Source organism: Streptosporangium sp. NPDC000509, assembly GCF_042898365.1.
In the GTDB taxonomy this organism is placed as follows: domain Bacteria; phylum Actinomycetota; class Actinomycetes; order Streptosporangiales; family Streptosporangiaceae; genus Streptosporangium.
Genome location: NZ_JBIAYX010000001.1, coordinates 1 through 115,343 on the forward strand (window position 1 = coordinate 1; position 115,343 = coordinate 115,343).

Consider the following 115,343-nt stretch of genomic DNA (forward strand, 5'->3'; position numbering starts at 1 on the left):
TGCAACACCGCATCCAACAACGCCGGATGCACCCCGAACGACCCCGCACCCGACACCACCTGCTCAGGCAGCACAACCTCCGCGAACACCTCACCGTCGGCACCGCGCCAGGCCGCCCGCAGCCCCTGGAACACCGGGCCGTACTCCAACCCGCTCGCGGCGAGCCCTTCGTACACCCCGTCCAACTCGATCACCGACGCACCCCGCGGCGGCCACACCTCCGTCTCGAACGACACAGCGGCGCGGTCTCCGGCCGTCAGCACACCGGTCGCGTGCTCGACCCACGGCTCCTCATCGGCCGCCTCGGCCGACCGGGCATGAACGCTCACCTCACGCCGACCCGACTCGTCGGCCGACCCCACCCACACCTGCACCGCGACCGCGTCCCGCTCACCCAGCACCAGCGGCGTGGTCAGGGTCAGCTCCTCGATCACATCGCAGCCGGCCTGATCCCCCGCCCGCACGGCCAGTTCCACGAACACGCTGCCCGGCACCATCACCGAACCCATCACCACGTAGTCGGCCAGCCACGGATGCGACCCCAGCGACAGACGGCCGGTCAGCAGCACCCCGTCGGAGCCGGCCAGCCCGACCGCCGCACCCAGCAGCGGATGGCCGGTGGCCGCCAACCCGGCGGCCGCCAGGTTCCCCACCCGCGCACCCGCGCCGTCGGGCCAGAAACGCCGGCGCTGGAACGCGTACGTCGGCAGCGCCACCCGGCGCCCGCCCGCGAGCACCGCCTCCCAGTCCACCGTCACGCCACGCACGTGCAGTTCGGCGAGAGCCGTCATGATCGTCGACTGCTCGTCCCGGTCCCCGCGCAGCACCGGCACCGCCACCGCGTCCGCCCCGGCCACCACGTCCGCGACGGGCCGAGCCTCGGCGGCGAGGGTGTCGGACGCCATCGCGGCGAGCACCCCGTCGGGGCCCAGCTCCAGATACGCCCGAACCCCCTGAGCGTGCAGCGTACGGACACCGTCGGCGAACCGCACCGCGCCACGCACCTGCTCCACCCAGTACTCCGGCGAACACAACCACTCCGCACCGGCCACCTGCCCGGTCAACGTCGACACGACCGGAATCCGCGGCGCACCGTAGGACAGCGACCCCGCCACCGCCCGGAACTCCTCCAGCATCGGATCCATCAACGGCGAATGGAACGCATGCGACACCCGCAACCGCTTCGCCCTGATCCCCCGCTCCCCCAGAGCCGCGGCCACCTCAAGCACCGCCTCCTCAACCCCGGAGACCACCACCGACGCGGGACCGTTCACCGCCGCGACCGACACCTCCTTCTCCCGCCCGGCCAGCAGCTCGACGACCTGCTCCTCGGCGACCTGGACCGCCACCATCGCCCCACCCTCGGGCAACCCTTGCATCAACCGCGCCCGACCCGCCACCAACGCACACGCGTCCTGCAACGACAACACCCCGGCCACATGCGCCGCCGTGATCTCCCCGATCGAATGCCCGGCCAGCACATCGGGCCGCACCCCCCACGAGGACACCAGCCGGAACAACGCCGTCTCCACCGCGAACAACGCAGGCTGCGCCCACCCCGTCCGATCCAGCAACTCAGCCTCAACCGACCCCGGCTCGGCGAACACCACCTCACGCAACGACCCGTCCAGCAGCGGCTCGAACTCGGCGAACACCTCGTCCAAGGCTTCAGCGAACACCGGGAAACGGTCGTACAGCTCCCGGCCCATCCCGGCCCGCTGGCTGCCCTGACCGGTGAACAGGAACGCGACCTTGCCCTGCCGTCCGCTCTGTCCCAGCAGGACGCCCGCGCCCGGTCGGCCCTCGGCCACGGCTCGTAGCCCGGCCACGACATCCTCGCGCGCACCGGCCAGTACGGCGGCCCGGTGCTCGAAGACCGATCGCGTCGAGACGAGGGAGAAGGCGATGTCGGTCAGATCAAAATCAGGTTCGGCGTCCAGGTGTGACACCAGCCGTTCGGCCTGTGCCCGCAGCGCCTCCGCCGTACGACCGGAGATCAGCACCGGAGGCACATCCGGGGTCACCGCCGGGTACCAGTCCTCCGTGTTCACCTCGATTCGCTTGTCGTGCGGCGCCTGCTCAATGATCACGTGCGCGTTGGTGCCGGTGAGACCGAACGAGGACACCCCCGCCCGCCACGGCCGATCCACCTGCGGCCACTGCGTCGGCTCGGTCAGCAGCCTCACCGCACCCGAGGCCCAGTCCACGTGCGAGGACGGCGCGTCCACGTGCAACGTCCGAGGCAGCACCCCGTGCCGCATCGCGAGCACCATCTTCATCACACCCGCCACACCCGCAGCCGCCTGCGTGTGACCCAGGTTCGACTTCACCGAACCCAGCAGCAGCGGCCGATCCTCCGGCCGATCCTGACCATAGGTCGCCAGCAGCGCCTGCGCCTCGATCGGGTCACCCAGCGTCGTCCCCGTACCGTGCGCCTCCACCACGTCCACGTCGGCGGAGTTCAGCCCGGCACTGCCCAGCGCCTGGCGGATCACCCGCTGCTGAGACGGACCGTTCGGCGCGGTGAAGCCGTTCGACGCGCCGTCCTGGTTCACCGCCGACCCGCGCAGGACCGCGAGGACCTGATGGCCGTTGCGCTGGGCGTCCGACAGCCGCTCCAGGACCAGCACGCCCACACCCTCGGCCCACCCCGTGCCGTCCGCCGCGTCGGCGAACGCCTTGCACCGGCCGTCGGGCGCCAGCCCGCCCTGCCGGGTGAACTCCACGAACGCACCGGGGGTGGCCATCACGGTCACCCCGCCCGCCAGCGCCAGCGAGCACTCACCGCTGCGCAGCGCCTGCGTCGCCAGGTGCACCGCCACCAGCGACGACGAGCAGGCCGTGTCCACCGTCACCGCAGGCCCCTCCAGGCCAAGCGTGTACGAGAGCCGGCCGGAGGCCGCGGCCGCGCCCATGCCGGTCCCGATGTTGCCCTCGAGGTCGGCCAGTGAGCCGACCATCAGGTAGGAGTAGTCCTGGCCGCTCATGCCGACGAAGACCCCGGTACGGCTACCGCGCAGCTTGGCCGCGTTGATCCCGGCCCGCTCGACGGCCTCCCACGACACCTCAAGAAGGAGTCGCTGCTGCGGATCCATCGCCAGCGCCTCGCGCGGCGAGATCCCGAAGAACCCGGGGTCGAAGTCCGCGACGTCGCTGATGAAGGCGCCCTTGTCGGTGTCGCTCCGCGGCCGGCCGTCCGAATCGCGGGCCGCCAGCAGATCGAGATCCCAGTCGCGGTCGGACGGGAAGCCCGAGGTGGCGTCACCACCTTCGGCGATCAGCCGCCACAGGTCCTCGGGCGAGGACACCCCGCCGGGGAACCGGCAGCTCATCGCCACGATGGCGATCGGTTCCGTGGTGACCGCGACCAGCTTCTGGTACTGACGCCTTAGCCGTTCGGCCTCCTTCATGGAGGTCCGGAGCGCCTGTACGACCTGCTCACTGGGCGTATCCATCACAGCCTCCGTACGTCGGGCGGGGTCGGGAAACCTGCGTCCGGCGTCGCCGGTACCAGGACACCCACCACCGCCGCGTCGATCGCGTCAGTCACCACGGCCCTCTCCGCACGCACCGGCACGCGGTGTCCTCACCCGGCGAGGCGTCCCCACCGGAGAGGGGAGGCGGTAGCACGGGTCTCCACATGGTCGAAGAGGAGGACCGGCGGTATGCACGACGGGACTCCCACTGAGAGAGAAGTCGTCGAGCATGCCATCCATTCGGCGAAGTTAGGCCGATGGCGACTCGGCAAACGCCTAGTCTTTGGAAAGCCCGGCGAGCCGGCCGCGCCCACAGCACCGCCTCCGGGCGCCCTCGACCGCGCGGACCACCTCCGGGAGAGACCGGTCGCGCCCACGATCCAGCGCCCCGGGAAAACTAGTGATCCCCCTAATGTCGCCGCGATACCGTGCGGGCACGCCGGCGTCAGAGCAGGGAAGACGCGCACGGCGAGGACGGATCCGCACCGGAGCAGGCGCCCGCGCGTCACTGGCTGTTCGAACAGTCCGGCTCCCGCGATGGAGGTGTGTGTGATGGGCGAGGGCCGCAAACCAGTGCTGTTCGTCAGCAATCCCGGGGCCGGTGTCTTCAACCCCCTGCGCGTGATCGCCGCCGAGCTGGCCAGGCGTGGCACGGAGGATCTGTGGTTCGCGACGGATGAGTCCTGCAGGGCCGACATCGAGAGCATCGACGAGGGGAGCGGCGTCCGGTTCGTCTCACTCGGCGAGACGGATCCCCTGCAATCCCCGGCCGACTGGGACGACGAGATGTACCGGCTGGCCACCCAGCGGTCCCGCTGGAAGGCACACCACGCGGTGGTACGGCGCGGGTTCGACCCCGACAGCGGGGAGCAGAAGTATCTGGCACTCGACGCCCTGGTCGAGGAGCTGAACCCGGCTCTCATGATCTTCGACAGCGTGAACCCCGTCGCGCTCATGATCGCGCTCAGGAGAAACATCCCGTACGTCCTCAGCTCGCCCTTCCTGCCGAGCAATCTGCTCATCACCAGGACACCGCGCGGATTCCCCATGCTGCACACCGGGCTGCCCCTGAACATGTCGTTCCCGCAGCGGGTCTACAGCAACGTGTTCAAGATCCGGGCCGCGCTGATGTTCCTGCACCCGAGGATGCTGAGGCTCGCGCTCAAGGGCATCTCGTACGCGAAACAGATCCAGCTGCCGAAGGAGGCACTCCGTCCGTCGGCGAAGGTCGACCGCGCCGATCTCGTCCTGTGCTACACGGTCTTCGGGCTGGAGTACCCGTTCCCCCTTCCCGACAAGTTCCACCTGGTCGGCGCGATCATCCCGCCGTTGCCCGAAGCGCAGGACGACCGCGACCTGTCCGGCTGGCTCGACGCCAACCCCTCCGTGGTCTACGTCGGACTCGGCACCATCACCCGGCTGACCCGTCCCGAGGTGCACGCGCTGGTGGAGGTCGCCCGCCGGTTGGACGGCAGGCACGCCGTGCTGTGGAAGCTCCCTGCCGGGCAGCAACAGTTCCTCCCTCCCCGGGAGGAGCTGCCGCCGAACCTCAGGATCGAGAGCTGGATTCCCTCCCAGCTCGACGTGCTGGCCCATCCCAACGTCGCCCTCTTCTTCAACCACGGCGGCGCGAACGCCTTCCACGAGAGCCTGTATTTCGGCAAGCCACAGATCATCCGCCCGCTGTGGGTCGACTGCTACGACCAGGCGGTGCGCGGCGTGGACAGCGGGGTGAGCCTCACCCTCGACGACCCGCAGACCATCGACGTCGACGACGTGGTCGGCAAGATCACCCAGGTGCTGGACACCCCTTCCTTCCGTGAGCGCGCCGAGTTCTTCGCCAAGGCGCAGCAGGAGGCGGGAGGCACCCGGGTGGCCGCCGATCTGATCCTGGGCAACCCGGCGCTGAAACGATCCGACCAGGTACTGCCGAAGGACGTGGCGACACCATGAAAACGCACAGCGGCGACCCGACATCCATCGAGTTCCCGAGGCGGCGGCGCGGGCAGCTCTCCCCGCCGGACGAGTACGCCTCGCTCAGGGAACAGCCGGGACCGGTCAGGTCGGCGCTGCCGGGAGGCAGCACCGTGTGGCTGGTCGCCAGGCACGACGACGTGCGCGCCGTGCTCACCGACCCCCGGATCAGTGCCAGCCCCCTGCACGAGGGCTTTCCGACGATCGGGCGCAACGGGACGGTGCCTCCCCCCGACCAGATCCCCGGCTGGTTCGTCGCCTACGACCCGCCGGAGCACACCCGCTTCCGCAAGGCCCTCATCCCCGAGTTCACCGTACGGCGGGTCGCCGAGCTCCGCCCGGCCGTCCAGCGGGTCGTCGACACCTGTATCGACGACATGCTCAACGCCGGTACCACCGCCGACCTGGTGTCCGCGTTCGCGCTGCCGGTGCCTTCGCTGATCATCTGTGAGCTGCTCGGCGTGCCGCGTACCGACCGTGAGCTCTTCGAGTCGAGGACGCGCGTCCTGGTGACCCTCACGTCGACCGACGACGAACGCGAGTCCGCGACCAAGGACCTGCTGCTGTACATCTCCAAGCTGATCACCATGAAGCAGCGGTTCCCCGGCAGGGACCTGACCAGCCGGCTGCTGTCGGCCGGGGTGCTCACCCCCAAGGAGATCTCCGGTGTCGCCCTGCTGCTGCTGATCGCCGGGCATGAGACGACGGCGAACAACATCGCGCTCGGCGTGGTCATGCTGCTGCTGAACCGGCAGTGGATCGGCGCGCCCGGGGTGGTGGAGGAGGTGCTGCGTTACCTGTCCGTCGCCGACCGGGTCGCGCTCCGCGTGGCCCTGGAGGACGTCGAGATCGGCGGGCACGTCATCAAGGCCGGCGAGGGCATCGTGCCGCTCGGTGCCGCGGCGAACCACGACCATGACGCGTTCGAACGGGCCGACGAGTTCGATCCGAGCCGCTCGGCCCGCCACCACGTCGCGTTCGGGTACGGCGTGCACCAGTGTCTCGGGCAGAACCTCGTCAGGATCGAGATGGAGACCGTCTTCACGTCCCTGTTCCAGCGGATTCCGACCCTTCGGCTCGACGGCGCGGTCGAGGACCTGCCGTTCAAGTACGACGGTGTGCTGTTCGGGCTGCACGAGCTCCCGGTCCGCTGGTGACGGCGCCACAGGCTCCCGGCCGGTCATCGTCGGTCCCGGTCTTTCAAGGATGAGGAATGTCATGCGTGTCAATGTGAACGCCGAGCACTGCGTCGGCGCCGGCCAGTGCGTGCTCATCGCGCCGGAGGTCTTCGACCAGAACGACGAGGGAACCGTCATGGTCCTGGTCGAGACCCTGGACGACTCCGCTCAGATCGGCGCCCGGGAGGCGGTCCTCGCCTGCCCGTCGAGGTCCATCTCGCTGTCCGAGAGCTGAGGACCGTACCGGGCGGGTGATCGCACCCCGCCCGCACGAACCCGACCCGGCCGGGTCGACGCACCCCCGGCCGGGTCGATTCGCGTTCCCGGCCGTTCCCTCTCGTCCCGCCACACCGGGTGGCCCCCACGCGGGCGGGACCTTGCGAAGACCGACGTTCCCCTGTCCGTCTGGATACGGTGGTCCCCCGCGCGGGCGGGACCACGACGCCGAGACGGCAGGACCGCGGAAACCCGGGACGACGGGACGGCGGAGCTCGTCGAGCTCCGCCGTCGCGGGCCGCCCGCGCCCCCGAGGCGCCGGTCCTGATCGTCTTGCCGACTCCGCCCTACTGACCTCCACCCTCAAGGGCCGCCCGCACCAGCTCGTCGAGTCCCATCGCGTCGAGCGCGTCGCCCGCGTCCTCGTCGGCATCGTCGTCGACAGGACTCTGCTGGTCACCGGCCAGGTGCAGCAGCGCGTCCAGCACGCCGATCTCCCGCAGCCTCGCCATGGACAGTGACGCGAACAGCGCCCGGACCCGCGCCTCCTCCTCGCTGCCGCCGTTCACGCCGTGCACGCCGTTCATGCCGGAGGCCGCGCCCGTCTCCGGCAGGAGCTGGGCGATCACGTGTTCGGCGAGGGCCTGCGGGGTCGGATAGTCGAAGATCAGCGTGGAGGGCAGCTTCAGCCCCGTCGAGGCCGTGAGCCGGTTTCGCAGCTCGATCGCGCTGAGGGAGTCGAATCCGAGGTCCCTGAACGCCTGGTCGGCGCCGATCACCTCGCGACCCGAGTGCCCGAGGACCATCGCGATCTGATCGCGCAGCACGTCGAGCAGCACGCCGAGCCGTTCGGGTCCCGCGAGGACGGCCAGCCTGTCCCGCAGGGCGGACGCCGACCGTGATGTCTCCTGCGCCGAGCCCTCCGACTCGACCAGCTCACGGTATCCCGGCAGCTCGCACAGCAGCCGGCTGGGCCGTCCCGCCGTGTAGGAGCGGACGAACCGCTCGTGCTCGATGTCGGCGACCACCGCGATCGGCTCACCGCCGGCGACGAGGCCGCTCAACGCGGCGACCGCGAGTTCGGGGTCCATCGGGCGTACGCCCATGCGCCGGGACGCCTCCTGCGCCGCGGCCACCTCCGCCATGCCGCCGCCCGCCCAGGCCCCCCACGCCACCGCCGTGGCCGCGGCCCCGCGTTCGCGGCGCCGCTCCGCCAGGCCGTCCAGTACCGCGTTGGCGGCGGCGTAGTTGCCCTGGCCGGGGGTGCCGAGCGTCCCCGCCGCGGAGGAGAACAGCACGAACACCGGCAGATCCATGTCCCGCGTCAGCTCGTCCAGCACGACCGCCGGTGCCACCTTGGCCCGGAACACCGTCTCGAACCGTTCCCTGGTCAGGCCGTCCACCACGCCGTCGTCGACCACGCCGGCGGCGTGCACCACACCGGTGAGCGGGAACTCGGCCGGGATGTCGGCCAGCACGGCGGCGAGCGCGTCCGGGTCGGCCGCGTCGCAGGCCGCGACGGTCACCCGGGCGCCCAGCTCCGACACCTCGTCGCGCAGTTCGGCGGCCCCGGGGGCCTCCATCCCTCGTCGGCTGACCAGCACCAGGTGCTCCGCGCCGTGCCGGGCCAGCCAGCGGGCCAGGTGTCCGCCGAGCGCGCCGGTGCCACCGGTGATGAGTACGGTTCCCGACGGCGTCCACTCGCCGGGCTCGCCGCTCTGGCCCGCCGGGTCCTGCACCAGCCGCCGGGCGTACGTGCCGGAGGCCCGGACGGCGATCTGGTCCTCGCCGTCCAGACCGGCCAGCACGCTCGCGAGCCGCCGCGCCGCTTCCCGGTCGAACCCCTCCGGCAGGTCGATCAGGCCGCCCCATCGCTGCGGGTGCTCCAGCGCGGCGACCCGGCCCAGACCCCAGATCGCGGCCTGCGCCGGATCGCGCAGGGCCTCGCCGGGCTCGGCCGCGACAGCGCCCCGGGTGAGGCACCACAGCGGCGCTTCGACACCGGCGTCGCCCAGCGCCTGGATCAGCGACGTCGTGAGGGCCAGGCCGTCGGGAAGCACTGTGTGCCCAAGGCTCCCGGCATTCCCCAGGTTCCCGGCGCCCGCGGACTCCCGCAACGCCAGGAACGAGACCACTCCGGCGAGCGGCCGGTCGCCGGCGAGCGAGCCCAGCCGCTCCGCCAGCGCGGCCCGATCCGAAGGCACCGCGGCGAGGTCGGCCACCTCCACGCGGACCACGTCGGCACCGAGCGCGTCGATCACCGAGCCCGTCCAGGCGTCGGTGCGCAGTTCCTCGGGCAGCACCACCAGCCACGGGCCGGCCGGACCGGTCCGCGAGCTCCGGCCGGGTGCGGCCGCGCCGTCACCGGTGAGCGGCTTCCAGGCGATCCGGTACCGCCAGGCGTCCATCGTGTACTTCCGGCGCCGCTCCCGGCGCCACGACGACAGCGCCGGCAGCACCTTGGTCAGCGCGTCGCCGTCCACGTCGAGCCGCGACGCCAGCGCCTTGGAGTCCTCCTCCTCGACGGCCGCCCAGAACTCGGCGTCCACCGGGTCCGCCGTCGAATCCGCCGTGCCGTTCCGGTCCGCCGCGCGGGCCGGGCCCGGGTGACCGGCGTCGGGCCAGAACCGCTCGTGCTGGAACGCGTACGTCGGCAGGTCCACCTGCCGGGCACCGGTGCCCGCGAGGACCGAGGTCCAGTCGGGGCTCATCCCGTGCACGTGCAGCCGGGCGAGGGCGGTGAGGACGGTCCGGTGCTCGTCTCGGTCCCTGCGCAGCAGGGAGACCAGCTCGGCCTCGGCGGTGACGGTCTCCCGTGCCATCGCGGTGAGGGTTCCGTCCGGGCCGATCTCGATGTAGCGGGTCACCCCCGCCTCGTGCGCCGCCCGGATCCCGTCGGCGAACCGCACGGCGTTTCGCACGTGTGTCACCCAGTAGTCCGGGGAGCACAGCTCGGCCGTGACGGCGCCGCCGGTGACGTTCGAGATCACCGGGATGCGCGGCTCGGAGTAGGAGACGCCTTCGGCGACCGCGCGGAAGTCCGCCAGCATCGGCTCCATCAGCGGCGAGTGGAACGCGTGCGAGACCCGCAGCCGCCTCGTCCTGTGACCGCTGTCGGCCAGTGTGCCGGCCACGTCGAGCACCGCCCGCTCCGCCCCGGCTATCACCACGGATTCCGGGCCGTTGACCGCGGCGACGGAGACCTGTCCCTCGTACCCGGACAGCGCCCGCAGCACCTCCTCCTCGCCTGCCTGGACGGCGACCATCGCGCCGCCTGCCGGAAGCGCCGCCATGAGCGCGCCCCTCGCCGCCACCAGCGCGCAGGCGTCCCCGAGGGACAGCACGCCCGCGACGTGCGCCGCGGCCAGTTCGCCGACCGAGTGTCCGATCAGCACGTCAGGGGTGAGACCCCACGACTCCAGCAGGCGGAACAGGGCCACCTCGACCGCGAACAGCGCCGGCTGTGCCCACCCGGTCCCGTCGAGCAGCTCGGCCTCGGGGGTTCCCGCCGGGGCGAAGAGGATCTCCCTCAGCGGGCGGTCCAGCCTGGCGTCCAGCTGCGCCAGCACGGCGTCGAGCGCGTCGGCGAAGACCGGGAACCTGTCGTACAGCTCGCGGCCCATCTCCGGCCGCTGGCTGCCCTGGCCGGTGAACAGGAACGCCGTCCTGCCCGGTCGCCCGAGAGCGCCGTCGAGCACGTGCGGGGCCGGGGTCGCGTCCGCCGCCGCCCGCAGACCGTCCAGCAGCTCCGTACGGCTGCCGGCCAGGACGACGAGTCGCTGCCTGAAGCTCGACCGGGTGGTGGCGAGGGAGTACGCGAGGTCGGCCAGGCCGAGGTCCGGGTGTTCGGCGAGGTGGTCGAGCAGGCGCCGCGCCTGTGCCCGCACCGCGGCCGGGGTCTTCGCCGACAGCGGGACCGGCAGGAGGTGGGGAACCGTCTCGGCCTGGTCCGCGAGATGTCCGGCGGACGTCCCGTTGAGTGCCGGGGCCGCCCCCGGCGCTTCGCCGAGGTCGGCGGAGGGTGCCCGGTGGAACCCCGATGGCTCGACGGCCTCGGACACCCCGGCGAGGTCGGCCGGAGGCGCCTCCTCGATGATCACATGGGAGTTCGTGCCGGTGGCTCCGAAGGACGAGATGCCCGCCCGGCGCGGGCGCCCGGAGTCCGGCCACGGCCGCGCCTCGGTGAGCAGTTCCACCGCGCCCGCCGACCAGTCAACGTGCGACGACGGCGCCTGCACGTGCAGCGTCCTCGGCGCGACCCCGTGCCTGATGGCCATCACCATCTTGATCAGTCCGGCGACTCCGGCCGCGGCCTGTGTGTGGCCGATGTTGGATTTGATCGACCCGAGCAGCACCGGCCGCTCGCGGTTCTGCCCGTAGGTCTCCAGCAGGGCCTGCGCCTCAATCGGGTCGCCCAGCCTGGTGCCCGTGCCGTGCGCCTCCACCACGTCCACCTCGGACGGGGTCAGCCGGGCACCGGCGAGGGCACGGTGGATCACCCTGCGCTGCGAAGGACCGCTCGGCGCGGTGAACCCGTTGGAGGCGCCGTCCTGGTTGACGGCGGAACCGCGCAGGACCGCGAGCACGCGGTGGCCGTTGCGCCTGGCGTCCGACAGCCGTTCGACGACGAGCATGCCGACGCCCTCCGCCCAGCCCGTGCCGTCGGCGGCGTCGGAGAACGCCTTGCACCGGCCGTCCGGGGAGAGCGCCCCCATCTCACCGAACTCCACGAAACCTACCGGGGTGGACATCACGGTGACGCCGCCGGCGAGAGCGAGCGAGCACTCCCCCGACCGCAGCGCCTGCGCGGCGAGGTGCAACGCCACCAGCGACGAGGAGCACGCGGTGTCCGCGGTCACCGAGGGGCCCACCAGGCCGAAGGTGTAGGAGAGCCGGCCGGAGATCACGCTGGCCGCCTGTGCCGTCTGCGCGTGGCCGTGGTGGTCGCGGGGTGGCCGGTAGTCGCCGCCGGTGGCGCCGACGTAGACGCCCACGTCGCCGCCCCGCAGGCCCGCGGGGTCGATGCCCGCCCGTTCGAACGCCTCCCAGGCGGCTTCGAGCACCAGCCGCTGCTGCGGGTCCATCACCATCGCCTCACGGGGCGAGATGCCGAAGAAGCCCGGGTCGAAGTCGGCGACGTCGTACAGGAAGCCGCCTCCGGCCGCCGTGCTGCGGCCGCGTCCTTCGGCGTCCCCGCTGGACAGCGTGGCCAGGTCCCAGCCCCGGTCGGCGGGGAACGCGCCGACCGCGTCCGCCTCCTCGGTGACCAGTCGCCACAGGTCCTCCGGCGAGCGGACGCCGCCCGGGTAGCGGCAGCTCATGCCGACGATGACGATCGGGTCGTCCGTGAGCGCGGCCGGTACGGACGCCGGGCTCCCCTCGCCGAGGCCGCCCTCGTCGGGGCTCTCCTCGCCGAGTATCAGACCCGCCAGGTGTCCCGCGAGGTCCACCGGGGTCGGGTGGTCGAAGACGAGAGTGGCCGGCAGGGTCAGTCCGGTCACGGCGTTGAGCTGGTTGCGCAGGTCGACCGCGGTGAGGGAGTCGAACCCGAAGTCACGGAAGGCCCGGTCGGCCTCGATCTCGGCGCTGTCCGCGTGCCCGAGGACCGAGGCCGCCCTGGCCACGACCAGTTCGAGGACGAGGGGCGTACGCTCGGCCGCGGGCAGCCCAAGAAGACGCTCACGGAGTTCGGCCGCCACGGTGGGCTCGCCGTCGCGGGCGCCGCCCGCCGCCTCGATCGCCTTCCTCGCCTGGGGCAGCTCGTCCAGCAGCGAGGTCGGCCGCAGCGCGAGGAAGGCCGGGGCGAACCGGTCCCACTCCACGTCGGCGACCGTCACCGCACCCTCGCCGTTCGCGACGGCCCGGCCCAGTGCGCCGAGCGCGAGTTCGGGCGCGAGGGCGGGCAGCCCGTTCGCCCGCAGGTGCAGGTCCATTCCCCTGTCCGCGGTCACGCCGCCGTCGGCCCAGGCCGACCAGGACACGGCGGTCCCCACCGCGCCCCGGGCGCGGCGCGCCTCGATCAGCGCGTCCCGCACCGCCTCCGCGGCGGCGGCGGCCCCCCGGCCGGCGACCCCCCAGACTCCGGCGAGCGAGCAGAACAGCACGAACGCGTCCAACTCCCGGCCTTCCAGCAGGGAGTCCAGGTGGAGCGCCCCCGCGACGTGGGCCGTGGCGGTCTCGGCGAGGTGTGCGGGCTCGGCCCCTTCGAGGGTGGCGGCCCCGGCCGGTTCCTCGGCGTAGACGACCGCGTCCGGCGGGAACTCCGCCAGCAGGGCGGCCACGGCCTCCCGGTCCGCGAGGTCGCAGTGCCTGATCGTCACCCGGGGATCGGCGTCGGCGGGTTCCGCCCGACCGGTGCTCTCCCGTGGTTCCCCAAGCTCCACCGGGGCGGCGGTCTCTCCCGTCTCCACCCGGTCGGCGGCCTTCAGCGGTTCCAAGGATTCCCCCCGACCCGCGGCCTCGCCGACCTCTCCGGCCTGAGCCGGGACCGAACTCCCGGCCAGTACGACCCGGTCGGCGCCCGCGTCGGCCAGCCAGCGGGCGACGCGCTCGCCGGAGACTCCCGTGTCCCCGGCGACCAGCACCGTGCCGCGAGGTCGCCAGGAGCGGTCGGCGTCCCCGGCGGGAGCCGGCACGAGCCTGCGGCCGAACACTCCCGAGGCGCGCACGGCGACCTCGCTCTCGCCGTCGGGACCGCCGGCCAGCACGCCGGCGAACCTGGCGACGGCCCGCCGGTCGAGCTGTCCCGGCAGGTCGATCATGCCGCCCCAGCGCCGGGGATGCTCCAGCGCCGCCACCCGGCCGAGGCCCCAGACCGCGGCCTGCTCAGGGCTCGGCGGGGCGTCGGACCGGCCCACCGACACCGCGCCCCGGGTGACGCACCACAGCGGCGCGTCGAGACCGGCGATGCCCAGCGCCCGCACCAGCGCGGCCGTGAACGCCAGCCCGGGCAGGCCGCCCTCGGATAGACCGTCCCCGGTTAGACCGACACCACCTGTCCCGGCGAGTGCGAGCAGGGAGATCACCCCCACCGGCGCCTGGCCGTCGGGAGCATCGAGCAGTTCGGCGAGCCGCGCGGGGTCGGCACTCGTGACGTCCACACGTGTCAGCGCGCCGGGGTCACCCAGGGCGGCGCCCACCGCGTCGAGGACCTCCGCCCAGCTCCCCTCCTCGGGCAGGCCCGCCGGTACGGCCACCAGCCACCTCCCCGAAGGGACGGCGGACGGCACGGCGTCCAGGGGCTTCCACGCCACCCGGTAGCTCCAGGAGTCCACGAGGGTGCGCTCGCGGCGCGCGCGGCGCCAGGTCGACAGCGCGGGAAGCACCGTCGACAGCGACTCCGCCTCCAGATCCAGCGTGGCCGCCACGGACGTCAGGTCCGCACGCTCGATCGCGGCCCAGAACTCGGCGTCCACCGGGTCCCCCACCGGACCTCCGCCCCGCACGGCGGCCTCCGGCCAGTACCTGCGGCGCTGGAAGGGGTAGGTGGGCAGGTCGACGCGGCGCGCGCCGCATCCGGTGAAGAGGGACCGCCAGTCCACCACAATCCCGTGGACGTGCAGCCTGGCCAGCGCGTCCACGACCGACGACTCCTCGCCGCGGTCCTTGCGCAGCAGCGGCACGACCAGGGTGCCGGTCTCGGTGTCGTCGGCCGCGAGGCAGTGCTGGGTCATCGCGGACAGCACGCCGTCCGGGCCGAGTTCGACGAACGTGCTCACGCCGGAACCGCGCAGGGTGCGCACGCAGTCGGCGAAGCGGACCGCCTGCCGGGCGTGGTCGACCCAGTAGCCGGGTGAGCAGAGCCGTTCGACGGCGACCGGCTCGCCCGTCAGGCCGGAGACGAGCGGGATGGCCGGCGGTGAGAAGCCGATCCCTCGTACGGCCCGGCGGAACTCCTCCAGCATGGGGTCCATCAGCGGCGAGTGGAACGCGTGAGCGACGGCGAGCCGGGTGGTCTTGCGGCCCTCGGCCGCGAAGTGGGCGGCGATCTCGACGACCGGCCCCTCCGCCCCGGCGATCACCACCGCGGACGGCCCGTTGACCGCGGCGATCGACACCTCGTGCTCGCGTCCGGCGAGCATCGCCACGACCTCGTCCTCGCCCGCCTGCACGGAGACCATCGCGCCCCCGGCCGGCAGCGCCTGCATCAGACGCCCTCTCGCGGCGACCAGGGTGCACGCGTCCGCCAGCGTCAGCACACCGGCGACGTGCGCCGCGGCGATCTCGCCGATCGAGTGGCCCGCCACCAGGTCCGGGCGCAGCCCCCACGACTCCGCCAGGCGGAACAGGGCCACCTCGACCGCGAACAGCGCGGGCTGCGTCCACTGGGTCCGGTCGAGCAGCTCGGCTTCGGCGGAGCCCGCCTCGGCGAACAGGATCGTCCGCAGCGGCTGGTCGAGCTCGACGTCGAACTGCGCGAGCACCACGTCCAGTGCCTGCGCGAACACAGGGAACCTGGCGTACAGCTCCCGGCCCATGCCGGGGCGCTGGGAGCCCTGCCCCGCGAACAGCATCGCCGACCTGCCCGCGACCGCGGTGGCCTCGCCACGCGCGATCTCCGACGTACCGTCCGGGGTGGCCAGCAGCACCGCGCGGTGCCGGAACATCGACCGGCTCGCCAGCGAGTAGCCGACGTCCACCGGGTCGAGGCCGGAGTCGGCGGCCGGTAGCCGATCGAGCTGGGCTCGCAGCGCCTGCCTGGTCCGGCCGGAGACGACCCACGGCACGACCGCGGGGACCCTCGGCCCGCCGAGCGGCTCGGGCAGCCGCCCTTCGCCCCGCCCACCGAGGGACCGCTCGTCGAGAGGCCGCTCGTCGAGGAGCCCTTCGTCGGCAGACCGCTCATCGAGGGACCTCTCGCCGGAGGTCCGCCCGTCGAGAGACGGCTCGCCGAAAGAGCGCTCGTCGGAGAACCGCTCGTCCGGGGGCGCCTGCTCCAGGATGACGTGGGCGTTGGTGCCGCTGATCCCGAAGGCGGAGACACCGGCCCGCAGCGGCCGGTCCTGCCGCGTCCACGGTCTGGCCTCGGTGAGCAGCTCCACCGCCCCGGACGACCAGTCCACGTGCGACGCCGGCGTCTCGACGTGCAACGTCCTGGGCAGCAGGCCGTGCCGCATCGCGAGCACCATCTTGATCACGCCGGCGACGCCCGCCGCCGCCTGCGTGTGGCCGAGGTTGGACTTGATCGACCCCAGCAGCAGCGGGTGGTCCCGCTCCTGACCGTACGTCGCCAGCAGGGCCTGCGCCTCGATCGGGTCGCCCAGCGCCGTACCGGTACCGTGCGCCTCGGCCGCGTCGACCTCGGCCGGGGACAGCCCCGCCACGGCGAGGGCCTGCCGGATCACCCGCTGCTGCGAGGGGCCGTTCGGCGCGGTCAGCCCGTTGGAGGCGCCGTCCTGGTTCACCGCGGAACCGCGGACGACGGCGAGGACCGGATGCCCCTCGCGCCGCGCGTCCGACAGACGTTCCAGTACGAGCACGCCGACGCCTTCCGACCAGCCGGTGCCGTCGGCCGAGTCGGAGAACGCCTTGCACCGCCCGTCAGGGGCGAGGCCGCCCTGGACGCTGAACTCGACGAACGAGTCCGGGCTCGACATCACCGAGACGCCGCCCACCAGCGCCAGCGAGCACTCCCCGCCGCGCAGGGCCTGCGCGGCCCAGTGGAGGGCGACCAGGGAGGACGAGCACGCGGTGTCGACGGTGACGGCCGGTCCTTCCAGCCCCAGCGTGTAGGAGAGCCGTCCCGACATGACGCTCGCCGTGGTGCCGGTGGCCACATGCCCCTGCACGTCCGCGTCGGAGCCCTTGAGCAGGCCGACGTAGTCCTGGCCGTTGGTGCCCACGAAGACTCCGCCGTCGCGGCCCCGCAGGTCGAGGGGGTCGATGCCCGCCCGCTCCAGCGCCTCCCAGGACGCCTCCAGGACCAGGCGCTGCTGCGGGTCCATCGCGAGCGCCTCACGGGGCGAGATGCCGAAGAACTCGGCGTCGAACTCGGTCGCGTCCCGCAGGAAGCCGCCGACGTTCGTGGACGACAGCCCTGCCGCGAGCGCCTCCAGGTCCCATCCCCGGTCGTCGGGGAACGGGGAGAGGCCCTCTCTCCCGTCCACCAGCAGCCGCCACAGCTCCTCGGGGGAGCTCACCCCGCCGGGGAACCGGCAGCTCATACCGACGATCACGATGGGATCGCCCTCGTCGGCGCGGGCGACCACGGCCGGCGTGCGGGCGGCCGTACCCTCCTGCGACATCGAGCCGAGCAGCTCGGTCAGCAGGAAGTCCGCCAGCGCGCTCGGGGCGGGATAGTCGAACACCAGCGTCGCCGGCAGGGTGAGCCCCGTCGTCGCCGCCAGCACGTTGCGCAGCTCGACGGTGGTGAGCGAGTCGAAGCCCAGCTCTCTGAAGGGGCGGTCCGGTGCGATGCCGTCGGCGTCGGCGTGGCCGAGCACGGCGGCCACGCAGCCGCGCAGCAGGTCCAGGACGGCTCGGCCCCGCTCGGCGGCGGGCAGCCCGGCCAGCCGCCGCCGGAACGCCGGCTCGGTCGTGGCGGTCCCGTCCCCTCCGGCGCCGATCGCCCCCGCGTCCGCCACCGCGGCGGCCGCGGCGACCTCGGGCAGGTCGCTCACCAGCGGGTTGTGCCGGATCGCGGCGAAGGCGCCGACGAATCGGGACCAGTCGACGTCGGCGACGGTCAGCGTCGTGTCGTCCTGCTCGATCGCCTGCCGCAGTGCGTGGATCGCCAGGTCGGGGGACATCATCTCCAGGCCGGCCCTGCGCATCCGGTTCTCCACGCCGGCGGCGTCCGCCGCCATGCCGGCCCCGGCCCACGGTCCCCAGGCGATCGACGTCGCCGCGAGACCCCGTCCGCGCCGATGCTCGGCCAGTGCGTCGAGCACGGCGTTCGCGGCCGCGTAGTTGGCCTGCCCCGGCGAGCCGAAGGTGGCGGAGGTGGAGGAGAACAGCACGAACGCCGGCAGGTCCAGGTGCTCGGTCAGCTCGTGCAGGGTGAGCGCGGCGGCCGTCTTCGACCTCAGCACCGACGAGAGGCGTTCGGGCGTCAGTCCGTCGAGTACCCCGTCGTCGACCACGCCCGCCGCGTGGAAGACCGCGCTCAGCGGCCGGTCCTCCGGGATTCCGGCCAGTACGGCGGCCAGCGCGTCGCGGTCGGCGACGTCGCAGGCCACGAGGTCGACCTCGGCGCCGAGGCCGGTCAGCTCGTCCCGCAGTTCGGCCGCGCCCGGGGCGTCCGGCCCGCGTCGGCCGACCAGCAGGACGTGCGCGGCACCCGCGCGGACCGCCCAGCGGGCGACGCGTGCCCCGAGCGCGCCGGTGCCTCCGGTGACGAGTACGGTGCCCGGACCGATCGGGGCCGTGCCCGGCGGGGTGAGCTCCCGCGCGACGGGATTCTCGCCGATCGGGGCGTGCACCAGGCGGCGGCCGTAGACCCCCGGGGCGCGTACGGCGAGCTGGTCCTCGCCCTCGAGGCCGGAGCCCCGGATGCCGGACAGCACGCCGGCCAGGCGGGAGATCGTGCCCGGGTCGAGACTCTCCGGCAGGTCGACCAGGCCGCCCCACAGATGCGGCTGCTCCAGCGCCACGGACCTGCCGAGACCCCACACGGCGGCCTGCAGCGGCCGGGACACCCGTTCCGAGCGTCCCACCGACACCGCGCCCCGGGTCACACACCACAGGGGTGCCTCGGCCCTCGCGTCGCCGAGGGCCTGCGCCAGGGTGACCGTGAGCGCCAGACCCGCGGGAACCCCGGGATGGCCGGTGAGGTCGCGCTCGTCCAGGGCGAGCAGGGACACGATCCCGACCGGCCGGGGTCCTGCGGAGCACAGCTCCCGTACCCGTACGGCCAGCGCAGCCCGGTCGTCCTCCCCGACCTCGATCCGGTCGGCCTCCGCGCCCAGCGCGCCCGCCAGCGAGGTCACCCACTCCTCGTCCGCGTACCCCCGGGGGATCACCACGAGCAACCGGGCTCCCGCGTCCGGGGAGGGCGAGGCGGGCGGTGACCAGGGCAGCGGCTTCCAGACGGACCGGTACCGCCAGCCGTCCACGGCCGAGTGCTCCCACCGGTGGCGGCGCCACGAGGACAGCGCGGGCAGCAGCGTCTCCAGCGTGCCGCCGTCGACCCCCAGCCCTTCCGCCAGCGTCGCCACGTCACCGCGTTCCACCGCGTCCCAGAAGTAGGTGTCCTCCGCGCCCGAGGACGCCGGTACGGCCGCGGCCCGCGCCTCCGGCCAGAACCGGCGGCGCTGGAAGGTGTAGGTCGGCAGGTCGACCGTCTCGGCGCCGGTACCGGCGAAGAACTCCCGCCAGTCCACGGTGACGCCCAGGGTGTGCAGGCGGGCCATCGCGGCCGTGAGGGGCTGCTCCTCGCCCCGGTCCCCGCGCGCCGTGGGGATCGTCCGGACGTCCGCGCGGTCGGCGAGGCAGTCGGCGGCGATCGCGGTGAGCACCGCGTCGGGGCCGAGTTCGAGGAAGGTGACGACGCCCTGCTCCGCGAGCCGGCGCACGCCGTCGCCGAAGCGGACCGGCCTGCGGACGTGCTCCACCCAGTAGTCGGGCGAGCAGAGCTGCTCCGCGGTCGCCGGCTCGCCGGTCACGTTCGACATGACCGGGATCCGCGGAGGCGCGTACGACAGGCCGCGAGCGACCCGGCCGAAGTCGTCGAGCATCGCCTCCATCCGAGGGGAGTGGAAGGCGTGGGAGACCTGGAGCCGCCTGGTCCTGCGTCCTCCGGCGGCGAGCCGCGCCGCGATCTGCTGGACGGCGTCCTCCTCGCCGGCGACGACGAGCGAGGTCGGGCCGTTGACCGCCGCGATCGACACCTCGTGCTCGCGGCCGGCCAGCAGCGGGAGCACCTCCTCCTCGCGGGCCTCCAGGGCGACCATCGCCCCGCCCGTGGGCAGCGCCTGCATCAGGCGGGCGCGGGCCGCCACCAGGGTGCACGCGTCCGGCAGCGAGAGCACGCCGGCGACGTGCGCCGCGGCGATCTCCCCGACCGAGTGGCCGGTGAGGTGGTCGGGCCGCACCCCCCACGATTCGAGCAGCCGGAACAGGGCCACCTCGAAGGCGAACAGCGCCGGCTGGGTGTAGCCGGTCTCGTGCAGCAGGGCGGCCTGTGCCGTACCGGCCGGGGCGAACAGCACCTCGCGCAGCGGGCGGTCCAGGTCCGCGTCCAGGTGGGAGAGCACCTCGTCGAGCGCGTCCGCGAACACGGGGAAGCGACCGTACAGCTCGCGGCCCATCTCCGCGCGCTGGCCGCCCTGGCCGGTGAACATGAAGGCGAGGGAGCCGTGGACCGCGCCGCCGTGGATGACGGTCCCCGCGACGCCCCCCGCGACGACGGCGCCGTCCTGCGGCTCCTCCGCCAGCGCCCGCAACCCGTCGACGATCTCCTCGCGGTCCCGTCCGACGAGCGCCGCGCGCCGGTCGAGGTGGGAGCGCGAGGTCGCCAGGGAGAGGGCGACGTCGGCGGGGTGGAGGTCCGGCGACTCCTGGAGCAGCGACAGCAGCCGTCCCGCCTGGTGGCGCAGGGCCTGGTCGTTCTTGCCCGACACCAGCACGGGGACGACGACGGGCGCGGCCTGCCCGGCCCGCGCGGCGACCGGCGGCGCCTCCTCCAGCACCGCGTGGGCGTTGGTGCCGCTGAGTCCGAACGACGACACCGCGGCCCGGCGCGGACGCCCCGCCCGCACCCACTCCCTCGGCTCGGTGAGCAGCTCGATCGCGCCGCTCGACCAGTCCACGTGCGAGGACGGGGCATCCACGTGCAGCGTCCTGGGCAGCAGGCCGTGCCGCATCGCCATGACCATCTTGATCACGCCCGCGACACCGGAGGCCATCTGGGTGTGCCCGATGTTGGACTTGACCGATCCCAGCAGGAGCGGGCGGTCGCGGTCCTGGCCGTAGGTCGCGAGCAGCGCCTGCGCCTCGATCGGGTCGCCCAGCGCCGTACCGGTCCCGTGGCCCTCCACCGCGTCGACGTCCGCCGCCGAGATCCCCGCGTTGGCCAGCGCCTGCCTGATCACCCGCTGCTGCGAGGGGCCGTTCGGCGCGGTCAGCCCGTTGGACGCGCCGTCCTGGTTGATCGCCGACCCTCGGACGACCGCGAGGATCGGGTGCCCGTTGCGCTCGGCGTCGGACAGCCGCTCCACCAGCAGCAGGCCGACCCCCTCGGCCAGGCTCATCCCGTCCGCCGAGTCGGAGTACGCCTTGCACCGGCCGTCGGGGGCCATCGCCCGCTGCCTGCTGAACCCGATGAAGGCGTCGGGGGTGGACATCACGGTCACCCCACCGGCGAGCGCGAGCGAGCTCTCACCGTCGCGCAGCGACTGGCAGGCCATGTGCAGCGCCACCAGCGACGACGAGCACGCGGTGTCCAGCGTGACAGCCGGGCCCTCAAGACCGAACAGGTACGACACCCGGCCGGACAGCACGCTGGAGATGGTGCCGGTGATCAGATGGCCTTCCAGGCCCTCTCTGCCGCCGGCCATCGCCAGGGCGTAGTCCTGGTAGCTGGCCCCGACGAAGGTGCCGGTCAGGCTGCCGCGCAGCGACGAGGGGGCGATCCCGGCCCGTTCGACGGCCTCCCAGGCCGTCTCCAGCAGCAGCCGCTGCTGCGGGTCCATCGCGAGTGCCTCGCGCGGCGAGATCCCGAAGAAGTCGGCGTCGAACTCCGCCGCGTCGTGCAGGAAGCCGCCCCAGGTGGAGTACGTCTTTCCCGGCCGGCCCGGATCGGGGTCGTAGAGCCCGTCCGCGTCCCAGCCGCGGTCGCCGGGGAACCCGGAGATCGCGTCGACCCCGTCGAGGACGACCTGCCACAGCCGCTCGGGGGAGCGAACCCCGCCCGGGTAGCGGCAGGCCATCCCGATGATCGCGATCGGCTCGTCCGAGGCGGCCCGCGCGGGACCTGCCACGGCGACGGGAACGGCCCGCACCCCGGCGATCTCGGCGCGCAGGTATCCCGCGAGCGCCTCCAGGTTCGGGTGGTCGAACACCAGCGTGCTGGGCAGCGCGAGGCCCGTCGCAGCGGCGAGCCGGTTGCGCAGGTCGACCGCGGTGACCGAGTCGAAGCCCATGTCGCGGAACGCCTGCCGCTCGGCGACGGCGTCGGCCGAGGAGTGGCCCAGTACGGTCGCCGCCTGGCCGCGCACCAGCTCCAGCAGCAGCCGGTCCCGCTCGGACGCGGGCAGCCCGCGCAGCCGGGTGACGAACTCCCCGTCGCCCGCGGCGATCGCCGGACGCTCCGCGGCCTCGGTCAGCCGCCGTACGGCGGGCACCTCGCCGAACAGCCGGCTCGGCCGTGCGGAGGTGTAGACGGGGAAGTACCGCTCCCAGTCCACGTCGGCGATCGCGAGCACGGTCTCCTCGCCGTCCAGCGCCTGCCTGAACCCCTCGAGTGCCAGGTCCGGCTCCATGAACACGAGCCCGCTGCGCAGGATCTGCTCGGGATCGACCCGGCCGAGTTCGCGGTCGTCCGACCAGATGCCCCAGGAGATCGACGTGGCCGGCAGCCCTCTGGCGCGCCGGTTCTCCGCCAGCGCGCCGAGGTAGGCGTTGCCCGCCACGTACGCCGCGTGCCGCCCGCTGCCCCACATCCCCGCCGTCGAGGAGAACAGGACGAACGCCTCGACCTCGTCGGCGTCCAGCAACTCGTCCAGGTGCCGGGCGCCGAGGACCTTGGCCCGCACCACCTCGGCGAACGCCTCGACGGTGGTGTCGTTCAGTGTGTGCAGCTCGATGGAGGCGGCGGCGTGCACCACCGTACGGACGACGTGGCCCTCCGCGCGCAGCCGCGCGAGCAGGCCGGCGACGGAGTCACGGTCGGACACGTCGCACGCCGTCATCGTCGCGGTCGTGCCGAGTGCGGCCAGCTCCGCCAGCAGTTCGGCCGCGCCGGGAGCGTCCATGCCGCGACGGCTGGTCAGCACCAGGTGTTCGGCCCCCTCGGCCGCGAGCCTGCGGGCCAGGTGGGGGGCGAGCGTTCCCGTGCCGCCGGTCACCAGGGTGGTCCCGCGTGGCGTCCACCCGCGCGCCGGTTTCCGGTCGGCCGCCGGTGCCGGCACCACCCGTCTGGCGAACACGCCCGAGGTCCTGATCGCGAGCTGGTCCTCGCCGCCACCGCCCGCGAGGACGCTCGCCAGGCGCCGCGCCGCGCGCTGGTCGAGCGTCCCCGGCAGGTCGACCATCCCGCCCCAGCGTCGCGGGTGCTCCAGCGCGGCCGTCCAGCCCACGCCGTGGACCTGCGCCTGGAGGGGGTTGGTCACCTGGTCCGACCGGCCGGTGGAGACCGCGCCCGTGGTGAGGCACCACAGGGGCGCGTCGATCTCCGCGTCGCCCAGGGCCTGCACGAGCGCGACGGTGAGTGCCAGGCCGACGGCCAGCTCCGGGTAGCGGTCGGCGGGCCGCTCGGCGAGGGCGAGCAGGGACACGACGCCGGCGATGTGTTCTCCCTCGCCTGGCGAGGCGTCCGGCCCGGCGTCCGGTCCCCCGGCATCGCCGGGCGTCCCGGACGGCGGGCCGGTCAGCACGCGTGCCAGCAGGGCGCGGTCGGTGCACGACTCGTCGAGCGCGACCCTGCGGACCCGCGCGCCGTGCGCGGTGAGCGCGTCGGCGACGTCGTCACCCTCCAGGCCCTCCGGGGTGACGAGCAGCCACGTGCCCGACAGGGAGGCGGAGGCGGGGCCGGTGACCGGCCGCCAGGCGACGCGGTAGCGCCAGGAGTCCACGGTGGACCGGGCCCGCTGCCGGCGACGCCAGGACGACAGCGCGGGCACCACCTCGGCGAGTGCCCCGGCGCCCACGTCCAGTCCGGAAGCGAGCGAGTCGAGGTCCTCCCGCTCCACCGCCGCCCAGAACCGCTCGTCCGCCGGGTCCGCCGCACCGGCCGCCGGCGCCTCGGCGCGCTGTATCCAGAACCGTTCCCGCTGGAACGCGTACGTCGGTAGTTCCACCCGGCGGGCGCCCGTGCCGTCGAAGACCGTTCGCCAGTCGACCGGCACGCCGCGTACGAACACCTCCGCCAGGGAGGTGAGGAAGCGTTCCGTGCCGCCCTGGTCGCGGCGCAGGGTCCCGGTGACCGTGACCGCCCCCGGAGTCCCGCCCGCCTCCTCGGCCGTCTCCTGGATCGCGCCCGTCAGCACCGGGTGCGGGCTGACCTCGATGAACGCCCGGTGTCCCTCGGCCAGCAGGGACCGCACCGCGGGTTCGAACCGGACGGCTCGGCGCAGGTTGCGGTACCAGTAGCCGGCGTCCAGCTCCGTGCCGTCCAGCCACTCCCCGGTCACCGTGGACAGGAAGGGAACCTCGGCCCGCTCCGGCCGGATCTCCGACAGGGCTCGCGGCAGCTCCTCCTGGAGCCGCTCGACGTGGGCCGAGTGCGAGGCGTAGTCGACCGCGACTCGCCTGGCGCGCACCCCCTCCTCGGTCAACCGCTCCGACAGCTCGTCGAGCGCGCCGGGATCGCCGCACACCACGACCGAACGCGGCCCGTTGACCGCCGCGACCGAGATCCGCTCGGCCCAGGGACGCAGCCTCTCCTCGACGTCGGGCAGCGGAAGCGAGACCGACATCATCCCTCCGGCGCCGGCCAGTCGCCGCGCGATGGCCTGGCTGCGCACCGCCACCACCCTCGCGGCGTCGTCCAGGGAGAGCGCGCCCGCCACGCAGGCGGCGGCGATCTCCCCCTGGGAGTGCCCGATCACCGCGTCGGGCTCCACTCCGTGAGCGCGCCACATCGCCGCGAGCGAGACCATCACCGCGAACGACACCGGCTGCACGACGTCCACCCGGTCCAGCGACGGCGCCCCCTCCGTCTGGCGCAGCACGTCGATCAGCGACCAGTCGACGTACCGGCTCAGGGCGAGGGCGCACTCGGCGACGCGTTCGGCGAACACCGGGGACTGCTCAAGCAGCCGGGCGCCCATACCGGCCCACTGCGCGCCCTGGCCGGGGAAGACGAAGACCGTCTTGCCCTCGGCGTCCGCCACGCCCTGGATCACACCCGGCGCGGGCTCGCCCGCGGCCACCGCGCTCATCGCGGCGGAGAGCGACTCGCGGTCACCGCCCACCACGACCGCGCGGTGCTCGAACGCCGACCTCGACGTCACCAGCGAGAAGCCCACCGCGGCCGGATCGAGCTCACCGCGGCCGGCCCCCTGGTCGACACCGTGATCGGCGACATGATCGGCGACGTGGTCGGCGAGCCGTCGCGCCTGCGCGCGCAGCGCCTCCGCCGTCCTGCCCGACACCACCCACGGCACCGCGCCGAGAGCAGGAACGGATTCCGCGGCCGCGGAATCCGCACGGTCGTCGGGACCGGCGAGCGCGACCTCGCCGACCGGCTCCTCCGCGTCCGGCGCCTGTTCGAGGATCGTGTGGGCGTTCGTGCCGCTGATCCCGAAGGAGGACACGGCGGCCCGGCGCGGCCTTCCGGTCTCCGGCCACGGGGTGGCCTCGGTCAGCGGCTCGACCGCGCCCGCCGTCCAGTCCACGTGGGACGACGGCGTGCCCACGTGCAACGTCCTGGGCAGCGTCCCGTGCCGCATCGCCATGACCATCTTGATCACGCTGGCCACGCCCGCCGCGGACTGGGTGTGGCCGATGTTCGACTTGACCGACCCGAGCAGCAACGGCCGCTCCCTGTCCTGCCCGTACGTGGCGAGGAGTGCCTGGGCCTCGATGGGGTCGCCCAGGCCGGTCCCCGTGCCGTGCGCGTCGATCGCGTCGACCTCGGCCGCCGACAGCCGCGCGCCCGCGAGCGCCCTGCGGATCACCCGCTGCTGTGAGGGACCGTTCGGCGCGGTCAGCCCGTTGGACGCGCCGTCCTGGTTGATCGCGGAACCGCGCACCACCGCGAGGACCGGGTGGCCGTTGCGCCGCGCGTCCGACAGCCGCTCCACCAGCAGCAGGCCGACCCCCTCGGCCAGGCTCATCCCGTCGGCCGCGTCGGAGAACGCCTTGCACCGGCCGTCGGCGGCGAGCGCCCGCTGGCGGCTGAACGCCACGAAGGCCGCCGGGGTGGTCATCACCGTCACGCCGCCCGCCAGGGCGAGCGAGCTCTCGCCCTCGCGCAGCGACTGGCAGGCCAGATGCAGCGCCACCAGCGACGACGAGCACGCCGTGTCGACCGTGACCGCGGGACCTTCCAGGCCCAGTACGTACGACAGCCGGCCCGACAGCACGCTCGGGATGGTGCCGGTGACCTGGTGCCCCTCGGCGTCGGCGGAGTCCGAGCCGTACTCCTGGTAGCTGGAGCCGATGAACGTGCCGGTGGAGTGGCCGCGCAGCGTGACGGGATCGATGCCGGCCCGCTCGATGGCCTCCCACGCGGTCTCCAGCAGCAGCCGCTGCTGCGGGTCCATGGTCAGCGCCTCGCGCGGTGAGATACCGAAGAACCCGGGGTCGAAGTCGCCGGCGTCGTGCAGGAACCCCCCTTCGACCGAGTAGGTCGTACCGGAGTGATCGGGGTCGGGGTCGTAGAGCCCTTCCGCGTCCCAGCCCCGGCCCGCGGGGAACCCGGAGATCGCGTCGCCCCCCTCGGTCACCAGTTCCCACAGCTGTTCCGGAGAGGCGACGCCGCCGGGGAAGCGGCAGGCCATCCCGATGATCGCGATCGGCTCGTCGGCACGGACGGCGATGGAGCCTCCGGCTGCGTTCTCGCCGTTCTCGCCGTCCTCCGCGCCCGCGACCCGCGACCGCAGGAACTCCACCAGCGCGGCCGGATTCGGGTGATCGAACACCAGGGTGCTCGGCAACGCCAGACCGGTCACCGCGACGAGCCGCTTTCTCAGCTCCACCGCGGTGAGCGAGTCGAAGCCCAGCTCTCGGAAGGCGCGCCGCTCGGAGACCGTCTCGGCCGAGGCGTGTCCCAGCACGGCCGCCACCTCGGCGCGTACCAGGTTCAGCAGCTCACGCCGACGCTCCTTGTCGGTCAGGCCACGTAGCCGCGCGACGAATTCCGGGTCGCCGGAGGCCCCCGGCCCGTCCTCGCTCTCGCGCTGCGTCCTCACCTCCGCGAGCTCGCCGAACAGGTTGCTGGGCCGGGTCGAGGTGAAGATCGGATAGAACCGGTCCCAGTCGACGTCGGCGACCGTCACCACCGCGTCCCTGCCGCCGACCGCCCGGTTCAGCTCACCGATCGCGATGTCGGGGGGCAGCAGGGCCAGGCCGCGCCTGCGCAGGTAACCGGCCATGCCCCCCTCCGCGGCCATGCCCCCGGCGCCCCCGGCGCCCCCGGCGTTCCCCTGCCCTGCCGTGTCGCCCGCCGCAACCGTGTTTCCCGTCGCGGCAGCGTCCCCCGCGCTGTCCCCCGCGCTGTCTCCTGCGCTGTCCCTCGCGAGGTCCCCCGCGACGGCCATCCCCGCTTCCGCCCACGCGCCCCAGGCCACCGACGTCGCAGCGAGACCTCGCGCGTGCCGGTGCTCGGCCAGCGCGTCGAGGTAGGCGTTGGCCGCCGCGTAGGCGCCCTGCCCCGCGCTGCCCCACACCCCGGCGATCGAGGAGAACAGCACGAAGAAGTGGAGCTCGCGATCCCCGAGCAGGTCGTCCAGGTTGGCGGCACCGGCCACCTTCGCCGTCGTCACCTCGGCGAGGGACGCGACGTCCGCCCGCTCAAGGGGGGCGACGGCCTGCCCCACCCCGGCCGCGTGGACGACCCCGGTGAGCGGGTGCTCGGCCGGGATCGTGGCCAGCACGGCGGCGAGCGCGTCGCGGTCGGCCACGTCACAGGCGGCGACGCTCACCTCGGCACCCAGCGCGAGCAGCTCGTCGCGCAGCTCCGGCGCCCCGGGGGCGTCCATGCCGCGTCGGCCGGTCAGCACGAGACGCTTGACGCCGCCGCGTACCAGCCACCGCGCGGTGGCCGCGCCGAGGGCGCCGGTCCCACCGGTGATCAGCACCGTGCCACCGGAGCCCAACCCGGCGGGTCCGGAACCCGACACCCCACCGCCGGAACCCGACACGACAGCACCGGAACCCGACGCCGTATCACCGGAACCCGACACGAGGGCATCGGAACCCGACGCCGCACCGCCGGAACCCCGCACGGCGGCACCGGTCGAACCGGTCTGGCCGAACGCGGCGGGGTGACGCCGCAACCGCCGCCCGAACACGCCCGACGCCCGCACCGCCACCTGGTCCTCGCCGTCCAGGCCCGCCAGCACGCTCGCCAGCCCCTGGGCGCAACGCCCCTCGACGACCTCGGGCAGGTCGACCAGACCGCCCCAGCGCTCCGGATGCTCCAGGGCCGCGACCCGGCCCATGCCCCACACCTGCGCCTGCACAGGACGGGTCACCCGATCGCCGGGAGCCGCGGACACGGCGCCACGGGTGACACACCACAGCGGCGCATCGATCTCCGCGTCGCCGAGCGCCCTCAGGAGCACGACCGTGAGCGCGAGACCGCTCGGCACCGCCCCGCCGTCCGCGACGGGCGCCTCCGCGAGCGCGAGCATCGACGCCACACCGGAGATCTCGTCCGGCTCCCCGAGCCGGACCGCGAGCGACGCGGGGTCGGTGTCCGTCCCCTCCAGCACGAGCCGCTCCACCCGCGCCCCGTGACCCTCCAGCGCGGCCACCACGTCGCCGTCCTGAATCCCGTCGGTGGTCACGACCAGCCAGGTGCCCGCCAGCACGGCGAGAGGGGGCGTACGGCGGGGCTTCCACTCCACCCGGTAGCGCCAGGAGTCGAGCGTCGCCGCCTCGCTCCGGCTCCGCCGCCACGACGACAGGGCCGGGAGCAGGGCGTCCAGCGAGGAGGCGTGCTCGTCGCGCAGGCCGAGGATCGCGGCCACGTCCCCGGCGTCACCGCGCCCGACCGCGTCCCAGAGCCGCGCGTCGGCCGGATCGGCGACCGCCTCGTTCGGGACGGGCGGCGGCTCCGGCCAGAACGACTCGTGCTGGAACGCGTACGTCGGCAGGTCCACCCGGCGGGCGCCGCGCAGCAGGACCGGCCAGTCGACGCGCACGCCGTTCACGTGCAGCTCGGCCAGCGCGGTCATGACCGCGGCGCCCTCGCCGCGGTCGCCGCGCAGCACGGGCAGCAGCAGCGCCTCCGCCTCCTCGGGGAGGGCGTCCTGGGCCATCGCGGTCAGCACGCCGTCCGGCCCGATCTCCAGGAACGCGGTCACGCCCGTCCCGTGCAGTTCCCGCACGCCGTCGCGGAACCGGACGGTCTCCCGCACGTGCCGCACCCAGTAGTCGGGGGAGCACACCTCGTCCGTGACGAACCCGCCGGTCACGTTGGAGATCATCGGGATCCGAGGGGGTGCGTACGACACCGTCTCAGCGACCGCCCTGAACTCCGCGAGCATCGGCTCCATCAACGGGGAGTGGAACGCGTGCGACACCCGCAGCCGCTTGGTCCTGCGCTCCTGGGCGGCCAACCCGGCGGCCACCTCCAGCACCGCGGCCTCGACCCCGGAGATCACCACCGACGCGGGGCCGTTCACCGCCGCGACGGACACCTCGTCCTCGCGCCCGGCCAGCGCCTGACGGATCTCCTCCTCACTCGCCTGGATCGCCACCATCGCGCCACCGGCGGGGAGCGCCTGCATCAACCGGCCCCGCGCGGCGACCAGCGCGCAGGCGTCCTCCAGTGTCAGCACCCCGGCGACGTGCGCCGCGGCGAGTTCCCCGATCGAGTGCCCCGCCAGCGCGGCCGGGCGTACGCCCCACGACTCCACCAGCCGGTACAGCGCGACCTCAAGGGCGAAAAGCGCCGGTTGCGTGTACGCCGTGCGGTCGAGCAGTTCGGCGTCGAAGAAGAGCGCCTCCCGCAGCGGCCGGTCCAGGTGCGGACTCATCCGGGGGGCCAGCGCCGCGAGCACGCCTTCGAGCGCCTCGGCGAACACCGGGAACCGTTCGTAGGTCTCCAGGCCCATGCCCACTCGCTGGGCGCCCTGGCCGGTGAACAGGAACGCCGGCCTCAGATCGTCCTTGGCCTGGCCTCGTACGACTCCCGGCGCGGTCAGGCCGCCGGCCAGCGCACGCAACCCGGCCAGCGCTCCGGCGTGGTCCTCGGCCCGCACGACGGCCCGGTGCTCGAAGAGGGAACGGGTGGTCACCAGCGAGAACGCGATATCGGCGAGGGACGCCTCGGGACGGCCTTCCAGGTGGGACAGCAGCCGCGCGGCCTGCGCCCGCACCGCCCCCTCCGTCCTGCCGGAGACCGGCAGCGGCAGCGGCAGGCCCGTCGTCGGCGACCCGGCGGCCGAGGGCGTCTCCCCCTCGGCCGACGGGGTCACCTCGGCGCCGTCCTGTTCGACGCCCTGCTCGATGATGAGGTGGGCGTTGGTGCCGCTGAAGCCGAACGACGACACCGCGGCCCGGCGCGGGTGACCCGTCTCGGGCCACTCCCGCGCCTCGGCCAGCAGCTCCACCGCACCCGCGGCCCAGTCCACGTGCGAGGACGGCGCGTCGACGTGCAGGGTCCTGGGCGCGACGCCGTGCCGCATCCCCATGATCATCTTGATCACGCCCGCGACACCGGCGGCCGCCTGCGTGTGGCCGATGTTCGACTTGATCGACCCCAGCAGCAGCGGCCGGTCCTGCGGCCGGTCCTGGCCGTAGGTGGCGAGCAGCGCCTGCGCCTCGATCGGGTCACCCAAGGTGGTGCCGGTCCCGTGCCCCTCCACCACGTCCACCTCGGACGCCGACAGTCGAGCTCCGGCCAGGGCCTGACGGATCACCCGCCGCTGCGAGGGGCCGTTCGGCGCGGTCAGCCCGTTGGACGCGCCGTCCTGGTTCACCGCCGAGCCCCGTACCACCGCCAGCACGTCGTGGCCGTTGCGCCGGGCGTCCGACAGGCGCTCAAGCACCAGCACCCCGACGCCCTCGGCCCAGCTCACGCCGTCCGCACCGTCCGCGAACGACTTGCATCGCCCGTCGGCGGACAGCCCTCGCTGCCGGGAGAACTCCACGAAGGCCCCGGGCGTGGCCATCACGGTCACACCGCCGGCCAGGGCGAGCTCGCACTCCCCCGAAAGCAGTGCCTGTGCGGCCAGATGCACCGCGACCAGCGAGGACGAGCAGGCCGTGTCGACCGTCACCGCCGGACCCTCCAGGCCCAGCGTGTAGGACACCCGGCCGGAGACGACGCTCGCGGCGGTCCCGGTACCCCGATAGCCCTCGAACTCGCCCGCGCCCAGGATCCCGCTGTAGTCGGTGTACATCACCCCGGCGAACACGCCCGTCCGGCTGCCCCGGAGCGTGGCCGGGTCGATTCCCGCCCGTTCGACGGCCTCCCAGGAGGTCTCCAGCAACAGGCGCTGCTGCGCGTCCGTCGCGAGCGCCTCCCGCGGGCTCATCCCGAAGAAGTCCGCGTCGAACTCCGCCGCGTCGTGCAGGAAGCCGCCCTGTCTGGTGTACGAGCTGCCCGCGTGGTCGGCGTCCGGGTGGTAGAGCGCCTCCAGGTCCCAGCCGCGGTTGACCGGGAATCCCGTGATCGCGTCTTGGCCCTCCGCCACCAACCGCCACAGGTCCTCCGGCGAGGTGACGCCACCCGGATAGCGGCAGCCCATCCCGACGATCACGACCGGGTCGTCGGCGACCGGCGCGATCGTGGCCGGGACGGCGACGTCCCGCTCGCCCAGCGCCTCCTCCAGCAGGAACTCGGCCAGCACGGCGGGCGTGGGATGGTCGAAGACCAGCGTGGCCGGCAGGCGCAGCCCGGTCACCGTGTTCAGCCGATTGCGCAACTCCACCGCGGTCAGGCTGTCGAAGCCCAGCTCCCGAAACTCCCGCCGGACGTCCACCGCCTTCGGCGAGGTGTGCCCCAGCACCAGTGCCACCTCGGTACGCACCAGGTCCACCAGGAGCCGGACCCGCTCGGCGGGCTCCACCCCGATCAGCCGTCCCACCAGCGCGCCGTCACCGGCCACGGCCGACGCCATCCCGGACACCGCCGACCTGCGGACCCCCCGCACCAGCCCGCGCAGCAGGTGCGGCACCTCACCACCCGCCCGCACCACCGCCAGATCCAACCGCACCGGCACCACAGCCGGCCCACCGGAACCGATCGCCGCCTCGAACAACACCACACCCTGCTCCGGCGTGATCGCCGACATCCCCGCACGCGTCAACCGACGCGCCTGAACCTCGTCCAACCCCCCCGTCATCCCCGCGTCCTGCTCCCACGGACCCCACCCCAACGACAACCCGGCCAGCCCCAGCCCGCGCCGATACTCCGCCAACGCGTCCAAGAACGCGTTGCCCGCCGCGTAATTGCCCTGCCCCGCCCCACCGAACGTCCCCGCCACCGACGAGAACACGATGAAATCGGCCAGATCCTGGTCTTGGGTCAGCTCGTGCAGATGCCACGCCGCATCCACCTTCGGCCGCAACACCACATCCAACCGCTCCGCCGTCAACGACGGAATCGTCCCGTCATCCAGCACACCCGCGGTATGGATCACCGCCGTCAACGGGTGTTCCTCCGGCACCCCGGCCAGCAGCGCCGCCACCTGATCGCGATCGGCCACATCACACGCCGCGACCGTGACCTCGACCCCGTGCGCGATCAACTCCGCCTGCAACTCCACCGCACCCGGAGCGTCCAACCCCCGGCGGCCGGCCAGCAGCAGACGCCGCACCCCACGCTCGGCCACCACATGCCGCGCGAACAAACCCCCCAGACCACCCGTACCACCAGTGATCAACACCGTCCCCTCCGGATCCCAGACCCGGCCCTCACCCAGATCAGAACCACCGACCAGAACAGAACCACCCCCCTCGCCGAGGCCGGAGCCATCCGCGAGGCCACCCCCACCCCCGAAACCGGAGGCGGAGCCGGGCGTCACCCGCGCCAGGCGCGGTACCCGCACCTCACCCCCGCGCACCGCCACCTGCGGCTCACCCGAGGCCAACACCCCCGCCAACACCGACGACGACAACTCCTCGTCCACATCCACCAGCACGAACCGGCCAGGATTCTCCACCTGCGCAGAACGCACCAACCCCCACACCGCCGCAGCCCCCAGATCCGCGACCACCTCACCCTCCCCAACCGCCACCGCACCCCGCGACACCACCACCAACCGCGAACCCCCACACCGCTCATCGGCCAACCACCCCTGCACCAACCCCAGAACACGAACCGCCAAAGCACGCACCGCCCCCACCACCGCGCCCGCCTGATCCGAGACCGCCTCGGTCACCACCGCGTCCGGCACCGGCCCCGCCACCAGCGAGGACAGATCCTCATGAGCCGGAATCGCCTGCCCGGCCACCCGCCATGCCTCGGCGAAACCCAGCACGTCCGGGCCGAGCACCGCCACCGGTGACACCTCACCCGAAGAGGGCTCCGCCACCGGCGTCCACTCCACCCCGAACAGCGCCTCCCGCTCGACTCCCCCGCTCTGGAAGGCCGCGCCAAGCCGGTCGGACGGGATCGGGCGCAGCACCAGTGAGCGCACCGACAGCACCGGCTCCCCGACCACGTCCACCGCGCTCAACGACAGCTCACCATCACCCACCCACGCCAACCGCACCCGCAGCACCGACGCCCCACCCGCGTGCAGACACACCCCACCCCACGAGAACGGCAACCGCACACCCTCAAAACCATCCAGATCAGCGAAAGCCACCACATGCAACGCCGCGTCCAGCAACGCCGGATGCACCCCGAAACCACCCGCATCGGCGACCCGATCAGGCAACACCACCTCGGCGAACAGCGCACCGTCCACGTCCCGCCACGCCGCCCGCACCCCCTGGAACACCGGCCCGTAATTCAACCCACTGCCGGCCAGCCGCTCGTACAACCCGTCCACCTCGACCACCGACGCACCCCTCGGCGGCCACACCCCACCCTCGAAAGCCTCGAACTCCTCCCCGGCCCGGCCACCGGCCGCCGCACCGTTACTTCCCGCGCCGATCCCCCCACCGGCCAGCACACCACTCGCGTGCCGTACCCAGGCGTCGTGTTCACCGGCCCCCGCAGGCCGAGCATGAACACTCACCTCACGCCGACCCACCCCATCCGCAGCCCCCACCCGCACCTGCACCGCCACCGCATCGTCCTCACCCAGCACCAACGGCGCGGTCAAAGTCAACTCTTCGACCAGGTCACACCCAACCTCATCCCCCGCCCGCACCACCAACTCCAAAAACCCCGTACCCGGAAAAATCACCATCCCGCCCACCACATGATCCGCCAACCACGGATGCGACCCCAACGAGACACGACCCGTCAACAACGCCTCATCACTGTCGGCCAACCCCATGACCGCACCCAGCAGCGGATGCCGGGCAGCCGTCAGGCCGAGTCCTCGGGCATCCCCGGCCGAGGTCGGGTTCGGCCAGTACCGCTCGCGCTGGAAGGCGTACGTCGGCACCTCCACCCGGCGGGCGCCGGGGAAAACCGCCTGCCACTCCACCGGCACCCCACGCACGTGCAGGGCCGTCAGCGCCGACATGACCGCCGTTCGCTCGTCGCGTCCCCCACGCAGTACCGGCACCAGCACCGCGTCCGCCTCCCCTTCGGGGTCCGTGGCGCGCAGGGGCGAATCCGGCGTCGAGTCGGTGTCACGCGAGTCCGGACTCGCGGCGAGGGTGTCGGCGGCCATCGCGGTGAGCACCCCGTCGGGGCCCAGCTCCAGATACGCCCGAACCCCCTGGCCGTGCAGCGTACGGACGGCGTCGGAGAAACGGACCGCACCACGCACCTGCTCCACCCAGTACTCCGGCGAACACAGCCGCTCGGCCGTCGCCTGCTCCCCGGTGAGCGTGGACACGATCGGGATCTCCGGCGGGCTGAAGGAGAGCGACCCGGCCACCGCCCGGAACTCCTCCAGCATCGGATCCATCAACGGCGAATGGAACGCGTGCGACACCCGCAACCGCTTCGCCCTGATCCCCCGCTCCTCCAGAGCCGCGGCCACCTCAAGCACCGCCTCCTCAACCCCGGAGACCACCACAGACGCGGGACCGTTCACAGCGGCGACCGACACCTGCTCCTCACGTCCGGCCAGCAGTTCGGCGACCTGCTCCTCGGAGGCCCGCACCGACACCATCGCCCCACCGGAGGGAAGCGCCTGCATCAACCGCGCCCGCGCCGCCACCAACACGCACGCGTCCTTCAGCGACAACACCTCGGCCACATGAGCCGCTGTGATCTCCCCGACCGAGTGACCGGCCAGCACGTTCGGACGTACCCCCCACGAGGACACCAGCCGGAACAGCGCGGTCTCCACCGCGAACAGAGCCGGCTGCGCCCACCCCGTCCGATCCAGCACCTCAGCCTCAGCCGACCCCGGCTCGGCGAACACCACCTCACGCAACGAGCCCTCAAGCAGCGGATCCAGCTCCGCGACCACCTCGTCCAACGCCGCCGCGAACACCGGGAACCGGTCGTACAGCTCACGGCCCATCCCGGCCCGCTGGCTCCCCTGACCGGTGAACAACACCGCCAGCTTGGCCTGCCTGCCGTGGCCCTTGATCACACCGGCGGCGCCGCCGTCCGCGAGCGACGTCAGCCCCGCTCGCAGTTCGGCGTGATCGGCGGCGAGGACCCCCGCTCGATGCTCGAACGCCGACCGCGTCGTGGCCAGCGAGAACGCCAGGTCGTCCAGCGACGTCCCGGGCGCACCGTCCACATGGGCGAGCAGGCGCACGGCCTGGGCCCGCAGCGCCTCGTCGGTCCGGCCCGACAGCAGCACAGGCACCACGCCCGCGGGTGTCCTGTCGGCCGCGGGCGCGTCCGTTTCAGACTCCGGCGCCTCCTCCAGCACCACGTGGGCGTTGGTGCCGCTCACCCCGAAGGAGGACACCCCCGCCCGGTGCGGCTGCCCGGTCTCGGGCCAGGACCGCTGCTCGGTCAGCAGCTCCAGCGTGCCCGCGGACCAGTCCACCCGCGACGAGGGGGCGTCGACGTGCAGTGTCTTCGGCAGCACCCCGTGCCGCATCGCGAGCACCATCTTGATCACACCGGCCACACCGGCGGCGGCCTGCGTGTGACCGATGTTCGACTTCACCGACCCCAGCAGCAGGGGTCGTTCCCTGTCCTCGCCGAACGTGGAGATCAACGCCTCGGTCTCGATCGGGTCGCCCAGCGTCGTACCGGTCCCGTGTCCCTCCACCACGTCGATGTCCGCCGCCGACAGCCGCGCGTTCGCCAGGGCATCACGGATCACCCGCTGCTGTGAGGGGCCGTTCGGCGCGGTCAGGCCGTTGGAGGCGCCGTCCTGGTTCACCGCGGAACCACGGATGACCGCGAGCACCTCGTGCCCGTTGCGCCGGGCGTCCGACAGCAGTTCCAGCACCAGCACGCCCACGCCCTCGGACCAGCCCGTGCCGTCGGCGCTGTCGGCGTACGCCCTGCACCGCCCGCTGGGCGACAGACCGCCCTGGCGGTTGAACTCGATGAAGGTGCTGGGCGTCGACATGACCGTCACACCGCCCGCGAGCGCGAGGGTGCACTCGCCCGTCCGCAGCGAGTGCGCGGCCCAGTGCAGCGCGACCAGCGAGGACGAGCAGGCCGTGTCCACCGTCACCGCCGGGCCGACCAGACCGAGCGTGTACGACAACCTGCCGGACATCACGCTGTTCGCCGTACCGGTGAGCCCGAAGGCGTCGATGTCGTGCGGCAGGGTGTCGCGGTAGTCGGGGGACATCGCGCCGATGAAGGCGCCCGTCTGGCTGCCCCGCAGCGCGATCGGGTCGATGCCCGCTCTCTCGACGGCCTCCCAGGTGGCTTCGAGCAGCAGCCTCTGCTGCGGATCCATGCCCAGCGCCTCCCGGGGGGAGATGCCGAAGAAGCCGGCGTCGAACTCCGCCGCGTCGCGCAGGAAACCACCGGACAGCGACGGCGGTACGGCGCCGCCGTACTCGTCGCGGAGCCGGTCGAGGTCCCAGCCGCGGTCGGCGGGCGGCTCGGATATCGGGTCACCGCCCTCGGAGAGCAGCCGCCACAGGTCCTCGGGCGAGGCCACACCGCCCGGGTAGCGGCAGGTCATCCCGATGATCGCGATCGGCTGCTGGTTCTGTTCCTCAAGATCGTGGACGCGTTGACGGGTGCGCCGGAGATCGGTGGTCGCCCGCTTGAGGTATTCCCGGAGTTTCGCTTCGTTGTCCATATCAGCTCAACCCTTTTCAACGACCAGCACGAACTCATCAACTCGCCGGGACCCGGATGCCTCGCAACCGAGTTCGGCGATCACAGCACCGCCGGACGGACCACACCGGCCGCGGTCGAGTCCACAGGCTCCGCCAACATCGGATCAGTCTCGGCTCCGCGCTCCCCGAAAATCATTAGTAACTCCGGCGCCGAGAGTGGGAAAAAGACCAGCGAGCCGGGCCGTACACTCGCGCAATGGCCGGTCAGCTGCACGTCACAGCAGAGTTGTCGGAGTACGTTCGGCGGATGTCGCTGCGGGAGGACGAGATCCTGCGTTCCCTGCGCGAGGAGACCGCCGCCCTGCCCGCGGGCAGGGCGATGCAGGTGATGGCCGAGGAGGGGCAGCTGTTGACGCTGCTCGCCCGGCTCGTCGGCGCGCGGACCGTGCTGGAGGTCGGCACCTTCACCGGTTACAGCACGTTGTGCCTGGCCCGCGCGGTCGCTCCCGAGGGGCGCGTCATCACCTGCGACATCACCGAGCGGTGGCCCCGTGTCGGAATGCCCCACTGGCGCCGGGCCGGTGTGCTCGACCGGATCGACCTGCGGATCGGCGACGCCTCGGACACCCTCGCCGCGCTCCTGCTCGACGAGGGGCCGGGCTCGGTGGACCTCGTGTTCATCGACGCGGACAAGCCCGGCTACCCGAAGTACTACGAGGCCGCCCTGCCACTGCTCAGGGAGAACGGGCTGATCGTGGTGGACAACACCCTGTTCTTCGGCAAGGTCGTCGACCCCGGGGCGCGGGACGCGGACACCGAGGCCATCCGCGGGTTCAACGCCCTCCTCGCGGAGGACCGCCGGGTGGACATCTCACTGCTGCCGATGGCGGACGGCATCACCCTGGTGCGCAAGCGGGGAGCGGCCGAACCGCCCTGCTAGACGACGGGTGAGGGGCTGCGCAGATCGAAGGGCCGGGTGCCTGACGAGGTCCCGAGGGTCCCGAGGTCGCACGCGACGAGGGTCATGGTGGTGGGCGCGCCCTGCGGTGCCGGGACGAGGTGGAGTCGCTCCAGGCCGCTCACCCCGGAGGCGGGCAGCCTCCCGACGCACGGGCACTTCCCTTCGGTGAATCCGCTGAACCGGTAGGCGATCTCCATCATCCGGTTGCGGTCGGTGCGGCGGAAGTCGGCCACCAGGTGCGCGTCCGCGCGGGCGGCCTGGTCGATCAGCCAGCGCAGGATCACCGTGCCCGCGCCGAAGGACACGACCCGGCAGGAGGTGGCGAGCAGCTTCAGATGCCAGGTCCTGCGGCCCAGCTCCAGCAGGATGACCCCGACCGCCCCGTGCGGCCCGAAACGGTCGCTCAACGAGGTGACCAGGACGCGGTGCCCGGGATCGTCGAGCAGCCGCTCCAGCGTCTCCCGCGAGTAGTGCACGCCGGTGGCGTTCATCTGGCTGGTGCGCAGGGTCAGCTCCTCGACGCGGGCGAGGTGTTCGGCCGTGGCGTGCTCGATGTGCATCACCAGGCCGAGCGAGCGGATGAACTCCTCGTCGGGACCGGTGAAGCCGGACTTCGCGGCCTGCCGGCGGAACCCCGCCTGGTACATCAGCCGTCGGCTTCTGGCGTCCTCGGTCACCGTCTCCGGGCTGAACTCCGGCAGCCCGGCCAGCTCGGCGACGTGTTCGGCGGAGTAGCACCGTACGTCGGGAAGGTGGAACGTCACCTCGGCCCGTTCGGCGGCCTGGTCGTCGATGAACGCGATCGTGTCGAGGGCGAACCGCAGTTCCTCCGCGATCTGCCGGATCGAGTCGGACTTGGGCGACCAGCCGATGTGGGGCAGCACGAAGTACTCGGCGACGCCGAGCGCCTCGAGCTTCGCCCAGGCGTGGTCGTGGTCGTTCTTGCTCGCGACGGACTGCAGGATGCCCCGGGAGTCGAGCACCCGGATGAGTTCACGGATGGAGTCGGGCAGGCGGATCTCGTCGTTCTCCAGCAGGGTTCCCTGCCACAGCGTGTTGTCCAGGTCCCATACCAGGCATTTCACCACCGAGGTCTTGTCGGGCACCTGTCCTCCTCGTCTTGGTCAGTGTGACTGTGCGACGGCGTGCTGGGCGAGAATGAGCTGGCAGATCTCGCTGCTGCCCTCGATGAGCTCCATGAGCTTCGCGTCCCGGTAGGCCCGCGCCACCACATGGCCGTCCTGCGCCCCCGCCGACGCCAGCACCTGCACGGCCGCCGCCGCACCGCGTGCGGCCTCGGTCGAGCCGATGTACTTGGCCAGGACCGTCGCGATCACCATCTCCGGCGATCTCTCGTCCCAGCAGCGGCTCGCGTGCTCGCAGACCCGGGTCGCCGCCTGCTCCGCCGCCATGAGCTCGGCGAGGTGGCGGGCGACGAGCTGGTGTTCGGCGAGGGGCCGGCCGAACTGCCTGCGGGTTCCCGCGTGCGAGCCCGCCGCCAGGAGACAGGCCCGCAGGATCCCGACACAGCCCCAGGCCACCGATATCCGGCCGTAGGACAGGGCCGTGGTGACCAGCAGCTGGAGCTGCTGGCCGCCGCCCCCGAGCACCGCGCTCGCCGGAAGGCGTACGGCGTCGAGGTCGACGTCGGCGTGCCCGGCGGCCCGGCAGCCGCTGGGGTTGGGCACCGGGCGTACGGTGACCCCCGGGGTCTCGGCGGGGACGACGACGGCGGCGCCCTCGTCCCCGTACCGTCCGAAGACGACGATCAGGTCGGCGTAGCGTGCGACGGTGGTCCACGTCTTTCGCCCGTCGACCACCACCGTGTCACCGTCGGCACGTATCCGGGTGGTCAGCGCCGTCACATCGCTGCCGGCCTCGCGCTCGCTGAAGGCGACGGCGGCCAGCTCGCCGCCGGTCAGCCTCGGGAGGTACTCCTGGCGCTGGCGGGCGTCACCGAGCCGCTGGATCGTCCACGCCGCCATGCCCTGCGACGTCATCACGCTGCGCAGGGAACTGCACAGGCTGCCCACGTGCGCGGTGAGGGCCCCGTTCTCCGAGCTGTTCGCGCCGACGCCGCCGTACGCGGGCGGCACCTCGGCGCAGAGCAGGCCCAGCTTGCCGAGGGTCCGCAGCGTCTCGGTGGGAAGGAGACCTTCGAGGTCCCATTCCGCCGCCTGGTCGCCGACCAGGTCGGTGACTCCTTGGCGCGCCTGGGCGAGCCATTCAGGCATGGTCCGCCACCGGTGTGTCCAGCAGCCGAAGGACGAGGGAGGCCATCCGCTCGACGGTGCGGAAGTTGTCCAGCTTCAGGTCCTCGCCGAGGATGGCGATGCCGTACCTCTGCTCCAGGTGGACGACCAACTCCATGGCGAACATCGAGTTGACGAGCCCGGAGGCGAACAGGTCTCTATCGACGGCGACCTCCGTTTTGATCCGCTCCTGGAGGAAGTCGAGGATCTGCCTCCGGATGGTGTCGGGGGTCGGCTGAAGCGTCTCTTCTGGGTGCGTGTTCACGAAAGCACCTTCTCGTAGTCGTAGAAGCCCTTACCGGATTTACGCCCAAGGTGGCCCATCGCCACCTTCTCCAGCAGGAGTTCACAGGGCTGGAAGCTCGCGTCGCCGGTGCGCTCCCACAGGGCTCGCAGCGCGTCGACCAGGTTGTCCAGCCCGATCAGGTCGGCCGTGCGCAGGGGCCCCGTGGGGTGTCCGAGGCAGCCTCGCATCAGGTCGTCCACCGACTCGGCGCTGGTCACACCGGCCGCGACGATCCGTGCCGCCTCGTTGATCATCGGGTGGAGCAGCCTGCTCGTGACGAATCCCGGAGCGTCCCGCACGACGATCCCGCGGCGCCCCATCCGGGCCAGCAGTCCGGTGACCGCGGTCATCGTCTCGTCGCTCGTCAGGTCGCCTCTGATCACCTCCACCATCGTGATCAGGTAGGCGGGGTTCATGAAGTGGACGCCGACCAGTTCGTCCGGGCGGGCGGTGAACCTGCCCAGTTCCCCGATCGGGATGCCGGAGGTGTTGGAGATCAGCGGGGTGCCGGCCCTGAGCAGCTGTGACGTCTCGCCCAGCACCTTCGCCTTGATCTCGGCGTCCTCGACGACGGCCTCGACGACCGCGGTGGCGCCGGCGACGGCCGCGGGGTCCGTGGTCGTCGTCAGCTCGGCCGGTCGAGGTCCCGCTCCCTTCGCCGGCACCGAGCCCATCAGCCGCGCGTGCCGGAGCTGGAGGTCGACGCGGTGCCGGGCGTCGGCGAGCTTGTCCTCCGACACGTCGACGAGCACGACCGGAATACCGTGGCCGATCGCCACGACCGCGATCCCCGTGCCCATCACCCCGGCCCCCAGGACCCCCAGCCGGGCATCTTCCACTTCGTTCATCCCTGAGCCTCACATAGCGGTTCGAGTTTGCCTTTCCCGTGCCTCACGGACCGCCTCTCTCCGATGCGCCGGGCTTGAGAGGCGGCCGTGAACTCACCAGCTCGACGCGAGGATGAGGTCTCCGAAGTCCCGCTCGCGCGAGGCGTGCTGGAGATCGGACTCCACCATCATGTGCATCAGCTGCTCGAAGCTCACGGTGGGTTCCCAGCCGAGCTCGATCCGGGCGCGGCTCGGGTCGGCGCAGAGAGTCTCCACCTCCGCGGGACGCACCAGCGCCGGGTCGACGACGACGTGGTCGCGCCAGTCCAGTCCCACGTACTCGAAGGCCATCTGTACGGCGTCGCGCACCGAGTGCATGTGCCCGGTGCCCACCACGTAGTCGGTGGGCTCGTCCTGCTGCAACATGAGGTGCATCGCCCTGACGTAGTCGCCGGCGAAGCCCCAGTCGCGGACCGCGTCGAGGTTTCCGAGATACAGCTTCTCCTGCAGGCCGAGTTTGATCTGGGCGACCCCCAGCGAGATCTTCCTGGTCACGAACTCCGTGCCCCGGCGGGGCGACTCGTGGTTGAACAGGATCCCGGAAACGCCGTACATGTCGAACGACTCGCGATAGTTCCGGGTGATGAAATGGCCATATGTCTTCGCGACCCCGTAGGGGCTGCGCGGATGAAAGATCGTCGTCTCGTGCTGCGGGCTCTCCGCGACCTTGCCGAACATCTCCGAGGACGAGGCCTGGTAGAAGCGGATCTGGCCGCTGTTGCCGTCACGTGACTTGTCCAGCCCGCATACCAGGCGGATCGCCTCCAGCATCCGGAGCACGCCCATGCCGTTGACCTCGGTGGTCAGCTCGGCCTGGTCCCAGGACATCGGGACGAAGGAGATCGCCGCGAGATTGTACACCTCGTCGGGTTGCACCTTGTCCACCGCGCTCACCAGGCTCCCCTCGTCCAGCAGATCGCCGTTGACGAATGACAGATCGCTGACAAGGCGGCTGACACGGGATTTCCGGGGATTCGCCTGGCCTCTGATCAACCCCCAAACCTGGTAGCCCAGGGACAGTAGATGCTCAGCCAGATAAGAGCCGTCTTGACCGGTGATACCGGTGATCAGCGCGCGCCTGGACATGCACTTTCCTTTCAGCACCGCGAACAGATTCCGACCGGACACCGTCGCGACCGCGAAGACGCCGACGGCGTGCCCACAGCGGGAATCGAGTCCGTCGGGCCGGCGGACCGCCGGCCCGTGACCGAGGGAGTTCTTCCGGGTGTCAGGTGATCGGCGGTGACAGTGGCCTGCCACCAGAGTCGAGAAGGCCGGGAAACGCCGCGGAATTACCGGACTCCAGGGATTCCTGGGACTTCTGGGACTTTAGAGACTGGAGGGCTCACCGCGAACTCCCACGGAACCGTCGGCGAGAGCGTGATCGGGCACCAGGGCCATCCGGTCGGCGAGATCGGCGGCCCGGTGCCGGAGGCGCTACTCCTCGACCCAGCCGTGTGTCTGGGCGAGGCCGACGAGGCATCGGCGGACGCCCAGCAGCTGTTCCGCCGTCATCGTCGGCACGGCCACGAGCAGGGCTTCCGTGATCTCCTGCGTCATTTCCCCGACGGAGAGCACGTCACAGAAACCGGCGTCGTTGCCCTGGCGGTCGGCGGCGGAGACAGCCGGTGCCGGTGCCGCCGACCCGATCGACGCGGGCGTCGGCGCGGGTCTCGGCACGGCGGGCGGAGCCGACGGAGACGGTGAGGACGACAGGGACGGCGAGGGCGGCGAGGACAGGGCGGCCTTCGGTGCGGCAGGCCTGTCGAGTACGCGGACCTGGGACGCCTTCAGTCCCTTTCCGCCGTTCTCGACCCTGAATTCGACCCTCGTGTCGATCGAGAGGAGACGCTTGTCGCTGTTCAGGTCGTTGACGTGCATGAAAACGTCTTCGCCACCCGAGTCGGGGGCGATGAAACCGAATCCGCGAAATTCATCGAAGCTGACGAGCTTACCCGTTACCACCACACCGCACCTCACCAGAGCCACGTTTTCCCGAAATGGGTACATCTTGCTCGGAGAATCGTTTTCGGTAACCACGGAAACCCATTCCCGGTTCGGGTGGGAGCGCGACCACGGTTATCCCGCACACGATTTACCGCTCACTTCCAAAATTGTCGAGTATGTTTACTCGGCTATCTTGGTACGCTCGGACCACTGGAAGACCGGAAGGTTCTCCCCGTCGACCGTAAGAAATTCACCGTTGTGCACGAAGTGCTCGTATCCCGCACCGGAGAGAATCTTCACCTTCTCCTCCGGGGCGACCATGGTTCGAACGGGGCTTTGACCGGAAAGTCGCTCCGGCCCACCGGATAGCACAATTTTCGCACTGGTCACGATGAAACCTCCCTTGCCGTTCCGGCGGCGCGGCCGTCTCGACGACCACGCGACCGCAGGCCGATTACATGGACTTACTTCACGAATTCGGGCAGAATCCGGGGCGGCCAGGAGCCGAGCCGGAAAATGCCCATGGAGTACGCCTTGGAGACCAGAGCCGGGCGGTTGGTGGCCTTCAGCTTCCGCAGCAGCGTCGTCACGTGATACTCCACGCCACCGCGGCTGAGGTACAGCATCGACGCGAGCTGCACGGTCGACACCCCGGCGGCGACCCCTTCGAGTACCCGCGCCTCCATGCTGCTGAGCAGCCTCTTTTTCCCGGTCAGCAGGTCGTCACGCTGCTCTCGGTCGGGTCGCACCACCACCATGACGCTCTCGACGTGGCCGGCCTCGCCGTGCAGCGCGATCCCGGTGAGCTCACCGCCGAGCACGGTCTGGTCCGGCCGCACGGCGATCACCCGCTCCTCGAAGCGGGCGCGCCGGTGGTCCGTCAGATGGGTGAACTGCTGTCCCAGCTTGTCGCGGACGCTCAGATGGAGCAACTCGCAGAACGCCAGCCCTCGAATGTCCGCCAGGGAACGCCCGAATTGCCGGGTGAATTCGAGATTCGCCTCGATAACCCTGGTAGCGTGGTCGAGATTCGCCACGCAGATTCCCGACTGGTCGAAAAAGGAACGATACTGGTCTATCCCGTCGGCGGGTGGGCCGACTAACCGAAGCCGCCGTTCCTCATCAACCGGAGCGATGCCGATATCAATACTCATCTGATTACCATTCCTCTCCTCCAGCAGACGAGACGATGACCCGATAACTATGGGGTAACGACCAAATCCACTTATTAACATGATATTAATCAGTGCGAAAGCAGGTCAACGTAAGCCCACGACAAACAGTAAAAGACTGTGGTGTGTGAGGCGTCCGGTTCGGACCTTGCGGTGCGGTGGGGCGGTCTCGTTCGGTACCGAACTTCCCTGCGCCCACCCGGCGAAATAGTTCACGTTCCGCACTAAATATCGCGCGTGCGGCCGGGGCCCTCGAAGCGGCGACGGCGGCACACCGCCCGCCGGAAATTACCCGTCACGACGCGGATCATGCCGGGCACGCGAACCGTGATGCGGATCATGCCGGACCGGCGAACCGTGATGCCCGTCGCCGGCCGGGGTCCTCGGTGCGGATTTCCGCCGACCGGCCCGAAGCGGCGACTTCGCGGGCTCCCCGCTCTTCAGCCCTCGGCCAGGTGATCGCTCAGGCATCCGGCCGGCGGATCACCCGGCCGTCCGGCCGCGGAGACCGCGCCGGGCGGCGGCGGGAATCGGGGGCCACGCCCCGGAGACCTGCGAGAAGGTGACAGGCGGCGATTCGCCTGGCGGGATCCGGCGGAGCGGCCGTCACACCGTCTGTCACACCGCCTATTCGTCCGCGTTCCGCGCGCCCAGTTCCTCGACGAGCGCCGCCCTGCCGCTCACCCCGAGCTTGCGATAGGTGCTCGTCAGGCTTTTTTCGACGGCACGCCGGGTCACCCCGAGCGAGTCGGCGATCCGCTGGTTCGTCCATCCCCGCAGCACGAAGGCGACGACCGTCTCCTCGGTCTTGGTCAGCTCGCCGCGCTCGGGTGCGGACAGTCGCAGCGCCGGGCCGTTCAGCTCCGAGTCCCTGTCGCCCTCGGCCCAGGAGACGCCACGTTCTCTCGCGACCCGCGTGCCTTCGGAAACGAACTCCTCCGCGTCGTCGGCACCCAGCTCCGCGAGTCTTCTGCCGAGAAGCGTGAGCGTCCTGGACAGCTCGATCCGATCCTCGGAACGGCGAAGCGTCTCGACGGCCCGCTTGAGGAGATCGACGCCCTCCTCACCCGGAGTGATCATTCCACGCAGCCGCAGCGCGCGGCCGTACGTCGCGGGAGCGCCCCACGCCCACGCGAAGGCGTACTCCTCGTCGGCCAGCTCGGTCGCCGCCTGCACTCTTCCGAGCCGGTGGTTCACCGCCGCGGCCCATACCCGCCAGGGGTACAGTGCCGCGTTCGTCCACCCGCAGCGCGACAGCTGCCTGCCGCTGTCGAGGAACCTGTGCAGCGCGGCCGGCAGATCGCCCCGCACCGCGTCCAGCATCCCCCGCACCATGCGATGCGCGACGACCACCCGCAGGTCACCGCTCTCCGGACTGGTACGGATCACCCGCTCGCCCAGTTCGACGTCCTGCGTCTCAAGCGCGATCATGGCGAGCGTCCAGATGGACAGCGTCCTCGCCTCCGGCCAGGACGAACCGGCGTTGTCGGCCACGCTCAGCGCGGTACTCCTGGCCTGGACCACATGCCCCGACGCGCGAAGGATCATGCTCCGTTCCGCGTTGACCAGCGCGATGACCCCTTCGAGCTCCTGGCGCTGAGCCTGTTCTCGCATCGCCTCCAGCCACGGGGTCACCGAGGCCGCCGTGTCGGCGAGGACCAGCGCCTGGACCAGCAGCGGGAGAGCGGTGTAGGCGTGCCCCGCGCGCGGCGGCTCCCGCTCCAGGATCCGGCCGGCGAGGGCGGAGATCTCGGCGGCCGTGACCTCGCCGGTCATCGTCGCCGCGTAGGCGAGCACGGCCAGCAGTTCCCGCCCGGAACCCGTGGAGACCGGCACCTCCGCGCCGAACCCCCGCAGCCGGTCGGCCGCCGCGCCGAGATGCGCGGCGTCCTGCATCCCGAGACAGCGGGTGCGGGCCTCCAACCGCAGGCCGAGGTCTCCCTGCGCGTACGAAGGACCCCGCTCATGGAGCTGCCGCGCCACATCCTGGACGAGCGCGCCCGATGACGGGTTGACCGTGCCGATCGCGGGCGGGATCCACAGCACCGCCTCCGCCCGCTCCGTCACCGAGGTGAGCATCGGCACGGCCTGCGAGATGTGGGTGACCGAGGACGCGAGGTCGAATCCCCGCTCGGCGGCGGCCAGGTCGACCAGGAGCCGGCCCCGGGCCTCGCTGTCCGGCGGCCTGTCCAGCAGCGCGTGCCGGATGTAACGGGCCGCCTTCCTTCCGGCACCGCGTTCGAGCGCGGCGCCGGCGGCCGCGCGCAGGACGCCGATCTCCCATGCCTCGTACCCTGCGGTGACCTGCAGGAGCTGGTCGGCGACGTGCTCGGCCGGGTGGCCGACGGTGTGCAGCAGCGACGCCGCCCGGCGGTGCATCGAGGCGCGCGTGTCGGTGCTCATCCCCGATTCGATGCCGTACCGCACGCTCTGGTGGACGAATCGCGGCGACTCGCCGCCGGCGAGCAGACCCAGGCGGTCGAGGGTCTGCATCGCGGACTTGTAGTCGATGCTGTCCAGACCGGCGAGCTCGCTGATCAGCTCCGGCTCCGCCAGGTCTCCGAGCACGACCATCGCCTGCGCGAGATCCCGGACGACCACGGGCTGGATGCCGAGGCAGAACATCCGGCGGTCGCGGAGGAACGGCTGGCTCGCGGCGTGAACCTCACCGGCCCGTGCCGCGACCGGCTGGAAGCCGGCCGTGCGCAACCTGTGCAGCATCGCGGCCAGCGAAGCGGGGTTCCCACCGGACACCTCGTGACAGGCTCGGGCGAATTCGAGGTCGCAGGACTCCCCGAACTCCTCGCCGATCAACCGGCGCACCCCTCCGACGGAGAGCGGCCTCGGGTGCAGCGTACGGGCGCCCGAGGCGACGATCTCCCTGAGCAGCATCGGGTCGGAGGCCGCGCACTCCTCGGAGAAGGCCGCGGCGACCAGAACCCGCGTGCCGTCCAGCCGCCTGGCGAGGTACGCCAGCCAGCGAAGGGACGGCGCGTCCGCCCACTGCAGGTCGTCGACCACCACCACCAGGGCCCTGCCCTCGCCGCCCTCGCCGCCCTCGCCGTCCTCGCTGAGGTTGGCGATCAGCGAGTTCAGCCCCTGCAGGACCGACTCCTGCCTGAGCGACCGGTTCGGTCCGATCGCGTGCGACTCACCGAAGAACATCCCCTGCACCAGGCTCGCCGTGCCCTGGAACCAGGTATCCCAGCGGTCCTTCTCCGCCCCGGCCAGGATCGGCTCGAACAACTGCTGGACGACACCGAACGCGAAGTCCTGTTCGAGGAGCGTGCCGCCGGCGCGCAGGACCCGCGCGTGCGGGGCGGCCGCGTCGGCCAAAGTGCGCAACAGCGCCGACTTGCCGACGCCGGGCGGGCCGATGACCGCCATCATGGACCCGTTGCCCGCCACGGCCGCCTGAACCGCCTGCTCCGCCCGCGCCAGCTCCTTCTCCCGCTCCAGCAGCATGGATTCACTCACCCATGTTCCGCGGTGCCGGGATCGAGGCGAGAAGCGAGGCGAGCTCGTTGCGGTTGGTGACCGCGAGCTTGCGATAGATCGTGGTCAGCCGCAGCTCCACCGTCCGGAGGCTCACCGACAGGACGCTCGCGATGTAGGCGTTCGAGTGACCCGCGGCGACCAGCCCCGCGACCCGTTCCTCGTTGGCGGTCAGTGGGTACCTCGTTTCGTTCGGCGCCGACGGTCCTTCCGCGACAACCTCCACGGCGGGGCGCTCGGACCGTCCGGTGAGTCTAGCGTCAGGTGTGTCGATTCTCACCGTCGCCTTCTGCCGACTCTGAGTCGCGGCGTATCTCCTCGCCGCCGACGACGCCGCGGCGGGCTCGGCCGGCACCGTCGCGGGGCGGTCGTACGGCGCCGGCTTCCGCGGGATTCGCGCGTCGTGCCCGAGGCCGCTCGCCGCCTCGACACCGTCCAGCACCTGTGACGCGCACCGTCGCGCGACATCCAGCGCGCTGGGGGCACCCCACTCCCTCGCCCGCTCCAGCCCCTCCAACGCCAGCCGCCTGGCGGTCTCGACGTTGCCGCACGCGCTGTTCGCCACGGCGGCCACCGATCGCCATGACAGCACCGCGGGATTCGTCCAGCCCCTGGACAGAAGCACGCGCCCGCACTCGTTGATGTCGCGCAGCGCGGCCTCGGGATCCGCCAGCTCCATGTGCACCCTGGCACGGGCGTACAGCAGTGCCGCCCAGGCCACGCCCTGGTCCGCCCCCGGAGGGAACTCGAAGGCCAGCGACTGCTCGGCCTTCTCCACGGACCGGCCGGCGAGATGCAGGTAGGCCTCCGTCGCGACGAGGAAGGGGACCATCCGCGGATGCCACGAGGTGAGCGGCAACTCCGCCAGTGCCGCCTCGAAGTCGTACACCGCCTGCCCGAGGTTTCCCCGCCGCATCTCGCATCGGCCGCGGTGGATCAGCGCCAGCGCGGCCGGTGCCCGTGCGCCGCAGCGCCGGGCGTCGGCCAGGACCTCGTCCAGCCCGATCACCGCCTCGGCGACCTCGTCGGCCAGGAGCAGCGCCCTCGCCGCGTGGATCCTGGGGCTGAACGGCTGCTCCTCACCCCTCACCTGGAAGGCCGTCCTGGCCAGTTCCCGCGCCTGCGGCAGACGTTCCCCCCTGGCGGCGAGCATCCAGGCCGCGACACCCGCCCGCACGGGGTCTCCCGGCTCGTCGGACGGTTCGGGGAACGAGTGCACGGGCAGCGCGGAATCACCGATCGCGCAGTCGTTCTCCGCGAGCCAGCCGATGGCCGCCAGCGATTCGAGGCCGGCTCCACCCGCCTCTCTGCGCGTGTGGGCCGTCGCGACGGCACGGTACGTGGCGGACGCGTCGCCCCGCGAGCCGAGCAGATCGGCCGCCCGGACGAGTGTGCCGACCGACACCTCGGTACCGCTGTTCAGCAGCACCTGCTGCAGCCGCCTGTCGCTCGTCTCCGAGTTGCGGTCCGCCTCCATCATCGCGAGCTCGATGAGCAGCCGTTGCCGCTGTTCGTCCCCCACCGGTTCCCTGAGCGCCCGGCCGAGCAGTGCCGCGGCGCCCTCGTGGTCCCCGTCGAGACGACGCTGCGTGGCCACCCGGCTCAGCAGGCTCACCACCCATTCTGCGCCGACCGGCCGCGTGTTGAGCAGCAACCGGGCGAGCCGTTCCTCCGGGATCGCCGCCCGGTACCCGAGCTCGACGGCGCGCATCGCGAGTGCCTGCCGCTCCCCGATCTCCATCCGGGCCAGCGCCCTGTCGGCGATGAGGGGGCTCGCCGGCGACGGGGTCCTCCCCTCGGTCACCAGCCCCAGGCGCACCAGGACGGACAGTGCCTGCTCGGAGGACATCGTCCTCGGTGGCGCCAGCGAGGCGAGCAGGTCGGTGTCGAGCCCACCCTCGCAGACGGCTATCGCGAGCAGCAGCGCGAGCGCGTCCGCGGGCAGGCGGGAGATGCCCCTCGCCATCCGGTCGCCGCTCACCTCGGCGGCCCGCTCCAGCAGAGCTGGAACATGCCGCGCGACGGGCGGCAGGGAGGCGCGCACGAAATGGTCGAGCACGGCGAGCAGGGCCGCCGGGCTGCCGCCCGTGGCCTCGGTGGCCGCGGTCACGAACGCCCCGTCGACGGGCCCCGCGTACCGGGAGACGATCACCTCCCGGACCCCGTGCTCGCGCAGCGGCGGCACGTGGATCACGCTGCTGGAGACCGGTCCGGACTCGGTGACCGGTTCGACGGCACAGTCTTCACCGGGAGCTCCGGCCTGCACCAGGAGAATCGGCGCATACCGCAGCCGGTGGGTCATGGCCGCCAGCCATGCCTTCGATTCCTCGTCCGCCCACCGGGCGTCGTCCAGGGCGATCAGCAACGGACGGTTGCCCGCGAGGGCCACGAACTCCCCGCACAACGCGGGAATCAAGGTCGTGGCCGGCTGCTCCTCCGCCCACAGGCGCCGCGCGAAGGCCGGATATCCGGCGCCGGCCAGTCCGGCGGCGATCTGCGAGACCACGCTGTAGCGGAGATCGGCCTCGGTGGGCGAGCAGCCGGCGAGAACGGCGAGCAGTCCGGCCTTCCTGGCGCGGGCGACGACCGCCCTGAGCAGCGCGCTCCTTCCCGTGCCAGGCGCCCCGAGCACGGTCACCACTCCTGGACGGCCGCGCAGGAGCATCGCCACCTGCTCGCCCAGCAGGCGTGTCTGCCCTTCCCTCTCGGCCAGGAACTCCGGTGCGGTGTCCCTCCACCGAGCGCCTCGCTCGGTGACACTCACCGACCACGTGCGTGCCGGCCCGTGCGTCGCGGCTTTCCCCTCCGCTAGCGCCATGCGTACGACACCGGCTCGTCGCTGACGGTCGGCGAGACCCTCTCGGACTCCCCGCCGGGGCCTGCCGTGGCACGAGAGGGGGCCGAAACCCTCCGGAGCAGGCTCGGAGCCCCGACCACGGTCGCATCAGTACCACGGACGGGCGCGGGAACCTCGCCGTTCAGCCCGAGCGATCCGTCCGTGACCTTGGCTTCGACTCTGTGTCGAGTATCGCTGCACATTTCGCACCTCGAATCGACGACGCATGCGCCTGATCTCAAGCACTCCGATCGCCTACTGAGGAGACCTTAATCACAGCAATGTTGGTTTACAAGCATTTGCCTTGGATTTACCTGTGATTGCCTTTATTTATCTGTGTTCGACGGCCTGACCACCTCTCCTTCGAATGACCGGAGACACCGGGCCGGCGTCTCGGAGAAGCCGATCCCCTCCGCAGGAGGAGCGGGTGGGCCGGGGCACGACGGCGACGGACGACCGCACGCCTCACCGCGCACCTCACCGGCATCTCACCGGCATCTCACCGGCACCGCAGCGCGCCCGCCACCTGGCGTCTACAGGGGGATGTTGGTGTGGCGGCCCCGGCGCGCCGGGGCGGCGGCCAGGGCCTCGCCGAGCCGCAGCCGGGTGTACGCCGGGTCGATCACCTCGTCGACGACGCCGATGCTCACCGCCCTGGCCACGCCTCCCGCGATCCTCTCGTGCTCCGCGGCCAGGCCGGCCAGCAGCTCCTCACGCTCGTCCTGTGCCACCGCGGCGAGCTTCTTGCGGTGCAGGATCTCCACCGCCGCCTTCGCGCCCATGATCGCCACCTCGGCCTCCGGCCACGCGAACACGGCGGTGGCACCGAGCGACCGGGAGTTCATCGCGATGTAGGCGCCGCCGTAGGACTTGCGCGTGACCAACGTGACCCGCGGAACGCTCGCCTCGGCGAACGCGTGCAGCAGCTTCGCTCCCCGGCGGACCACCCCCTCCCACTCCTGCCCGACGCCGGGCAGGTAGCCGGGGACGTCGACCAGCACGAGCAGGGGCACGCCGAACGAGTCACACATCCGGACGAACCTTGATGTCTTGTCCGAGGACAGCGAGTCGAGGCAACCGCCCTTGCGCAGCGGATTGTTCGCGATCACCCCTACCGTCCGCCCGGCGAGCCGGCCGAACCCGATCACCATGTTCGGCGCCCATCTGGGCTGCAGCTCGACGAAACCCGGCTCCCCGTTCTCTGCGTCCCCGCCGTCCAGGACCGCCTTGACCAGCGGGCGCACGTCGTACGCGCGCCGGGGTGAGTCGGGGAGCAGGTCGCGCAGCGGCCTCGCCTCGCGCACCGAGTCCACGTCGACGAATCCCGGCTTCGCCAGCAGCGCGACGAGCCGGCGGGCCTGGGCGAAGGCCTCCTCCTCCGACCCCGTGGCGATGTGGGCCACCCCGGACTTCCTGCTGTGCGCGTCCGGCCCGCCGAGGCTCTCCATGTCGATCTGCTCGCCGGTGACCGACCTGACGACGTCCGGGCCTGTGACGAAGACGCGGGCGGCGTCAGACATGATCACGATGTCGGTCAGCGCAGGACCGTAGGCCGCGCCGCCCGCCGCGGGACCGAGCACGACGGACAGTTGCGGGACCTCGCCCGAGGCCCGGACCATCGCGGCGAACATCTCCCCGATCTCGTGCATCGCCGACACGCCTTCGTTGAGCTTCGCGCCGCCGGAGTGCCACACGCCGATCACCGGGCAGCGTTCGCGCACCGCGAGGTCGATGGCGTCGGCGATCAGCGGGCACTCGTCGATCCCGATCGCACCGCCCTTCACGGTGGCGTCGGTGCAGTAGATCACTACTCGCACGCCGTCGACCCGGCCGTAGGCGACCACCACTCCCACGCCTTCGCGCCGGTGGATGATCTCCAGCGAGCCCGGATCCGACAGCCGTGACATCCGAACCGCCGGGTCGCGGTGGTCAAGGGACGGCTCGTCTCGGTCCACCACAGCCACTGAGGGAAATGTCATCGCTCACCTCTGCGAATCGCCCGTCGTCCGAGCCGTAAGTGAACCAGCGGCGGCGCCGGGAAAACCCCTAGTCTTGCCCGCCCGGTCCACAGACGTCCCGCGTCAGGGCAGCCGGAGCAGCCCCTCGCGCACGCGCGTGATGATGTTGAGCGACGGCTGGTTGTCGACCTCGGCGAGCGGATGCACTCTGAGGAGGTTCCAACCGATCGCGTCACCGATCAGGACGATGGCCACCCCGATCGGCATCCTGAGGCGCCCCGCGATCTCGACCACCGCCATGGGCTCCCGGCACATGTCGCAGATCCAGCGATATTCCGGGGACAGCGCGGGATCGTCGGCGCTCATCGTGCCCTGCGGCGTCACCGAGATCAGCGAGTCCATCCGCAGCGGGGCGTCGCCGTGCGTACGCCCTCCGGAGATCACGTACGGTCGCGGTCCGACCGGCCGCGAGTTCTCGTGCTCGTACCTCGTCGAGGACGAAGGCGCCCAGTCCGGGTCCGTTGCCGGCGCGGGGGCGACCCGAGGCACCGCGTCCGGGAAGCTTTCGACGTAGTGGTGCTCGTCGGCGTCCGCCCACGACCTCTCCGGGACGTCATACCTCTCCGGAGCGTCGTACCCTTCCGGGACGTCGTACCTCTCCGGAGCGCCGTACCCCTCCGGAGCGTCGTGCGTCCCTTCCTCACCGGCGACGGCCACCTCGGCATCCCACACACCGTCGTCCGCTTCGACGTCCCGCGCGCCGTCGTGCGCCTCGATCTCCCGCGCGCCGTCGTCCACCTCGACGTCCCGCGCGTCCTCCGCCGCCTCTTCCGCGGGTTTGGGCAGGAACTGGTGCTCGGCCCAGGTCCTGTAGTCGCCCCAGCCGCCGAAAGCGGACGCATGGTAGCTGGGTTTGTCAGCGAATCGCCGTCGTCGCCTCCTGCCGTTGGACATCGCCGGGATCTCACCTGCTCTCGAAAGATCATTGGCCTTAAGATCACACGATGATGGGATATGATCATCCCATCGAGATCATCGCGATCCGTCACCCCGCGATTTCGCCGCGTGTTCGCTGCTCTCCGCGGAGGTCTGCTGATTGTCCTCGGCGATACCTAGGTGTTTGCATAGTATTCCGCGAATCCGCTGGCGAATTCGGCGAGGGGGTGGGAAGCGTTTCCAGCGCCCATCCCAGATCCGCACGGCCACTCACGTCCAGCTTGCGAAAGACGCTGGTGAGATGGCTTTCGACGGTGCGCAACGTGATGCGCAGGGCCTGGGCGATCTCCTGATTGGTCGCACCGGTCGCCGCGAGTTCCGCCACGCGCCCCTCTCCCGTGGTCAGCACGTTCTTGACCCCACCGGCTCCCTGGTACATCCGGCCGCCCGCGGCGACGAGCCGGCCACGGGCCTGCTCGGCCAGCCTGCGAAATCCGCACCGCACCGACAGGTGCACGGCGCGACGGAAATGTCCGCGGGCGCCCTCGCGGTCGTCCATCCGCAGCAGCGCCTCGCCCAGCAGACTCTCGGCCCTGACCAGATACCAGCGCGCCTGGGTCCCGGTCAGCGTCTCCACCGCCTCGGTGAGCGTCTCCACCCCGTCGACTCCCTCCGCGACCGCCCCCCTCGCCAGCAGGGCGAGTCCTCGGGCAGGCGCGTTCCCCCAGGCCTCGGCGAGTTCCTCGCCGTGCTCGACGAACTCTCCCGCCTCGTTCCCACGCCCCAGTTCGGCGAGGAGACAGGCCGCCTCCAGCCACCACGGCACGAACATCGGATGCCTGACGACGGCCTCGGCGAGCAGCGCACCGCACTCGGTCAGGGACGACAGCGCGCTCGCGTGGTCACCTCGCGACGCCGCCAGATACGACTTCGTCATCAGCACCCGTGGATAGTCGAGAAGGTAGTCCTCCACGTCCGGCGTGCCCAGCTGGCCGAGTACGGCAGCGGCCTGGCCGAGATCCCCCCGCCAGGCGAGCACCGCGCCCAGGGCCGTCCGCGGTGCCGTCACACTTCTCGACCACGGCTGCTCGTCCGCCAGTTTCATGGCCCTGATCGCGTCCACCAGCGCCCCGTCGAGGTTGCCCGCCTCCCCCAGGATCCACGACCGCCTGGACAGGGCCATCACCTGCCCCCAGGTGTCCCCCTGCTCCGCGCCGTGCGAGATCACCCGGCCCATGGCTCGCACCGCCTCCTCGACCTCGTCGGCGAGTGAGAGCACGTACGCGGCGGCACCGACCGCCTGGCTCCAGGAGACCTCGTCCGGGCCGCTGAGCGCCTTACGGGCCAGCGGCAGGCAGGTCCGGGACGAGAAACCCGACATGGCGAAGACCAGGGACCGCCCGGCGAGCAGTTCGCGTCCGCCTCCGGCGGACACCCCGGGGGTCCGCGACATCACCGCCCATTCCGAGACGGTCTTCGCGGTGGACCTGCGGTTCCACCCGATCAGCAACAGCGCGGACTCCACCAGCATCCGCGACTCGTGATCCCCGGTGGCCGCTCCGTCGAGTTCCGCCAGGACGGCGTTCAGCGTCGAGACCACCTCCGGTTCCCTGCCCAGCGGCGGTGCGACCCGCGACATCTGGATCGCCAGACGTGCTCTTCCCCGCACGTCGCCCGTCTCCCGCAGCCCGTCGCAGAGCATCGCGTACGCTCTCGCCGGATCGTCGTGTCCGATCAGCCGCGCGAGGTCGGCCCGCGCGCCGACGTCGGCGGGATCGGCCATCACCATCCGGCCCAGGTAGTGCGCCGCGACCTCCGCGTCCCCGTTCGACTCGGCACGGCGTGCTCCCTCCCCGAGCACGCCCCGCATCCAGGTCTCGGGAAGTGCGGGCAGCAGCGCCAGTTGCGCGCTGACCTCCTCGGCCGGACGGCCTCCGTCGTTGAGCAGCCTGGCGGCCAGTTCCCGCCGTCGGTCGAGCGCGGCGGTCGGCATGTCGTTCAGCACCGCGGTCCGCACATGATGCTCGTTCAACTCGGCCAGGCCGACGTCGATGATCTCCTCGTCGCGCAGGATCTCGATCGCGGCGGTCACCAGCGGCTCGGGGACCCCGGCCAGCATGCCCACCAGTTCCGCGTCGGAGTGTCCCAGCACCGCGAAGGCCTCCACGACCCCACGCACGTATGCCGGCCGGCGGTCGAGCGTCGCGAGCAGATGTCCGGCGTGGAGTTCGGCGCCGAGTTCGGCGGCCCTGGACTCGCCTCGGGCGTCAGGTGGCACGCCCTCCTCGCTCAGGCGCTTGAACAGCCGCGCGAGCAGTGCCAGGTTGCCCCGGCAAACACTGGTGCACAGGCGGACGAACAACTCTTTTGGCACGGTCTCCCAGCACCGCCGGGCCAGCTTCCCCGCGTCCTCCTCGGAGAGCGGCCCGAGGTCGACGACGCGGTGCCCGCGCGCGGCGACACCGGGAACCGCCCGCCCGTTCGACGGGCCGGAGCGGTGCTGAGCGAGCAGGACGAACAGCGGCAGATGATGCCCACGGTTCACCAGGAAGTCCAGCCATGCCAACGACTCCTCGTCGCACCACTGCGTGTCGTCGAGCATGAGGGCCACCGGTCCCGACGCGGCCGCCTCGCCGACACGCCGGAACAACAGGTGTGACAGCGGTACGGTGCCACCTCGCGTCGGAAGCGGCGCTCCGCCGAACAGGCTTTCCGTACCGCTCCATGGCAGGCGGGCCCCCGCGGGCGAGCAGGAGCCGCGCAGGATCGTCACTCCGACACTGCGGGCATATCGCTCAAGTGCCTCCAGCAGGGCGGTCTTCCCCGATCCCGTGGGTCCTCGCAACAGCGTCAGAGACGCCTCGCCCTCCGCGGCCCCCTCCAGCCAGGACACCAGTGTGCGGAACTCCGCTTCCCGGCCCACCGGCCTGGCCTCGCCGTGGAAGATCCGTCCCGACATGGTCACCATCTCGCTCCATCAGGTCACCGAATCTCGCCAAGAGGGGGTCGTGAGAGCCATGCGCTCTTCTTGTGCGTGGCGTGCGGGCACCGGGCCGACACCGACGTCAACGTGACCGGGAACATTCGAGACGCCGTCGCAGGGCGTGCGGGGATCGCGCGGGCATCGACATGCCACCTCCGGACGGGCGCCCGGTCATCCACTGATCCGGTACAGCCGTGTTTCCGATGTTTTTCCGACGTTAGCTTCTAGAATCTCGCTCGGCAAAGACCTCTTTGCCGCGAGTTCATCCGAACCCGCCTTCGCCGGGGGCGGCGCCCCTCCGGCGGACCGCCCGTCAGGGGCCGGGCGAGCGGGGCGTGCCTTCCGTACCCACCGTCGCCCGCGACGGCCGCACACCGTCTCACACCCGTCTTCTCGAGCCCGTCTCAGGCCTGGAGTCTGGCGTAGAACCGGCTGCACTCCTCGTAGGCGGGGAGCAGACCCTGCCGCCGAGCCTCGGAGAAAGTCGGGGCCGTCGCGTCCTTGTCCGACAGCAGCGGCGTCACTCCGGCGGGCCAGTCGATCCCCAGCTCGGGGTCGAGAGGATCGATCCCGTGCTCACGCCTCGGCGCGTACCCCTCCGAGCAGAGGTACACCACGGTCGCGTCGTCGGTCAGCGCCATGAAGGCGTGACCGAGCCCCTCGGAGACGTACACGGCCCGGTGGTCCTTGTCGTCCAGGATCACCGACTCCCACCGCCCGAAGGTGGGCGATCCAACGCGGATGTCGACGACTACATCGAAAACCGCACCTTTGACGCACTTGAGGTATTTGGCCTGACTCGGCGGGACGTCGGCGAAGTGCACGCCGCGCAGCGTCCCCCGGCGCGAGACCGAGTAGTTCGCCTGCGAGAGGGCGAGGGGCCGGCCGGTGGCCTCACGGAAGCTCTCCGCGCGGAACCACTCGTGGAAGCTGCCCCGATCGTCGGGGAACACCTCCGGTTCGAACACCCACGCACCCTCGATGCCGAGTGAACGCATGCCCACCTCTCCTTCCGTGACCCCGCCTCATCCGGGGAGGGGAACCCTCGGACGGCACGCGCGACGGGTGCTCCCAGCGGAGTCTCCTCCGACCATCGCCCCCTTGTGAACCCGTCGCGGTACCCCGCGAAGGCACGTACGGTCCTTCGCGGGACCGTTCCAGTGCCGGGCGGGCGGATCATCCCAGGTGGGCGCCCATCAGGCCGGTGACCGGCCGATCTGGCCACTTCCGGCCATCACGAGCCTCGTTCACCCGCTCGGGGGAGCGGCCGGGAAAACCGGGTTCACGATCGGCGCGACGACCCGTTCCCGGGGCGATCCTCTCCTCCCCACGGGCGCGGCACCGGGTCCCGCCGACGCCCCGACGGCCACCCGGCACGGAGACGCGTAGCATCGACGTTCTGCGACATTCATTAGATTTCCGCTCACGAACACACACGGACACAGAGGATCATGAACGACTCCTTCATCCCCGCCGCCCGCGCGGCAGGCGGGACCGGCCCTGGCGGCACGCCCGCACGGCGTTCCTCCCGGCCGGAGAACGACGGCGGGCGACCCGGCGGCACCGCGTCCGCTCCGGTGGAGGCGTCATGATCGACCTCCTCCGCAACCCCGTGAAGAACTACGACTGGGGTTCGCGCACGGCCATCGCCGCACTCACCGGGCGCCCCTCCCCCACCGAGCTGCCCGAGGCGGAGATGTGGTTCGGCACCCACCCGTCCGGCTCCTCGTCGGTGCTTCGCCAGGGGACGTGGCACTCCCTCGCCGAGGTGGTGTCCGCCGCCCCCGAGACAGAGCTGGGCGAAAAGACCGTCGAACGGTTCGGCTCGCGGTTGCCGTACCTGCTGAAGCTGATCGCCGTGGACCTGCCGCTCTCGCTCCAGGTTCACCCCTCCCAGGAGCAGGCCAGGGAAGGGCACGCCCGGGGCACCTACGTCGACCCCTTCCCCAAGCCCGAGCTGATCTGCGCGCTGACCCCGTTCACCGCGCTGGCCGGGTTCCGTCCTCCCGAGGAGGCCGCGGCCCTCATCGGCGCCCTGGGCGTACCGGAGCTGGAGCCCGTCGTCGCGCCGCTGGCGGCCGGAGACGCCTCCGCCGCGCTCCGCGTCCTGGTGGAGTGGCCGAAAGACGGCAGAGCCGATCTCGTGGCCGACATCGCGCGGGCCGCCTCCTTCGCCGGAGGTCCCGAGAACGAGCTGGTCGTACGCCTGACGGAGATCCACCCGGAAGACCCCGCCTGCCTGGCCCCGCTGTTCCTGCGGCGCCACGAGCTGCGGCCCGGTGAGGCGCTCTTCCTGGGTGCCGGGGTCCTGCACTGCTATCTGAGCGGGTTCGGCGTGGAGATCATGGGCGGCTCCGACAACGTGCTGCGCGCCGGGCTGACCGGCAAGCCGATGGACGTGGAGGAGCTGCTGCGGGTCACCGACCCCTCGCTTCCGGCCCTCCAGGTCGAGCCGGTCGGCGATCTCTACCGCACCCCCGCCCCCGAGTTCCGCCTCGGTACGGCCGTCCCCGGTTCCGGCCTCACCCTGCAGGGCGGCGTGCCGCGCATCCTGTTGTGCACCGAAGGCGAGGTCGAGAGCGGCGGGCACCCCCTGCGGGCCGGCGAGTCGGTCTTCGTCTCCGCCGCCCAGGGACCCGTCGAGTTGCGCGGCCCGGGAACGGTCTTCTGGGCGGAACCGGGGATCGACTAGGCGCCTGACCAGCGGCTCACGCCCGTCCGCCCCTCCCTCGTGAGGCCGCGGGCGGGCGCGATCCACGGCGGGCGGGCGCCCTCGCGTCCATACCGGCCTGCTATGGCGGATAACCCCCGGGGTGGTCGGGGCGTCCCCACCAGCGAGGCTGGAGGTATCCGATGACACCGTCCGACGACCTCACGGATCCAGACCTCCGTCTGGAGCTGATCCTGGTCGAGGTACTGCACCACGAAGCCGAGCACCTCGCGACCGGCTGAGCGTCCCGGTCCCGGCTCCAACGGGGGGAGCCGGGACCGGACGCGTCGAAGAACAGGGGCCAAGTCGTCCTCAGGTTTCCCTGTCGTGTGATGTCGTGGACTCCAGCACCCTTTTCGCCTTCGCCATCAGGGTGAGCGCCACCACCGCGAAGGCGAGCGCGAGCAGGGTGAAGAGGGTGAGCGACAGTTCGTCCGTCCGCTCCAGCAGCCGGGGCGACGCGGTCGAGACGGCGAACAGCGCGAAGAACAGCAGCGACCACGCGTACGGCCTCACCCGCAGGACCCCGCCCCGCCTGGAGACCATCAGCGGAACCCGGCCCTTCAGCAGCACGCGAACGCCGTGCGCGGCCATCACGCATCCGATCCCCAGCAGGGCCCAGCTGAACGCGACCGACAGCGTGTGCGCGCTCATCGGGATCGCACCTCCCTGACCGTCGGCGGTGATCGGAGACGGCGTCTCCGATCACCGGCCGCCTGCCCCGCGAGGGGTGCGGCAAACCAGCCGTCCGTACGGCGAAGCGCCCCGTCACCTCCCGCTCGGAGACGGGCTTCCCACCCGGCCGTTTCCGGCTCGCCCTCGTCCCCCGGCACGGCCTCGATCGGCGTACGACGATCGAGGAGGCCGGCTTCCACACCCCGTCGCCCTCCCCGCGGACGTGCGGTCCTCCCACTCCCCTCGGCCCGACGCGACCGTGGCGGCCCGGCCACCGCCGTCGTTACGCTGGGGACCCGCGCCGACGTGCATGGAGGAGCTCATGGCCGCTGGCCCGCTGGAACCGGATGACCCGCGCACGCTGGGAGCGTTCCAGGTCGTGGGGCGCCTCGGCGAGGGCGGTCAGGGCATCGTCTACGAGGGGTGGAGCGCCTCCGGCGACCGTGTCGCGATCAAGGTCCTCAAGGGCGGCACGAATCCCGACATCCGCCGCCGGCTCGCCAGGGAGCTGGAGTCGGCCCGCCGGGTGGCCCCCTTCTGCACGGCCCGGGTGCTCGCGGCGGAGCTCGACCGGCCGGACCCCTACGTGGTGAGCGAGTTCGTGGCGGGCCCCTCGCTGCAGGAACGGGTGCGCGACGACGGTCCGCTGCGCGACGGTGACCTCGAACGGCTCGCCGTCGGCACGGCCTCCGCGCTCGCGGCCATCCACGGCGCGGGGGTGGTTCACCGGGACTTCAAACCGGCCAACGTGCTTCTCGGCCCCGACGGGCCGCGCGTGGTCGACTTCGGTATCGCCCGGCCCCTCGACGCCGACACGGCGTCCATGACGATGTCGGGCACCCCGCCCTACATGGCTCCCGAGCAGCTCATGGGGGTGCACGGATCACCCGCGGCCGACGTCTTCGCCTGGGCCTCGACCATGCTCTACGCCGCGACCGGCAGTGCCCCGTTCGGCAGCGACACCGTCGCCGCGGTCTTCAACCGCATCATCAACCAGGAACCCGACCTGTCCGGCGTTCCCCAGGGCCTGCGCGAGACCCTGGCCGCCTGCCTGTCCAAGGACCCCGCGGCGCGTCCCTCGGCCCGGTCGCTTCTGGTGCGTCTGGTCGACCCCGGAGCCTCCACCGTCACGGTCCCCGACGTCGGCCCGGTGCCCAGCGCGTACGTCCCCTCCGGCTGGTCGGACCGCGCCCCGAGCGGCCTGACCCGTCCCGTCGAGGCCGAGCCGCCACCGGTCGTCCGGTCCGGAGTCCACCCCACGCCCACCGAACCGGCCGGCCCCGCACGGGACACGGCGCTCCTACCTCCGGGCGGCGCCGGTACGGCGGGTCGTGACACGAAGATCTACGCGCCCCCGTACGGCGAGCGGGGCACGCGGCGGGCGAGGAACGTGGCCATCCCGGTGGCCGCCGTCGTCCTCGCGGGTCTGGCGACGGCCGGCGTGCTGTACGCGACGGGGACGATCGGAGGTTCCCCCGCGAACGGGGCGGCGCCCCGGAGCGGATCCGAGGGGACCTCCCGCCCGGCGCCGACCTCCGGATCCGGTGACACCGCCGACCGGGCACCGGCCTCCGGACCTGAAGAAACCCCCGACCGGGCACCGGCCTCCGGATCGGCCTCGGCACCGCCCGCGGCTCCCGGAGGGGGCATCCCCTCGGCCTTCGCGGGAACCTGGACGGGACAGGTCGTCTCGCAGGACGACCACGGGCGCACCGCCGACGTCACGATCACCCTGAACCCGGGAGGATCCACCGGGACCTGGGTGTCCGGTGACTGCGAGCAGCAGGCCACGCTCACCCGCGTACGCGACACCGTGCTCGACCTGAACGTGGCGCAGCGCGGCCAGTGCGTGGGCGGGGACATGACCCTCACGGTGCAGGACCCCCAGACGCTGGACTGCGTGAAGCAGGAGGGCGGGGGCTCGTTGGAGTACCGGGGGACCCTGCGCCGCTCCTGACCTCCCCGCGCCCTCCGAAATCGCCCGGCCCGCACCGCTCCCGCCCTGCCCTCGACTGCCCTCGACTGCCCTCGCCGCCCTATGGAGCGCCCGCCCGCTTCACTTCTCGTCGTTCAGCCGGCGCGCACGATCTGGAAGGAGTACGACCCGGTCTTCGCCGCGGGTGACCTGACGACCAGCGCGTAGCGCCCGTCCCCGCCCGAGAGCGGCATGTCGAACTCGTTGCCGCACAGTGGGTAGGGCTGCCGGGGATCGGCGAGGCTCTTCTCCGCCGCGTCGTAGAGCTCGACGTCGATGGAGGTGCACGGCCCGCCTCCCGCGATGATCCTGATGGCCTTGGCACCGTCGGCGTCGAACTCGAAGCGGTCGATCCGTCCGGGGACGTCCAGCGACCCCGCCCCCTCGGGGCTGCCCTCACCGATCTTCAGGCCGATCGTCGCGGGGAACGTGCGGACCTTCACGGTCGCGATCCGGAAGCTGTACGCCCCGATCACGTTGGTGTTCCCCCAGACCTCCAGGCGGTGGCCGCCCACCTTGGTCAGCTTGTTGCTGAGCGACGTACCCGCGCTGAAATCGACACTGGCCGGGGTCAGGGGCTCGTCGTCGACGTCGGAGAACACCTGGAACTGGATGCCGTCGCCCTCCATGTCGGCGACGTAGAACTCCCTGGCGTCGCCCAGATCCAGCGTGAATTTGTGCCTCTCCCCCGCGCGGGTCAGCTCGGCCGAGACCGTGCTGCCGTCGACGAGGGTGCCGCCCGGTTCGACGGCCGCGGAAGGCGGGTCCTGCCCGCCGGTCTCCGCCTGCTCGGGCGTGCTTTCCGGCTGGGCCGGGGAGTCGCTCTCGACGGGCGCGGTGGTCGCCTCGCTCGTCACCTGCGCGGGGGCGGCCGCCCCTTCTCCGGTCCGGCCGCCGGTGAGGCCGCAACCGGTGAGGGCCGTCAGAGCGAGGACGAGAAGGACAAGGAAGGCACCCTGCCGGACGGGGGCGACAAGGCGTGAGGGGAGGTTCTTCATGAAAAGCCATTCTTCGCGGCCCGCTTACAACCTGGTTGCCCGTCACTTTCTCACTCCCCGAGCGGCCTTTCGCGGGTTTCGTGCTTCCGGCACCTCCGTCGGCCCCGGTCTTTCCCGGGCCGACACCGGTCAGGAGGCACTCGATCACGTGGCCGACACCCGGTGGTCATCCTCGCGCCGGGCGGGCGTCGTGGGCGATGAGCAGGTACGGCCGGATCGGACAACGTTGTCAACGTGGCGGACGGCCTGTCGGTATGGTTCGGGTATGACCAGCGATGGCGGCCGTGCGAGGCGGCCCACCATGGTGGACGTGGCGGCCCGGGCCGGGGTGAGCCTGAAGACCGTCTCGCGGGTCGTGAACAACGCTCCGCACGTACAGCCCGAGTTGGTCGAGCGGGTGCTCACCGCCGTGGCCGAACTCGGCTTCCGCCGCAACCACCTGGCCAGCTCGCTGCGTTCCGGGCAGGCGACCGCCACGATCGGGTTGCTGATCGAGGAGATCGCGAACCCTTTCTACGCGACGATCGCGGGAGCCGCCGCCGAGGTCGCCGGGCACCACGGCACGATGCTCATCATCGCCAATTCCGAGGAGGATCCGGCGCGCGAGCGGCAACTGCTGCGGGACATGTGCGCCCGCCGCGTCGACGGGCTGCTCGTGGTGCCGGCCGGTGAGGACCACTCGTTCCTGCGCGCCGAGGTCGAGCTCGGCACCCCCGTGGTCTTTCTCGACCGTCCGGCGGGCGGGCTGCTCGCCGACACGGTGCTGCTCGACAACCGCGGGGGCGCGCGGGCCGGGGTGTGCCGGCTCGTCGAGGCGGGCCATCGGCGGATCGGGGTCCTGCTCGACTCGATCGGCGTCCACACGATGCGCGAGCGGCTCGACGGCGCGCGGGACGCGCTGACCTCGGCCGGCACGCCGTACGACACCGGGCTGCTCCGCGACGGCGTCCGCGACCCGGCCGCGGCGGCCCGGGCCGTCTCCGAACTGCTCGACCTGCCGGATCCGCCGACCGCCTTCTTCAGCCTGAACAACCGGATCACCCTCGGCGCGGTCGAGGAACTGCACCGGCGCGGCAGCGACGCCGCGCTGCTCGGGTTCGACGACTTCGACATGGCCGCTCTGGTGCCGTACCCGCTGACGGTGATCGCCTATGACACCCGCGAGCTGGCCAGGACCGCCGCCGAGCTGCTGTTCCGGCGGATCGGCGGGGATCGGTCGTGGCCGCGCACCGTGGTGCTTCCCACCGAGCTGGTCGAGCGGGGCATCCCGCCGCGCTGATCCCGGCGGCCGGTTCCCTACCGGACTGCGGGCCCGCCTGACGGAGAGGGAGCCGATCCCGCGAGCCGCGGGTCATGGGCACGCGCCCCCGATTCGATCTCTCGGAGCCGGGGGGGCGTGCGTCTCACGAGGTCACGCGTAGAGGAAGTAGTAGCTGTACCGGCTCTCCCACTCGCATGAGTAGTCGTTCCACCAGTCCTCGGTGATGCCGTGGGTTCCGATCCGCTCGCACTCCGCGTGCTCCTTGAAGACACCCGCCAGCCTCTCGGCGTGCGCCGGGGCGGCGCCGGTCGTCAGCGAAACTCCGAGGACCATGACGGCCGAGACGAGAACAGCGCGTACCTTTCGCATTCGTCCTCCTGTGACTGGGGAGATCATGAAGGTGAACATTATCACTCGGCCCGCACCAGAGAAGATCATCGCACTCGAATCATTCGCGGGACGGGGATGAAACTTTCATCGGTCTTGTCACCGGCCGCACATGTTTCGCGGATGTTTACCGACGGTAAATCCCATGCCACCCGCCCTCGAAGGTCCAGCCGCTGTCCAATTCCCGACATGGCGGCCTTGAAAGGCCTCGCGGGCGCGTATCCGACCGCCTGTGCATGCCATAGATGATCTGACCTGTCTTCGCACCACCTGATCCTCAAAGTACGATTTATGCCCCTCATCCTGTTCTATTGGAACGATGCATCGAAAACTTTGACCACCATCACTTACGTGTCATATCGTCGCCCCGCCCATATCGATGTGAGCCGCGACACTCGAACAGGACGTTGTTCTCGCAGGCGCTACGGTCGGCCTGCTGATCGAGGTCGCCACGGCGCGAGAGGAAACACGGACGGTCACCGGGGACGAGCGGCGAGCATCCGACCAACCGGAGTCGCACCATGCAAGCTCGAATCCGCACGGCCGTGATCGTCGGCATGGCGATGACCATGCTGGCCGTCGTCGGCGTGTCAGCAGTCTTCGCGCCACCGGCTCACGCCACGCAGGTGATCACCGACATCGCCTACGCGCCCGCACAACCGGCCGGTAGCAAGGGGCATCTGCTGGACCTCTACCTGCCCTCCACCGGAATCACGCCCCGGCCGCTGCTGATCTGGCACACCGGCTCGGCGTGGACGAGTGACGACGGCAAGGCCGGCGCGGACGCGATCGCGGACATCTTCACCCCCCTGGGTTTCGCCGTGGCCGGGGTCAGCGTCCGCTCCAGCGCCCAAGCGATCTTCCCGGCCCAGGTGCACGACATCAAGGCGGCCATCCGCTGGCTGCGCGCGAACGCCGCCACGTACCAGCTCGACCCCAATCGATTCGCGATCATGGGCGACTCCTCGGGCGGCTGGCTGACCGAGATGGCCACCTTCTCCGGTGGCGTGGCCGCACTGGAGGGCACCGTCGGCACGACCGGCGTCTCCAGCGCGGTGCAGGCAGGACTCGCCTTCTTCAGTCCGACCGACTTCCTGCAGATGAACACGCAGAACCTGCCGACCGGCGGGCTCGACCACAACTCCCCCGCCTCCCCCGAGTCCCTCCTGGTCGGCTGCCCGATCCAGACCTGTCCGGCCACGGTGGCCCAGGCCAATCCGATGACCTACGTCGACAGCAACGACCCGCCGCTGATGTTCATGCACGGCCAGGCCGACTTCCTGGTGCCGCACGGGCAGAGCCTCCTGCTCTACAACAGGATCAAGGCCCAGTGCGGCAGGGCCACGTTCATCTCGGTGCCCGGCGCGGACCACATGATGCCCCAGATCATGGACCCCGCCCGGCACGGCCTGCAGACCGTCCGCACCACCGCCAACTGCTCCGAGACCGTCGGCACCGGTACGTTGAACCCCACCTGGGCCAACTTCACCACCTTCCTGCGCGGCGGGCTCAAAATGGGCACCTCCTGCGAGGTCACCTACTCCACCGGCGTCTGGAACGGCGCCTTCAACGGCAGCGCGACCATCAGGAACACCGGCACCACCCCCATCGAGGGCTGGACCCTGACGTGGACCTGGCCGGGCAACCAGCAGATCACCACCGCCTGGAACGCCACGGTGGCCCAGGCCGGCACCCAGGTGACCGCCCGTGACGCCGGCCATAACTCCTACATCGGCCCCGGCTCCAGTCAGAGCCTCGGCTTCTCGGCGACCGCCACCGGGACGAACGGCATTCCGGCCCAGTTCAAACTCAACAACCTCGTCTGCACGAGAGTGCCCGCCTGAGACGACGTGCCGGGCCCGAGCCGAACGGCGAGGGCCCGGCATCGTTCTGCTGTCGCCGGGATTCCAAAGAATTACATTCTGGGAAACCGTGACCTGGAGCGGAAAGGCGCATTTCCAGAGTTGAATACATTCCGTCGGAACCCGGTCACGGAATGTCACCGACCGGCCGCTCACGTCCATATTGCTTTCCGCAACGGTCCGCCCCTATTGTTGCCCCCGACGGCCGCCGGCCCATTTCCCGCTTTTCATTGCCCGGCCGCAGGTCACTTGATATCCCGTGACCCGAAATAAATCGGATAAGCCGTCTTCCGCTGCCAGAAGGCCGTTGTCCGGGATCGTCGATGAGTTAGGGGACGTGTGCGTACATCCAACATATTCGTCAGGAGTCTCGGCGTTTATGTGCCTGACAGTGTGAGCGTCGAGCAGGCGGTTCGTGAGGGCTGGTACCCGGCCGAGGAGGTCGAGAGGTTCCAGCAGATCGGCGCGGCGGTGGCCGGCGACATGCCCGCGCCCGAGATGGCACGGCTCGCGGTCCTGGACGCGTACGACCGCTGGGGCGAGTCCTCCCCGCGCGACCTCGACCTGCTGCTCTACCCGTCTGTCTGGCACCAGGGCCCGAACGGCTGGCAGCCCCAGCACTACCTGCAGATGCACCTCCTCGGTGGGAACGTTCCCGCGTTCGAGATCCGGAGCGGCTGCGTGGGGATGATCAGCTCGCTCGAACTGGCGGCGAGCTATCTGCAGGCCGACGCGGACCGGGAGACGGCGATGGTCGTCTCCTCGGACAACCACGGCACCCCACTGGTGGACCGCTGGCGGATGACCCCCGGGGCGCTGATCGGCGACGCCGCGGCCGCACTCCTCCTCGGCAAGGACTACGGCATGGCCGAGCTCCTCTCGGTGAACGCGACGGTGATCCCGGAGGCCGACGCGGTCAACGACGGCGCCTACCCCCTGTTCCCCCCGGACGCCACCGTCGGCAGAGGGCTGAGCTTCGGCGACCGGCACGAGGAGTTCCGCCAGAGGCTGCTCAAGAAGCAGGGAACCGGGATCCACCTCACGATCCAGAAGACGATGATGCAGCAGGTCGAGAAGACCCTGGACGAGGCGGGGATCGAACTCTCCGACATCACGCGGGTGGCGTTGCCGCACGGCCGCCGCGAGGACCTGGACGGGCAGATGTCCTGGCTGGGCATCGAGGAGGACCAGACGACATGGGACTACGGAAGGCGGGTGGGCCACTGCGGCGCGGTGGACCAGTTCATCGCCTTCGAGCATCTCGTCGCGACCGGCGGGCTCGTGGCCGGCGATCACCTGCTCACGGTCGGGTTCGGCTCGGGAACGTCCGTCGCCGCGGCGGTCTTCAGGGTCCTGGCCACCTCTCCCGTCACGACAGGGGCACGCGCATGACCGATCTCACGCGAAGGCTGGTCGACTTCATCCAGGAGAACCTCGTCCTGGACGGCGACGACATCAAGGTCGACGAGACGACCCCGCTCCTGCTGTCGGGGCTCCTGGACTCCCTGCGGACCGCGCGGCTGCTGAACTTCCTCCGCAAGGACATCGGCGTCCCGATTCCCGCCGCGAGGCTCGACCCGGAGAACTTCAAGGACGTCGTGACCATCGTGGCGATGGTCGAAGAACTCGAATCCGTCTAGCTGGCGAGGGCAGAGTCATGCAGTTGGCGGACACCTACATCAGCGGGGTGGGAGCCTTCCTCCCCCGCACCGTCGTCAGCGTCGAGAAAGCCGTCGCCAAAGGCTGGTACCCGGCGCAGGAGGCCGAGCTGCACAACCTGGCCGGGGCGGTGGTGGCCGGTGACGTACCGGCTCCGGAGATGGCCCTGCACGCGGCGCGGAGCGCGCTCAAGCGCAGCGGGCGCGCGCCGGGCGACCTGGATCTTCTCCTGTACGCCTCGACGTGGCACCAGGGTCCCGACGGCTGGCCCCCGCACTCCTACCTGCAGCGTCACCTCGTCGGCGGGGACGTCCTGGCCACCGAGATCCGGCAGGGCTGCAACGGGATGTTCATCGCCCTGGAGCTCGCGGCCGGCCACCTGGACGCCGTACCCGGCAGGCAGGCCGCCCTGCTGGTCGCCGCCGACAACTACGGCACCCCGCTGATGGACCGGTGGCGGATGGGCCCCGGCTACATCGGCGGGGACGCCGCCGCCGCGCTCGTGCTCACCAAGGGGACGGGTTTCGCGCGCCTGACGTCGGTCTGCACGACGACGGTGACCGAGGCCGAGGAGCTCCACCGGGGCAGCGAGCCTCTCTTCCCTCCGGGCGTCACGGTCGGGCGCCGGATGAGCTTCGCCGCCAGGAACGAGCAGTTCAGGCAGCAGGTCATGCCCAAAGGCGAGGCCACCACGGCGCTGTTCAAGATCCAGCGGGCGCTGATGGAGGTCGTCGAGCGCGCGTTGACCGAGAGCGGGATCGAGGCCGGCGACCTCACCCGGGTGGCGTTCATGAACTACTCGGAGGAGATCGTCGAACAGCGGTGCATGGCCATGCTCGACCTTCCCATGTCCCGCTCGACCTGGGACTACGGTCGCACCATCGGCCACTGCGGCGCCGCCGACCAGACCCTCTCCCTCGACCACCTGCTCCTGACCGGGCAGCTGGGCCCCGGCGACCACGTGCTGATGCTCGGCACCGGGCCGGGAGTGACCGTCTCCGGCGCCGTCATCAAGATCATCGACAATCCTCAGTGGGTCTGAAGTGGGTCTGACCGAAGGGAAACGAACGCAGATGGCCGACAGTACGCGCGGAGTCCAGGTGGAACCAGTGGCGGTGATCGGGATCGGATGCCGCCTTCCCGGCGACGCCCGCTCACCGGACGAGTTCTGGGACCTGCTGCGTGCCGGCCGGAACACGACCGGGCCGCTGCCCGCGGAACGCTGGCGCCCGTACGAGAACCGAAGCCCCGAGCACGCCGCCTCGCTGCGCGACGCCGTACGTCACGGCAGCTTCCTCGACGACATCGAGGGCTTCGACGCGGAGTTCTTCGGCCTGTCGCCCCGCGAGGCCGAGCTGATGGACCCGCAGCAGCGGATCCTGATGGAGACCGCGTGGGAGGCCCTGGAGAACGCCGGCCTGCCGCCGCACAAGCTGACCGGCACCGACGCCGGGGTGTTCGTCGGGGTCTGCACCGCCGACTACGGAGGCCGCCTCCTCGAGGACCTGCCCCAGATCGAGGCGTGGACCGGGATCGGTGCCGCGACCTGCGCCGTCGCCAATCGCATCTCCTACTCCCTGGATCTGCGCGGCCCCAGCATGGCGATCGACACCGCCTGCTCGGCGTCGCTGGTCTCTCTGCACCTGGCCGCCCAGAGCCTGCGGCTCGGCGAGAGCGACGTCGCTCTCGCCGGCGGCGTGAACCTGCTGGTCACCCCGGGTCAGACCCTCACGCTCGGCACGGCGGGAGCCCTCGCCCCCGACGGGCGGTCCAAGTCGTTCGACGCCTCGGCCGACGGCTACGGACGCGGCGAGGGCTGCGGCGTGGTCGTGCTCAAGCGGCTGTCGGACGCCCGGCGCGACGGTGACCGGATCCTCGCGCTCGTCATCGGCAGCGCCGTGAACCAGGACGGGCACACCAACGGCATCATGGCGCCGTGCGGACAGGCCCAGGAACACGTGATGATCCGGGCCTGCCGGCAGGCGGGCATCGCACCGTCCACCGTCGACTACATCGAGGCGCACGGCACGGGCACCCGGCTCGGCGACCCGCTTGAGGCGGGAGCGCTCTCCTCCGTGTACGGCACGCCGCGGCCCCCCGGCGACCCGTGCCTCGTGGGCTCCGTGAAGTCCAACATCGGTCACCTCGAGGGCGCCGCCGGCATCGCCGGCGTCATCAAGGCGGTGCTCGCCCTCCACCGCGGTGAGATCCCGCCGAGCGTGCTGGACACCCTGAACCCGGCCATCCCGTGGGAGACCTCGGGCCTTCGCGTGGTGACCGAGCAATCGGCCTGGCCCGAGCGTGACCACCCCCGCCGGGCGGGCGTCTCCAGCTTCGGGTACGGCGGCACGGTCGCGCACATCGTGCTCGAACAGGCCCCCGCGGCCCAGGAGGTCCCCCGGGGCGAGGAAGGCGGGGAGCGGCTGTTCCCGCTGTCGGCCGCCTCGGAGCAGGCGCTGCGGCAGTACGCGGGCAAGCTCGCCGACCGCCTCGACCAGGGACTCGGCCAAGGGCTCGACCTGGCGTCGGCGGGGCACACGCTCGCGCTCCGGCGCACCCATCTGGCCCGTCGCGCCGTCGTGATCGGGGCGGACGAGAACGAGCTCGCGGCCGGTCTGCGCAGGCTCGCCGATGACGTGCCCGCCGAGAGCGTCATCACCGGTGACGTGCTGCCCGAACTCGGCCCCGGGCCGGTCTGGGTCTTCTCCGGCCAGGGCTGCCAGTGGCGCGGAATGGGGCGGGAACTGCTCGCCGTGCCGGAGTTCGCGTCCCTCGTCGACGAGGTGGAGCCGATCTTCGTCGAGGAGATCGGCTTCTCGCCCCGGCAGGTCCTCGCCGACGGCGATCTCGACACCATCGACCGCGTGCAGACCATGATCTTCGTGATGCAGCTGGGCCTCGCCAGGCTCTGGAACGCGTACGGGGTCACTCCGAAGGCCGTCATCGGCCACTCCGTCGGCGAGATCGCGGCGGCGGTGACGGCCGGCGCGATGACCGTCGCCGACGGCGCCCGCCTGATCTGCCGCCGCTCCCGGCTGCTGCGCCAGGTCGAGGGCGAGGGGGCGATGGCGATGGTCGACCTGTCGTTCGAGGAGGCGGCGGAGCGGCTCGCCGGCCGTACCGACCTGGTGGCCGCGATCTCGTCGGCCCCCGGCTCCACCGTGCTGTCCGGCGACGTCGCCGCGGTCGAGGCGGTGGTGAACGAGTGGCCCGCCGAGGGCATCGTGGTGCGGCGGGTGGCCTCCGACGTCGCCTTCCACAGCCCGCACATGGACCCGCTCGCCGTCGAACTCGCCGCCGCCGTCGCCGATCTCTCGTTCGGCGCGCCTCGCGTCCCCATGTACACGACCGCGCTGGCCGACCCCCGGTCGACGCCCGTCCTGGACGGCGCGTACTGGGCGGCGAACCTGCGCGACCCCGTGCGGCTCACCGCGGCGACGACGGCCGCGGCGCAGGACGGCCACCGCGTGTTCCTGGAGATCTCCCCCCACCCCGTGGTCGCGCACTCGGTGACCGAGACGCTCTCGGAGAACGGGTTCGACGACGTGTTCGTCGGCACGTCACTGCGCAGGAACCAGCCCGAGTCCTCGACCTTCCTCGTCGCGCTGGGCACGGCGCACTGCCACGGCGTCGAGGTGGACTGGAGCCGGCTGCAGCCGTCCGGCGGCCTGGCCGACCTGCCGCCGTACGCCTGGCAGCACCGCCGCCACTGGCGCGAGGCGTACACCGGGGACGACAACCGGGGGCACGACGTGCACTCCCACACCCTGCTCGGGGCCGGGACCGGCCTCGCGGGCAGCCGGACCCGGGTGTGGCGGACCAGCCTGGAGGACGCCAACCGGCCCTACCCGGGCAGCCACGCCCTCAACGGGGTCGAGATCGTGCCCGCCGCCGTGCTCGTCAACACGTTCCTGCACGCGGTCGAGGACGAGGACGTCACACTCACCGACGTGGAGATGATGCATCCGCTGATGACCGCGGAACGCAGGCAGATCCAGGTCGTGCACGAGCCTCCGGCGGTGCGGCTCGCGGCCCGTACCCCGGCCGGTCCCGACGAGCCGGAACCCGCCTGGCTGGTGCACGTCACCGCGGACGTGGCCGCCCCTGGCCAGGTGAAACCCGACATGCTGCCGGACGCGGACGCTCTCACCCCGATCGATCCCGGGTTCGTGCACAAGCGGCTCGCCACCGTCGGCGTGCCCTCGACGGGCTTCGACTGGACGATCGAGACGCTGCTGAGCGGGGACGGCGTGCTGCGGGCCACGGTCCACACCGGGGAGGCGGAGGGCTGGACGCCGGCGCTGGACGCGGCGATGTCCGTGGCCCCCTGCGTGTTCCCCGGCGATCCGGTGCTGCGCATGGTCGTGCACATCGACGAGATGACGCTGACCGGCGCGCCCCCCTCGACGGTGATCATCGACGCGGCCGTCGACCTGGCCGCCGAGGACACCGTCCGGGTGCTCCTCGCCGACGTGGACGGCCGGGTGGTAGGACACCTCACCGGACTCCGCTATCCGGTGATCGACGCGCCCGCCCCGGCCGAGGAGGATCTCGGTGGGCCCGCGGAGTCGTTCTCCGGTCTGGCGCCCGAGGACCTGCGCGAGCGTGTCCTGCCCGAGATCCGCGCGGAGATCGCCGCCGTGATGAGGCTCGCCCCCGAGGACCTGGCGATCAGGCGTCCCCTGGTCGAGCAGGGGCTCGACTCGGTGATGACCATCATGGTCCGGCGACGTCTGGAGAAGCGCTTCGGCCGCCGTCTCCCCGCGACCCTGCTGTGGCAGCAGCCCACCATCACCGCGATCGCGAACCACCTGGTGGAGCTTCTCACGGCTCCGGGACCGGAGGTGGCGACGGAGACCGCCGCCGAGAGCGTGCTCGCGATCGGAGGCTGAGGCCGCCGGCCGGGTGGCCGAGAGGGATCCCTCTCGGCCACCCGGCTAGCGCGTGCGGTGCGGGGGGGACGGCTCAGTCGGACATGCGGGCCGCGCACGGACAGCGAGGCGTCGGGAGACGGCGAGAACCTCGACCTGCGGACGTGAGGGGGAAAGGCCCGGTCAGGACCGCTTTCCGCCTTCGGATCGCCCTCCGGAGCGGCCGCTCTCCGAACGTCCACTCTCCGGGCGCCCCTTGGAATGCCCGGCCTTGACCTGGATGCGTCGCCCCTGTCCCTGGGTGGCCTTGGGGATCCGCAGGGTCAGGATCCCCTCCTCCATCGACGCCTCCACGCCCTCCTGGTCCACGTCGGAGGGGAGCGAGGTGTGGAAGTGGAATCGTCCCGTCCGAACCCGCAGCGCGTTGGAACTTCCCTCTTCCTTGTGGACCTCGCCGTTGACGCACAGTTCGCGGCCGTTGATGGAGATCTCGACGTCCTCGGGTGAGATGCCGGGCATCTCCAGCCTGGCGAGGTAGGCGTCGTCGATCTCGTCGATCTCGGCGATCGGCATCCACGGGCGTTCCGCCTCGCCCTCGACCGTCGGCCGGGTCAGCAGTCCGAGCTGGCTGAACAGGTCCTGCATCTCCCCGAAGGGGTCCCTTCGCAGTATCGCGAACGGCTCGACCCCGTGCATGTGGCCGCCCCTGGTGCGCCTCATCGGCAATGTCATGACATCCCCCTGCTTACGCTTGAATCAGGCTCCTCGTCCCCCACGAGGGAACCTCGGCCGCAGCAGGGCAACGGCCCGCGCGGCCAGTAGCACAGCGCTACCGCGTAGTGACAGATACCCGACAAAGGTCGCGACTACACTCGCCGCCGACCCCACCCGCCCCGCCGGGCGGCGTCCCCGGTGACCTCCACCGGGTCACCTCTCGGGCTCCCCCTCCTCGGCCCGGTAGGACGTGGTCCAGGTGGCACCGCATCGGCAGTGGGACAGCACGAGCAGCTCGCCCCCCTCGGTCACGGTCATGTCGCGATTGAGGCGGACGTGAACATGCGTGCTCATGACGGGTGGACCTCCACTTGATCATTGGTTCCGGCCGGTCCTCGGCCGCGAATCCCCCGGCGCCGTCGAGGGCCGCGGTCACGCCGCCCGGCCCGGGGAGGTGATGTCTTTCCGCACCACATACACAAAGTATGCGATTTTAGGATAAAAGCGATGATTGTCCATCTTTGGACCATGGGCCCGTGTCCTCCAGGAAGGAGGTCGACCGCCGACGAACGCGGCGATTCCCCGCCCCGCGCTCGCGAAATTTTTTTCATATGGTAAAAGCATGTTCTTCGAGCCCCCATCGGCACAGGAAGAAGCACTCCGCCCGCCCAAACTCGGGCCGCCCGCCTGGTACGCCCCGCCCGCGGAGGAGATGGGCGCGGCAGTGACCAGCGATCTACTGCTCGCCCGCACCCCGAACGTCGCCGTCACCCTGCCGACGATCCGGGCGTTCACCACCGGATGCCTGTTGGACGTGGAGATCGTCATGAGGCGGCGTTCCCTGCCCCCCGACGACTTCCAGGCCCTCCAGATGTCCGTGTTCCCCCACATGATCTCCAGCGTGAGCGCCCGCGGGTTACCGGACAACCTGCTGCGGTTCGGCGTCCGCTTCGCCGACGGCACCAAGGCCACCACCGTCGGGCAGAGGTTCGACCTGGCAAGGCTCCCGCAGGATCCGCCCGCGAGCCCACAGCTCTCCTGGCTGCTCGGAGGCACGTCCCTGCGTAGCGGCGACAATGACGAAGGGAGTCTCTTCAACATAGGACTGTGGCTCTGGCCCTCACCGCCCCCGGAGACCTTCGAACTCGGCGTGGAGTGGCCCGATGGCGGGATCGAGCTGAGCATCACCACCCTGGACGGCGCGGCCATCGTGTCCGCCGCCGAGCGATCGGTCCCGTACTGGCCCGACCCCCCACCGGGCGGCTGACCCGCTCCCGGCGTGAAGGCCGAAGCACGGCGGACGATTTCAACGGCCCCTGACCTGCGCGGACCTCCACGAGTCCCGCTCGCCGCCCTCCCGGCCACGGCACGCACTTGACCGGGAGGACCCACCGCCCCCGAGAACCTCGGACCCGCCGCCCAGCCGGGGCGACGGAGCCTTGACGATCCGGCCGGCGAAAAATCGTTCGCATCCTCCTGACACCCTGCGTCACCATTGCCATAACCGAGGGTGTTCGGAGGGGCGGATGGCCGTGCTGGAATCACTCGATTCTCCAGAAGACAGACCGTCTCCCCGGAGGTCGGCCGTCCTGCTGGCGCTGCGGTACTACAACCGGGAGCTGCTGAGGCAGTGGCGGGTCGCCGTTCCCGCGCTCACCCTGCCCGCGTTGGGCAACACCTGCCTGTTCTATCTCGCCCCGCTCGCGGTGGGCGCGATCGTGGGGCGCCTGTCCGATGGCGGGGACGACGACGTCGCCGCCCTCATGCCGTACGTGCTCGGCTTCGGCGCGACGCTGCTCGCCGGGGAGGTGCTGTGGCGGGTGGGCATTCACTTCCTGAACCGTACGGACGCCCGGGGTGTCGAGTGGCTCGGGGTGATGGCCATGGACAGGCTGCTGGCCAAGGACGCCGCGTTCTTCCACGACAACTTCGCCGGCTCGCTGACCAAGCGGGTACTGAGCTTCTCCGGCGGGTTCGAGAACTTCGTGGACACGCTCACCTTCTCGATCATCGCCAAGGTGGTGCCGCTGGCCTTCGCCTCGGTGGTGCTGTGGCGGTATCACCCGCTGCTGGTCTTCGCCCTCCTCGGCCTCATCGTCGTCACGGGCCTCGTCATCGCCCCGCTCATTCGCCGTCGCCAGAGACTGGTGGACCAGCGTGAGGCCGCGAAGGTGCGGGTGTCCGGGCACATCGCCGACGTGCTGGCCAACATGGAGACGGTCCGCGCGTTCGCCGCCGAGGAGCGCGAGGCCGCGAAGCACCGGGCGCGGGTCGCCGAGCAGCGCGGGCTGACGCTCCGCTCCTGGGACTACGCCAACCTCCGGGTGGACACCGTCATCGCCCCGCTCTCGATCCTCACCAGCACCCTCGGCCTGCTCCTCGCCATCACCCTCCGCGGCGGCCTGGGCGTGGAGGCGATCGTGGTGACGTTCAGCTACTACACGACCTCGATCAACATCATGTTCGAGTTCAACCAGATCTACCGTCGCATGGAGAGCGTGCTCACCGAGTCCGCCCAGTTCACCGAGCTCCTCCTCACCCCGCCGGCAGTCGTCGACCCCAAGGACCCGCAGCCGCTGCGCCCCGCCGACGCCGGCGTCCGGTTCGAGCGCGTGACGTTCGCGCACTCCGGCAATCCACCGCTGTTCGACGGCCTGGACCTGCACATCCCCACCGGCACCAAGGTCGGCCTGGTGGGCCGGTCGGGCGGCGGCAAGACCACCCTCACCCGGCTGCTGCTACGCCTCATGGACATCGAGGGCGGCCGGATCCTCATCGGCGGCCAGGACGTCACCCGGCTCCGCCAGGCCGACCTGCGCAGCCTGATCTCCTACGTCCCGCAGGAGCCCGCCCTGTTCCACCGGTCGTTGCGCGACAACATCGCCTTCGCCCGGCCGGGCGCCACCGATGCCGAGATCCACCGGGTGGCGCGGGCGGCGCACGTCACGGAGTTCGCCGAGACCCTGCCGAACGGCTTCGACACGCTGGTCGGGGAACGCGGCGTCAAACTCTCCGGCGGCCAGCGGCAGCGCGTCGCCCTCGCCCGCGCCATCCTGCGCGACGCGCCGATCCTGCTGCTGGACGAGGCCACGAGCGCGCTGGACTCCGAGAGCGAGACTCTCATCCAGGAGGCCCTGTGGGGCCTGATGCGTGACCGCACCGCCCTCGTGGTCGCGCACCGGCTGAGCACCGTCGTGCGCATGGACCGCCTCGTCGTCCTCGACCAGGGCCGCATCGTGGAACAGGGCGACCACCACGAGCTCCTTCGTGCCCAGGGACCGTACTCCCGCCTGTGGCACCACCAGTCCGGCGGTTTCCTCCTCGAAGAGGACAGCTCGGACGCCGTCCACCGCTGAGAGTCTCACCGTTCGCGTGAAATTTTCACCGGTGTGACGCCGTACTCCCAGAGTGTCAGGGTGGATCGATCACGGTGTTTGAGGTTCCGCGGCCCGCGTGCCTACGGTGCTGACATACGTAAAGTGATTCGGTCAAGGAGGCCATCATGCGCGCCCGCGTCATACCGGCCCTGATTCTGGCTCTGCTCGCGCTGGTCGTCACCGCTCCCGAGGCCCGCGCCCAGGTGGTGGGCGGCTTCGACTTCTCCCGGGCGCAGGTCTCCGTCACGGGCCTCCAGGTTCCCTGGGGTCTGGCGTTCCTGCCGGACGGCAGCGCGCTGGTGTCAGAACGCAACACCGGACGCATCCTGCGGGTGCGGCCGGACCAGACACCCACGGCGGTCGCCACCATCAGCGGGGTGAGCGCCTCGGGTGAGAGCGGTCTGCTCGGCATCGCCGTGTCGCCCACCTACGCCCAGGACGGCTGGGTGTACGCGTACTTCACCAGCACCGCCGGGGACAACCGCCTGGTCAGGCTGCAACTGACCGCGCCACAGACACAGACGGTGATCCTCTCGGGGGTGCCGAGCGCCACCATCCACGACGGCGGCCGCATCGCCTTCGGGCCCGACGGCATGCTCTACGTGGCGACCGGCGACGCCGGCACCACCGCCAACGCGCAGAACCTCAACAGCCTCGCCGGGAAGATCCTGCGGATGACACCCACCGGAGGCGTGCCCTCGGGCAATCCGATCGCCGGCTCCCGCGTCTGGACCTACGGCCACCGCAACGTCCAGGGCCTGACCTGGGACTCCCAGGGCAGGATGTACGCCGCCGAACTCGGACAGAACACCCGGGACGAGATCAACCAGATCGTCGCGGGCTCCAACTACGGCTGGCCGACGTGCGAGGGCACCTGCAACAACCCCTCCTTCCGCGACCCGATCGTCACGTGGACGACCGCCGAGGCGTCGCCGAGCGGGCTGGCCTGGGCCAACAACACGCTCTTCGTCGCCGCGCTGCGCGGCCAGCGCCTCTGGACGGTGCCACTGAGCGGCGCCGGCACCCCCGGCACGCCGCTGGCCGAGTTCCAGTCCACCTACGGGCGGCTTCGCACGGTCGCGGTCGGTCCGGACGGCTGGCTCTGGGTGGCGACCAGCAACCGGGACGGCCGTGGCACCCCGGCGGCGCAGGACGACCGCATCGTCCGCGTCCCACCGGCCACCACCGGGGGCGACACCACCGCGCCGACCGCGCCGGCCGGCCTCGCCGCGTCGGGAACGACCTCCACCGGCACCACCCTGGCCTGGACCGCCTCCACCGACAACGTGGGCGTGACCGGATACGACGTCCTGCGCGCGCCGGGCGCGTCCGGCGGCACCTTCACCCAGGTGGGGACCTCGGCCACCACCTCGTACGCCGAGACCGGGCTCACCGCGAACACCACCTACCGCTACCAGGTCCGGGCCCGCGACGCGGCGGGCAACCTCTCGCCGGTGTCGAACACGGTGACGGTCACCACCGCCCCGGGTGGCGGCGGCCCCGGTGGGTGCTCGGCGACGGGGACCGTCCAGACGCAGTGGTCGAACGGATACGTGATCCAGCCGGTCACGGTCACCAACACCGGCACGTCCACGACCAGTGGCTGGACGGTGACCTTCACGCTGCCGAGCGGCCACGCCGTCACCGGTTCGTGGAACGCCACGCTGACCGTGAGCGGGCAGACCGTCACGGCGAGGAGCGCCGGGCACAACGGCGCGCTCGGCCCGGGCCAGAGCACCACCTTCGGTTTCCAGGCGAGCCGCCCCAACGGCAACACCCAGACGCCGTCCGGCTACCAGTGCACGAGCCCCTGAGTCCTGCCCACGCCTGAGAGAACCGGCACGCCACCGGGGAATCGGTCCCCTGGTGGCGCGCCGATCCCGGTGGGCACGCGCACCCGCCTCGCATCGCCGTGCGAGGCGGGTGCGGTTCGGTTCGTGTTCGACCGGGGCCTCGGCCACCGACGGCCGAGCCCCGTCATCCGCCGCGCTTCGCGCGGATCGTCGGGCGGGGATGCGCAGGTCGACGCCGATTCTCGGCGTGAAGCGAACCGATTCGATGAATAAAGCAGGGTGAACATGGCCCGTCCACCCCGGAACAGTCAAGGCATCTATGACGCTAAGGGCCGTGTTTTACGAAACACCGATGTCATCGAACCGTCACTTCATTGACATGCTTCGGTGACCGGTCCTACGATCCTTTCGAATCGGTTCGCAAGTGCAGCCCTCCGGAGAGCGTCCCCCCAGCGCCCCACAAGGAGCCGCCCGTGAAAGCCCCCTCCCGCGGCAGGCCGCGACGATCCCGTGCGCTCGTCGCCCGCCTCGTGGTCGGCCTGCTCGTCACCGGCGCCTCCGTGACCGTCACCGGCTCCCCGGCCCAGGCCGCCGACGAGTCGATCACCGTCGACTTCTCCACCACCGACGGTGCGCCGACCTACCGCGCCTCCGGCTGGATCTACGGCATGCCGGAGAACGCCGTCGGGCCGGCCGACCACTTCTTCCGCGACGTCAACTTCCGTTTCATGCGCGCCGGCGGCGCGCAGCTCCCCGGGAGCGGCTGGGTCGGCGGGACCTACGACCGCCGGTGGAACTCCACCCTCGCCCAGGCGCGCAGGACCGTCGCCCTCGGCGGCCGGTTCATCCTCCTGCCACACGACCTGTGGGGTGCGGACGGCGCCGGGATCTCCCGCTTCCCCGGCGACAACGGTAACTGGACCGACTACGACAACTTCCTGAACCGCCTCGTCAACGACGTCCGGGCCTCCGGGCTGAGCGTGCAGTGGGACATCTGGAACGAGCCCAACATCACCCTGTTCTGGAACCGCCCGATCTCCCAGTACCTCGAACTGTGGCGCCGCACCTACCGGCGCATCCGGGCGGAGTTCCCCGGCCGGCTCATCGTCGGCCCGAGCTGTGCCTGCGTCCCGTCCACCACGCACACCTTCTGGAACCAGTACCTGGACTTCGTCCGCTCGACCGACACGGTGCCGGACATCATCAGCTGGCACTCGCTGCCCGGCGACCCGGTCGCCGACGTCGCCGCCGCCAACGCCACCCTCGACCCGCGCGGCATCCCGCACCCCCGCCCCTACCAGATCAACGAGTACGGCGCGCCCGAGGAGCAGAACCCCGCCGACGGCGCCTGGTACATCGCGCGGCTGGAGCGGGCCCGCGCGGACGGCCTGCGGGCGAACTGGGCCGGTGGCGGCGACCTGCACAACGACCTCGCCAACCTGCTGGTCCGCAACTCGGCCGGCCGGCACCAGCCCAAGGGCGAGTGGTGGGTCTACCGCTACTACGCCTCGCAGACCGGACAGGTCGTCTCGGTGACCGCCGGGCCGTCGTACGACGCGCACGCCACCAAGACGAGCGGGGTCGCGAAGGTGCTGGTCGGCGGCGGTCGCACCACCGGAAACCTGACCGTGAACCTGCGGCGCCTGGACACCACCAGCGGCATCGTGCAGAACAACCAGGTGCGTGTCCTCACCCAGCGCATCCCGTACAACGGCGGCGGCGCGGTGCAGGGCCCGATCACGGTCTCGAACAACGTGGTGAACCTGTCGAACAACAACGTCACGGTGACCCTGCCGTACGGCAACCAGACCGACACCTACACCATCACCCTGCTGCCGCCCTCGAACGGCGGCTTCCCGTCGGTGGCGGTGGCCCAGCACTCCCGCCCGGACGCGACACCGCAGGCCCCACTCGCCCACCGTCGGTGACCCTGGCGGGCCAGAGTCGCCGTCAACACGGTGGAAGTGCTGTCGAATCGGTTCAACAGCACCGTCACCGTGGAACATCCGCAGCCCCTCGCTTTCCCACAACAGAACAGGAGTCACACCGTGCGAATCCCGTTACGCAGCAGGTCAGGGCAGGTCCGCGACCCCATGCCCCGACGCCGTCGCCTCCGGCTGCTGAGCGCCCTGGCCGGCGCGCTCGCCGGCGTCCTCATCGTCGGCGGCGCCACCCCCGGCATCCAGGCTCCGGCCGAGGCGGCCGCGTCGGCGGCGGCGGCCGCCATCGAGCCGGGGCAGAGCACCAGAATCGTGGGCACCGCGTCCGGCCGCTGTCTCGAAGTCCCCAACGCCGGCACCGCCAACGGCGCCCAGACACAACTGTGGGACTGCCACGGCGGCGCCGGCCAGATCTGGACCTGGACGTCGAGCAAGCAGCTCATGGTCTACGGCAACAAGTGCCTGGACGCCTACGGCCGGGGCACCTCGAACGGCACCGCGGCGGTGATCTGGGACTGCAACGGCCAGACCAACCAGCAGTGGAACGTCAACGCCAACGGCACCATCACCGGCGTGCAGTCCGGCCTGTGCCTCGACGCCAACGGCGCCGGCACCGCGAACGGCACCAAGATCCACCTGTGGGCGTGCCACGGCGGTACCAACCAGCAGTGGACCTCACCCACCACCCCGACCCCGACGCCGACTGTGACGCCGACGCCACCGCCGCCCGGCGCGCGTCCATGCGACATCTACGCCTCCGGCGGCACCCCGTGCGTGGCGGCCCACAGCACGACGCGGGCGCTCTACCAGGCGTACGCCGGCAACCTGTACCAGGTCCGCCGCTCGTCGGACAACACGACCCGCAACATCGGCCTGCTGGCCGCGGGCGGCACCGCCAACGCCGCGACGCAGGACTCGTTCTGCGCCGGCACGACCTGCGTGGTGACGGTCGTCTTCGACCAGTCAGGACGGGGCAACGACCTCTGGTACCAGGGATCGAGCGTGGTTCCCGGCTCGCCGCAGAGCAGGCCGGCGATCGCCACCTCGGAGTCCCTCACCGTGGGCGGCGCGAAGGCGTACTCGCTCTACATCAACCCCGGCAACAGCTACTGGCGGGACGGACACCTCACCGGGGTGCCGACCGGCGCCGCCCCCGAGGGCATGTACATGGTGACCAGCGGCACCCACGTCAACAACGGCTGCTGCTTCGACTACGGCAACAGCGAGACGACGAGGAAGGCCGACGCCGCCGGGGCGATGGACGCCATCAACTTCAGCACCCAGTGCTGGTTCGGCGGCTGCTCCGGCACGGGTCCCTGGGTGCAGGCCGACCTCGAATGGGGCCTCTTCCCCGGCGGCAGCCAGAGCTGGAACCCGAACCAGCGCGCCTTCAACAGCAAGTTCGTCACCGCGACCCTGAAGAACAACGGCACCACGCGCTTCGCGATCAAGGGCAGCAACGCCCAGTCCGGCAGCCTCTACACGCTGTGGGACGGCGCGCTCCCGCCCGGATACAGCCCGATGAAGAAGCAGGGGGCGATCATCCTGGGCAGCGGCGGAGACTGTTGCAAGCCCGACGGCGGTGCGAACCTGAGTGCGGGCACCTTCTACGAAGGGGCCATGGTCGCCGGCTACCCGTCCGACGCGACCGAGAACGCGGTACAGGCAAGCGTGGTGTCCGCCGGCTATCGCTGAGCGGGCACAGAGCGGTAAGGGTTCCCAGGTCTTTGTGGAGGTCTGATGAGCAACCGCACGGTCCATCCGGTACTCCGCAGGACGGCCGTCCTGATGGCCGCGACGCTCCTGCTCGTGGTGAATCTGGTCGGCAGCGGTTCGGCGGAAAGGATGCAGATGTGGGACAACGGCGTGGCCGACACCCCGCCGATGGGGTGGAACAGCTACGACTCGTTCAACTGGAGGGTCACCGAGGCCGATGTCCGGGCCAATGCCGACTACATGGGGGCGAACCTGCGGCAGCACGGCTGGCAGTACGTCGTCATCGACTGGGCGTGGTACTACCCCGGCCAGCACACCGGTAGCCCCAACCAGGACGCCAACCTGCAACCCCGGCTCCGGATGGACGCCAACGGGCGGTTGCTGCCCGACACCACCCGGTTCCCCTCGGCGGCCGGCACCAACGGATTCAAGCCGCTCGCCGACTACGTGCACGCCCAAGGGCTGAAGTTCGGCGTGCACCTGATGCGAGGCATTCCCCGGCAGGCGGTCGCCGACAACGTGCCGATCCTCGGCACCGACTGCCGCGCCAACCAGATCGCCAACGGCACCACCGCGGCCTGGCTCAACCTCATGTGGGGGCTGGACATGACCAACCCCTGCGCGCAGGCGTACCTCGACTCGGTGTTCCAACTGCTGGCCTCCTGGGGGGTCGACTTCGTGAAGGTGGACGACATCTCCGCGCCGACGTACCGGCAGGCGGAGGTCGAGGGGTACCGGGTGGCGATCCAGCGCAGCGGTCGCCCGATGGTGCTGAGCCTCTCCCCCGGCGCGACCCCGCTGTCCAGCGGATCGCACGTGCGGGCGAACGCGCACATGTGGCGGATCGTGAACGACCTGTGGGACAACTGGTCGGCTCTCGACGCGTTGTTCGACCAGTTGCACAACTGGACGCCGCACCGGACGAAGGGAGCGTGGCCCGATCCGGACATGATCCCGATCGGGCGGCTGTCGAAGTACGGCCCGGTCGGCTCGCCGCGATACTCCAACCTCACCGCCGACGAGCAACGCACGCTCATGACCCTGTGGGCGATCAACCGGGCGCCGCTGATGTGGGGCGGCAACCTCGTCGAGAACCGACCGGCGGAGCTGGCGTTGATGACCAACTCCGCGGTGCTCGCGGTCGACCAGCACAGCACCGACAACCGCCGGCTCTACGGAGGGACCCGGCAGGTGTGGACCGCCAACGTGCCGGACAGCGACCACCGCTACGTCGCCCTGTTCAACCGAGAGAGCGCGACGGCCAACGTGTCGGTGAACCTCGCCGACCTCGGCATCGGCTCGGCCGTCGTGACCGACCTGTGGTCCGGTGCGAACCTCGGCACCTCGACCGGGACGTTCAGCCGTTCGCTGCCCCCGCACGGCTCCGGGCTCTACCGGCTGGCTCCCCAGACCACCGTCCCGCCACCGGCCACCTACACGATGACCGCGCGGCACAGCGGGAAGTCGCTGGACGTCAACAACGCCGCGACGACCGACGGCGCGAACATCGTGCAGTGGACGGCGAACGGGCAGGCGAACCAGCGCTGGCGCTTCCAGGACGCCGGTGGCGGCTACTACACGGTGACGAGCGTCAGCAGCGGCAAGTGCCTCGACGTGTACGGCGGCGCCACCGCGACCGCGAACGGTGCCCGGGTGGTCCAGTGGGCCTGCAACGGAGGCACCAACCAGCAGTGGCGTCTCCAGGACGCCGGCAACGGCTACGTGCGGCTCGTCGCCCGCCACAGCGACAAGTGCCTCGACGTGCTGAACGCCGGCACTGCCGACGGAGTCCAGGTCGTGCAGTGGACCTGCGGCACCGGCACCAACCAGCAGTGGCTGCGCACCCAGGTGTGACCGTGGGCGAGTGAGCCATCATGCCTCGGGGGCGGGACGACGACCGTCGTCCCACCCCCGAGGCCGCAGTGACCTCCGAGGAAGGGCGGAGGACGAACGGGTGCGGAGTTCAGCGGATGTTTCCGGTGTGTCCGCGCGGTCGCACCAGTCCCGCGTCGAACGCGGCGATGACGAGCTGCGCTCTGTCACGCGCGCCGGCTTTGGCGAGCAGGTGAGAGATATGCGTCTTGACGGTTTTGACGGATATCGTGAGCCGGGCGGCGATCTCGTCGTTCGACAGGCCCCGCCCGACGAGGGTGAGCACCTCGACCTCCCTGCCGGTCAGCCGCCCCACCGGCGGACGCGGGTGCGAGCGCGGCGTCATCACGTAATGCTCGACGAGCCGGGTGAGGATCGACGGGGCGAAGAGGGACTCCCCGCGATGGGTGCGCCAGATCGCGTCGATGAGCTGCTCGGGCACGGTGTCCTTGAGGAGAAACCCCGAAGCACCGGCGTGCAGGGCTTCGTAGACGTACTCGTCCAGCTCGAACATGCTCAGCACGAGAATTCTGCTCGTCGCCAGTGCCGGATCGGCGCCGATCTCCCGGGTGGCCCTGAGCCCGTCGAGCCGGGGCATGCGCACATCCATCAGGATCACGTCGGGTCGGGTCGCTCGCGCCACGGCCAGCGCCTCCACGCCGTCGCCGGCCTCACCGACGACGGCCAGGCCGGCCGCGTTGTCGATGACCATCGCGAGACTCCTGCGGAGTAAGGGCTGGTCATCGGCGAGCACCACCCGGACGGGGCGGTCGCCGTCGTTCACGTGCCGACCTCGTCCGGGATCCGGGCGACGACCCGGAAGCCTCCTTCGACGGCCGCGGCGTGGAGGCTGCCGCCGAGACCCGAGACGCGTTCCCGAAGGCCCGCCAGCCCGTGGCCCGCGCCGGGCCTCGCCACCCAGGGGCCTTCGGGGCCACCGTCGGGACCGCTGTCGGGACCGCTGTCGGGACCGCTGTCGGCGACCGTGACCACCACCGTGCCCCCGTCCCGGTAGACGTGCACCGAGACGGTGGTGGGACCGGCGTGACGCGCCGAGTTGTTCAGGGCCTCCCGCACGATTTTGCAGATCGCGACCTGGACCCCCTGGGAGACCTCGCCCAGCGGTTCGAGGTCCAGCCGGGTACGAAGGCCGGTGATCTCGGTGCTGCGGACGATCGCGGGAAGCTGCTCGAGACTCTCCACGGGCAGCCGCGGAACCTCCTCGTCGCGGGAGTCTCCGGACGTGCGGAGCACGGTCAGCATGCGACGCAACTCGGCCGTCGCGTTCCTGCCCGCCGCCTCGATGTCCGCGAGGGCCTCCCGCAGCTCGGCGACGTCACGCCCGTCGGCGTTCGTGACCTGGCGGACCGCGGCGGCGCGAACGGTGATCAGTCCAAGGCCGTGGGAGACGATGTCGTGCAGGTCCCGCGCGATCCGCATCCGCTCCGCCAGCACCGCCTCCGTGGCGGCCCAGCTGGTGAGCCGCGCCTCGTAGTCGGCACGGGTGGCGCGCGTCCGCCGGACCGCCCAGACCGCGACGCCGATCGCGATCGCCGCGATCAGCGAGGGAACGACATCGGCGAGTGGTCCATCGGCTCCTGTCGCGAGAAGGACCGCGAGCAGCACGACGAACACCACGCCGCTGACCAGCCCGGCATGCGAGCGCCATACGGGCCGCTGAAGCGTGTTCATCACCGTCATCCTAGGCGCCGAGCCGAAGCCCTCGTCAGGTTCGGAACGAGGGCCAGGGCACATCACGCCGGTCTCCCCCGCTTGATCTCAGCCCTGGGTCCGACGGCCTCCGGTCCGAGAAGCGCCGCCGGGGTTCGATCCGACGTCCGATGTGGGGACGGCCGCCGCCCGGTTGACTGATCGCCTCACCACGACTCACACGAGGGTTGAATGATCACTGTCGAACACGTCAGCAAACGGCGGGGAAGCACCCAGATCCTGTCCGACGTCGGTTTCGAGGCCCGACCGGGCCGCGTGACGGGCTTCCTCGGCCCGAACGGGGCGGGAAAGTCCTCGACGCTCCGGATCATCCTGGGCCTGGACCGGGCGCAGGAGGGTGTCGCGCTCGTGTGCGGCCGGCCTTTCGCCCGGCTGAACCGCCCCTTGACCACCGTGGGCGCGCTGCTCGACGGGAGCGGAGCACACCGTTCCCGGACGGGGCGGGCCCACCTGCGCTGGGTCGCCGCGAGTAACGGCCTGCCCCGTGAGCGGGTCGACGAGGTCCTCGCCGTCGTCGGCCTGACGGAGGCCGCGGGAAAGCGCGTGAGCGGGTACTCGCTCGGCATGGGGCGACGTCTGGGCCTCGCGGCGGCTCTGCTGGGCGACCCGGAGGTGCTGGTGCTGGACGAGCCGATCAACGGGCTCGACCCCGGGGGCATCCGATGGATGCGGCGGTTCCTGCGCGATCGCGCCGCCGCGGGCCGGACCGTCCTGCTGTCGAGCCATCTCATGGGCGAACTCGCCGAGACCGTCGACGACGTCGTCGTCATCGACAGGGGGCGAATCGTGAGCCGGGGCACCCTGGCCGAGGTCACCGGCGACCACCGAACCCTTGAGGACGCCTTCTTCGCGCTGACCTCGGCGGGATCCGGCGACGCGACGCCGGGAGGCCGGTAGTGCGAATCGTCCGCGCGGAGTCGCTCAAGCTCCTCGGGTTACCGTCGGCCTGGATCGCCGTCGTGATCGGCCTCGTCGTGTCACCGGCGATCGCCTTCCTCAACGCGTCCACGACCGTGCGGGCGATCGAGAACGGCACCCGGACCGTTCCCGGCGGCGACGCCGGATACCAGGAGCTCGCGTTCGGCGTCCTCGGCGCGATCGTCCTCGGCGTGGTCGCCATCAGCAGCGAATACCTGACCGAGGGAGAGGAGTCGGCCGGCGCACGCCAGGTCACCACGAGTCTGACCGCCGTACCCTCCCGCCGCCGGTTCCTCGCCGCGAAGACCACGGCGCTGGTCCTGACGGTGGCCGCGCTGGCGACGGTCACGACCGCGGTGACCCTCACCGTCACCCGGGTCGTCCTCGGCGACCACGCCGCATCGCTCACCGCCGACACCGCTCCGCGCGTGCTCGGGGTCGTCCTGTACTGGGTGCTCACCTCGCTGCTGGCCTACGGCATCACGCTGCTCACCCGCAACGGCGTCATACCGCTGACGGTGCTGATCCTGAACACCTCTCTCGTGTCGGTCACCTACCTCCTGTCCCGCGTGATCGACGCCGCGAACTATCTGCCGGACCTGGTCGGGGCACGGATGTTCCTCCGCGACTTCAGATCCTCCGTGCAGATCGCTCCGGTGACCGGCGGCCTGGTGATGACGTCCTGGGTGATCGCGGTACTCGCCCTCGGTGTCGCCGTGTTCCGGCGGAGAGACGCATGACCGTCACCTCGGGGCAGGCGCGGTCCCGTCGTGAGATCGTCAGGGACGCGTTCCGCGCCGAGTTCGTCAAACTGCTCACCCTGCCCGCCCTGTGGCTGACGGCGCTCGGGACCTGGGGCGCGGCACTCGTCCTCGATGCCGCGTTCGTCGCCGCGGCGAAACAGGGGCGAGGCGACGCGACCTCCACACTCGACGTCGGCCTGGCCGCCGTCGGATACCTGCAGGCCGGCTTCATCGTCCTCGGCGTCCTGGCCGCCACCTCGGAGTACGGTGGCGGCCAGATCCGGACGAGCCTGACGAGCATGCCCCGAAGGATCGAGCTGCAGCTCGTCAAGGCACTCGCCCTCGCCCTCGCGGCCGTCCCGGTCGCCGCCGTGACCGTCGCCGCCGGTGTGGTGATCGCCCGGTTCGCTCCGGTGGACGTGGCGGCCCCCGTGGACGGTCACCGAACGGCGCAGGCCGCGGCCGGGGCGATCGCCTACCTCGTCCTCACCACGTTGATCGCCTCCTCCCTCGCGACCGTCGTGAGGCGGAGTCTCCCGGCCGTCGCGGTCCTGCTCGGCCACTACTTCGTCGTCGGCCCGTACGTCCGGGAGCACACGGGTCACGCCGCCTACCTGCCCGACACGGCGGGTCACGGCATGTGGCTCTCGGCCGGCACGGAGACCGGCACGTCGCTCGGTCAGTGGGAGGGCTCGCTCCTCGTCCTTGCCTGGACGCTCGTCGCGCTCGCCGCCGCGGCCGTCGTCTTCGAACGCCGAGACGCCTGACCCGGCCTGACGACACCCCCGTCCACGCCCAGGGCGACCGACACGCCAGACCACCGGCGCGCTCACCGCTCCGGTCCTGCCCGATCGCTCCGACGTGGCACTCACGTGTTCAGGTCAGGCGAAATCGCCTCGGCAAACGCACCATCAACCCGAAATATGGATAACTGGTATCTCCTCAGGCCCGACAGCCGATGCTCATCTGAAGGTGTTCTCCTTCCCGAACGTGAGGAGTCGCCCACGATGAAGATCCGCCGACTGCGTTCCGCCGTCCTCGCCGTGGCGCTGGGCGCCGGCGTCCTGGCCGGTACCGTCATCCAGACCAGCGCGGCCGCGGCCAGCGGAGGCTGGCCGACACCGGACTGGTACAAGGTGGGCCCTTTCCCCACCCTGGCCGAATGCGAGAGCTACTACGACGTCGACGCGCAGAGCGGTCTGTACAGCGGGCTCGTCGGCTGTCACTGGTTCGGGCGTGGCATTTATACGCCGGGCTACTACTACGAGGTCTATATCCCCTGAGCTTCACCAGGTGTGACCGTCGAGCCCGAGCCCTTGAAATACCCGAGGCGCGGGTCTCGAAGGAGTGACTCCGCAGCAGGCCGAGGCGTTCGAGGCGGCTCTCCGGAGGATTGTGCGGTGACAGCATCTCGGGAGATGCCCCGTCGAGACACTCGACGGGGCATCGTCGTGCTCCAGCCGGGACACGTTCACCTGGGCGACTTGAGTCTGCCCCCAGGGCATGGTGTTCGCTCGTGAGCGCAACGACCGGTTCGAGCCCGAGAGGAACCCCCGATGGATGGACCAGGGTCCGGCGATCCCCGAGACGCGACGAATCACCCGAACCCCGCGGCCCCGAGTCCTTTGACGCAAGGGCGCTTCGGGCCGGCCGTCGACGACTCCCGGCCGTTCGGCGCGCATCTCCGCATGAGCCGGTGGAAGTCGCTCGTGGTCATCATCGTGCCGTCGCTGGTGCTGGTGGCCCTGCAGATTCTGCTCTACCAGATCGTCGGCGTCATCGAGGGCAGCGACGACCCCATGTCAGCCACCTTCACACCGTTGAAGTTCCTGGCCGTCAACCTGAGCGTGGGCGCGGCGGGCGCGCTGGCGATCCTGCTCCTGGTGTGGACGGCGAAGATACCGTGGCGCAGCCTGATCAGCTCACCACGAGCGTTCGACGCGCGCCGCCTGACGCAGTACCTTCTCGGCGCGGCGCTGCTGGTGGGCGCCGGGATCGGCGTCGTGGCGCTGGTCGCTCCCGACGCTCCTGGCTGGACGGCCTTCGGCGTGAGCACCACGACGATCATCATGCTGGTGATCATCCTCCTGACCACTCCGATACAGGCCGCCGGAGAGGAGTTGATGTTCCGAAGCGTCGTGCTGCCCGCCGCCGCATCCTGGGTGCGTGCGGTTCGCCCGGCCCTGGTCCTCGGAATCGTGGTCTCCAGCCTGGCCTTCGCGGTGCTCCACGGGTCGACCGACCCCTGGTTGTTCGGCTACTACGTCGTGATCGGCATCTGCACCGGGCTGATGGCGATCATCAGCAGGGGGATCGAGGCACCGGTCGCGTTCCACATCGCCAACAACGTCCTGGCGACGACCGTCAATACACTGATGGCGGACGGCGAGGCGTTCCCCCTCGACCGCTCCACCGATACCGGCGACGCATCCCTGCTGATCCTTGTCGCCGTCAACATCGGCATGGTCGTCCTCGTCCGGCTGCGCGAGCGGCGAGCAGCGGACGAGCCCGATTGATCCTGCGTCGTTGTCACATCCACGAAGAGAGATCGCCGGACGCGCGATATCGCATGAGGAGGCGAGCGATCCATGCCCTGGAGCACTCACGAGATAGCCGAACTCGCGGGAACCACGGTGAAGACGGTGCGCTACTACCACGAGATCGGCCTGCTCGACGAGCCTGACCGCGAGCCCAACGGCTACAAGCGATACGAGATCCACCACCTCACCCGGCTTCTGCAGATCAGGCGACTGACCGGGCTGGGCGTGTCGCTCACGCAGGTGGCCGCGATGGGAACGGACACCGACGGTCATGCCTCGGTCTTCCGGACCATCGACGCCGAACTCAAGGCGACGGTGGAACGGCTCCAGAACATCCGGCAGGAACTGGCCACGCTGTCGGAGCCGGGTGCCTCAGCGGACGTGCCGACCGGGTTCAGCGGCGTCGCGGAGCACCTGCGCGACAACGATCGAGCACTCCTCATGATCTACGCCCAACTCTTCTCCGACGAGTCGATGGAGTCCGTACGGCGAACCCTTGAGGCGCGCCCCAACGTCGCACTCGACGAGGAGTTCCGTGACCTTCCCGAGAACGCCGACGAAGCCGCTCGACAGGTCCTGGCCGAGAAGATCGCACCGTTCGTCAACGGCGCGACCACCGATCACTCGGTCACGTTGGAGCCCAGGTCCTCCACCCCGCGGCAGGTGCGAGCGGCCCAAAGCGCCGTCGGTCATGCCCTCGAAGCCCTCTACAACCACGCTCAGCTCGACGTGCTGCGTCGGGCACACATGATCAGCACTGCCAACGGCGACGCACGCTCGGTGTCGCGCGACGAGTCGAAGGAATCTCCCGGAGACGGCAGCACGGCGTGAGCATCCGGCCCGAGCCTTGAGGTGCTCCGGGCCTGATGGGGACTCGCGCCACCTGACTCCTTCGCGTCGGGCAGCACGACCGTCAAAGGAAGTACGGTCGGAAACCGACCGGCGGCAACGGCCCTCACAAGGAGACGCATGACGACCTCATCCCGCGATTTGATCTCGGTGCCGCTCACAGCGGCGCTGTTCCGCGGCGCGGCCGAGATCGAGACGACCGGACACGGGGTAACCGTTCACCGGCTTCCGAGCCGGGCACGCGCGCAGAACACCGATCCGCAGCTCGCGATGGTCGAGGCCCAGCCATCCGGCGTGCACCTCGCGCTCCGGACGACGGCGTCCACGATCGAGCTTGAGGTGCTCCGGTCTCGGACGACGTACACCGGGATCCCACCCCGGCCGGACGGCATGATCGAAATCGTGGTCGACGACGCTCCCGTTGCGAGCGCGACGACATCGGGAGGGATCACCGTCACGATCGACATGTCGACGGGGGCCCGATTCGTCGAGGAAGGCCCCTCAAGCACCGCTCGCTTCACCGGGCTGCCCGATGCCCCCAAGGACGTCGAGATCTGGCTCCCTCACAACGAGGCGATCGAGTTGATCGACGTGCGTGCGGACGCTCCCGTCGAGCCGACGCCCGATCGGGGCCGGAAGAGGTGGATCCATCACGGCAGTTCGATCAGCCAGGGCTCCAACGCCGTGCGGCCGACCGGGACATGGCCCGCGGTCGCAGCGCGCCGCGCCTCCGTCGAGTTGATCAATCTCGGACTGGGCGGCAGCGCGCTGCTCGATCCCTTCGTCGCCCGGACGATCCGCGACGCCGCCGCGGACGTGATCAGCCTGAAGCTCGGGATCAACCTCGTGAACACCGATCTGATGCGGATGCGTGCCTTCGGACCGGCTGTGCACGGCTTCCTCGACACGATCCGCGACGGACACCCCACGACCCCACTGCTGGTCGTCTCCCCTGTTTACTGCGGGATCCATGAAGACACTCCCGGGCCGGGCGCCTTCGACCCGGACGCCCTCGCTCACGGCGCGGTGCGCTTCCAAGCCACCGGAGACCCCGCCGAGCGGTCGGTCGGCAAGCTCACCCTGACGACGATCCGCGGGGAACTCGCACGTATCGTCCGCGATCGGCGGCGCACGGACTCGCACCTGCATTACCTGGACGGGCTCAGCCTCTACGACCAGGCCGACGCGGCGACCCACCCTCTCCCCGACGCGCTTCACCCCGATGCCGCGACACATCAGATGATCGGCGAGCGGTTCGCGCGGGTACTCTCGGACCTCCCCGCATGACCGCGGCACTCAAAGCCACGGTCACCGGGACCGTGACTTGGCTGCGCAGGGGGCAGGGCCGCCCGTCCGCTCGTTGCGCCGGCACGGCGGGCCGGACGGTTGGCGCGCGGCCCGCGTCAGCGGAGAGGGTCGAGGTCGGCCAGGGCGGCGGGCTGCTTGCCGGTGGTGATCTGCTCGGCCAGCAGCCTGCCCGTGATCGGACCGTGGGCCAGGCCCCACATACCGTGACCGCCCGCCACGTAGACGGTGGGGGCCACCGTCGCGCCGACGAGCGGCCGTCCGTCCGGGGTGACGGGGCGGGGCCCCACCCACACGTCGGTGCGCTCCTCCCAGCGCACACCCCGCAGAAGCGGCCGGACGGAGGCGACGAGGGCCTCCAGCCGGGCGGGCACCTGCGGGGCGTCCGGGTCGCGAAACTCCATGGTCCCCGCCACCCGTAGCCCGTCGCGGTACGGCGTGCACGCCACCCGCTCCTCGGGCAGGTAGATGGGGCCGGGGACAGGATGGTCGACCGGCACGGTGAAGGAGTAGCCGCGACCGGCCCGCACCGGGACACGCACGCCCCACTGCCGGGCCAGGCCGGGCAGCCAGGCGCCGGTGGCCAGCACCACCGCGTCGGCGGACAGCACGGTGCCCTTGGCCGAGCGGACGATCACCTTCCTGTCGTCGGTGCGCACCTCGTCGACCTCGACGGCGTACACGGTCGCGCCGCGCCGCATAACGGCCTTTCCCAGGGCGTGCACGAAGGCGCCCGGGTCGACGTAGCGCTGGCCGTCGATCCGCACTCCCGCCCTCAACGCCTCACCGGCGAGCGGGGCATGCTCGGCCAGCCGGGCGCCGTCGAGCACGGTGTGCTCGACCGTCTGCCCGGCCGCCTGCAGTCTGCGCAGCTCGCGCAGCAGGCTCTCGGCCTGACGTGGCGTACGGAACGCCGCGGTGATCGGCGCCGCGACGACGGGTGCGGACACACCGTTGGCGGCGAGCACCTCGTAGGCCTCGACGCATTCGTCGTTGAGCGGCAGGTTGGCGCGCGCGGCGCGGGTCCACGACCGCCAGTGGCTGTTGGCGGCGAAGCGGGCCAGGAAACTCCACAGGCCCGGATCGAGGGTCGCGGGCACGTGCAGCGGCGCGGCCGGGTTGAACAGCGAGCGCAGGCCGTAGCGCAGGACGGCGGGTTCGTTGAGCGGGATGGCCAGGCCAGGCGCGACCCAGCCGGCGTTGCCCCAGGACGCGCCGGCCGCCACGCCGCCGCGGTCGACCACGTCGACCTGGACGCCACGCTCCTGCAGGAACCACGCGGTCGACAGACCCACGATGCCCGCGCCAACCACGATCACCGATCGTGGCCAGTTGCCGACCATGCCAACCTCCAACAGGTACGAACGTCGATGTCCTGACCAGGATGGCGCGGGCGGTGACCCGCGGCGTTGTGAGCGGGCGACAATCGCGGCGCCGCCGTTGTGGATCCCGCACAACGCCGGCACCGGGAACGGTGACGGGTCCTGATCAGGTCATCGGCGAGGTTCGTCCTCCAACGCGGCCAGCATGATGGTCATGGCCAGGCGCCGGCGGGCGTCGTACAGGTCCAGCGGACTCAGCTCGTCCATTTTGCGGAGCCGGTTGCGGACGGTGTTGGGGTGCACCCCGAGTCGCTCGGCGGCCAGGGTGAGATCTCCCTGGCTCTCCAGCCAGGCCCGCAGCGTGGCGACGAAGCACGTGCCGTGCCGGGTGTCGTGCCGCAGCAGCGCGCTCACCGGCCCGCGGGCCGGTGCCCGACCGGTTCGCGCGGCCGCGCGCAGCCGCCGCAACAGGATGTCGTCCCAGGACTCGTCGTAGGCGGGCGGCACGGCCCCGGACTCGGCGCTCTCGTGCAGCGCCAGGCACTCGTCGGCCTCCTGGCGGCCCGCGGCCAGGTCCGCCGCCTCGGCGGGTGCGCCGATCCCGGCCATGACGCGCACCTGGGCGGGCAGTTCGGAGCGCAGGCCCGCGATCCACTGCCTGGCCACCTCGGCCCGCTCGGCCGGCAGGATGGTGTAGAGGGTGTCGCCGAGCAGCGCGCTGCGCCCGGGCCTGGACCAGCCGAAGCCGGTGGTGGCCTGCTCAAGGGCGAGCAGCAGCGCGGCGTGACGATCTTCAGGGGTGTACGCGCGGACCGCGATGACGCGGATCGCCCGCGGGGCCAGGCCCAACCGGCTGATCACCGTCGCGGCGTCGGCACTGCCCTCCAGCAGTCGGATGACCAGGTCGGACTCCACCTGCCGCTCCAGGTCGGCGCTGGCCCGGGAGCGCAGCAGATGCAGGGCGACGGTGCGCGCGCCGTCGACCAGAGCCCGGCGGCGGGCGCCCGTCAGCGGGTCGGCGCAGCTGACCCACACCGAACCGAGCAACTCGCGGCCGGCCCGCACCGCCACCGCCATCCGCCCGGTCAGGCCGTGCCCTGCGTCGGCGGGGACGAACACCGGCTCGTTCGTCGCCGCCAGGCGGGTGAACACCTCCTGTCGCCGGAACAGCTCGCGCAGCCGTTCCGGGACCCGCCGCCCGAGGATGGTCTCCAGCCGGGCCGGATCTCCCGCCTGCTGAGAGCGGGAGTAGGCCAGCACCTGCGAGTGCCGGTCCTCGATGGTCACCGCGCCGCCGATGACGTCGGCCAGGTTGTCGGCCAGGGCGAACAGGTCGGTGGGGCCGCGTCCCGAGGCGGTCTCGCGGCTCTCCAGCACCAACCCGTACACCACGCCGGCCAGCTGACTCCAGGAGACGGCGGGGTCGGCCAGCAACACGGCCACTCCGTATTGGTCGGCGATCGCGGCGGCCTCCCGCTCGACGTCCGCGTCGCTCCCGCTCTCGTCGCCGGTTCGAGGGGGGCGTACCAGGACCGCCGTGGCCTTGTCCGCGGCCGCCCACCGCACCGCCTCGGCGAGTGAGGAGGCTCCGACGGCGAGGAGCAGGTCGCCCGCGACGTGGTGGTCGGTGGAGTCCGGTATCGCCACGCTGCGCAGCCACGCCGAGCGCGCCTCGGGACGGCCGTACAGCCGCACGCCGTACCCGCCGAGCACGTTCACCAGACGGTCCAATGTGATCATGTTCAGCTCCGGGTGATCGGAAAGAGGGCGGATCGCTCCACCCTCTTTCGTGATGTCAGGCGGCCTCGTGCCGCCGTTGGCAGTCGATGCAGGTGCGTGCCAGCGGCCGGACCTTGAGCCGTTCGAACGGGATGGGGGCCTGGCAGTGGGTGCAGTGCCCATAGGCGTCGGTCGCCAACCGCTCGCAGGCATGGGACAGCTCCGCGACGGCGCGCTCGGCAGCGGTGATCGAGACGACCAGTTCCTGCCAGGTGCCGTCGGCGCCGCTGCTTTCCCGCTCCTGGACCCGCAGGCCGTCCAGGTGCCTGCTGCGCTGCTCCAGCTGCTCCAGCAGGTCCTGGCGCAGCGCGTGGAGCTGAACGCTGCTGAGATGTGATGTCGTGTGGCCGTCGGTCATGATCATGTGATCCTTTCCATGATGGGTCGGGAAGGTGTTGGAGGAGGTCCCGCGCGGGGCCTCTCTCGCGTCGCGGCACGTCAGCGGGCGGACAGGCCGAGGCCGGCCGCCAGGGGTCGGTCGCGGGCACAGCGGCACCAGGCCGCGGACGGCCGCGTGCTGAGCCCGCGCCGCCCGGAAGCCTCAGGGGCGCGCGACCGGCGCGGAGGCTCCGTGAACCGGCGCGACAACCGCCATGGCGATGATCGGCTCCTGGCGGACGCCGACAGGAAAGGCGGCACGGCGAAGGCACCCCGAACGCGAAGGGGTGACTTCGAACGAAGACGGCCTGCCGCTTCTCCTACCAAGGGGACGATCGCGAGACGTCTTCAGGACGCGACGGCACGCCCGCGCCGACGCCAGGCAAAGGCATGGTGCGGGCGTGGGGCACACCGAATGCGCCGTCGTCGGACTCCGCGGCGCGTGGCCGCGGAGCCCGACGGGAAGACATCGGCTAGATCAGCGGCGGGCTGCGCGATCCCGTGATGCGGTGAGCCAGCTGCTGAGGCTCGCGCAGCGCATCCGCGTCCGAGCCCGGCGACGGCAACAGCACCAGATGCGCTAGCTCGCCGCGCGTGAGCGGCCGCAGGGACAGCACCTGGTGCGCGCGGGCGTCGCCCGCCTGCGGCGGCAGGCCGGTCAGGTCGGCGTCCCATCCTCCGGGCTCCCAGACCGGGCCGGAGGCCGAACTCTGGGTAACCGTCGAGGTGCCGCAGCTCACCTTGCACGAAGCGCCGGCCAGCACCAGGGACAACAGAACCAGGCCCATCACGCCGACGAGCGCGATGGACCCCTGTGGAGTTCTCCACGGTCCCGTCATACGGCCGACCATAGCCCACCCCACCGGAAAAGACATTTCACGGCATCAGCCACATGATCCATGAGTAGGCCGACAATGCCTGGTGAGCCGGGGCGGGGGTCATCCGCCGGGGACCCGCGTCTCCCCGCCGTCAAAGCGTGGCATGACACCCGGCGACTCCCCGCGCGCCTTTGGGCGGCTGACCGCGATCGAACACGGCGGCACCCCCTGAAGGACAGGGGGTGCCCCGCACTGCTCGTCTTACTTGCCGATCTTCTTCGCATACAAGGTGATCAACGTGTCGACCGTCACCTTCCGGCCGGCGGCGGGCGTCTGCCTGGTCACCACCCAGTTTCGGTCATACACCTGGAAGCGGTTTTGCCCGGTGGCGTCCTTGTCGTTCAGGATGTAGAAGCCTGCGGCCTGCATGGTGTCCTGCCCCTCCTGCAGGTTCATCCCGACAACATCCGGCAGGACCTTCTTCTCAGCCGCCTCTTCCTTGGAACGGGGCCGGCGATCAGCTCTGGAGTGCTTTCCAGTTCCATGTGAGCCCATAGGATGCGCTCAGAGCCAGCAAACCTGGGCCGATGGCGCCGAGATTGAGGAAGCGGGCCTGCGCGTCGTACTGGCCCACCGCCGTCGGCTGCGATGCGTGCCTGTCGGCGAGAGGGGTGCAGAACACGTAGCCGCCGTCATTGGCGCGGAATTCGTTCAGCGTGAGCCGGTTACCATCGCCAACCGCGGGATCGGTGGCCGTTGAATTGACGTACAGTCCCTTGTGGACGAGGTAATAGCAGTAGAAATCCTCGGTCTTGTCAGCGTATATGGGCAGGAATTCTTCTTCGGGATCGCCGCTGTCGGGTTCGAGCACCACCGGGGTGCCCGGCTCCGGATCGGAGTCCTGCACGGTCATGGCCGAGCCTGCGCCGGTGACGATCTCGTCGACGTCCAACGCCTCGTTCTCGGCGTCCTGAAGGAACCAGCGTTGGCCGGGGTCGAATTCGTCGACGAGATCACGACCCACCAGTTCTTCGCCGTCCGCGCGATCCAGGGCGGTCAACGCCTGACCGGTGGCCTTGTTCAGCAAGATCCATGTGCCGTCACCCATGTCCAGCAATTGCCAGAGCTGGGAGTCGCCCTCGTCGGAGCCTTGGAGAACCGCCGGCGCGTCGGCACGGCCGAATTCCTGGCCCAGATAGGTACGCGTGACGCTGTGCAGCACGCGGTAGTGACCTGGGTGGTCAGCGGCGGCCAGGAAGCGGAAATTGTGCGCGCTCTGTTCGGAGCGGGCGAACATCCTGGTCTTGAGGCGACTACTGCCGGGCTGTGTTCCCGCACCCGAAGGGTAGGGAGAGCGGGTGCTGGATGCGCTTCTGAGATTCTGCGTTGTTCGCGGAACGGCCTTCGCCCGCTGTGCCGACGTGGACGTCGTGCATCTCTGATCGTCGGTGGGATAGGAGAAGTCGTATTCGACGGGACGGTGGTCCGACATTTCGAAGTCGGTTATCGGCGTTCCGAACCCGTAACCCCTGTAGAGCACCGGGGTGACGCTGTTCTGCGTGACGGCGTAGTCAATGGTGCGTCCCGTGACGGGGCGGGTCGGCCCGCTCGAGGACAGTATGTCGAACTGATGGGAGTCGCCGCCGAGGGCGTTTATCAATCCTGCCTGTCCATAAACCTCCATGTTGAAGTCGCCGAGGACCACCCAGCGCAGCGGCTGCCCGTTCGGGCCGGCGTTCTCCATACGACTCTTGATGTTCCTCAGCATCGTGGCGTTGTCCGTTCCGCCTTGTGCCGCCCCGTGCCAGGTGAAGTAGACGACACCGCAATAGTTGACGCCGAGCGCGGGACGGGACTTGCCCTCGTGCACGCCGTTCCGGGTCGCTCCGGGGACGACGAATATCTCGTTCCGCTGGACACTTCTCCGAGTCCAGACCGCCAGATTGATCTTTTCCGGGTTGCCGGAGCCGGTGTCGACGTTCGTGTTCAGCCAGTAGAGGTAACCTCCTCTGCGGCCTCCACTGGTTCGGCTGAGCCAGATCTCCTGGACGGGAGGCGCGTTGGTGCTGCCGTCCCGCATCCTCTTGACGTAGTCGGTCTGCGCGATGGTGTCTTCGGCCCAATAGTGCCGGTCGGCGGGATAGCCGGTTTCCTGTAGGGCCAGGATGTCGTTCTCCCTGGGAGGATTCTCCTGCGTATGCAGCGAGGGCAGTGCGGTCGCGTACCTGTCGCCATGTTGTTGCGAGGACGCGCCGGCCATGTTCCAGGTGGCCGCCTTGATCTCGACGAGCTCTGGGTCACGTGGGGGAATTTCGCCGCCGGTGTCGCGGAGGAACAGTGAGTGCCGATTCCCCACGTCGAGGGTGGCCACTCCATTGCCCTGGTAGTTCAGGGTCTCCCGTTCGGTCCAGTCCGTGATCGCCTGCCCGTTCTGGCGCAGGGGCAGAAACGTGCGCGGGTCGGAGTCGTTCGATCCGAACTGGAAGGCGGTACCGGCCTGGGCGCCGTACGGCCTGTACGGTTCGAACGGCCCGCCCGCGGTGGTCTGCTTGCTCAGCGTGTCGTTGTAGAAGACGTTCTGCGGCCCGGAGGAGCCGGCCCACTTGCCCGCCTTGGGGCCGGCCGCCCACCAGATCGGATACCAGGTGCCCTCGTCGATCTCGCCGCCCTCACCACCACAGTTGGCCGAGCAGTTGGCCGAGCGGTGCTCATAGGGGACTCGCACCGTGTTCTGCTCGAACAGGTTGTCGTGCTCCCAGCCGCCGTGCAGGTTCAGGTCGGAGTCGAGGTCGTTGCGGAAGGCGACGTTGCCGCCGGCCGACCACTGGAAGGTGAAATGGCGCAGGTTGCGGCTGAGGTTGTGCGCCCACAGCGAGTCCCACACGCGACTGCCGCGCAGGTAGCCGTTGCCGCCCTTGCCCTTGTTCCAGGCGCCGTCGAAGCTGTTGCGCTCGATCTGCAGGTTGCGCGCCACCTCGGTGACGATCGGGTGTGAGCCGGTCATCGTGGCTTTCAGCCCGCGCGCCCAACTGTTGGCCGCCCACTTGAACACGATGCCGTGCATGGCGTACTCGGGCGCCATATTGCCGTAGTTGTGCACGGCCTGCTCGGGAGTCAGCGAGTACGTCTCCTGGCCACCGATCTTCGGCAGGCCGTTCATGTCCTGGGTGAAGGCGAAATCCTCGAACCCGACGCCCTCGACCGCCTTCAGCGGCGTGACCTTGCTGGCGTACGGGGTGCCGTTGCCGTTCAGCGGTTCGGAGCCGTCCGATTCGGAGTTGACCGGCAGATCCCACTCCAGCGGCCGATCCAGCGTGATCGTCTTGGCCGTGGTGTCCATGCGGCTGAGCCGGAACATCTCCTGCCGCATGTGGAGCGCCTCGATCATGCTCTGGTCGGTGATGCCCTGCTGCGCGTAGAACTTCCGGCTGTTGGCCGCGCCCACCCAGACATAGCCGCCCGGCTTGAACTTCGTCATGTCGGCTTTCGCGTCCAGCCGCACGACCGCGTTTCCCGCCCGTGCCGAGAAGCCCGGGTCCCCGTCCGCCGCGGCCACCTTGAAGCCGGAGGCCCAGTGCTGGTTGATGCTGCCCTCATAGAGGTCCTTGCGCATGGGCAGGCTCGACGCCAGCTCCCAGTCATCCTTGTACCGGGCCGCCACCTCTCGGGTCTGGACCCGGAACATGCCTCGCCCAGGCCAGATCCAGCCACCGTTGCCGATGTCGGGGGCGGTGCCGGCAATCATGCTCTCCTGGTCCCACCGACCGTTGATCACCTGGTCGTAGCGGGTCCGGAGGCCGGGTCTGAACACTAGCCGGGTGCCGCCGTCGCCAGACCCCTTGCCTCGTACGATCAGGAATCCGGCGTCAACGTAGATCTGCTGGGTGATGTCGAGCCGGCCGGAAGGCAGCTCGATGAGCGAGAGCCGGTCGAAGTTGGCGTTCGGCGAGCAGACGCTCTTGATGTGGTCGATCGCCTTCTGCAGTCCGGCGGTGTCGTCGGCCCCGTCGTCCGCCGTCACCCCGTAGGAGGAAGCAAGCTCTTCCGGCGAGATACGGCAGGAGGCGTCGTCGGTCAGATCCGTATCGCCCTCGGGCAGCTTCTGGCCGCCTCGGTATCCTGCGCGTGACCAGTCCGGTAGACCAGCCGTCGGGGCTGTGCGGTTGGTGACACTCAGGTCCGGACCGGACGCTCCCGGTCCGGCCGACGGCGAGTCTTCCGCCGTGGCAGCTGCGGTCAAGGGCGTCGGGGAAGCGGAGGCCGCCGGGGCGATGCCCGGCGACGATAACGAGAGCAGCAGGCCGGATACCATGGCCGCCGCTGGTCGAACCAGTCTCACGTGATCTCTTTCTGAGTAGGACGCCGGGCGTCGGGCGTCGGAGACGATGGCGCCGTCCGGCTAAGCGTTTACCGGCTTCACCACTGCGGGGCCGACGGCGTGGGCATCGCCGCGAAGTCGTAGACCTTCTTCCACAGCACGCCGCTCTTGCCGCCGGCTGAACCGTTGATGACGTAATAGACATCGGTACCGGCTGTCACGGCCAGCGGAGTTCTGCCCGGGGAGAGTGCGAAGCTGTTCTCCTCGTAATAACCGCTCCATCCACCGTCGCGCGAGATCATGTAACTGCCGATGGTGTTGTCGCGGTCCTCGGTGATGGTGATGACGCCGTAACCGCTTCGGGAGAGCGCGACGGACGGGCCATTCCTCGTGTAGCCGGGGGTGCCTGTCGCATAAACCCGGAACGGATTCGTCCAATTGCCGGTCCCGTACCGCTGCCGCGACATGTACACGTAGTTATTGGTGCCCGTGAAGGCGAGAACGACCTGGTTCCAGGGAGCGGGATCGTTGTTGGTGTCCACCTGGGCGGCCAGTCCCGGCGCGTCCTTGCTCTGCGCACCCGGCACGATGCTGGGCGCGCTGTAGGTCGCGGTTTCGCCGTTGTAGTACATCGTCCAGATGTCATCGGTGGACTGGCTGTTCCAGGCGAGCATGAAGGAGTTGTCGGGGAGCGCGGCAACCGCCACGGGCTCGGTGTTGGTGGTGCGCGTGTCGTTGGGGATCCTGGTCCAGCTGGGCAGAGTGCCGGGCAGTTGGTAGCTCGCGCTGAGCTGGACGCGGTGCTGGTAGACGTGGCCCTCGGTACCGGTGTGGAAGATCCGGAAGTTTCCGCGCCCCCCGTCGTCGGTCCAGATCACCCTCGGAGGAGTCCACGTCTGCGCGTTGGGCAGTGAGTACGCCGGCCCGTTGTTCAACGAGATCCAGATGGAGTCGTTGTCCGCGCCGCGCCAGGCGTGCAGGATGTTGCCACGATTGTCGCGTGCCTCTCCCGGAGTGGACCTGCTGGTGATCTGCCCACCGGCATAGGTCACCGGCTGCCAGTCGGATCCCTCACCGGGAAAACCCCAGGAACTGATCGAGGCGTCACCATCGTCGGCCGAAGCCAGTACAGGCGCCGTCATTCCACCAGAAGCAGCGGCACAGGCGACCAGCGTCACCACCGCGATGAACGACCTTTTCTTGATGAGCATTTCTTCTCCCGCATCGTCTCTCGAATCGATGTCCGTCGCGCCCTTGGCGCGGAGGTAACTCATGGACCGTCACTACAGAGACAAAGTGCGGCAGGCGGCTTGTGACATGACGCTCGTCACATCACGTCAAGCCCGCGGCACAATCAGTCTGAATTGTTTTCCGAGGTCACCTCACTGCGTGCCTGCCTCGGTTTCACCATGGACGTCTCGATGCCAGACGCGCTGTCCCGTGGCACCGCTCTCGTAGTTGTCGTCCTCCGGTGGCGCGCCGGGCGGTGCGGGCTGTTCCAGACGCAGGAACATCTCCACCGCCTCCGCACCGACCGGCACCTCCAGATCACTGTGCGGCAGCTTGCGCGGGTGCGGCGGCAGCATCCCCGGCATGTCCAGGCGCGGCGCGCCGACGACGTTGAGCAGGTTCGCCGCCAGCGCCAGATGCGGCATCTCCTCGACGAAGACGCCACTCACCACCTCCACAGCGGATCGGACCGCCGGCCGGTGGGCCGGCGGCCTGGTCCGCTCCTGGGGTCAGGCAGCGATGACGGCAGCCGGTGCCGTCACGCCGCGGATACTTCGCCGGGGTTCAGGACGGGCGCGGGCCGCGGCGGTCCCTGCGCTGGGCCAGCTCGGCCTCTTCCACCAGCGTGAACATCGGCTTGCCCGGCTCGCACAGCATGGTGACCGTGAACCGTACCGGGACATCGTCGCGATTGTTGCCGTCCTGGTAGTGGATGACGTCGCCCCCCGGCTCCCAGAACGCCTCGCCGGCGCGGATCACCCGCTCCGGCTCTCCTTCCAGCTCCATCAGCATCTCGCCCTCGAGGACGACGCCGAAGGCGGGGCCCGGGTGGCGATGCGGCGGCGCGCCAGGGTCTCCGGGCGGGTACTCGATGACCACGGTCATCGCGTGCGCGCCCTCGGGGATGAACGGAGGCTGCGCCTCCTGCAGCACCGTCAGCGCCGTCTGCCACGCGGTCGATCGCGGCTTGTCCATCGCCCCGCCTACTTCGCGTTGGACCGGTCGAGCCAGTCCTTGTAGGTGATGGTGCCGAGCTGCGCGCCGTCAGCGGGCACCAGCGACCGCTCGCCGAGCAGGCTGCCGAAGTAGCGTGCCTGCGGGTCGACGACGACCTCGCGGGTGTCGCCCCAGGCGGCCAACGCCTTGCGGAAGAACTCGTCCATCTTGTACCGGGTCGGTCCGGCGATCTCGATCCGGCCGTTCAGCGGCGTCCCCACCGCGGTCCTGCCGACCGCCTGGGCCACGTCGTCGCCCGCGATCGGCTGGAACAGCACCGGCGCGATGTGCACCTTGCCGTCGACCGTGCCCTCGTCGGCGATGCCGCGGGCGAACTCGAAGAACTGGGTGGAGTGCACCAGCGAGAACGGGATTCCCGACTTCTCGATCAGCTCCTCCTGAGCGATCTTCGCCGCGAAGTAGCCGTTCTCCGGCATCCGGTCGGTCCCCACGATCGACACCGCCACGTGATGGCCCACCCCCGCGGCCGCCTCGGCCGCCAGCAGGTTGCCGGTGGAGGTCTGGAAGAACTTCATGACGGCCTCGCGCTCGAACGAGGGCGAGTTCGACACGTCGATCACGACCTCGGCGCCCTTCAGCACCTCGGCCAGGCCCTCCCCGGTCAGCGTGTCGACGCCGGTGTTCGGCGACGCGGCCACGGCCTCGTGGCCGTGCTCGCCCAGCTTCTTCACCAGCTTCGACCCGATGAGCCCGGTCCCGCCGATCACCACGATCTTCATTGTTGGCACCCTTCTGCCTTTCCGGGCGCTGTAGTGCGCCCGCATCGTCAGCTAAGACAAGGCAGCCCCCTCACTTGTGACAGGCGACCTCGTGTTCGAGGAGGAGCTCGGTGAGCTCGACGCGCGAGCCGATCCCGAGCTTGGTGAAGGCATGCCGGAGGTGCGTGCTGACCGTGTACGGCGACAGGTAGAGCCGATCGGCGACCTGCTTGTCGGTGGCGCCGCCGGCGACGAGCCTGATGACCTGCATCTCGGAGGCGGTCAGGCTGTCCCAGCCCGCGGTCGGCCTACCGGACACCGCGCGAGCGGCGCCCGCCCAGGCCTTTGAGGTCGTGCGCCGGTATGCCCTTCAGTGCCAACGCTGGAGTTTGTCGGGGTTCAGGATGATCCACACCGCCGTGACCTCGGCTCCGGCCACGCTCACGCTGACCACCGCCACGGCCTTGCCCGCCCGCCGCAGCACGAGCCCCGTCCCGCCGTTCACCGATCCGATGGCCGGCTCGGTTCCTGGCTGGTCGATCAGCAACGCCGTGACGACCCGCGCGACCGCGTCCGCACCGTAGGTCGGCCGTACGGCGACGCGCACCTTGCCGCCGCCATCGCTGACGACGATCGCGTCGGCGGCCAGGACTTCCCGCAGCGTCTCGGTGTCGCCCGCCTGGCAGGCCGCGGCGAACCGGCGGGCCACCCGCTCGTGCCTGGCGAGCATCTCCGGGCCGTACCCGGCCCGGTGCGAGGCCGGGTACGGCGCGGGCTGGGCCCGGGGCACCCGGCCGCCGGGCACGTGGTCGGGGTCGGGGTTGGGGTTGGGGTCGGCGAGGAGCTCCAGGCAGATGCTTCCCGCTGTCCGCGTCAGCCAGGCGCGCGGCACCGCGATGTCGGCGCGCTCCTCCTCGTCGAGGGCGTACCAGCGGCGATAGGTCTCCTGGACGACGTGGTCGGCCGTGGTGTCCGAGCCGAACATGCACAGAGCGATCTCGAGCAGGTGCTGCCGTTCGTCGAGCATCTCCGCCAGCGACTCGGCGCCCGCCTCGGTCATGATCTGCCGCCCCCTTCATTGTTGGCAGATAAGACCGGACAGCCCGTTACGTTGTGACAAAGCGGCTGCGAGACCGCTCGAAGGCCTCGATCTTGGCCGGGTTGAGGATCCATAACAGGTGGTGGATCCCCTCCCTGGAGGCCTCGATGGCGAGCAGGGCGACGCCGCTGCCGTCCCGGGTGACGAGCACGCCCGGCAGCCCGTTCATCTCGACCCACGTGACGGCGGCGCCCGGCCAGAACCGTGGTGAGAACGCGGCCACGAACCTGGCCACCCGCTCATTGCCCAGCACGGGGAACTTGGCCGATCCCCTGATGCCGTCGCCGTCGGAGGAGCTGACGACGTCGGAGGCGAAGAGCTTCTCCAAGGCGCCGACGTTTCCCGTCTGGGCGGCGTCGAGGAACGTCTCCAGAAGGCGCCGGTGCTGGAGCCTGTCGATGGGCTCGTGGCGTACGGCGGTCAGGCGCCTGCGGGCGCGGCTCACGATCTGCCTGACATTGACCGGGGTGAGCCGCAGGATCTCCGCTATCTGCGGATAGGGGTAGTCGAAGGCTTCGCGCAGGACGTAAGCGGCGCGCTCGGTGGGATTGAGCTTCTCCAGCAGGAGCAGAAAGGCCAGCTCCAGCGCTTCGCCGCGTTCGGCGCCGACAGTGGGGTCCAGACTGGTGTCCACGGGCTCCGGCAGCCAGGGGCCGATGTAGGACTCCCGCCGCATGCGCGCCGACTGCGCCAGGTTGATGGCCAGCCGGGTGGTGACCAGCGCCAGGAAGGCCGCCGGGTTCTCGATGGTCTCGCGGTCGGTGTCCTGCCAGCGCAGCCACACCTCCTGGACGATGTCCTCGGCCTCGGCCGCGCTGCCCAGCATCCGGTAGGCGATGCCGAACAGCCGCGGGCGTAGCTCGATGAAAGCGGACGCCGCCCGATCGAGAGCGCCCGCCTGTTTCAGGGATTCCGTGTTCATGTGCCCCACATCGATTCACCCGTTGGCTTGGACAGGGGTTCGTCAGCCTCGCGCGTGGTCCACAGCGTCGAGGATAGTCGCTGTCACGGCGTCGGGCTGGGAGGCCGCGAGCCGTCCTCCAGCACCTTGACCGCGTCGCGCAGCCCCCGCAGAGCGATCTTCTCGCGCTCGACGTCCGTCGGGTCGTACAGCCACTCGGTGACCGGCTGCCACACCTCCTCGTCCGGATGGCCGGCCTCGGCGATGATCAGCTCCTCCTCGATCTCGACGTGGAGCTCGTACAGGAACTCGTTCTCACCGTTCGGGGTGATCATGTCTCCTCCAAGGGATGTACAGCCGGCCTGCTGACCGCGTGGATCAGCCGGTCGGCGGCCGGCATCGGCTCGATCAGGATTGGCCGGACCCCGAACCGTTCGGCGGCCCAGGCCGCCGGCCCGCCGACTCCCGCGCCCACATCGAGCAGCCGCATCCCGGGCGTCGGCGGTCCAGCCCGCGACATCGCCGAACTCGGCGACCATCGGCAACGCGGTCACAACAACCTCCCCCGTTCAGCGGTGTGGCCCGATCGCCAGCTAAGACAGGACAGCCCCGGCATTTGTGACAAGATCCGGCTATTCAACGAGCTTTCCCACGGTTGAGACCTCGCGCATGAACGCCGCGATCTCAGCGGGAATCGGCGGAATGCTCTCCCGCTCCACCGATCCGGGGCCGGACCACCCGAGGTTGACCTGCAGTGCGGGGTCGAGTTCCGGGTCGTCGGAGCGGTTGCGACAGCCACGGGTCTCGCGGCGCTCGATCGCGGTGTCGACGGTCGCCCGCAGATCGGCCCCTCCGGTCCCGATGACCAGGACGGACGTGGCGATTCTGTTCTCTGATGCGTACATGACGCTCCTTCAGCTACGGGCCGCCCAGATGGCGACGGCGACCAGCGCGACGCAGGCGGCCGCGATCAGCCCGACCACGGCGGCCACCCCGATCCAGGGCGCCGCGAGCGGCGACAACACGACGGCGCCGACGCACCCTGCCACGGCAGGGCGGGGGATGACGGAGTCCGCGTCGACCAGCGCATGCACCACCCGGAGCAGGATGAGATACACCCCGACCGGGATGGCGACCGCGTAGCCGATCGCCATCGGCGATGCCGCCACCTGGCGCCCGCTCTGCTCCACCGCCACCTCGAGTCCGGCGCCAAGAGCCGCCAGCGCGGCGAAGATGCCGAAGTGGCCGTACCCCCACCAGTACGACCGATGACGCCGGTCGCTGAGCCCCTCCCCTGCCTTGACCAGGAAGTACAGCCACCACATGGCGAACAGCAGGACGAGACCGGATCCGGCGATGGCGACGAGGGGAGCCGCTTCGAGCGCCGCTTCAACTCCTCTGCTCGCGGCCAGGACACTCTCGCCCAGCAGGATGATCGTGAACAGGCCGTAGCGCTCGGCGATATGGTGCGGGTGCCAGGTGGTTGCCCTGACCCGCTCCGCCCACCACGGCACCGCCAGCTCCAGGACGACCAGGCAGGCGAAGAACGGCAGCTGGAGTGACGCCGGCAGGAATCCCGTCCCCAGGAGAGCGAGTCGGAACAACCAGCCCAACTCGACCAGACCTATGCCCGCGGCGTAGCGGAGCCCCGTACGACGGCTCGCCGGGTCTTCGAACGCGGCCCTCAGCCATTGGGCGACAAGCCCGATCCTCATGATGAGGTAACCCAGGGTGATGATCCCGTAGTCGGAGCGGCCGACCGCGGCGGGCACGCCGACGGCGAGGACCAGCACCCCCGCCATCTGCACCATGGTCAGCAGCCGGTAGGGAACGTCGTCGGTGTCGTAGGACGAGGCGAACCAGGTGAAGTTCATCCACGCCCACCAGATGGCGAAGAACACCTGGAGGAACGGGACCAGCCCGGTCAGGCCGTGATCTTCAGCGATGGCGTGCGCGAACTGCGCCGTGATGGCCGCGACCGCGATCACGAAGGTGAGATCGAAGAGGAGCTCGAGCTGGCTCGACGCGCGATGCGGCTCGTCGACGGGCCGGGAGCTCATCTGGACCCGGATCCTGACGGTGGTCCTGGTCGAGGGCACGCTCACGCTCCTGTCGCTCTTACGGCATCCGGTTCGCCAGGAAAGACCGGACGGCGTCGCGATCTGTGACAGCTCGTCGGGTGGTTGTCACACGTCGAGAGGCCACTCCTCGGCCGGGGACATGGCCGCCTCCAGGAGCCCCCTTCTCATCCGCCCGACCGACCAGGCCCGATAGAGCGGCGACACCGGCCTCCACGTACGGTGCGCTCGCGAGGGTGTTCCGCCCCTGATCGGATCTGGCGGGCGACGCCGGCGGCGAGCAGTTCTTCCAGTCCGGCAAGATCGCCGGACTGCGCGGCGGCGACGAACGTCTGTGCGAGGCGCCGATGGGCGGTGCTGCTCACCTGGTGGCGCCGCTCGGTGGCAAGGTGGTCACGGGCGCGTCGCAGGAGTCGCCGCGCGTGCTCTTCGCCCAGGTGGAGGATCTCGGAGATCTGGCGGTAGGGGTAGTCGAAGGCAATGCGTGGGAGATAGACCGCTCGTTCGGCGGGGGTCAGTCTCTCCATCAGCAGCCGGATCGCCGTGCCGACCGCCTCTCGTCGTTCGGCTGCCGTCTCGGGGCCTGCAGAGAGCTCCATCGTCTCTGGAAGCCAGGGACCGGCGGAGGTCTCGCGACGCCTGCGGGCGGACTGAGCGACATTGATGGCGAGCCTCGTGGTGGTCAGCGCGAGGAACGCGGGCGGGCTGATGACGACCGACCGGTCTGCGCGGGCCCAACGCAGCCACGTCTCCTGCACCACGTCCTCGGCCTCGCCCACGTCCTGCAGGACGCGCAGACCGATCGCGAAAAGCCGGGGTGCGGCGCTGACGAACGCCGAGGCGTCTCCGTCCCCTCCTGTGATCGACCGCTCGTCGGTCTGCTCTGCGTGGTCTGTGTGCGACTCCAGCAGGTTCATGGTCACGATCTCCGCTCCGTTCGCCCCGGCATCCGGCGATGCCACTGCGATCACGGTCGCTTCCCGGGTCCCACCATCGCGCCCCGGGGACACCGTGGTCGGTACCGTGGCCCGCTCCACCGGCTGGACTTCCTGCACCGCTTCGCCACGGCCTCCGGCATCCACCAGCACGCCGAAGGCACGAATCTCGGACTGGACCACTTCCTGGCAGACCTGGCAGCCGACACGCAGCACTTCAGCCCGCTGCCCGCGGACATACCCCTCCCGCCGCACCCGACGATCCGCTCGGTCCCGCTGATCGACCCCACACCGCTGTACGCCTGGTCACATTGCGCTGGTAGGCGAGTGGGGAACGACCGTGGGCAGCGCAGTCGGGGCTGGACTGCTTGGCGGGAGCGCCGAGCTGCCGGGGTACGGGATCAGGCCTTCTGGCGCTCGCCGCACGAGGTGCGGGCGACCAACGTAGGCGCGAAGACCAACTCGACCGGCCCGCTGGGGCGGTCGACCACGAGTTCGCCCGCCTTCAGGCCCATCTGGTAGGAGGGCTGGGCGATCACGGTGATCCCGAGCGCGGTGGCCCACGGAAAATCGTCCATCGTCACGAACGCGATGTCGCCGGGGATGGCGATGCCGCGAGCGGTGAGGGCCGCGTGGACCGCGACGGTGAGTCGGCCGGTGGTGCAGACGATCGCGTCCAATGGCTCGCCGCGATCACGGCCACGGACGAGCAGCGTGTCGACGGCACCGCTCACCTCGTCTTCGGTTTCCGCGACCATCACCGCGTCCTCGGGCAAGGGCAGCCCCAGGTCCGCGAGGGCCCGCCTCAGCCCCGCCGTGCGCTCGATCTGAGACGTGCGGCGTCCCGAGGACACGACGCCTATGGACGACCGCCCGCACCCGGCCAGATGGACGGCCATCAGCCGCCCGGCCTCGACGTTGTCCAAGCTGATCGAGTGCATGCCGGGCGGCGCGTCCAGCACGGAGCGCGCGATGATCACGCAGGGGGTGCCGTTCTCGGCCATCCGGCGTGTCCGGCCATCGGTCGCTTCGCCGGTCGTCACGATCAGGCCACGCACCCTCTGTTCGTCCATGGTCCGTACCTGGGCGACCTCGCGGTCGACGCGATGGAAGGTGTTGGCGAGCATGACGAGGCTGTCGTTTGCGGCCGCCACCTCGTCGATGCCGCGGATCAGGTCCAGGTAGAACGGGCTGCTCAGGTCGCGGATGACGACTCCGATCGTGCTGGAGCGTCCGGCGAAGACGCCCCTGGTGAGCGCGTTGGGGGTGTACTCGAGACGAGCGACCGCTTCCCACACCCGGGTGGTGGTCGCCTCGGTGACGGCGCCGCCGTTGAGGACGCGGGAGACCGTGGCCGTGGACACGTCGGCGTCCGCGGCGACGTCGCCGATGGTCGCTCGTTTCACCATGATTCTCCCGGTCCCCCCAGCAGTTCCGGCGCCGGTCAGGCGGCGACGCGCCGACCGGCTCTCGCGACGATCTCGCCACCGACCATGACGATCCCCACGTGGTGGAGCTCCGCAGGGTCCGTCAGCACGAGGTCGGCGATCGTTCCCGGCAGGATACGGCCACGCCGCGGCGCCACGCCGGGGATGGCGTCCGCGACGTTGGCGGTCGCCATCGCGACCGCCGCCGGCAGACTCACCACACCCGCCTTGATGGATCGGTCGATCGCCAGCAGGATCGGGTCGTGGTGGCCGCCCGCGTAGTCGGTCGAGATCGTGTCGACCACCCCCGCGGAAAACATCGCATAAAGCAATTCCGGCCCCGTTGTGAGCCGCTGTGCCCCGAAGGTGTCCAGGGTGGAGACATCCACGATCGCACCCATCTCCTTGAGCCGTCCGGCGTGCTCGACCGCCTCGCGGAGCTCGAAGCTCGAGTGGTTGGAGTGCCCGGCGATCAGCGTCACGTCCGTCTCCGCGATGGAGGCGACCTGGGTCATCGATGCCGCCGCGTTGTGCACCAGCACCGGGACACCCGCCTCGCGAGCTTGCCCGGCCGCCTCGGCGAGCCCGTGCAAGGCGATGTCGAAGGCCGGCAGCACGATGCCGGAGACGATCTCACGGGTGTCCTCGACCGAGAGCGTGCCAGTCAGGCCCGCGCTCGCCAGGGCCTCTTCGACACGGTCCCGATCGAACGCCTTCTCCGAGATGTGCCGGCCCAGCACCGCGGTCTTCAGCCCGTTCGCCTGCCGGGGTGTGATCTTCACGCCGGTACGTCTCTCGATCTCGGCCGGGATGTACATGTAACTCGCCCCGCCCCCACCGAGGGTGTGTCCCGCCCCGATCTCGCCGAGCGCGACCGCGCCGGCGCGTACCGCGTGCCGCGCGGTGAACATGCGGTTCGCCTCGGTGAGGCCGCCGCCGTCGGCGATGGTCGCCGCCGCCAGGCACGCCGGGGTGTTGCACGAGGCGAGTTTGACGTTGATCGGGTGCACTTCACCGGTGCGCGCGAGCGCCTCGGCGGTGACGAACCCGTCCACGCAGAGCACCGTGGTCGTCCCTTCCAGCAGGTGCCGGTCGAGGTTGGCGAGGACCTGCTCGTGTGGCAGGCCCACGTGTCCGCTGGGAAACAGCGGTCCGTACGCGGTGCCATGTGTGTGGTTGTTGATCAGTCCGGGGATCATCAGCATTCCGGCCGCGTCAACGATCTCGTCCACCGTGCCGTAGGCGTCAGCCGGTCGCGCGGGAACGATCTCGCGAATGGTGCCCCCCGCGACGACGATGTCCACCCCGTGCCGTGGATCCGTGCCCGTGCCGTCGACCAGGTCGCAGCCATGCAGGACGATCGTGCGCATGATCCCTCCGTTACCGGGCCGCCAGTGCCGGCCGCTCGAACCGGAACGCGGCCAGCGCGTCGTCGTGGTCCTCACCGAGCACCTCGCCGGCGACCAGGTCGCCGGCGTGCACGCTGAGCGTCGCGCCGCTGTGCGAGACCGCGAAGTGGAAGTTGGGCAGCGCGACGACCCGGCCGAGTACCGGCAGGCCGTCGCCGGGGATGGGCCGTTGACCGACCCGGACGGCTTCCACGGTCGAGGCTCGCATTCCCGGGTACAGCGCACGACCGGCCTCGACCACCTTGTCGATGGCCGACGGGTCGACGCTGATCTCCCCGGTGCCGGACACGTGTGCCGTGCCGTCGATCTCATGGGTGTGCAGCAGCAGCCGCCCGCCGCCATCCGGGCGTAGGTGGACGTGCGGGGCATGGATGACGCGCGAGACCGATACCGCGACCGGTGAGGAGCAGACGAGCACACCGCGGGTGTTGCGCATGGGCAGAACCAGTCCGGCCAGCGCGGCGATCCCGGCGGCCTGGGGTCCTGCACAGTTCACGACCGCATCCGCGAGGAGCCGCCGGCCGGAGGCGAGCCGCACGGCGCGCACCGTGCCCGCAGTCACCTCCAGTGCGGTGACGGCGTCGTTCGCCGCCAGTTCGGAACCGCCGGCCACCGCCCTCGACAGCAGGTGGGCGATCAGGCGCACCGGCTCGATCCAGCCTTCGCGCGGGAAGTAGGCGATCTCGCCTGCCGGCAACTCGGCGGGGTCCATGTCCGGTTCCAGGCCCAGCGCCTCCGCTCGGCTGAGCCACCGTGCCTCGTATCCGTAGTCGAGGACGCCCGCAACCTTCTTGCGCAGTGCCTCGCGCCCGGCGTCGTCGGCGGCCCATTCGAGGTTGCCGCCCTCGTGGTACCAGTCGCCATGAGGCACGTCGGTGGCCAGCTTGCGATGGGCCGCCATACTCGCGACGCTGAAATCGTGGTACGACCGCGGCTGCTTGCCGCAGGAGTTGGTCCACGAGAACGTCGCACCAGAGCTGCCAGCCGCCGGTGCACCGGCGTCAACGACCGTGACACGAGCGCCCCGCCGCGTCAGCGCGGCGGTCACCGCCGCACCGTAGACGCCGGCACCGATGACGACCACATGCTCGACCATGCTGATCCGGTCTCCCTCGTCTTTCGTGGGGCTTATCGGGTCGTTTCGGGTGTCGCCGATCTCGGCGCTCATCGTCTAAGCCGGGGCGAATGAAAGAGAACTGATGACCTCGGCTCGACGGCTTACGCCCTCTCGAAAGTAACTAGTTGCTGTAACTAGTTACAAACAAAGCATGCGCCGTTCCGCGTGTCAATCGAATCTGCCCCTGCACGGTGTCGGGTCTCATGATCTGCGTGACAGATCATGCTCAGGACCTGTGTGACGCTCAAGAAGGTCATCGCGTCCTTGCCGGACTTCCCCTGCCACACGAAGAGCACTGTTCAGGTCAAACCAGAAGTGCATCGAGGAGGCGCGTTCAGAGTCGGCAGCTTCAACCTCTACAGAACGCAAGACGGTAAGCGTCGTGTAGAGACCATCTTGCTGAGCCCACTCCTGTGGAAGTTGGAACTTTGCCGCTTGCTCGATGATGTGGGCGTCTCGTGCCGCAAGCCGATCAGCGCCCTTCGGCACGAGGTACTCGTCCAGCAGAGATCCAATAGCAGCATCACCAACAGCAGTCGCACGGACCACCTCATCAGAGATGTCTCCAATAGTGATCCGAGCATCCCAGCCGTCAACGGTGAAGCGCTTAGTCATGACCACAGAAGCATTTCGCTTGCAGGTGTCTCGCGCCCGGAAGATACGAACTGCCCATAGCTTGGTCACTACGGTCCGCCTCGGGGACGACTGCCAGAACTGGCGACTCTCTGCTCCATAGCTCGCACAGCAGAGACAAGCCGCCTCCAAGCTCTGGCTAGGAGTACCTTGGTCACTCAGTTAGTCATCCAGCAACGGAAAAGGGTGTCACGTGATCACGTGACACCCTTGCCGACCAGCTGAAACCTGGTCGGGACGACAGGATTTGAACCTGCGACCCCTTGACCCCCAGTCAAGTGCGCTACCAAGCTGCGCTACGTCCCGGTTGTCCTGCGCCCTCTCGGGCGGGACGTCATAACCTTAGCGCAGATCGAGGGGGCTTCGCACACGGCGACGCCCACGAGGGCAGGCGATCGCGCGAAGGGCGAGGGGCACCGTGGGGCGTAAGGCGTTGATCGACCAGGAGGAGTTGCGGCGGCTGGCCGGGCAGGGGTTGTCGAACGCGGAGCTGGCCGCGCGGTTCGGGGTGAGCGAGTCGGGGATCTTGCAGGCGAAGCGGGCGGCAGGTCTCTCGAAGCCGATGCTCGACCACTCGCGGGCCATCCCGTGGAAGCTGGACCGCGCGCACAACCAGTCCGGACCCGCGACGAACCTGCGCAATCTCTCGTCCGTGGCGCAGGGGCGGGTGATCCCGGCCGAGAAGCTGAACACGGCGCTGCGCTGGGCCGGGCGGCTGGTCGCCTCCGGGATGGACATCTCGTACGAGCCGAGTCGCGGGTTCCTGGAGGTTCCCGCCTCTTCTGAGGACTGGCTCGTCGAGAGGATGCTGAACGAGGCCAGGAAGGCTCTTGAGGTCACCGTGCCCTCTGAGGGCATCGAGGATCACTAGATCATGACGTCCTGCCCGAGAGGGCGATGGGCGACCGGGACGTAGCGCAGCTTGGTGGCGCACTTGACGGGGGGTCAAGGGGTCGCAGGTTCAAAGCCCGTCGTCCCGACCGGGTTTCGGCTGGACGGAGGGGTGAGCACCGGAAACCAGCCGAAGCCAGAGAAGGAGGCCACGATCAGAAACTCCGCAAAGAAACGGTCAATACCCGAAAAATCGCGGTAAAACGTCAAATCAAGTCTAAATAGTGGCACGCCAGAGATGTTGGCAACCGGTTTCGAGCCTTGACCCCAGGGCAGCGCACGGGTACAAGCGCCTACACGACCGGAGGCAGACATGTCCACCGTGATCTGGGTGGCCGTCATCGTGGTCGCGGTGGTGGCGATCGCTGCAGTCGGCTATTTCGTGATGCAGCAGCAACGCCGACACCGGCTTCGCGACCGTTTCGGCCCCGAATACGAACGTACCGTGCAGGAGCGTGAGAACCGGCGCGATGCCGAGCAGGAGCTCATCGCCCGCGAGCAGCGCTTCAGCTCCCTCGACATCCGCGCCCTGGACGCCGGGACGCGCGAGGTCTACGCGAAGAAGTGGATGGAGGTCCAGGAGCGTTTCGTGGACGCTCCCGGCTTCGCGGTGACGGAGGCCGACCACCTGGTCACGTCCGTGATGGCGGAGCGGGGCTACCCGACCGAGGACTTCGAGCAGCGGCTCTCCGACCTTTCGGTCGCGCACGGCCGCACCCTCGACCACTACCGGCAGGCTCACGAGATCAGCACCCGGGCCGCCCGTAAGGAGGCCTCCACCGAGGA

72 protein-coding genes and 2 tRNA genes (1 of these 74 running past the window's edge) are annotated in these 115,343 nt (G+C 70.7%); 29 read left to right on the forward strand and 45 right to left on the reverse strand.

Annotated features, from left to right (window positions below; all coding sequences use genetic code 11):
• On the reverse strand, positions 1-3,455 hold a 3,455-nt coding region (locus tag ACFY3D_RS00005; RefSeq protein ID WP_389972831.1), incomplete at its 3' end, for a type I polyketide synthase.
• Between the two features lie 573 nt (positions 3,456-4,028).
• On the opposite strand from ACFY3D_RS00005, the gene ACFY3D_RS00010 reads away from it, so the two are divergent.
• The 3 genes from ACFY3D_RS00010 (at position 4,029) to ACFY3D_RS00020 (ending at position 6,863) form a co-directional block, all read left to right on the forward strand.
• Positions 4,029-5,429 carry a glycosyltransferase gene (locus ACFY3D_RS00010; RefSeq protein ID WP_389972834.1) on the forward strand — a complete coding sequence of 467 codons (1,401 nt, stop codon included), beginning with the start codon at positions 4,029-4,031 and terminating at the stop codon, positions 5,427-5,429.
• Positions 5,426-6,607 carry a cytochrome P450 gene (locus ACFY3D_RS00015; RefSeq protein ID WP_362907237.1) on the forward strand — a complete coding sequence of 394 codons (1,182 nt, stop codon included), beginning with the start codon at positions 5,426-5,428 and terminating at the stop codon, positions 6,605-6,607. Before ACFY3D_RS00010 ends, ACFY3D_RS00015 begins: the two co-directional genes overlap by 4 nt.
• A 61-nt stretch (positions 6,608-6,668) precedes the next feature.
• Positions 6,669-6,863, forward strand: coding sequence for a ferredoxin (locus tag ACFY3D_RS00020; protein WP_362907235.1), 195 nt, complete (start codon positions 6,669-6,671; stop codon positions 6,861-6,863).
• Between the two features lie 328 nt (positions 6,864-7,191).
• Here the strand turns inward: ACFY3D_RS00020 and ACFY3D_RS00025 are convergent, their stop codons facing one another.
• On the reverse strand, positions 7,192-36,918 hold the full coding sequence (locus ACFY3D_RS00025; RefSeq protein WP_389972837.1) for a type I polyketide synthase: 29,727 nt from the start codon (positions 36,916-36,918) through the stop codon (positions 7,192-7,194).
• Positions 36,919-37,154: 236 nt separating this feature from the next.
• On the opposite strand from ACFY3D_RS00025, the gene ACFY3D_RS00030 reads away from it, so the two are divergent.
• A complete protein-coding gene (locus tag ACFY3D_RS00030; protein ID WP_389972840.1) occupies positions 37,155-37,838 on the forward strand; it encodes an O-methyltransferase in 684 nt (227 codons plus the stop codon).
• Here ACFY3D_RS00030 and ACFY3D_RS00035 read toward each other — a convergent pair.
• The 14 genes from ACFY3D_RS00035 to rfbC all read right to left on the reverse strand — a co-directional run bounded on the left by ACFY3D_RS00035 (position 37,835) and on the right by rfbC (position 57,609).
• Complete coding sequence (locus ACFY3D_RS00035) at positions 37,835-38,965, reverse strand: HAD-IIIC family phosphatase (protein WP_389768450.1); 1,131 nt, start codon at positions 38,963-38,965, stop codon at positions 37,835-37,837. The genes ACFY3D_RS00030 and ACFY3D_RS00035 overlap by 4 nt on opposite strands.
• An 18-nt stretch (positions 38,966-38,983) precedes the next feature.
• Complete coding sequence (locus ACFY3D_RS00040; RefSeq protein WP_389972843.1) at positions 38,984-40,093, reverse strand: acyl-CoA dehydrogenase family protein; 1,110 nt, start codon at positions 40,091-40,093, stop codon at positions 38,984-38,986.
• The gene (locus ACFY3D_RS00045; protein WP_350947117.1) at positions 40,086-40,376 is read right to left on the reverse strand and encodes an acyl carrier protein; all 291 of its coding nucleotides are present in this window, start codon (positions 40,374-40,376) and stop codon (positions 40,086-40,088) included. The genes ACFY3D_RS00040 and ACFY3D_RS00045 overlap by 8 nt, the downstream gene beginning before the upstream one ends.
• Positions 40,373-41,245 (reverse strand): 3-hydroxyacyl-CoA dehydrogenase family protein, encoded by an 873-nt coding sequence (locus tag ACFY3D_RS00050; protein ID WP_389972846.1) that lies wholly within the window; start codon positions 41,243-41,245, stop codon positions 40,373-40,375. Before ACFY3D_RS00050 ends, ACFY3D_RS00045 begins: the two co-directional genes overlap by 4 nt.
• Positions 41,246-41,338: 93 nt before the next feature.
• The gene (locus tag ACFY3D_RS00055) at positions 41,339-42,370 is read right to left on the reverse strand and encodes a GDP-mannose 4,6-dehydratase (RefSeq protein ID WP_389972849.1); all 1,032 of its coding nucleotides are present in this window, start codon (positions 42,368-42,370) and stop codon (positions 41,339-41,341) included.
• Positions 42,371-42,721: 351 nt separating this feature from the next.
• On the reverse strand, positions 42,722-43,252 hold the full coding sequence (locus ACFY3D_RS00060) for a cold shock domain-containing protein (RefSeq protein WP_389972852.1): 531 nt from the start codon (positions 43,250-43,252) through the stop codon (positions 42,722-42,724).
• Positions 43,253-43,411: 159 nt separating this feature from the next.
• The gene (locus ACFY3D_RS00065) at positions 43,412-43,621 is read right to left on the reverse strand and encodes a DUF5988 family protein (protein WP_362521194.1); all 210 of its coding nucleotides are present in this window, start codon (positions 43,619-43,621) and stop codon (positions 43,412-43,414) included.
• 74 nt (positions 43,622-43,695) lie between these two features.
• Complete coding sequence (locus ACFY3D_RS00070; RefSeq protein ID WP_389972855.1) at positions 43,696-44,466, reverse strand: LuxR C-terminal-related transcriptional regulator; 771 nt, start codon at positions 44,464-44,466, stop codon at positions 43,696-43,698.
• 564 nt (positions 44,467-45,030) lie between these two features.
• The gene (locus tag ACFY3D_RS00075) at positions 45,031-47,880 is read right to left on the reverse strand and encodes an ATP-binding protein (protein WP_389972858.1); all 2,850 of its coding nucleotides are present in this window, start codon (positions 47,878-47,880) and stop codon (positions 45,031-45,033) included.
• On the reverse strand, positions 47,873-50,662 hold the full coding sequence (locus ACFY3D_RS00080; protein WP_389972861.1) for an AAA family ATPase: 2,790 nt from the start codon (positions 50,660-50,662) through the stop codon (positions 47,873-47,875). The genes ACFY3D_RS00075 and ACFY3D_RS00080 overlap by 8 nt, the downstream gene beginning before the upstream one ends.
• Before the next feature lie 605 nt (positions 50,663-51,267).
• A complete protein-coding gene (locus ACFY3D_RS00085; protein WP_389972864.1) occupies positions 51,268-52,713 on the reverse strand; it encodes an acyl-CoA carboxylase subunit beta in 1,446 nt (481 codons plus the stop codon).
• A 102-nt stretch (positions 52,714-52,815) separates the two neighbouring features.
• Positions 52,816-53,646 carry a DUF742 domain-containing protein gene (locus ACFY3D_RS00090; RefSeq protein ID WP_389972867.1) on the reverse strand — a complete coding sequence of 277 codons (831 nt, stop codon included), beginning with the start codon at positions 53,644-53,646 and terminating at the stop codon, positions 52,816-52,818.
• Between the two features lie 91 nt (positions 53,647-53,737).
• A complete protein-coding gene (locus tag ACFY3D_RS00095) occupies positions 53,738-56,596 on the reverse strand; it encodes a BREX system ATP-binding domain-containing protein (RefSeq protein ID WP_389972870.1) in 2,859 nt (952 codons plus the stop codon).
• Between the two features lie 419 nt (positions 56,597-57,015).
• Complete coding sequence (gene rfbC, locus ACFY3D_RS00100) at positions 57,016-57,609, reverse strand: dTDP-4-dehydrorhamnose 3,5-epimerase (RefSeq protein WP_389972873.1); 594 nt, start codon at positions 57,607-57,609, stop codon at positions 57,016-57,018.
• 453 nt (positions 57,610-58,062) lie between these two features.
• Between rfbC and ACFY3D_RS00105 the strand changes: the two genes are divergently transcribed.
• Together ACFY3D_RS00105 and manA are read left to right on the forward strand one after the other, a co-directional pair.
• The gene (locus ACFY3D_RS00105; RefSeq protein WP_362907097.1) at positions 58,063-58,203 is read left to right on the forward strand and encodes a hypothetical protein; all 141 of its coding nucleotides are present in this window, start codon (positions 58,063-58,065) and stop codon (positions 58,201-58,203) included.
• Positions 58,200-59,303 carry a mannose-6-phosphate isomerase, class I gene (manA, locus tag ACFY3D_RS00110; protein WP_389972876.1) on the forward strand — a complete coding sequence of 368 codons (1,104 nt, stop codon included), beginning with the start codon at positions 58,200-58,202 and terminating at the stop codon, positions 59,301-59,303. The genes ACFY3D_RS00105 and manA overlap by 4 nt, the downstream gene beginning before the upstream one ends.
• A gap of 330 nt (positions 59,304-59,633) precedes the next feature.
• Here manA and ACFY3D_RS00115 read toward each other — a convergent pair whose 3' ends face one another.
• Positions 59,634-59,975: a hypothetical protein gene (locus ACFY3D_RS00115; protein ID WP_389972879.1), complete on the reverse strand. Its 342-nt coding sequence runs from the start codon at positions 59,973-59,975 to the stop codon at positions 59,634-59,636.
• A gap of 343 nt (positions 59,976-60,318) precedes the next feature.
• Here ACFY3D_RS00115 and ACFY3D_RS00120 point away from each other — a divergent pair, with 343 nt between their 5' ends.
• Positions 60,319-61,953, forward strand: coding sequence for a serine/threonine protein kinase (locus ACFY3D_RS00120; RefSeq protein WP_389972882.1), 1,635 nt, complete (start codon positions 60,319-60,321; stop codon positions 61,951-61,953).
• A 113-nt stretch (positions 61,954-62,066) separates the two neighbouring features.
• Here ACFY3D_RS00120 and ACFY3D_RS00125 read toward each other — a convergent pair whose 3' ends face one another.
• Entirely contained in the window at positions 62,067-62,969 is a 903-nt protein-coding gene (locus ACFY3D_RS00125; RefSeq protein ID WP_389972885.1) for a hypothetical protein, read from the reverse strand.
• 265 nt (positions 62,970-63,234) lie between these two features.
• Between ACFY3D_RS00125 and ACFY3D_RS00130 the strand changes: the two genes are divergently transcribed.
• Positions 63,235-64,248, forward strand: coding sequence for a LacI family DNA-binding transcriptional regulator (locus tag ACFY3D_RS00130; protein ID WP_389972888.1), 1,014 nt, complete (start codon positions 63,235-63,237; stop codon positions 64,246-64,248).
• Between the two features lie 132 nt (positions 64,249-64,380).
• Here the strand turns inward: ACFY3D_RS00130 and ACFY3D_RS00135 are convergent, their stop codons facing one another.
• Positions 64,381-64,599: a hypothetical protein gene (locus tag ACFY3D_RS00135; RefSeq protein WP_350947101.1), complete on the reverse strand. Its 219-nt coding sequence runs from the start codon at positions 64,597-64,599 to the stop codon at positions 64,381-64,383.
• Between the two features lie 539 nt (positions 64,600-65,138).
• Between ACFY3D_RS00135 and ACFY3D_RS00140 the strand changes: the two genes are divergently transcribed.
• The 5 genes from ACFY3D_RS00140 to ACFY3D_RS00160 all read left to right on the forward strand — a co-directional run bounded on the left by ACFY3D_RS00140 (position 65,139) and on the right by ACFY3D_RS00160 (position 73,030).
• Positions 65,139-66,461 carry a cellulose binding domain-containing protein gene (locus tag ACFY3D_RS00140; RefSeq protein ID WP_389972891.1) on the forward strand — a complete coding sequence of 441 codons (1,323 nt, stop codon included), beginning with the start codon at positions 65,139-65,141 and terminating at the stop codon, positions 66,459-66,461.
• 399 nt (positions 66,462-66,860) lie between these two features.
• On the forward strand, positions 66,861-67,871 hold the full coding sequence (locus ACFY3D_RS00145) for a ketoacyl-ACP synthase III family protein (RefSeq protein WP_350947099.1): 1,011 nt from the start codon (positions 66,861-66,863) through the stop codon (positions 67,869-67,871).
• The gene (locus ACFY3D_RS00150) at positions 67,868-68,119 is read left to right on the forward strand and encodes a phosphopantetheine-binding protein (RefSeq protein ID WP_389972895.1); all 252 of its coding nucleotides are present in this window, start codon (positions 67,868-67,870) and stop codon (positions 68,117-68,119) included. Before ACFY3D_RS00145 ends, ACFY3D_RS00150 begins: the two co-directional genes overlap by 4 nt.
• Positions 68,120-68,136: 17 nt before the next feature.
• On the forward strand, positions 68,137-69,180 hold the full coding sequence (locus ACFY3D_RS00155) for a ketoacyl-ACP synthase III family protein (protein ID WP_362907116.1): 1,044 nt from the start codon (positions 68,137-68,139) through the stop codon (positions 69,178-69,180).
• A 31-nt stretch (positions 69,181-69,211) separates the two neighbouring features.
• Entirely contained in the window at positions 69,212-73,030 is a 3,819-nt protein-coding gene (locus tag ACFY3D_RS00160) for a type I polyketide synthase (protein WP_389972900.1), read from the forward strand.
• Positions 73,031-73,192: 162 nt separating this feature from the next.
• Here ACFY3D_RS00160 and ACFY3D_RS00165 read toward each other — a convergent pair whose 3' ends face one another.
• On the reverse strand, positions 73,193-73,741 hold the full coding sequence (locus ACFY3D_RS00165) for an Hsp20/alpha crystallin family protein (protein ID WP_350947094.1): 549 nt from the start codon (positions 73,739-73,741) through the stop codon (positions 73,193-73,195).
• Positions 73,742-73,936: 195 nt separating this feature from the next.
• Complete coding sequence (locus tag ACFY3D_RS00170) at positions 73,937-74,077, reverse strand: hypothetical protein (protein ID WP_350947093.1); 141 nt, start codon at positions 74,075-74,077, stop codon at positions 73,937-73,939.
• Between the two features lie 268 nt (positions 74,078-74,345).
• Here ACFY3D_RS00170 and ACFY3D_RS00175 point away from each other — a divergent pair, with 268 nt between their 5' ends.
• The 6 genes from ACFY3D_RS00175 to ACFY3D_RS00200 all read left to right on the forward strand — a co-directional run bounded on the left by ACFY3D_RS00175 (position 74,346) and on the right by ACFY3D_RS00200 (position 84,403).
• Entirely contained in the window at positions 74,346-74,990 is a 645-nt protein-coding gene (locus ACFY3D_RS00175) for a hypothetical protein (RefSeq protein ID WP_389972903.1), read from the forward strand.
• 259 nt (positions 74,991-75,249) lie between these two features.
• Positions 75,250-77,079, forward strand: a complete 1,830-nt coding sequence (locus ACFY3D_RS00180) for an ABC transporter ATP-binding protein (RefSeq protein ID WP_389972906.1) — start codon at positions 75,250-75,252, stop codon at positions 77,077-77,079.
• Positions 77,080-77,225: 146 nt separating this feature from the next.
• Positions 77,226-78,914 (forward strand): PQQ-dependent sugar dehydrogenase, encoded by a 1,689-nt coding sequence (locus ACFY3D_RS00185; protein WP_389972909.1) that lies wholly within the window; start codon positions 77,226-77,228, stop codon positions 78,912-78,914.
• Between the two features lie 452 nt (positions 78,915-79,366).
• A complete protein-coding gene (locus tag ACFY3D_RS00190; RefSeq protein ID WP_389972911.1) occupies positions 79,367-80,821 on the forward strand; it encodes a hypothetical protein in 1,455 nt (484 codons plus the stop codon).
• A gap of 120 nt (positions 80,822-80,941) precedes the next feature.
• Positions 80,942-82,528, forward strand: coding sequence for an arabinofuranosidase catalytic domain-containing protein (locus ACFY3D_RS00195; protein ID WP_389972914.1), 1,587 nt, complete (start codon positions 80,942-80,944; stop codon positions 82,526-82,528).
• 45 nt (positions 82,529-82,573) lie between these two features.
• Positions 82,574-84,403, forward strand: coding sequence for an RICIN domain-containing protein (locus ACFY3D_RS00200; protein ID WP_389972917.1), 1,830 nt, complete (start codon positions 82,574-82,576; stop codon positions 84,401-84,403).
• Positions 84,404-84,512: 109 nt separating this feature from the next.
• On the opposite strand, the gene ACFY3D_RS00205 is transcribed toward ACFY3D_RS00200, so the two are convergent.
• Together ACFY3D_RS00205 and ACFY3D_RS00210 are read right to left on the reverse strand one after the other, a co-directional pair.
• Positions 84,513-85,205 (reverse strand): response regulator transcription factor, encoded by a 693-nt coding sequence (locus ACFY3D_RS00205; RefSeq protein ID WP_350947086.1) that lies wholly within the window; start codon positions 85,203-85,205, stop codon positions 84,513-84,515.
• Positions 85,202-86,113, reverse strand: a complete 912-nt coding sequence (locus ACFY3D_RS00210) for a sensor histidine kinase (RefSeq protein WP_389972920.1) — start codon at positions 86,111-86,113, stop codon at positions 85,202-85,204. Before ACFY3D_RS00210 ends, ACFY3D_RS00205 begins: the two co-directional genes overlap by 4 nt.
• A 210-nt stretch (positions 86,114-86,323) precedes the next feature.
• Between ACFY3D_RS00210 and ACFY3D_RS00215 the strand changes: the two genes are divergently transcribed.
• The 7 genes from ACFY3D_RS00215 to ACFY3D_RS00245 all read left to right on the forward strand — a co-directional run bounded on the left by ACFY3D_RS00215 (position 86,324) and on the right by ACFY3D_RS00245 (position 92,489).
• Positions 86,324-87,049 (forward strand): ATP-binding cassette domain-containing protein, encoded by a 726-nt coding sequence (locus ACFY3D_RS00215; protein ID WP_350947084.1) that lies wholly within the window; start codon positions 86,324-86,326, stop codon positions 87,047-87,049.
• A complete protein-coding gene (locus ACFY3D_RS00220; protein ID WP_389972923.1) occupies positions 87,049-87,810 on the forward strand; it encodes an ABC transporter permease in 762 nt (253 codons plus the stop codon). Before ACFY3D_RS00215 ends, ACFY3D_RS00220 begins: the two co-directional genes overlap by 1 nt.
• Positions 87,807-88,580: an ABC transporter permease gene (locus ACFY3D_RS00225; protein WP_389972926.1), complete on the forward strand. Its 774-nt coding sequence runs from the start codon at positions 87,807-87,809 to the stop codon at positions 88,578-88,580. The genes ACFY3D_RS00220 and ACFY3D_RS00225 overlap by 4 nt, the downstream gene beginning before the upstream one ends.
• Before the next feature lie 240 nt (positions 88,581-88,820).
• Complete coding sequence (locus ACFY3D_RS00230) at positions 88,821-89,096, forward strand: hypothetical protein (protein WP_389972929.1); 276 nt, start codon at positions 88,821-88,823, stop codon at positions 89,094-89,096.
• Positions 89,097-89,501: 405 nt separating this feature from the next.
• On the forward strand, positions 89,502-90,329 hold the full coding sequence (locus ACFY3D_RS00235; RefSeq protein WP_389972932.1) for a CPBP family intramembrane glutamic endopeptidase: 828 nt from the start codon (positions 89,502-89,504) through the stop codon (positions 90,327-90,329).
• A gap of 72 nt (positions 90,330-90,401) precedes the next feature.
• Positions 90,402-91,184, forward strand: coding sequence for a MerR family transcriptional regulator (locus ACFY3D_RS00240; protein WP_389972935.1), 783 nt, complete (start codon positions 90,402-90,404; stop codon positions 91,182-91,184).
• 138 nt (positions 91,185-91,322) lie between these two features.
• A complete protein-coding gene (locus ACFY3D_RS00245; RefSeq protein ID WP_389972938.1) occupies positions 91,323-92,489 on the forward strand; it encodes an SGNH/GDSL hydrolase family protein in 1,167 nt (388 codons plus the stop codon).
• 116 nt (positions 92,490-92,605) lie between these two features.
• Here the strand turns inward: ACFY3D_RS00245 and ACFY3D_RS00250 are convergent, their stop codons facing one another.
• The 22 genes from ACFY3D_RS00250 to ACFY3D_RS00355 form a co-directional block, all read right to left on the reverse strand.
• Entirely contained in the window at positions 92,606-93,850 is a 1,245-nt protein-coding gene (locus ACFY3D_RS00250) for an NAD(P)/FAD-dependent oxidoreductase (protein WP_389972941.1), read from the reverse strand.
• Positions 93,851-94,000: 150 nt separating this feature from the next.
• Positions 94,001-95,569: a PucR family transcriptional regulator gene (locus tag ACFY3D_RS00255; RefSeq protein ID WP_389972944.1), complete on the reverse strand. Its 1,569-nt coding sequence runs from the start codon at positions 95,567-95,569 to the stop codon at positions 94,001-94,003.
• A gap of 55 nt (positions 95,570-95,624) precedes the next feature.
• Positions 95,625-95,966, reverse strand: coding sequence for a TraR/DksA family transcriptional regulator (locus ACFY3D_RS00260; protein WP_389972947.1), 342 nt, complete (start codon positions 95,964-95,966; stop codon positions 95,625-95,627).
• 493 nt (positions 95,967-96,459) lie between these two features.
• Positions 96,460-96,825 (reverse strand): hypothetical protein, encoded by a 366-nt coding sequence (locus tag ACFY3D_RS00265; protein WP_389972950.1) that lies wholly within the window; start codon positions 96,823-96,825, stop codon positions 96,460-96,462.
• A gap of 240 nt (positions 96,826-97,065) precedes the next feature.
• Positions 97,066-97,359, reverse strand: a complete 294-nt coding sequence (locus tag ACFY3D_RS00270) for a PASTA domain-containing protein (RefSeq protein ID WP_389972953.1) — start codon at positions 97,357-97,359, stop codon at positions 97,066-97,068.
• A complete protein-coding gene (locus ACFY3D_RS00275; RefSeq protein ID WP_389972956.1) occupies positions 97,322-101,143 on the reverse strand; it encodes a hypothetical protein in 3,822 nt (1,273 codons plus the stop codon). The genes ACFY3D_RS00270 and ACFY3D_RS00275 overlap by 38 nt, the downstream gene beginning before the upstream one ends.
• A gap of 77 nt (positions 101,144-101,220) precedes the next feature.
• Positions 101,221-102,333: a hypothetical protein gene (locus tag ACFY3D_RS00280; protein ID WP_389972959.1), complete on the reverse strand. Its 1,113-nt coding sequence runs from the start codon at positions 102,331-102,333 to the stop codon at positions 101,221-101,223.
• 171 nt (positions 102,334-102,504) lie between these two features.
• Positions 102,505-102,801: a ferritin-like domain-containing protein gene (locus tag ACFY3D_RS00285; RefSeq protein ID WP_389972962.1), complete on the reverse strand. Its 297-nt coding sequence runs from the start codon at positions 102,799-102,801 to the stop codon at positions 102,505-102,507.
• 115 nt (positions 102,802-102,916) lie between these two features.
• Entirely contained in the window at positions 102,917-103,327 is a 411-nt protein-coding gene (locus ACFY3D_RS00290; RefSeq protein WP_389972965.1) for a cupin domain-containing protein, read from the reverse strand.
• Between the two features lie 8 nt (positions 103,328-103,335).
• Positions 103,336-104,088, reverse strand: a complete 753-nt coding sequence (locus tag ACFY3D_RS00295) for an SDR family oxidoreductase (protein ID WP_389972968.1) — start codon at positions 104,086-104,088, stop codon at positions 103,336-103,338.
• Positions 104,089-104,158: 70 nt separating this feature from the next.
• Positions 104,159-104,386: a helix-turn-helix transcriptional regulator gene (locus tag ACFY3D_RS00300; protein ID WP_389972971.1), complete on the reverse strand. Its 228-nt coding sequence runs from the start codon at positions 104,384-104,386 to the stop codon at positions 104,159-104,161.
• 51 nt (positions 104,387-104,437) lie between these two features.
• Positions 104,438-105,127: a hypothetical protein gene (locus ACFY3D_RS00305; RefSeq protein ID WP_389972973.1), complete on the reverse strand. Its 690-nt coding sequence runs from the start codon at positions 105,125-105,127 to the stop codon at positions 104,438-104,440.
• Positions 105,128-105,173: 46 nt separating this feature from the next.
• Positions 105,174-106,088: an RNA polymerase sigma-70 factor gene (locus ACFY3D_RS00310; protein WP_350947060.1), complete on the reverse strand. Its 915-nt coding sequence runs from the start codon at positions 106,086-106,088 to the stop codon at positions 105,174-105,176.
• A gap of 83 nt (positions 106,089-106,171) precedes the next feature.
• Positions 106,172-106,402, reverse strand: a complete 231-nt coding sequence (locus ACFY3D_RS00315; protein ID WP_389972975.1) for a hypothetical protein — start codon at positions 106,400-106,402, stop codon at positions 106,172-106,174.
• A gap of 297 nt (positions 106,403-106,699) precedes the next feature.
• Positions 106,700-106,972 carry a hypothetical protein gene (locus ACFY3D_RS00320; RefSeq protein ID WP_389972978.1) on the reverse strand — a complete coding sequence of 91 codons (273 nt, stop codon included), beginning with the start codon at positions 106,970-106,972 and terminating at the stop codon, positions 106,700-106,702.
• A 9-nt stretch (positions 106,973-106,981) separates the two neighbouring features.
• Positions 106,982-108,166, reverse strand: a complete 1,185-nt coding sequence (locus ACFY3D_RS00325; protein ID WP_389972981.1) for a low temperature requirement protein A — start codon at positions 108,164-108,166, stop codon at positions 106,982-106,984.
• Between the two features lie 146 nt (positions 108,167-108,312).
• Positions 108,313-109,296 carry a sigma factor-like helix-turn-helix DNA-binding protein gene (locus ACFY3D_RS00330; RefSeq protein WP_389972984.1) on the reverse strand — a complete coding sequence of 328 codons (984 nt, stop codon included), beginning with the start codon at positions 109,294-109,296 and terminating at the stop codon, positions 108,313-108,315.
• A 185-nt stretch (positions 109,297-109,481) separates the two neighbouring features.
• Positions 109,482-110,489 (reverse strand): LacI family DNA-binding transcriptional regulator, encoded by a 1,008-nt coding sequence (locus tag ACFY3D_RS00335; protein WP_389972987.1) that lies wholly within the window; start codon positions 110,487-110,489, stop codon positions 109,482-109,484.
• A 35-nt stretch (positions 110,490-110,524) separates the two neighbouring features.
• Positions 110,525-111,877: an amidohydrolase family protein gene (locus ACFY3D_RS00340; protein ID WP_169988444.1), complete on the reverse strand. Its 1,353-nt coding sequence runs from the start codon at positions 111,875-111,877 to the stop codon at positions 110,525-110,527.
• Between the two features lie 10 nt (positions 111,878-111,887).
• Complete coding sequence (locus ACFY3D_RS00345; protein ID WP_169988446.1) at positions 111,888-113,012, reverse strand: FAD-binding oxidoreductase; 1,125 nt, start codon at positions 113,010-113,012, stop codon at positions 111,888-111,890.
• Between the two features lie 222 nt (positions 113,013-113,234).
• Positions 113,235-113,717: a hypothetical protein gene (locus tag ACFY3D_RS00350; protein ID WP_389972991.1), complete on the reverse strand. Its 483-nt coding sequence runs from the start codon at positions 113,715-113,717 to the stop codon at positions 113,235-113,237.
• Between the two features lie 178 nt (positions 113,718-113,895).
• Positions 113,896-113,972 (reverse strand) — tRNA-Pro (locus ACFY3D_RS00355).
• Between the two features lie 112 nt (positions 113,973-114,084).
• Between ACFY3D_RS00355 and ACFY3D_RS00360 the strand changes: the two genes are divergently transcribed.
• From ACFY3D_RS00360 to ACFY3D_RS00370, 3 genes are all read left to right on the forward strand, one after another.
• Positions 114,085-114,537, forward strand: coding sequence for a hypothetical protein (locus tag ACFY3D_RS00360; protein ID WP_389972994.1), 453 nt, complete (start codon positions 114,085-114,087; stop codon positions 114,535-114,537).
• 35 nt (positions 114,538-114,572) lie between these two features.
• Positions 114,573-114,646, forward strand: a tRNA-Pro gene (locus tag ACFY3D_RS00365).
• Positions 114,647-114,870: 224 nt separating this feature from the next.
• A protein-coding gene (locus tag ACFY3D_RS00370; protein ID WP_389972997.1) for a hypothetical protein crosses the window boundary here: on the forward strand, positions 114,871-115,343 show its 5' portion. The gene runs 235 nt beyond the window's last position; the window shows 473 of its 708 coding nt (coding positions 1-473); the start codon lies at positions 114,871-114,873; the stop codon falls past the right edge of the window.

What these genes read in the sequence shown, in the direction of transcription:
- ACFY3D_RS00010 (WP_389972834.1), top strand. Translation starts at nt 4,029, where the DNA reads ATGGGCGAGGGCCGCAAACCAGTGCTGTTCGTCAGCAATCCCGGGGCC.
- ACFY3D_RS00015 (WP_362907237.1), top strand. Translation starts at nt 5,426, where the DNA reads ATGAAAACGCACAGCGGCGACCCGACATCCATCGAGTTCCCGAGGCGG.
- ACFY3D_RS00020 (WP_362907235.1), top strand. Translation starts at nt 6,669, where the DNA reads ATGCGTGTCAATGTGAACGCCGAGCACTGCGTCGGCGCCGGCCAGTGC.
- ACFY3D_RS00025 (WP_389972837.1), bottom strand. Translation starts at nt 36,918, where the DNA reads ATGGACAACGAAGCGAAACTCCGGGAATACCTCAAGCGGGCGACCACC.
- ACFY3D_RS00030 (WP_389972840.1), top strand. Translation starts at nt 37,155, where the DNA reads ATGGCCGGTCAGCTGCACGTCACAGCAGAGTTGTCGGAGTACGTTCGG.
- ACFY3D_RS00040 (WP_389972843.1), bottom strand. Translation starts at nt 40,093, where the DNA reads ATGCCTGAATGGCTCGCCCAGGCGCGCCAAGGAGTCACCGACCTGGTC.
- ACFY3D_RS00050 (WP_389972846.1), bottom strand. Translation starts at nt 41,245, where the DNA reads ATGAACGAAGTGGAAGATGCCCGGCTGGGGGTCCTGGGGGCCGGGGTG.
- ACFY3D_RS00055 (WP_389972849.1), bottom strand. Translation starts at nt 42,370, where the DNA reads ATGTCCAGGCGCGCGCTGATCACCGGTATCACCGGTCAAGACGGCTCT.
- ACFY3D_RS00070 (WP_389972855.1), bottom strand. Translation starts at nt 44,466, where the DNA reads ATGTTAATAAGTGGATTTGGTCGTTACCCCATAGTTATCGGGTCATCG.
- ACFY3D_RS00085 (WP_389972864.1), bottom strand. Translation starts at nt 52,713, where the DNA reads ATGACATTTCCCTCAGTGGCTGTGGTGGACCGAGACGAGCCGTCCCTT.
- ACFY3D_RS00090 (WP_389972867.1), bottom strand. Translation starts at nt 53,646, where the DNA reads ATGTCCAACGGCAGGAGGCGACGACGGCGATTCGCTGACAAACCCAGC.
- ACFY3D_RS00095 (WP_389972870.1), bottom strand. Translation starts at nt 56,596, where the DNA reads ATGGTGACCATGTCGGGACGGATCTTCCACGGCGAGGCCAGGCCGGTG.
- rfbC (WP_389972873.1), bottom strand. Translation starts at nt 57,609, where the DNA reads ATGCGTTCACTCGGCATCGAGGGTGCGTGGGTGTTCGAACCGGAGGTG.
- ACFY3D_RS00105 (WP_362907097.1), top strand. Translation starts at nt 58,063, where the DNA reads ATGAACGACTCCTTCATCCCCGCCGCCCGCGCGGCAGGCGGGACCGGC.
- manA (WP_389972876.1), top strand. Translation starts at nt 58,200, where the DNA reads ATGATCGACCTCCTCCGCAACCCCGTGAAGAACTACGACTGGGGTTCG.
- ACFY3D_RS00115 (WP_389972879.1), bottom strand. Translation starts at nt 59,975, where the DNA reads ATGAGCGCGCACACGCTGTCGGTCGCGTTCAGCTGGGCCCTGCTGGGG.
- ACFY3D_RS00120 (WP_389972882.1), top strand. Translation starts at nt 60,319, where the DNA reads ATGGCCGCTGGCCCGCTGGAACCGGATGACCCGCGCACGCTGGGAGCG.
- ACFY3D_RS00125 (WP_389972885.1), bottom strand. Translation starts at nt 62,969, where the DNA reads ATGAAGAACCTCCCCTCACGCCTTGTCGCCCCCGTCCGGCAGGGTGCC.
- ACFY3D_RS00130 (WP_389972888.1), top strand. Translation starts at nt 63,235, where the DNA reads ATGACCAGCGATGGCGGCCGTGCGAGGCGGCCCACCATGGTGGACGTG.
- ACFY3D_RS00135 (WP_350947101.1), bottom strand. Translation starts at nt 64,599, where the DNA reads ATGCGAAAGGTACGCGCTGTTCTCGTCTCGGCCGTCATGGTCCTCGGA.
- ACFY3D_RS00140 (WP_389972891.1), top strand. Translation starts at nt 65,139, where the DNA reads ATGCAAGCTCGAATCCGCACGGCCGTGATCGTCGGCATGGCGATGACC.
- ACFY3D_RS00150 (WP_389972895.1), top strand. Translation starts at nt 67,868, where the DNA reads ATGACCGATCTCACGCGAAGGCTGGTCGACTTCATCCAGGAGAACCTC.
- ACFY3D_RS00155 (WP_362907116.1), top strand. Translation starts at nt 68,137, where the DNA reads ATGCAGTTGGCGGACACCTACATCAGCGGGGTGGGAGCCTTCCTCCCC.
- ACFY3D_RS00160 (WP_389972900.1), top strand. Translation starts at nt 69,212, where the DNA reads ATGGCCGACAGTACGCGCGGAGTCCAGGTGGAACCAGTGGCGGTGATC.
- ACFY3D_RS00165 (WP_350947094.1), bottom strand. Translation starts at nt 73,741, where the DNA reads ATGACATTGCCGATGAGGCGCACCAGGGGCGGCCACATGCACGGGGTC.
- ACFY3D_RS00170 (WP_350947093.1), bottom strand. Translation starts at nt 74,077, where the DNA reads ATGAGCACGCATGTTCACGTCCGCCTCAATCGCGACATGACCGTGACC.
- ACFY3D_RS00175 (WP_389972903.1), top strand. Translation starts at nt 74,346, where the DNA reads ATGTTCTTCGAGCCCCCATCGGCACAGGAAGAAGCACTCCGCCCGCCC.
- ACFY3D_RS00180 (WP_389972906.1), top strand. Translation starts at nt 75,250, where the DNA reads ATGGCCGTGCTGGAATCACTCGATTCTCCAGAAGACAGACCGTCTCCC.
- ACFY3D_RS00185 (WP_389972909.1), top strand. Translation starts at nt 77,226, where the DNA reads ATGCGCGCCCGCGTCATACCGGCCCTGATTCTGGCTCTGCTCGCGCTG.
- ACFY3D_RS00200 (WP_389972917.1), top strand. Translation starts at nt 82,574, where the DNA reads ATGAGCAACCGCACGGTCCATCCGGTACTCCGCAGGACGGCCGTCCTG.
- ACFY3D_RS00210 (WP_389972920.1), bottom strand. Translation starts at nt 86,113, where the DNA reads ATGAACACGCTTCAGCGGCCCGTATGGCGCTCGCATGCCGGGCTGGTC.
- ACFY3D_RS00215 (WP_350947084.1), top strand. Translation starts at nt 86,324, where the DNA reads ATGATCACTGTCGAACACGTCAGCAAACGGCGGGGAAGCACCCAGATC.
- ACFY3D_RS00225 (WP_389972926.1), top strand. Translation starts at nt 87,807, where the DNA reads ATGACCGTCACCTCGGGGCAGGCGCGGTCCCGTCGTGAGATCGTCAGG.
- ACFY3D_RS00230 (WP_389972929.1), top strand. Translation starts at nt 88,821, where the DNA reads ATGAAGATCCGCCGACTGCGTTCCGCCGTCCTCGCCGTGGCGCTGGGC.
- ACFY3D_RS00235 (WP_389972932.1), top strand. Translation starts at nt 89,502, where the DNA reads ATGAGCCGGTGGAAGTCGCTCGTGGTCATCATCGTGCCGTCGCTGGTG.
- ACFY3D_RS00240 (WP_389972935.1), top strand. Translation starts at nt 90,402, where the DNA reads ATGCCCTGGAGCACTCACGAGATAGCCGAACTCGCGGGAACCACGGTG.
- ACFY3D_RS00245 (WP_389972938.1), top strand. Translation starts at nt 91,323, where the DNA reads ATGACGACCTCATCCCGCGATTTGATCTCGGTGCCGCTCACAGCGGCG.
- ACFY3D_RS00250 (WP_389972941.1), bottom strand. Translation starts at nt 93,850, where the DNA reads ATGGTCGGCAACTGGCCACGATCGGTGATCGTGGTTGGCGCGGGCATC.
- ACFY3D_RS00255 (WP_389972944.1), bottom strand. Translation starts at nt 95,569, where the DNA reads ATGATCACATTGGACCGTCTGGTGAACGTGCTCGGCGGGTACGGCGTG.
- ACFY3D_RS00260 (WP_389972947.1), bottom strand. Translation starts at nt 95,966, where the DNA reads ATGACCGACGGCCACACGACATCACATCTCAGCAGCGTTCAGCTCCAC.
- ACFY3D_RS00265 (WP_389972950.1), bottom strand. Translation starts at nt 96,825, where the DNA reads ATGACGGGACCGTGGAGAACTCCACAGGGGTCCATCGCGCTCGTCGGC.
- ACFY3D_RS00270 (WP_389972953.1), bottom strand. Translation starts at nt 97,359, where the DNA reads ATGGGCTCACATGGAACTGGAAAGCACTCCAGAGCTGATCGCCGGCCC.
- ACFY3D_RS00280 (WP_389972959.1), bottom strand. Translation starts at nt 102,333, where the DNA reads ATGCTCATCAAGAAAAGGTCGTTCATCGCGGTGGTGACGCTGGTCGCC.
- ACFY3D_RS00290 (WP_389972965.1), bottom strand. Translation starts at nt 103,327, where the DNA reads ATGGACAAGCCGCGATCGACCGCGTGGCAGACGGCGCTGACGGTGCTG.
- ACFY3D_RS00295 (WP_389972968.1), bottom strand. Translation starts at nt 104,088, where the DNA reads ATGAAGATCGTGGTGATCGGCGGGACCGGGCTCATCGGGTCGAAGCTG.
- ACFY3D_RS00305 (WP_389972973.1), bottom strand. Translation starts at nt 105,127, where the DNA reads ATGACCGAGGCGGGCGCCGAGTCGCTGGCGGAGATGCTCGACGAACGG.
- ACFY3D_RS00310 (WP_350947060.1), bottom strand. Translation starts at nt 106,088, where the DNA reads ATGAACACGGAATCCCTGAAACAGGCGGGCGCTCTCGATCGGGCGGCG.
- ACFY3D_RS00315 (WP_389972975.1), bottom strand. Translation starts at nt 106,402, where the DNA reads ATGATCACCCCGAACGGTGAGAACGAGTTCCTGTACGAGCTCCACGTC.
- ACFY3D_RS00320 (WP_389972978.1), bottom strand. Translation starts at nt 106,972, where the DNA reads ATGTACGCATCAGAGAACAGAATCGCCACGTCCGTCCTGGTCATCGGG.
- ACFY3D_RS00335 (WP_389972987.1), bottom strand. Translation starts at nt 110,489, where the DNA reads ATGGTGAAACGAGCGACCATCGGCGACGTCGCCGCGGACGCCGACGTG.
- ACFY3D_RS00340 (WP_169988444.1), bottom strand. Translation starts at nt 111,877, where the DNA reads ATGCGCACGATCGTCCTGCATGGCTGCGACCTGGTCGACGGCACGGGC.
- ACFY3D_RS00345 (WP_169988446.1), bottom strand. Translation starts at nt 113,012, where the DNA reads ATGGTCGAGCATGTGGTCGTCATCGGTGCCGGCGTCTACGGTGCGGCG.